This is a genomic window from Chryseobacterium koreense CCUG 49689, assembly GCF_001045435.1.
Lineage (GTDB): Bacteria > Bacteroidota > Bacteroidia > Flavobacteriales > Weeksellaceae > Kaistella > Kaistella koreensis.
The window spans coordinates 115,344-230,686 of sequence record NZ_LFNG01000012.1; the positions used below are offsets into that span (position 1 = coordinate 115,344).

Sequence of the window (115,343 nt, forward strand, 5' to 3'; positions counted from 1 at the left end):
TTTTCGGCATCCTTTTTATTCCAATTGTCCCAACCTTTTGGCGAAACAGAACTTCCAAAATCTGAATTGATGAAGACCGACTGTGCAAAATTTCGCCATGGTCTTCCCAGATAAACCTCATTTACGCCTTCTTTTGCAGTCAGCCTGCAACGGGTGAAAACAAAACCGAACCCGCTTCCTTTCGGTGTTGAAGGTGCGGTGACAAATGAATTTTTCTTGCTGTGGATTTCGCAATTTTCGAAGAAAGCGGTCGCTCCCCCAAAAATAAAGTCGGTTGTTCCTTCGATGTATGAATCCTTAATTAAAATTTTACCTTCATCATCTAAAAACAGCGTATCCTGATTTCCAATCAAATTACAATTCACGATTGCAACTCGGTTTGCGACAATACTCAATGCAATTGCCTGTCCCACTTCTCCGGCAGAATTTTCAATGGTTAAATTTTCGAGAATCGCATCATTTCCCTCCACCAAAAATGTCGGGGTAAAGAAAGTACTGTTTCTCCCTTTGTCCATTTTCGCAAAATAATCGTCAAAACGGATGATGGTTTTTTCTTTGCTTTCCCCCAAAATTTTCAGGTTCGTATTCCACTGATGAAGCTTCACTTTTTCCTGATAAATTCCGTTTTTAATGAAAATCGTGATTCGTTCCTCCGGAAAAGATTTGCAATTGTCGATGGCTAGCTGAATGTCATCAAAATCGCCGGTTCCATCTTTCGAAACGGTGTAAAAGTTCTTGTCCGGAATGGTTTTCACATTTTCCTTTTTCCATGCATCATACTTTTGCAAAACTTCGGAAGGTGCGTCGGTAAACCAAGCATAACCATTTCTGCGTTCAAAACCGATTTCCGAATAAGACTTTTTCCTTATTCCGTTTCGATCGCTGACAAAAGGTTCATTGGTTTCCAAATCGCTGAACCGCGCCCAAATCGGAATCGCGTTTTGATCTTCGACCCACTTTTTGTCGCCCTCAATTCTCACTTCTTTATGGCCGGAGATTTTATTGACTTTAAACCAATTCACCGCACTTTCCACCGAACGGATTACTTCTTTGGAAGGATTTTTCAGCGACATTAAAAACAAAACCAAAGTCGCCGATTCTTTTCCGCTCAACGACGGCAATTCATAGGATCTCGCTTTTGCCGGGAATAAAGAGAATTCGTCGTGTTGGGCGCACCAAACCGTGAGTTTCCCATTTTGGCGGTACTGGGTTTTTAGGATAATGTCGATTCCTTTGTCAAAAGATTTTTGGATTTTGGTTAAAGTCTCGTCCGGAATCGGAATCGGGAAATGCTGCCTTTTTTCCAAAAGTTCCTGAAACAGAAAAAGAACGTTCACCATCGCATCGTCATTGTAGGTAATGTGCGAACTGTAATTGCTTTGGATAGGGTAAAACTGTGGCCAACCTCCATTTTCATATTGTGCTTTCAGGAGATAATCCAATCCCTTCAAAAATGCCGCTCTGTATCTTTCATCGGGCTGAAACTGAAAAACATTGGACAAAAACCGCATTTCCTGAGTGGTAGCATCGTTGTCAATCGTGGTTACCGTGAAATCGTTTTTGGATTGGATGAGTTTTTCAACATCATGATCAGATAACACTTTGTGCATCGCGACATTTTTTTCCCAACCGCCATTGTTTTTTTGAAAAAGCAAAACGTTTTCGGCAATTCTTTTGGCTTCCCCGGATTTCAGGAAGCTTTGGTCTTTTGTAGCCGCCAATCTCACCCAATTTTTGTCGATGAGCTGGCTGTTTGCCATCTGAATTACAAACAATGAAAGGAGGAAATACACACTGCGAAGATTCATTTTAAATAAAATTTACATTGCCGAGAATACGATAAAACAGTTTTTTTCAAATAAAGCAATTTTGACAAAAATGCCCAAAACGGAGTTTTGTTCAAAAGTGAAAAATTAATTTTTGTTTTGGATTACGATGGTGCCAATAAAATTGACACTTACCGATCCAATTGAAGCGCAGCCAAAATAAACGGTCCGGTTCCTTTCGGGTCGTTGTCTTTCTTTTTTTCGTTCACATAATACTCGAAAGAGCCGTCCCTGAAAGGATTTCCACCCAATCCGGCCACTGCGCAGACATTGGTCAAGGTGACATATCCCTCCGGAGAAACTTTCACCAGTTCATTTACCAAACCGTCAAATGCCTTATTGGCAATGGTTTTAAAATCTTTTGTCAAATATCCTTTGTTTGCTCCTTTTGCAAAAGCATAGGCAAACATCGCAGAACCTGATGCTTCCAGATAATTTCCATCTCGGTTTCCCTGGTCCGTGACTTGATACCACAATCCGGATTTGTCCTGATATTTCACCAAAGCACTGGAAAGTTCCTTGAAATAAGAAATCAATTCCGCTCGTTTTGGATGATTTTCGGGGAAATAATCCAGCACATCTACTAAAGCCATCGCATACCAACCGAGCGATCGGGACCAGAAATTAGGTGAAGTTCCCGTTTGCGGATCAGACCATGCCATCTTTCGGGATTCGTCCCATCCGTGGTAAAGAAGCCCGGTTTTTTTGTCCAGCAAATGTTTTTGAATCAACTCAAACTGCAATGCCACATCATCGAGTTGGCCGCCATCTTCGAAGGTTTTATTGTAGCGGGCATAAAATGGAGAACCCATATACAAACCATCCAGCCACATTTGGTTCGGATAGATTTTCTTGTGCCAAAAACCGCCTTCCGAAGTTCGGGGTTGCTTTTCCAATTGAAGTCTCAAAGTTTTCAGGGCGGTCAAATATCGATGATCTTTTGTTTTTGCATAAAGGTCGAACAAATGATGACCTGCGATAATCATGTCGATATTGAAATTATCAAACTTGTAGGAAGGGATTTTTCCGTCTTTATCGATGGTTGCATCCGCATAACCTTTCACATAACCGATATAGCGTGGATCATTGGTTTTTGAATACAGTTCCTCGAAAGCAATCATATTCAAACCGTGCACATAATCCCATTTTGGCTCCGCTTTATCGTCAATCATGTAGGCTTCCGGATATTTCTTCATGAGCGTCAAAGCCATTCGTTCCGACCATTTTTTGTTTGCCGGAATTTCCGAATAATTTTCCGCCGATTTCGACAGGGATTTACATCCGGTCAAAAATAATAAAGCCAATAAAACTGTGACGAATTTTTCCATTTTTACCTTTCTCATTTCAATTTATTTTAAGGGGTTTCCGGCGTTTAATTTGGAAAGGTTTCCATCCAAATATTTCAAGAATTCGGATTCCGTTTTGATTCCGTTTGGTTCCTTTTCCCAAGCCCCGAGAAAGTAGAACGTAATTTTTTGGGTAGTTGGTTTAAACTTGATGAGGTAATCGTCTTTTCCTTTAAAAACATCTTCGGCATCAGCAATTTGGTAGAACACCGCCATTCCCAGATGATCGTCAAACAGCGTTTGTTTTCCAAAAGTGGCAATATAGCCCCATTTCGCATTCGGAACTGTTTTATGAATTAATGGAAGTTTGTAGAGATTCACGATTCCGGTCACGATTCCGTCCAGTGCTTTGCTGCTTTGGATGGTGTGTTTCGTGTATCTTTCATCCGGAAAAATGGTGAGTTCGGATGTGAAATCGGTAGATTGTCCATTGGTTTTCCAGCCTTTGTAATCGATGAAAACTTTGGAATTGTCCTTGTTGTTTTCTACGGATGCCGTGGTTTTTTCAACTTCATTGAAATGCAGCATTTCGCCATTCACAATCCTTCCAATGGCACCAATTCCCAAACCTTTCCCCACTTTCAGGATATCTCCTCCCCAATCGCTCATCTCGTGATAGGAATCAAAACCGTCTTGACCAACGTCTTGCAGAACGATATTTTCGGTCTTTTTGCCATAAATGTCAATAGCGTTCCTCCAATCCAGATAAAGGCGGTAACCTATTTTATTGCTTTCCCAACCCGGACCTTCATAGCGGATATCGAAAGAATGGTCGGTGTGAAGCGGATTGAGCGTTAAAGTTTGTACGTTTTTGAAAACTCCGCCGGAATATTTTCTGCCGTTCCAGGAACCTCCTACTTTTTCAGAGATTTCTGCGTATGTTTTTCCGTTTTTACTTGCCGTGGAAACTGTTTTTGTGGCGGTGCAGCTGAGCATGAGTGAAACTGCCGAAATTGCCAGAATTGAATTTGCTATTTTCATTGAATATATTGTTGATATGGATTAATTCTTGAATTGGTGGTTTAGAAAGTTTAGGATGTGGTTTACTGTGGAATCAAACCAAGGATCAAACATCCAAAAGGTGTGCGGAGAATTTTCGATGGTTTTGACTTCGTATTGGATATGATTCTTTTTAAAAATTTCCAACATTTCATCTTGTCCGGCGTGAAAACGTTCAAATTGGCTGTTGATGAAAAGATAAGGAATTCTAACTTTTTCGGCGTGTGTCAATGGTGAAGCGTCTTTCCAAATTTCGGGGCTCATTTCAAAAGTTCCGCCCAACCATTTTGCGGCGGTTGCTCCTTCTTTGGATTGCGGATGATGAAATGCGAGAATTCCGTCAATATCTATGACCAGATTAGCCAAATCAGGATATTTTGAACCGATTAGTGCGGCAATCTGTCCACCGGAAGATGTCCCTAAAACCGCAATCTGATTTTGATCGATATTAAATCGCTTCGCATTTTTCCTTAAAAAAGAAATTGCTGTTACCACATCATCGATTGCTGCCGGATATTTCGCTTCATCGGAAAGCCGATATTCTACCGCAAAACAATTGAATCCGCTTCCTGAAATTTTTCTGCCTAAAGATTTCATCAACTCCTTCGAACCGGATTTCCAGCCACCGCCGTGAATCAGGATCACCGCAGGATTTTTGTGATTGTCACCCCACAAAAAAGCGTCCAGGAATAAACTCCTTCCGTGAATATTTTGATATTCAATGTTTAGCATTTCCTGCACATTCTTGGGAGATTCTACTTTAGCCAGATTTGCAGACGGGAATTTTTTGGCCACTTTCAGCATTTCTGAACGTTCGGTAAAAGTCGTATCCTTCTGCATTTGCGCGAAATTCAGACCACAAGTCAACATCAAAATCAAATACCAAATTCTGTACACTTATTTTATTTTATACAACCACCGTCATTCTCCCTCATTCACGAAAAGACCATTATTTTGGCGAAAACAATTCCAAAATAAAGTCACTCAAAGGCTTTCCACTACGCAAATGACAGCTAACTTATGAAAAATAATCCGTCCTTCTTAAGGTCAGAAAGCCCTCCAATCCACAGCAATCGATTACACAAATCTACAACTTTTAACCAATGTTTCATCATTTTGGGGAGATTTATTTTTATTCAAATTTGGTAATAATCATTACGCCATCTCAATTTTTTACAATTAACATCTTTTAAAACAACTTTAAATAAAGGATTTTTAAATATTTTTAAAAAAATTAAACAAAATCATTGTGGGATTTCAAAATAGGTATAACTTTGTGTAATCCATTACATAAAATTAAAAACAAAAATTCTTTTTTTGAATTATGACAAAATTTTTATCCATCTTAAGTTTAATGTTCGCATTTCTGACCATTTCGGGGCAGAACGTGAACATTACCCAGCAATCGGGCTCCCTGGAAACCGCCTATGTGAAATGGGATCCGGTAACCGGTGCAGAGCGTTACAACGTTTACTATTCGGGAATGGGAATCACCGACCGAAAAATTGACGATCCGCTTATTAGAAGTTATGGGAGTTATTTTCGTGCCGATGTTTTGGGACTCGCTGCAGGAAATTACACCATCAAAGTTGCTGCAGTAGTTGGCGGTGTGGAAGGTCCTGCGACGGTCTCTGGTCCAATTACCGTTTTACCGCATGACCGAACCGGTTTTGCCCATCAAGGCGGAAGAATTCCCGGCGCCTATAATATGGACGGAACTTTGAAAAGCAATGCGGTCGTTATTTACATCACGCAAAATACCAAAAACACGGTTTCCTTAAATGTAACCGGAGCAACTGCAAATCCATGCGTTGGTTTGCAGACGATTTTGGACGGTTTCAAAAAAGGGAAAGACAGCCGTCCTTTAGCGGTTCGTTTGGTGGGAAACATCACCGATTTGAACTATATGCTGAATGGAGACATCGTCATTGAAAACAATAATCTGGCAACCAGCTCCATCACGTTTGAAGGTGTGGGAAGTGATGCATACGCGAACGGATGGGGAATAAGAATTAAAAACGCATCCAATGTGGAGGTTAGAAATCTTGGCTTTATGCTGACCGATGCCGCCGAAGGAGATAATGTGGGATTGCAACAAGGAAATGACCACGTTTGGGTGCACAATAACGATATGTTCTATGGAATGCCGGGCGGTGACGCAGATCAGGTGAAAGGAGACGGCGCTCTGGACGTGAAAAAATCGACATGGGTCACTCTTTCTTACAATCACTTCTGGGACAGTGGAAAGGCAAACCTTTTGGGGTTGAGCGAGGGAACCGCTGCCGGACTTTTTGTGACTTATCACCACAACTGGTACGACCATTCAGATTCCAGACATCCCCGAGTTAGGTATTACTCGGCACACATTTACAACAACTATTTTGACGGAAATTCCAAGTATGGTTCCGGTTCCACCATGGCTTCTTCCCTCTTTTTGGAAGGAAACTATTTCAGAAATTCTAAATACCCGATGTTGATTTCCATGCAGGGAACCGATATTTTCGGCGGCGGTGGCGGAACTTTCTCCAGTGAAGATGGCGGAATGATCAAAGCATTCAACAACACCATGAGCGGACAAACGCGTTTTGTGGCTTATGACGCGACTAATTTCCCGGTGGAATTTGATGCCTATGTAGCCAATTCCAGGGATGAAGTCATCAGCAATACCATCAAATCCAAAAAAGGAGGAAACACTTATAATAATTTCGATACGGATGCTGCCCATTACATTAAAAATTTAGTGGTGGATGACCCGGAAACCGCTAAAACAAAAGTGATGCAATTTGCAGGCAGAGTCGATGGCGGCGATATGAAATGGGTTTTTAACAATGCGGTTGATGATACTTCTTACGACCTGAATACCGGACTAAAGACCATGTTGTTGAATTACCAAAGCTCCATGATTTACGTGCAAGGGGAAACTCCGGTCATAGTGAGTTCGCAAACATTGACTATTCCGAACAATAATGATCAAACGGTTCAACCAGGAACTCCTATTGAAAATATGGTTTTCACGTGGGGAGGAACCGCGACCGACGTAACACTGACAGGAGTACCAGCAGCTGGAATTATTGCAACCAAAGACATGATTGCCAAAACGGTGACGATTTCCGGTACGCCGACTGCGGATGTTTCATTTACAGTAACCACCGTGGGAACGGAAGGTACGCCGGTTTCAGGTTCGGGAGACATCACTATTGGCGCGATCTCTGACCAAAATATCTTTATCCATAATTTCACTACTGATGGAAAAGTGGATCCGGACAATTACTATTCTATCAGCGGAAATATGAATTCTACAGACGGCTCTACGACTTATGACGGTCTGACTTTAACCAAAAGGTTAAAAATGGAGACGGCAACCGATATTCATCACACGACGACAAAAACCTCTACTTTAACCTTGGTTTTTGATCCGACTTTTGCAGGAAAAATTAAAGTGAACGGAATTACCTATACTGTTCCGGCAGCTGGAAACGGCGTGATTTCAATCCCGAATATTCCGGTTGGTTTGACCACAATTACGAAAGGTGATGTGGCTAATCTTTACTACGTCAAGACTGTTTATGACACAACAAATTTGGCAACCGGAAATATATCCAAAGACATTGATCTAGCGATCTATCCAAATCCGGCAACCCATACCGTTTTCTTGAAATCCGACTCGGAAATCCAGAATATCTCCATCTTCAGTTGGAGCGGAAATCTGGTGAAAAACGTGAATGGAAATGCAAAATCGGTGGACGTGAGTAATTTGACTTCAGGAACCTACATCATGAAAATGGTCACCAATTCAGGAGTGATAACAAGAAAATTGATCAAAAAATAGATCGATTATTTAATGTAGAAGAAGCCTTCCTCAGTATTTGAGGAAGGTTTTTTTTGGTTTTTCAGCCTCCACATTCTTGGTAATCGCAACATTTGAAAAAGCTGATCAACTGATTTCTGCTCAATGATTTTTTTAGATCTATTTAAGAAAAATTAGACGATTTTAATTACGCTCTTTGGATCAATTTCCGTTAAAAATCTGACCCCTGCTGAAATCAAGGAATAAAAACGTTTTCTAAATTGAAGGCAGAGTAACTTCCAGTTCAAAGAATTAAGCAGAGAAAATATCAGCGAATGGATTGTGCCAATTCAGCAGGTTTTTCAGGTCTTAATTTGCCCTGCATCTTACTAAGGGATAAAAACGTAAATCGAAGAAAAGACCGCGCCAAATATGATCTCAAATTGAGATACTTTGAGCAATCCTCCTTTTCAACCTTCTTTTAGCATGAAGCAATACTTGAATGCGGAACGCTTAAAAGCTATCTTAAAAACCCGGAGAATCCTCGAATTACCCTTCGAAATCAACCGCGGGAACCTTCCAACTTTCAAAAAAAATTCACACCCATCCTGAACGAAAAAAGCGGTATTCCGTGGAATACCGCCTGCGTTAATTATATCAATCCAAAAAAAATTATTTCACGAGTACTTTTTGAGATTTCACTCCCTTTTCGGTATTCAGATTCACGATGTAGAACCCTGGCTTTAAATCGAAATTCACATCTGTTTTGGTGTTCAGTGACTTCACCAATGCACCATTTGCGGAATAAACATTCACATTGGTATTTCCTGAAACATTTGCAATATGAACCTGGCTTCCAACCGAGAAAATATTGGCGGCAACTTTTGTGGAAACATCGGAAGTTGCAAGTTGGTTGGAGTTCAATGTAGTGATTACCGGTGCGCCGGAAACTTCCATTTTGTAAAAGTTAATTGCCGCGTCGGTATAGATGTAAAAAGTTTTACCAGCCGGCACGGTAGCTGTAAGAATCGCCGTGTCTGCGGGACTTGCAGATGGACTGGTTGCAGCGGTACCATACAAAACAGCGTCGCCATCGGAAACAAATGCGGATCTTACTGCACCTCCACTTCCAGATTTATACCATGCTTTGAAAGTTACACTTCCAGTACCGGAAGTCTCGATAAAGAAAAACCGTTGCGTTGGCTTATAAGTTCCAACAGCTGCCGAACCCCCGCCATTGGTTTGCAATCGATTTCCTGTAGCTACATAACCATCTGAAAAGGTCACCTGTGAGGAATTCGTAACTGCCGCAAAATTGCTGTTGGTGCTGATTGGAAATAATCCTAGCCCTTGTTTCACGATGGGGCTGGTTCCAATTCCGGCATTTAGTGGCCAGTTTGTGGTATCGTTGCTGAAATCCCAAGTAGTAGTCTGCGCATTAAGCGATATCGCCGAAAACAACATTGAAGCTGCTGCGAAAAGTAAAGATTTTTTCATAATAGAAAGAGGTTTAAGTAATTGATTTTATTTTTTTTTCACATTATACAATCGATTACACAAAGTTAAAAAAAATTTCGAAACTACATCTGTAATATCAAAAAATATCATTTTTTTAACATCTGACTTTTACACAAAACTTGGACCTATCTCAAAAAAAAGCGGCAATTTGAAAATTACCGCTTCATACCAAACTAAAATAACATGGATGGAACTATTTTACCATCACTTTTTGAGATTTTATTCCTTTCTCCGATTTTGTGTTGACAAGGTACAACCCAGTTCCAAGCTCAAAAACCGTATCATTCTTTATCGTTGCTGATTTCACCAGCTTTCCGTCTATCGTAAATACAGAAACATCTGTTGCCGAGTTCACATTTTGGATATGCACCTGATTTCCTGCAGAAAAAATAGCTACCTGATCTTTACCCACATTTGAAGTCCCTAAAGTGGTATTCTGTGTCACTTCAATTTTCATCAGATTCACCGCGGTATCTCCAAAAATATAGATTCTTCCAGCTCCTTCAGTAGTTTTTGTCGCCGTGAAAATCGTTCCGGCTTGATCCACGCTTGTTGCTTGCGCCAAGATTGAACTACCATCCGTAACGTAAAGCACCCTTGAACCTGATCCTCCTCCTCTGCACCAGATTTTCACGTCCACTTTTCCGGTTACATCAAAATAGATATACCGTTGAGTAGGGAGGTTCGTATAAACCCCGCTTGTATATCCCGCACCATTCAGTTGAAATCGCTTTGTAGATGCAAAGCCATCTGCAAAGGTAAAATTGCTGGTACTCACCGTTCCAGTGTTATGCAATGTTGTATTGACGCCCGCGTAAATCCCTAGGTCATCCATAGTGACGGTTTCCTGGCCAATTCCGCTGCTTGTAGCCCAAGTATTGAAATCCCATGTTTTAGGTAAAGTTAATTGCGCGGACAGTACCGAACTCATTAGTCCTGCAGCAAATAAAAGTAAAGTTTTTTTCATTTTAATTAATTTTAAAGGTTTGATTATTTGATATTTAATAAATTACAATCGATTACACAAATGTATGCAATAATTTGATAAGACAGTAGCTTTTTCTTAGTAATTTCATCAAAAAGTCCGACCTTTTCTTGCCGGACTTTTGTGTCGGTTTTTTTGGCGGAAAAACTATTTGATAAACTTTATGGAATAGGTTCTACCCGAAACATTCACCGTACCGAAATAGGTTCCTTTTGCCAAATGCCGCACATTCAGCGATGTTTGTTTAGAAGCATTTACATTTTCTGAAATCACTTTCCTGCCATCCGCAGAATAGATCACGATCTGGATTTTTCCAGAAGCGTTTTCTGGCAGTTCAATATTTAAGAAATCTTGTACAGGAATAGGAAACACCTTGATATTTTGAGGAACATTACTATTTGCAGTTGCCATAAAGCTGCAAACTCCCGGGGTAATCACCCCATCTGCCGATACCTGCAAAGTCGCTCCTGCGCCGCAACCAGCGTCGGGAACATAGGTCGCAACCTCTTCCAAAGACATCGCATTGTAGGAATAAGAAGGAGCAGAAACCGTGCCCGTATTATAAGTGGCGGTATTCACCGGATTGCCGTTCCATGAACTGTTTTCGAAATTTATTGCATAAGTCCCGCCGTCTGTGCTGGTGTAGCTTCTGAACAAATTCGTTACTCTAGCAAAGTTGGAATTTTCTACATAGACCGTGGAATTTTTTGCACCACCACCAAGTCCTATTGCCAAAGCTCCGGAAACAGAAGTGTAATAGTAATTATTCAGCAGGTGCAGTTCCGCGTTTCTCGCTCTCGGCATTCTTTCCTTGCATCCTTCTGCCCAATAGTTATTGTGAAAGGTGATGCTGTAATGCCCATCAGCAGGAGCATCCGTTGCACTGGAACCAACGAGGTTGGAGAAACGGTGGTCGTTTGTTCCACCGGAACCGCCTGGAATTGGAGCTTTCAAATAAGTGAATTTACACCAGGAAACGGTCACGTTGTCTGCTAATCCCACATTATCAAAATTGCTGTCTTGCCCGTCTTGGAATTCACAGTGATCTACCCAAACGTTTGTGGCTCCCTGATTGGTGAGGTTATCTGGTCCATTCACATCATAAGCTCCAGGTCCCACGAAAGTCAGATTCCGTACAATGATGTTGTTTGACCCGTTTTTGAAATTCAGAATTCCTGCTCCGGTTTGGTTTTCGTTCACCAATTTCGCACCGGGAAGTCCGATCAATGTTTTATTGGAAATTACTGCACTGATGATTCCATTTTGTGGAATGGTGATTGTACCGGAAACCAGAATTACTTTTGCGCCCGCAGCAGTTAGGTTTGATTTCAATGTGGCATAATCGGTTACAGTTATCGGTGTTGCAGTTCCACCACCGGTTGCGCCAGCTCCATAACCTTGTGGAGTATTTGAGGACAAGACTTGTGCCGCCAAATTTCCCAGTCCCACCAATAACGATAATGAAATGATTACTTTTTTCATGTCTTTTTTTCTTTTGAATCTCTATTGAGATTCCCTTTAATTATTTTTAGTTTGTTCTGATTTTAACTGATTTTAGGCCCTTCCCATTCTCCGCGGTCACCATCCAAATTCCGGTTGGAAGGGAAAAACTTTTCTCTTGAAAAGTGTAAAATGATTTTGTCAAAATTCCGCTCATTCCATAAACTTTAATCCATGTATGTTCTTTCAGGTCTTTGATGAACACTTCATTTTTTGACGTAAAAATTTTTATACCATTATCATTTTTCACACTTCCGGTTCCTAAAACGATTGTGGAAAAGGGATCCCAATCATCATTTCCTTTGGTAAAGTTTAAGGTATTGATTGATGTTCCGTCATTCAGTATGGGACTTGTCAAATATGTTGTCCAAGCTGCGCGGTTTCCGGAATTGTTCACGCCAGAAAGCTCTGTGGTTCCATATTCATACATTCCAGGTGAAGTGCCGCCCAAAGTATTGAGCCATCCCAAAGGTTGGATTAATGACAAACCGACAGCACCTGGGAAATTGGAGGTTTCAATCGTGGTATTATAGAAAACGGCCTCACTTGTATTTGCCGACCAAGGTCTTCCGAAATATCCGGGTTTTGAACGGTAAGTGGAATTGGTATCGATTCCCGGCGTGCTTGAAGTAATGGTGCAATTATACATTAAAAACCCTCTTCCCGAAGTCTGTTGTGGTGCAACAATATACGAAGCGTCACTTGAGGAATCGCTCGTATTCATGGTCAATTTGGTTTGATAGAAAACCGCAGTCATTCCACCAAAAATAAAGTCCACCGCGCCTAAAACTTCTCCCTTGTAATAAGCAACTCTCGCTCCTTGTGCACCGTAGAAAGAATCCTGTCTTCCTATAACCTTGCAATTTTTTAAGAATGAACGATCGCCACTTGCGGTGTAAGCAATTGCTGCTGCTCTTTCCACCAAAGACTTATTCTGCACATTTAGATTTCCTAAAGTGGTTGGTCTTGCTCCCGGACTTCCTGATGTCCATGGAACTACCACATCTTGTGACTCTTTAAGCGAAATATATTGATTAAATGAATTCTCGAAAATGATGTCTTCTGCTTCAAATCCGGCCGCACTCACAACAACGGTTGCATTCCAATAAGATCCGTTCGTGGTTCCCGCTCCGGTATTGGTATAGAAATAGTTGCCATTGTCTTTATTGACATTCAACACGTCTTGATTCCATTTCTGGTTAGTTCCCATAGAATAATAGTTGTAACCATGGCCGTAATATGAAGTTACCCGAACTGCATTTGGAGAAATATCCACTCCTTTATTCAAAATATTGGTATCTGGAATTGCAGCAGCGTTTTTCAAAGTGACATTTGGTTGAGTAACGACCAGCATTTCCTCATAATTTCCCGGATCAACCATGATCGTTACGCGGTCATTCGCGCCTCTTGCCATATTGGAAACCGCTGTCAAAGCCGCATTGATCGTTTGAAACTGTTTATCTGTTCCCACTGTTATTGTTGGAGAATAGGCAATATTGTTAACGACTTTAATTTGTTTGATGTAAGAAGTGTAACCCGCAGCTCCGCCAAAAGTAATGGTCACATTTCCGGAAGAAGTTCCGGGATATGCATATTCCGCAGTTTCAATCATAGAAGTTGAACCTGATGAAGTGGAATAGGTGGCTCCACCATCGATATTAAAATTCGCTGAATAATAATAACTTACGATTATTTTTTGGTTTGGATCGATAGGAACCAAAACCGTTGCTCCCGGCTTTGCAAGCAAATGATTTTGCGGAAGCTGTGTCGAAATTTGTCCGTTGAGTTGCAATCCCTTGTAAAATGCAGTTGTGCTAGAGTTGATGACTTTATCATCAAAAGCCCAAGTCGTAACCGGATTAAAGGTCAATGATTTAGACACCCCTGCTCCATTCACTTTTAAATAAGAAGTAAGGGCCAGTTCGAGTGGAAACTGATCCAGTCCATTTGCTGAAACCTTGTAAGTTCCGTCTCTCAAACTGATCATCGCCAGATCATTAAAAGAATACTGATAACCTGCTTCATTGATATTGCTGAAAGTCAGATTTAATGCTGCAAGTTGTGTGGCATTAAGGTTTGTGGCGATGGTTATCGGATATTTTGGTTTTAAGACAAAATCTACATTCACAGTGGATGGTCCCGTTACGGTAACCGTATTATTTGAAATCTGATAATCATTAACACCACTCGCGGAAATGGTATATTGAACATTCGGTTCCAATTGAACAGAATACGTTGAATTGCTTGTATTAATCGCAGGAGTCGGGAGGTAAATGCTTCCGCTTTCCGGATCTGGAGTGAAAGTCAATCCAAGACTGGTAATATGGGTTCCCAAACCGGAAATGTTTCCGGTAACCGCCGCTAAAGTCACATTAGATACCGAAAGATTGTGGGACAAAGTAGAACCGGCACCGGTGGTATCCAAAGTTTCCCCAGAAGTGATGAGATATCCGCCGGCATTGACCAAACTGTAAGTATAGGCATATCCAACCGGAAGACTCACACTGTAACTGTTGGAAGTCACTGGCACATTCCAGGTTTTTCCAGCCGCGTTGTGAATTAGCAAAGAGTATCCTGCCGGAATTCCAGCCGCCTGCGAAACATCAATGGTCCCCGAAACGGTGGTGTAGGTTGCGGGTTTTCTGTAAATTCTATAAAAACTCGCTTTGGCAAGGTTGTCATAAATAAAATAAGTTCCCGAAGATTTGGCAACGAAAGTTGCTTCCGTTACTGCGCCGGAAGTTGCAGTAGTTGCAAAACTATCTGATTGAAGGGAGGGATTTGTGGAAAGGCTAAAAACCAAATTTCCTGCAGTATCCCCTCTTGCAATGACTTTCACCTCATCATCTTCATTAAGGCTCAATTTGAAATATCTTGAATTGGGTTGTCCGCTTCCATTTACCGTTGGAATTCCATTGCAGTAAAGACGGCCGCTATGCGTGGTAACACTGGCAATATTTTCGTCATATCTGGTCAGTGCGGTATTTGTGGTTCTCAAACGGTCATTGGTTCCACCCACCCAAGAAAGTTCCGACGCGGTGAACGCAGATGGAAAAACGTTTGCGGTGCTGGAACTTCCCGGGGTTATTGTTCCGGGATACCACCCGTTGATGGTGGAAACCTGCAATTTATTATTGTATTGGGAAACATCCAGCTGTGTTGCGCCGAAATCCCAAACGTCGGTCAACTGTCCGAAAACGGCATACACCGGAAACATTAAAACAAATAAAAAGGAAAGTTTTTTCATGAAAAAAATAGATTTGCTGGTAATGAAAAAACCTGCTTTTCGATTTTCTGAAAAGAAATCAATCAGCAGGTTTATTAAGAAACTAACTATATTTTTGAACTAGTAACCATAATCATTTTTCAAGGTACCGTTACTTGCATCAAGGAATACTTGCCAAATCGGCCAGAATTGTCTGGTGTTCGGATCTTTTCTGTAGAGTGCCGCAATTTTGGAATCAGAAAGTGAAGTCCAATCTACTGCAGTCCAACCTGTTCCAGGATTCGTGGTTTCGCCTCTGTTCAAGCCGTAAATCTGAATCGTTTCTCCATCTGCAGCATACTTGTAATACACTACTGAAGGAACATCTGCATATCGGTCGGTACGGTTTTTCAGCTCGGTCATTCTTGCTTTAGCATCGGCTAAATTAGAACCTAATAGATTCCAACGAATCAATGCCAGTTTTCTTTCCATCTCTCCTGTGAATTCGTATTTATGCTCATCAACGATAGCGTTGAACATTGCTTGTTTTGAGGTCAACGCGTTCACATAATTTTCAACTTTTACAGGTCGGTCTGCTGCTGCAAACGCTCTGTTTCGAAGTTGTTTCAGATATGGTGCTGCAGAAGCTGGTCCTTCAACTTCATTGGCTGCTTCTGCTGCCATTAACAAAATTTCCGCATATCGCATATAGATTTTGTTTACCCCATCATCATTTTGCGAAGTTACGATTCTGTTCATCCATTCGAATCTGTATTTCCCGAAATACCATCTGTTAAATGAAGCCGTCGTAATTTCCTGTTTTGCTTTCCCTGCAACTGCATTCCCCCATTTGTAAGGGACGCAGGTCACATTTCTTCTCTGATCTTTCTCATCGAAATCATACCAAACGTTTGGCAACGGACCGGCTTGTCCACCTCTGTTGCTTCCCATTTGCTGGTACTGGTCATTCATGGAATGGTTCACCGCAAAAGTGAAAAGTACTCTACCTCTTCCTGCATCGAAAGGAATTTCCCAAAGCGATTCATTTCCGGCGGTGATATTTTCTTTATTATAGTTTCTCCATAAAGTTTCAAAACTGGTTTCCAACTTCGCAGAACCACTGTTGATCACATCCCTACATTCCTGCAAAGCGATTGGATAAAGTTTTGCAACGGTCAATTCCGGATCTGAACTTCTTCTTATTCCATCGGGATATTGCGAATATCCAGCTGCCGCCAAAGCTACTCTTGCCCTTAATCCTTTTACAAAAGCCTTGTTTATTCTTTCCGTAGTTGCTGTGGCGGTGGAAGAATTCGGCCAAGGAACCAAAGTGGATGCTTCTGCCAAATCAGCCAAAATTTGTTTGTAGATCACATCCCTGCTAGATTTCGGCAAATAGGTGGTTTCGGTCGCAATAGGCTCAAATCTCGCCGGAACATCTCCCCATCCTTTCACCAAATCCGAGTAGTAAATAGCCCTCAAAGTAAGTGCTTCGCCTAAAAGGTATCCTAAATCTGAACCCGGCGTCGGATTTCCATAAGTCCGCAAACCGCGGATACAGAGATTGGCTCTTTCAATACCTTGATACATCATTGCCCAAACATTATTGGCGGTATTCATTTGCGAATTGTTTGGTTTGGCGTCATAGACGCAAAGATCCGCATTATCATTGGAGGTAGATTCAGAGGAATTGTACCATTCTGAGTCGGTATTCATTCCGTAAAAAGCGATCCATCTTCCTCTGTAAGAGTTGGTTTCCATCATCGGAACTTTAATTCCGTCCACTGCGCCTTTTGCCAAATCTGGATTGGAAAAGATTACCGCTTCCGATGTTGCCGAAGGTGCGGTGGTATTTAATATTTCTTCGCCGATCTGCTTGCAGGAAATTACCGCAAGCGGAAGAAGCAGGAGTGAAAGTTTTATTGATAATTTCATTGTATTTTAAAATTTTCTGGTGGTCAAATTATTACTATCGTTCAATTAAAAGCTCAGATTTGCTCCAAACACTACCTGTCTGCTTTTCGGGAACCCTGAATAGTCCACTGCAGGTGTCAAAGGAGTCTGTCTTCTGGTGGAAACTTCCGGATCCATTCCTGAATATTTGGTCCAAATCCACACATTATATCCGGAAACATAAAGTCTAAGTTTGGTCAACCCAATGGTTTTCACGAAATCCGCAGGTAATGAATAACCTAAAGAAACGGTGTTCAACCTTAGGAAAGAACCATCTTCTACCGCCCAGTCACTGAAAACATATCTCGGCATGTAAGGCGACCACATAGAAGTGTTGGCATTCAGCGCGGCCAATTCGCCCGGATCAGTTACTAAATTTCCTCCGGCATCCATATTGGTCCATCGGATTCCGTCTGCCATGAACGTATCTAAGTTTCTGTACTGTCCTGAAGGTGAAGATTGCGGAGCGGTACTGAATTCAATTTTGTTGGCATTATAGACCTGGTTTCCATAACTCCAGTTGAACACCGCGGTCAAATCGAAGTTTTTCACGGTGGCATTTAAGGTAAATCCTCCGGTATGTTTAGGATTGGCGTCTCCAATCACTCCACGGTCATTCGCATCCACTTTACCATCGCCATTGATGTCCACCAGTTTCATGGAACCAGGTCTCACAGCACCCACAATTGCCGAAGCATCTGCGATTCCTGCTTTTAGTTTATAAACACCATTTACCAAATCGAAATCGGAGACCTCATATCTTCCCGCATTTTGATAACCATACATTAGACCAAGAGGCATTCCGATATTGGTAATATAATCATATCCCACTGCCGATGACCAATTTGAAGTCCAAAGGTGGTGATCAAGTCCGCCCAATGATAGGATCTCATTTTTATTAAATGAAATATTGAAGCCCAAACTCAGGGAATAGTCTTTCTTTTTGATGGCATCAAAATTTAGAGAAACTTCCAAACCTTTATTCTGGGTTTCACCCAAATTTCTGAACTGAGCATCATAACCCGTTCCCGGAGTAGGGAAAGCGATTAATAAATCTTTCGTATTGTTTTTATATAAGTCAATTGCCCCGGTCAATCTTCCGTTGAAGAATTCATAATCCAATCCAGCGTTTTGCGAAACCGTGGTCTCCCATTTCAAATCTGGATTGAACATGTAATTTCCTGGAGCCCAGTAATTGCTCACATTATTCACCCAAGTTGTGGTGAACGGACTGTACATTTGGATGGTTTGTCCGGTGGGGATGTTGTTGTTTCCTGCCTGTCCGTAACTGGCCCTCAGTTTCAAGAGACGAATCCAGGAAACATCTCTAAGGAAACTTTCTTCGCTCATTTTCCAAGCCGCAGCAACGGAAGGGAAAAAGCCCCATCTATTTTCCGGATTGAATTTGCTAGAACCATCTCCCCTGAAAGTTGCAGTCAATAAGTACCTGTTCATGAAGTCATAATTCAATCGTGTGAAGAATGACAACAACCGGTCGTCCTGCAAATTCTGGTTATCCACAGAAAACCATTTTCCCTGGGAAGTCAGATTCACAGCATCCTCAAAAGTGAATGATTTCGGAAAACCATGAATGGTATTGGTAAGTACGGTTGATGAAAAATTATTGTATTCCATACCACCCATTAACTTTAATGAATGATCATCACCCAAAAGTTCTTTGAAATCATAATTCAAAGTGTTGGCAATCCTGAAACTTTGGTTTTCGGTATTGGTCATGATCAATGCTGCCAAACCTTGGTATGCCTGAAGCGGCTTGTTTTTCACATAATAGGTAGATCGGCCATAAAAACGATTATCGTGATAATTGTAGAAATCCATTCCAATATTCGACTGGAATTTCAAGTTCTTAATAATCGTCCATCCGAATCCTCCCTGAATGGTAAACGTCTTTCTGTTTTGTGATCTGTCGTTATCGGCAACTGCGATGTATGGATTGGTCAGATATCCTGCCACTGCTTCATCAGTATCATCAGTTGTCAACGCAGGAATATCGATAGGCGAATATCCTACACTGTGCCGAAGTCTTCCGTCTGTATTGGAGAATTCCTTCTGCTCATTAGCACCACTTCCCTTGATATCGGTATTCGAATACCTGAAGGTAAATGACAGGTCCAGATTATTTTTCGGTTTATTTTTTAGGTTAAAGGTGATATTGTCTCTTTTGAATCCGGAACCAATCATAATTCCGTCATCCTTATAACGAGCGAGGTTCAAGCTGAAGCTGGTCTTGTCATTTCCGCCACGTACCGCAAAATCGTTACTGTTTACAATCCCTGTGTTTCCATAGATTCTATCTTGCCAATCCATTGGTGTATAAGATTTATACTGGTCAATTTGGTTCCATGGAAGGAAATATTGGTTATAAGAATTTACATTTCCCAAGAGTAAGGCGTCTTCATATTGCCATTTAGCATAATCGTACGGACTTAAGACATCTATCTTTTTTGCCAAGAATTTATATCCTACAAATGAGTTCAAATTCCCGGAAATTTTACCACCTTTCGCACCTTTCGTCGTAATCAAAACTACACCATAAGCACCTCTGGAACCATAAATGGCAGTGGAAGATGCGTCTTTTAGTACGGTGATATTTTCGATATCGGAAGGGGAGACTTCACTCATGCCGCTCACCGGGAAACCATCCACAATAATCAACGGGGAACTGTCTTGAGTAATTGATCCACCACCACGAACTTTCAGTGAAATTTCAGCGTCAGGAGATCCTTCCGTGGTGGTAATCTGAACACCTGCAATTTTTCCAGTCAGTGCTTCCGCCACGTTGGAAACGGGAATCTGTTTGAGCGAGTTTCCGCTCACCGTGGCCACTGCGCCCGTCAAGTCACTTTTTCTAGCGGTTCCGTAACCGATTACAACGACCTCTTCAATCTGTCTTTCTTTAAGTGCGGAATCTTTTTTTTGTGCAACAACATCCACTCCCATGAAAAACAGCGCTGCAATGCAGGTTACTCTTAATGTATTATTCTTCATATAGTTTTATATTTTTTAGTTCTGATGATATTCTGTATTTACGCCGTTAATGATGGTGTTGATCAATTTCAAATGCTCTACATTTTTCACTTTGAAATTACTCTTCACCTGATCAATGGTGACATTTTTGAAAATGATATTCTGAATTTTTGATTCTTCCAAACCTTCCGCGAAAATCGCATATTTTCCACCATTTTTCACGGTGATGTTCTCCAACAAAATATTTCTGATCTGCGGGATTGCATTTCCAACCCTTTGCGAATAGTCTTTATAGTCCATCGTAATGTGCAAAACCGCTTCTTTCACTTGGCCCACAGTAATGTTTTTCACATAAAGTCCGTCCACCATTCCACCTCTCACTTTATTGGTTTTTAGGCGGATTGCTCTGTCCAGTTCAGGGGAATCCATAAAATTATTGTAAACAAAAACGTTTTTCACGCCTGCAGACATTTCGCTTCCGATGACTACTCCGCCGTGTCCGTCGATCATTTTGCAATCTCTGACGATGATGTTTTCTGTCATAATCCCCACTCTTCTTCCCTCTTCATCACGGCCCGCCTTAATTGCGATACAATCGTCTCCGGTATTGAAAACAGAATTTTTGATGAGGACATTTTGCGAATATTCCGGGTCACAGCCGTCATTGTTTGGACCATGGCTTTGGATATTTACTCCGTCCACGATGACGTTTTTACTCAACATGGGATGAAGAATCCAAAAAGGTGCATTCACGATTTTCACGCCTTGAATCAAAACATTCTCACACTCAAACGGTTCGATGAAGTTTGGCCGAAGATATTTTCCGTTTCCGAAAACTCTTTGCTCCACAGGAACATTTTTGTCCGCCATTTCCATTAAGGCCGGAAGATTATTATCATCTAACTGACTCGGCATACCTTTCACGAAGCCATAATTTGCACTGCCTTTCCAGGTCCACCAGTTTTCTGTACTCGCTTGTCCGTTCAAGGTTCCTTTTCCTGTAACCGCAATATTTTTTTTCCCTTTGGCATAAATCAATGGGGAATAATTCATCAGCTGAAGCCCTTCAAATGAGGTGTGAACCAAAGGATAATAATCGTCAGGATTGGTACTGAACAACAATTCCGCACCTTCTTCTAAATGAAGGTTCACATTATTATCCAAATGAATCGGGCCGGTCAAGAACTTTCCGTTTGGGACCACCACTTTTCCGCCTCCGTCTTTTGCACATTTCTCGATTGCTTTCTTAATGCTTAAAGTCGCCATCGTTTTCCCGTCGGGTACCGCTCCGAAATCTACAATATTGTAAGTCGCGCTACGGAATTTGGGTTCTGCAATCGATTTTTCTATTTTCAGCATTCTTTCCATAGGGAAAGATTCCTGTAAATTTGCCGCAGCATCTGTGGATGTTTTAGAACTGCAATTCATCAGCAAAACCAATGCTGCAAAGGAGAAAGCGATTTTTAACATCTTGCCCGATCTACTCCCCGAAAAGAAATTACGTGTATTCATAAATATTTAATGCAATCGATTACAAATATATATAAATATTTTGTTACTTTGCATAAGGAATTGAAAATATGTCTAAATTTACAAAGTGATTTATCTCATAGTGCTTCAATAAAGGGATTTGCAACGCAAAAAAAATTACATTCTGTTACATTTTGACGCTGCAAAGAAAAAAAAACTAAATTTTTATGAACGGTAAAGTTACCATTTACGACATCGCGAAGAAACTCAACATCACTGCAGCAACCGTTTCCCGAGCATTGAACGGAAACCAAAACATCAGCGAAAAAACCAGAAAGATGGTTTTGGAAGCCGCCCATGAGATGAACTACAAGCAGAATAAACTTGCTTTGGCTCTGAAAAGCGGCCGAAGTAACTATATCGGTGTCATCGTTCCCAGAATCAATACCAATTTCTTCGGTTCGGTCATCCGCGGATTGGAGGAAGAACTGAATGCAAAAGGGTTCAACATCATCATCACCCAAAGTCACAATGATGAGGCAATGGAAGCAAAAAACATTGAAACCCTGATCGATTCCCACGTGGATGCGATTTTCATCTCGTCTTCTAGTAAAAGCTCAAAGGCATTGCAGAAAGTTTTGGATGCGAAAATCCCACTTATCTTCTTTGACCGACGAAAAATAATGGATAATGTAAGTTCCGTAACCATCGACGATTTCACCGGGGGTTACATGGCCACAAAACATTTAATTGATACGGGTTGCAGAAAAATTGCACACATTGTTTCGGGACCTATCGAACTGGAAATCTTCAGAGAGCGACACCGTGGATATCAACAGGCTTTGGAAGATCACCACATCGAATATAGAAAAGAATATGTGCTGAAAACCAACTCGAGCATTGAAGAAGGGAAAAGAGCCGTAGATATCTTATTTAATTTACCGGAAAAACCGGACGCTATTTTCTCAGCTTCCGACTTTGTGGCATTAGGCGCGATCCAGGAATTGCAGGCAAGAAACATTAAAGTTCCGGAAGAAGTCTCCGTCATTGGTTTTGCCAACGAACCTTTCACAGATTTCCTGGAACTGTCTATCACCACAGTTGACCAGTTTCCTCTGGAAATGGGAAGAACTGCCGCCAGAGTTTACCTGAATCAGGAAACCAATCCCGAAAACAAGAACATCCAGAAAAAGGTGGTTCTGGAACCGAAATTGATTTTGAGGAAATCCACGAGATAGCATTACTATTCCGCTTTTGAAATTTCAAAGCGGATTTTTTTATCAACTTTCAGTCATAATTTTATTTCATTACTTCGAAAAAAAATGCCAACTCTTTTTATCATTTTCGGATTCAGAACAGCATTTTTCGCTTATGACTATTAATCCATCCGCATTATATCTGCAAAGGCGATACCAACTTGGCAATGCATTGCAAAAACTTGAAATTAAGTAAACAAAAAATCTGCCCAACTATTATTCGGCGGATCTGTTGACTTCATTATGCCGTCTCGTATTTTTCCAGACGAATATTTTCATTTTCAAATTCTTCTTCGGCTTTTCGTAAATCATAAGCTGTTTGCAGCCTCACCCAAATATTTGGTTTACCACCAAAAACCTTAGATATTCTGATAGCCATTTTCGGACTAATCGCGCTTTTTCCATTCACAATATTAGACAAATTGGGACGGGAAACCCCAAGCAATTCAGATGCCTTCTGAACACTTAGATTATTATGCTTTAATATAAATTCTGAAAGAATTTCTCCGGGGTGTGTATTTACTTTGATGGCTCGTTTTGGAGTTGACATTTTTTAATTCTTTAATTTTTAATGAGTATCTATCAAATCAATCTCATAAGCATTTTTATCTTCGAACTTGAAAACTATCCGATAATTTCCAGTGACATCTAAAGACCAAAATCCTTTTAGGTCACCCTTCAAAGGGTGAATTCTCAAATTCTTGAAAGGTTCAAAATCTTGGGGAACGGCTTCCACATTATCCAACAAATCCAAAATCAATCTCACTTTCACCAACATTTCGGAGGGAATTTTGCTGGAATCCCCTTTCGTCCAATATAATTTCAGCCCTTTATGTTTGAACTTTTCAATCATTTTTAGATTGATGAAAGTGTAAAGTTACACTTTACAAATTAAACCAACAAAAAATCCGTCCAAAATGTTGAACGGATTCTATATATTTCGAATTCGTAATTCGCAATTGGCAATACTACAATGAAACTCCTCCCCTTTTCCAAGGGATGAAAACATCCTGTTTCAGTTCATCGGCTTTGGTTTTCACATTTCCGCTTGCCAAATCGATGATGTAATCCACGATTTCCTCACCAACTTCCTGAATGGTTTTCTCGCCGGTAATTACGGTTCCCGCATTCACGTCGATGATATCCGACATTCTCTCGGAAACGCCTGTATTGGAAGAAATTTTCACCACCGGAGCAATTGGGTTTCCCATCGGATTTCCCAAACCTGTGGTAAACAAAACCACGGATGCTCCGGAACCCACCAAACCTGTGGTACATTCCGCATCATTTCCAGGTGTGTTCAGCAAATTCAATCCTGGTTCTTTTACATATTCGCCGTAATCCAGCACATCTACTACAGGTGAAGTCCCGCCTTTTTTAGCAGCACCAGCAGATTTCATGGCATCGGTAATCAATCCGTCTTTGATATTTCCCGGACTTGGATTCATGTCGAAACCAGAACCAGCCGCAACTACGGATTTCTCGAAATCCTGCATCAAACCGATGAATTTGTCGGCTTTTTCAGCATCCACACAACGGTTCATCAATTCCTGCTCTACTCCACACAGTTCAGGAAATTCCGCCAAAATGGTTTTTCCACCCAAAGCTGCGAAAATATCGGAAACTACTCCCAATGCCGGATTTGCAGAAATCCCCGAAAATCCGTCTGAACCACCACATTCCAAACCGACCGTGAGTTTTGAAACCGGCGCAGGTTTTCTTTCGATTTTATTGGCTCTTTTAATGGCCTCAAAAGATTCCTTAATCACGCGCTGAAACATGGTTTCGGTAGTTCCAATTTGTTGTTGCTCGAAGGTAAGCACCTCTTTGCCCAGATTTGGATTCATTTCATTCAGTGCCTTTTTGAAGATATCCAACTGAAGGTTTTGGCAACCTAAGCTTAAAACTGTAGCTCCTGCCACATTCGGATTGTTGACATATCCCGCAAAAAGCTTTGCCAGTAAATCGGAATCCTGTCTAATTCCTCCACATCCTCCTTCGTGACGTAGAAATTTCAGTTCAATGTTGTCCAGATAATTCTCGTCTTTATTTTTTACCGGTTCTTCATCTGCGGACGCGCCCATCAAAGAACGAAGATATTTGGCATGTGGATCTTCCTCTTTAGGCATCAGTTCCTTGAAAATTTCTTCGAGTTTTTCAATGTTTTTATTTTCGCAGAAAACCAGCGGGAAGAACAGCCATACGTTTTTCACGCCTACTTGTCCATCTGCACGGTGATATCCCATGAAGGTTTTGTCTTTCCAGCGGTCCACATTGGGCGCAGTCCAGCCTTGATCTCCCGTTTTTTTCGTGGCTTTTTCGCTTTGGTGTTTCACATTTTCTGTGGTCAGAACTTCGCCTTTTTTAATGGGCAGATTCGCCTTTCCCACCAAAACGCCGTACATCATAATCGGGTCACCTACCGCGAAATCGTGTTCCGCCATTTTATGTTTGGCGTTCACATCGGTTATGGCAACGAAATCGTTTCCGTTAAATTTATGAGTTTCCCCAGATTTTATATCTGCTAAAGCAACCAGCACATTATCGCTTGGATTTACTTTGATCAGTTTATTTTCCATTTTTTATTATATTTTGCGCGTGGTTTACAGCAATGACACGATGACTAAAATTTATGCGAAATGCGTAACATACGATTCGTATCCTTTCTCAATTCCCAGTTCATCAATATTCTGAATCGCAACAGTAATCGCATTCTGCAATCCTTCCACTTTGTTCAGGTCTTCTCCCCAGAATTCCTCGTTTGCCAAAACTTCTTTTACGGTTTCGTTTAAATCGGCATTCAACCATGCTTTATTCATTGCTTCCACCACATCTACAGAATCCTTAACCGGTAGTTTTTTACCGTTCCAGTCTTTGCCGTAAAAACGGATCAGACAGGCAAATCCAAATACCAAATGGTATGGCAATTTTCCGTTTTGTTCAAAATATTCCAAAATCGTGGGCAAAACCCTGACTTTGAATTTTGAAACCGAATTCAGTGCAATATCCGACAATTGGTGGCGAATGAATGGGTTTCTGAATCGGTCTAAAACTTCTTCAGTGAAGTTCAACAGTTCGGTTTTATCCATATCCAAGGTGGGAACAATCTCCTGAAAAGCAATCTTGGAAACAAAGTCCATGGTGAAAGGGTTTTCCACCGTTTCCTGCACGGTTTCATTTCCATACATGATGGAAAATGGTACCATTGCGGTATGAATTCCATTCAGAATCCTCACTTTTCTGTTTCGGTACGGCTGCATATCGGAAACAATTTTCACATCAAGTCCAATTTTATCGAAAGGTAATTTTTGCTTTAATTTTTCATCACCTTCAATCACCCAAAGGAAAAACGGTTCTGCAGCAACCATGAATTTGTCGTGATAATCAATTCTCTGACCGAACGATTCCGCTTCTTCCCTTGGATATCCCGGAACGATTCTGTCCACCAAAGTATTGTGGAAAGTGCACGCGTCATTCATCCAGGTTGCAAATTCAGGTTCCAGCTTCCACAGATCACAATATTGCAGCAGGATTTCCTTTAAAGTATCCGCATTGTAATTGATGAGTTCACAAGGAATGATGGTCAAACCTTTGTCTTTATCACCTTTAAAATGTTTGAATCTTTCGTATAAAACTGCAGCAACTTTCGCAGGATAAGATTTTGGGCAATCTTCCGAAAGCACGTCTGTATCTACAAACTCAATCCCTGCCTCAGTAGTGTTTGAAATGATAAATTCCAATGAATCCAATTTCGCAACTTCCAAAAGCGACTGAAAGTCTTTATAAGGATTAATGGTTTTCACGATATTATCCACCAAATGGATTTCCTGGATTTTTTTTCCATTTTTCACGCCGTTCAAGAAAACCGTGTACATGGCATCCTGTTCGTCAAGCATTTCCACCATTCCTCCCGGAAGTGGTTGCACCGCGGCAACTCCTGCATCATAATCCAATTTTTGATTCAGCTGGTGGAAAGCATAATCCACAAATGCCCTCAGGAAATTTCCCTCGCCGAATTGCAGAATCTTGATGGGCAAAGTTTTTCCGCTTCCAAAATCTTTGCGGTTTAACTGAAGTTTTGTATTTGTCACTGTTTCCATTTCGGTTTTTCTATTTATAAAATCAATGATGATTTTGTGTAATTATTAATTCTAAATTTTTAATCCTTCACGATCAAGAGTTAATCGGTGATCACTTTATATTTCGGCACCAAAGCCTTCATCACAAACCAAGCGATAAGATACGCCACCGCACAAACAGAGAAAATAATCATGTAACCGGTGTTGATTCCATCTGAGATTACCGCACCGGATTCTTTAAGTTGACTAAAGAAATTATCCGGAATTCTTTCCGTATTGAATTGTGGAAACTTTTGCAGCAGAGGGACACCATCAACCGTGGTCCAGTTTTTATGTGCGAAATCGAAGAGTTTGCCGGAACTTTTATTGATGAGAAAAGAACCGATTCCGCCCGCCATTCCACCGATTCCGGTGATGGTCGCAATGGCTTTTTTCGGGAACATATCTCCCACTGTGGAAAAAATATTTGCAGACCACGCCTGATGCGCCGCTCCCGCAATACCGATAATCAAGACCGGAATCCAATAGGAAATTTTTCCTCCGGATTGCGCGAAAAGTGCGAGCAAAGGGAAAAACGCGAAAATCAGCATTGCACGCATTCTGCCCGCATAAGGATTCATCCCGAATTTTTCCACGAAAACTTTCGGCAGCCAACCTCCGATAATCGAAAGTAAAGTGATGACATATAAAACGAAAAGCGGAAGTGCACTTTGCGTACTGTCCATTCCATACACGGAGCTTAAGTAAGCAGGTGTCCAGAAAAGGTAGAACCACCAAACGCCATCAGTCATGAATTTACCGAATGCGAATGCCCAGGTTTGCCTATATTTGAAACTTTGCGCCAAAGTGAATTTCTTCCCCACATCTTCGCCTTCTTCATTGAGTTTTTCCGGTGCATCTTCCAGGTCTTGTTGGATATAATTGAGTTCCTCTGTATTCACTTTTGGGTGAACTTCGGGTTTTTTGTAATAAAAAATCCAGAATCCCATCCAAACGAAACCAAGCGCACCAATGATGATGAACGCCATTTCCCATCCAAATGCTTTCGCGATAAACGGAATAGAAAGCGGTGCCGCTAAAGCACCAACAGTTGCTCCCGCATTGAAAATACTCGTGGCTAAAGCACGGTCTTTTTTCGGAAAATATTCCGCAGTGGCCTTAATCGCCCCAGGAAAGTTCCCTGCTTCACCGATGGCAAGAACAAATCTTGCAAAAATGAATAGTGTGACGCTCACATTGATTACCCTGGAAATATTTTGCACAGTCCCAATATGTTCCTTCGCAGTTTCAAAACCTACAAACCAGTTACCGGTAAGAATTCCCGAAGTTGCAATTCCGCAGAATGCATGAAGAACCGCGCCAATCGACCAAATAAAAATCGCCCAGAGAAAACCTTTTTTGGTATCCATCCAGTCGATGAATTTCCCAGCGAAAAGCATACTGACCGCATAAAAAATCGAGAACAACGCCGTGATGTTTCCGTAATCGTTATTATCCCAATGAAATTCGGGCTGCATGTAATCTTTCCAGGTTAAGGAAAGCACTTGCCGGTCGAGATAATTCACAGTTGTGGCAAAAAACAGCAAAACACAGATGGACCACCTGAAATTCGTCATTTTTGATGTTGTTCCCTGATTCATAAGTTTGGGGTTTTGATTTTAAAAAATTACGAGTTTTTCACGGTTTGCACGATCTCTAAGACCTTTCTTGTTTCAGATTCAATCTCGGCATAATTCTGTTCAGCCATCAGTTTTTTGCTGATGAGCTTGCTTCCCATTCCCACAGCTGAAACACCGGCTTTAAACCAGCCTTCGATATTTTCTTTAGTCGTATCGACTCCTCCTGTCGGCATGAAAAGCAAATCCGGGAAAATGTCTTTAATCCCGCTTAAAAACGACGGACCCAACATGTTTCCGGGGAAAAGTTTAATAAAGGCCACTCCCGCATTTTCCGCAGCGATGATTTCTGTCGGAGTCATACAACCCGGACTATAAAACTTATCCTGTTTGATCAAGAAATCCGCCACTTCCGGAACGAAACCGGGACTGATAAAGAAATCTGCACCTGCTTCCACAAAATCTTTCGCCTGCTGAAGGTTTTTGATGGTTCCTATTCCCAAAAGCAAATCGGGCATTTCGGAATTCCGGGTTTCCACCATTTTTTTAAAGTTCCTTAAAGCGGCTTCACCACGGTTGGTATATTCCACGGCGCGGATTCCGGCTTTGTAGATGCTCTTCAAAACGCTGATGGTCACATTTTCATCGGGATTGAAATATAACGGTAAAATTCCCTGTGCTACAATTGCGTCGGAAACTTTTTGAATATTGCTCATTTTAAAATTTTATTTTAAACTGTGAAGAAGTGATCAAAATGTGAACGCCAACTTCCAAGTTCTGTGAATTATTAGATCTTAACTTTAAAAACTATTTTTCGAATCTCATCCTCACCAATCATCGGTGCATGCACATCTTCGGGAAATAATATGACGAACTGATGATCAGTCAATTCAAAATAGGTATCAGGTTCATCACTGAAAAAAGTGACATCTTTCGCGGAATCATAGCCGCCTTTTGGCAAAAGGCATTTTTCACGCGGCTTCCAACCGATGGTTTCGTTCCCTTTTACACAAACCTGAATGTCGATATTGGCATCATGACACTCAAATTTCTGAAGACTTTCCGCTTTGGATTTCCCGTTTTTCTGACTTACGATCGCCTTCAAACCTTCTTCAATTTCAATGGTTCCATCGGGCAAAGTCATCAAATCATGATCTTCAAGAAACTGAAAAGCCTTGGAAAACAGCGGATGCAGCGGGAAGTATTTCCCTGCATTTTGTAGTGAACCGATAATCATTATCTTGCAACTCTTCCGGAAGCGTCGCCTCCCATTAGTTTCATCACTTCATCCACGGTCACCAAATTGGCATCGCCTTTAATCGTATGTTTCAGACAAGATGCCGCCACTGCGAAATCGAGCGCTTTTTGGTCGTCATTTCCCCAAGTTAAAAGTCCATAGATTAAGCCGCCCATAAAACTGTCACCACCGCCGACTCTGTCGACAATATCGGTGATTTGGTATTGGCGGGTTTCAAACATTTTAGTACCGTCATATAAAACTCCTGCCCAAGTGTTGTGTGAAGCTGAAATGGAGCCCCTCAAAGTGGTGATGACCTTCTTTGCTCTAGGGAATTTCTGCATCATTTGCTGGCAAACCGAAAGGAATGCTTCAGCTTTCACATCGTGGCCGTGTTTGGTGACATCCAAACCTTCAGGTTTGATTCCGAAATGCATTTCCGCATCTTCTTCGTTACCCAAAATCACGTCACAATAAGAAGTGAGTTCGGTCATGATTTTCTCTCTGTCACCGCCATATTTCCAAAGTTTTGCACGATAGTTCAGATCGGTAGAAATCGTCAATCCTTTTGCGCTTGCCGCTTTCACGGCTTCCAGGCAAACATCGGCAGAACTTTGGGAAATTGCCGGAGTAATTCCTGTCCAATGGAACCATTCCGCACCTTCGAAAACCTTGTCCCAATCCACCATTCCCGGCTGAATTTCTGCCATTGCGGAATGTGCTCGGTCATAAACTACTTTGCTTCCACGGGAAACCGCGCCGGTTTCAAGGAAATAGATCCCCAAACGATCGCCGCCCCAAACAATTTTATCTACACCAACTCCTCTCTTTCTCATCTCCATCATCGCACATTGCCCGATATCGTTTTTCGGCAAACGGGTCACGAAATCCACGGGAATCCCATAATTCGCCAAGGAAACCGCCACGTTGGATTCGCCACCTCCGTAAACGACATCGAAATTATCAGCCTGAGAAAATCTTAAAAATCCCTGCGGTGCAAGTCTTAACATAATTTCTCCGAAAGTTACTACTCTGCTCATGTATAATAATTTTTTAGTTTTAATTAAAAGTTGAAATATTCTTTTGCGTTATGATAACTAATATCCGAAACCATTTTCCCCACCAATTCTAGGTCCTGAGGAATTTCGCCCCGCTGCATTTCGTCACCTAGGATATTACAAAGTAATCTTCTGAAATATTCATGTCGGGGAAAGGAAAGGAAACTTCTGGAATCGGTCAGCATACCGATGAAACAGCTCAGCAATCCCATATTAGAAAGGGCATTCAACTGTTTCGTCATTCCGTCTTTTTGGTCCAGGAACCACCATCCGGAACCCAGTTGCACTTTACCTTTTACACTTCCGTCATTGAAGTTTCCGATCATCGTCGCAAAAACTTCGTTATCGGCAGGATTGAGGTTATATATAATGGTTTTGGTGAGTGTATCGTTGGAATCCAGGCGGTTCAAAAATTTCGAAAGTTTCTCTGCTTGCGAAAAATCCCCGATGGAATCCCATCCTGTATCCGGTCCCAAAATCCGGTGCATTCTGGCATTGTTGTTTCTCAACGCACCTAAATGGAATTGCTGAACCCATCCTAATTCGTGGTATTTTTCGGCAAGAAAAATCAGGATTGCGGTTTGGAACTTCAGTGCATCTTCTGTAGAAATGGCTTTTCCTGCTCTTCGGGTTTGGAAGATATTGGCAATTTCGTTTTCGGTGAAATCCTCAAAATAAATCTGGTCCAAACCGTGGTCTGAAAGGCGGCATCCGTTTTCGTGAAAGAAGTTGAGCCTTTTGTTCAAAGCTTCCATCAAATCCCTGTAGGTATTGATTTCCATTTCTGAAACCTGCGCCAAAGCATCAAGATAATCATTATAAGATTCGTTCTCGATTAAGATCACCTTATCCGGTCTCCATGCGGTACTCACTTTGATTTCAAAATCACCTGAAGCCAACTTTTTATGGTGTTCCAAGTTATCGGTTGGATCCTCAGTGGTGCATACCAGTTCGGCATTCACTTTCCTCAAAAGGTTTTGGGTGCTGTATTCGGGTGAATTGAGTTTTGCCGTGGCTTCGTCGTAGATCTTTTCCGCGGAATTTTCATCAAGCAATTCGTAGATGTCGAAATACCTTGCCAATTCCAAATGGGTCCAATGATAAAGCGGATTTCTTAAGGTATAAGGAACCGTTTTCCCCCATTGCAGGAACTTATCTTTATCGGAAGCGTTTCCGGTAATGAAATACTCATTGATTCCCAAAGTACGCATTGCGCGCCATTTGTAGTGATCGCCTTTAATCCAAACTTCGGTCAAGTTCGCAAAAGTATGATTATCTGCAATCAGTTTCGGCGAAAGGTGATTATGGTAATCGATTATAGGTTGATTTTTGGAATAGTTGTGAAAAAGTTCTTCCGCAAATTTATTTTCTAAAAGAAAATTGTCGTGAATAAAATTTGTTGCCATTTTTGAGTTTTTCTTAATCTTCGTTAGAAGGCTTCCCGATTGTTGCCAGGATTCCGCCATCCACATAAACCACTTGTCCGTTCACAAAATCACTTGCCTTGGAAGCAAGGAATACCGCAGTTCCTTCCAAATCTTCAGGATTTCCCCATCTTCCGGCAGGTGTTCTGCTGATGATAAATTCGTTGAATGGATTTCCGTCAACACGAATCGGTTCGGTTTGTGAAGTCGCAAAATAACCGGGACCGATTCCGTTGACTTGAATATTGTATTTCGCCCATTCTGTGGCGAGGTTTTGTGTAAGCATTTTCAGCCCTCCTTTTGCCGCAGCATAAGCCGAAACGGAATTTCTACCAAGCTCGCTCATCATTGAACAGATGTTGATGATTTTTCCCGAACCTCTTTCAATCATTTGTTTCACCACGAGTTGCGACATAATGAAAGGTCCCACCAAATCCACATCCACCACTTTTCTGAAATCGGCAACCGGCATGGTGAGTGCCAATTCCCTTTTGATGATTCCGGCATTGTTTACCAAAATATGGATTCCGCCGGTTTCTTCAGTGATCTGCGCGACATATTTTGCGGCATCGGTTTCGTTGGTGACATCGAACAGATAACCTTTCGCATCATAACCCTTGGAATGGTAGTGAGCGAGTGCATCTTCCATTTTCTGCGGTGTAGTTCCGGTAATGACGAGTTTTGCGCCTGCTTTAGCCAATCCTTCCGCCATAGCCATTCCCAATCCGTGGGTTCCTCCGGTGATGAGCGCCGTCTTATTTTTAAGCGAGAATAATTCCATCTTATTTCAGTTCGTTTGGTGCGCAAATATCCATATCGCCGTAATCGAGGTTTTCTCCCGCCATTCCCCAAATGAAGGAATAGTTGGATGTTCCCGCACCGCTGTGAATCGACCATTCCGGCGAAAGCACGGCTTGATTATTTTGCATGAAAATATGTCGGGTTTGTTGAGTTTCTCCCATAAAATGTGAAATCGTTTGACCTTCCTGCAAATCGAAATAGAAATAGGCTTCCATTCTTCGCGAATGCGTGTGAGCAGGCATGGTGTTCCAAATATTTCCGGGAAGAAGTTCAGTTAATCCCATTTGAAGCTGGTTGGTTTGCACCAGTTCGTTAACAATTAATTTATTGAGAATCCGCTTGTTGGCATTATTTTGGTCACCAAGTTCGATGACGATCGCGTTTTCTTTGCCGATTTTTTTAGTGGGGAAAACTTCATGAGCGGGAGCAGAATTCAAGTAGAATAATGCAGGATTTGAAGCGTCTTTACTGCTGAAAATAACTTCTTTAACCCCTTTCCCTACATACAGTGCTTCTTTTTTGTCAAGCTCAAAGATTTCACCATCCACGGAAACCTCTCCTTTTCCGCCCACATTTACAATTCCAATCTCTCGTCGGTCCAGAAAATTTTCGGATTTCAAATAAGGGATCGTTTCCAGGGCAACCTTTTCATTCACGGGCATTGCACCACCTACAATTAAACGGTCATACATGGAATAAACCAGATTCACTTCATCTTGCGTAAACAGAGTCTCGATGAGAAATTCACTTCTGAGTTTTTCGGTATCGTAACTTTTTACATCGTTGGGATTTGCCGCATATCTAAAACTGTAATTCGTCTTCATAAAATTTAATTTGTAATCGATTACACAAAGATATGTATTTTTTATTAATGACCAACAATATTTTCGGAATTTTAAAATCTGGCGCTCTTTTTAAAACACAACTATCTGCATCACAATAATTTCCCTGTATCATATTCACCGTTTTGAAAAGAGGTTCGTTTGAGAATTCTAGGAAAACAGCAAAGGAAATAAAAATCTTATTCCCCGAAAATTTCACCGAATTGTAATTTTTTGCATAACATCTATTTTCAAGGGTCATTCAGACCAGGTATTTTAATCATTTTGGCATTTTGGTTTAGTAGATTTGAATGGGATTGATAGCTAGTCTACAAAAATAGTTTTGAACCTATCCAGTTAAAATTTCGGATTAAATTTTACTTAAAACCATGTGATAACTTAAAAAATAGCTAATTTTGCTTAATAATTCCTTTCACCAAATCCATATCAACTTCGAATGAAAATCAAGAAAACCATATTCAGTACAATTGCAATCGCTTTTACTTTGCAATCGATTAACTCGCAAGTTCCGGAATGGCAAACCTATGTGGACAAAGCACCCTTTAAAGTAGAACTTCCACCACCCGCAAAGCCTTCCGCTTCACAGAAAATTATCTCCGTGAAAGATTTTGGCGCGGTTGCAGATGGAAAAACATTAAACACGGAAGCATTCCAAAAAGCCATCGATGAAGGTTCAGCCAAGGGAAATACCGTGATTTCCGTTCCTGCAGGAGTTTGGCTTTTGGGACCGATCGAATTGAAAAGCGACATCACCATCCAAATCAACAAAGGTGCCGTGCTGCAGTTCACCAAAGACCGCAGCAAATATCCCATGCTTCCGAAAAATTCCGCAGGAACCGACTATTTCGTGATGTCGCCGATTTATGCCAAAAACATAAAAAACGTCACCATTACCGGGGAGGGAACGATTGACGGTGGTGGCGACAGCTGGAGGCCGGTAAAAAAATCAAAAGTAACCTCAGATTTTTGGAACGATTTGATTAAAACCGGAACCTTAAGTGATGACAAAAAAGTTTGGTGGCCGTCTCAAAATGCGATGAATGGGGACAGAATGCTGAATGACCTTAAAAAGAAACAAAACGCGACCGCCGATGATTTCCTGAAAACCAGGGATTTCCAAAGACCCTATTTAATGAATTTGATCAACTGCAAAAATCTGCAGATGAGCGGCATCACGATTCAAAACTCACCCAAACTCACGGTCTATATTTCTCAATCAGATGGCGTAATTCTGAATAACCTGAAAGTACTGAATCCAAAATGGGGACAGAATACGGACGGAATCGACATCAGCGGCTCGCGCAACGTGCTTGTTTACAACTGCACCGTCAATGTGGGCGACGACGGAATCTGCATGAAAAGCAGCAGCAAAAACAATGATAACGAAGTGCAACTTGAAAACATCATCATAGCTAAAAACACCGTTTACAACGCTCATGGCGGATTTTCTATCGGTTCGAACACCGACGGTGGAATGAAAAACATCTTCGTGACTGACTGCACGTTTGATGGAACCGATATCGGAATCCGGGTGAAAAGCAATGAGGGAATTGGCGGAAAAGTTTCGAATATTTTCATTGAGCATATCAATATGGCAAATATCGTGAACGAGGCGATTTACCTTTCCTCGATCTATGAAAACAAACAGGTCGGAAAATCGGCTGACAACAATATTAAAGGCGAAAAAATTCCGGATTATGGGAATTTCTACTTCAAAAATATTGTTTGTACCGGTGCAAAAACCGCAATCAGCTTGACCGGTCTAGAAAATGCCCCGATTCACGATTTATTTTTTGAAAATGTAAATATCACTGCCACCAACGGATTTATCGCAGAAAATGCTGAAAACATTTCGATGAAGAACACGACGATTATTGCGACTTCGAAATTATTTGATTTGAAAAATACATCTAATATTTTACTGGACGAAAAACAGGTCAAATAAGAATATTCATCAGTTTTTAGCTTGACGTACTGTTTTCTCCATTACCTTCTGCACCATTGGGGAGCAAAAAGAATAGTGGTAATCCAGCAACTCTTCCGGAAGATAATTTGCACCAATTTTATGGCGCAGTATTTCTTTGGCTCGGCTCAGTCTCACCTTCACATTGCTTTCAGTAATTTGCAGCAGGTTTGCTGTTTCCGTGGTATTCAACCCGTTTATTTCCCTCATGACGAAAACTTTTCGCAGATTGAGCGGGATCCCCTGAATTGCCTCATCTAAGATGGTCCCCAATTCTTTATTGACCAGTGCACCGTCTTGTGAAAAAGGCTCATTCTTTCTAGACATAAAAAAGCTTTGCTCTTCCGAAATCGCATTTTTCATCCTTTCCGATTTCTGTTTATTACGATAGCAAAGATGAAGCATGATTTTGGCAATCCAGGTTTTGAAGCTTGAGCGCTCCTGGAACTGCTCCAGGTTTTTGTAAATACTCAGGTAGCAATCCTGCATCAGATCTTCAATATCCTGATGCGAAAAACCGTAGGTCTTCCCGATTTTATACAGAAAAGGATTGTAGCGGCGAATCAAAATTTCAAACATTCCCACATCGCCCTGCAGAATCCTCTGGACAACTTTTTCGTCCTCAAATTGCAGGTGGTGATTCTGATTGCCATTCCGTAAATTCACTTTCTGGATTTTTAGAAAGTTAAAGATACAGAATAAAAAATTACCAGTTATGGGTTGAGCAGCACTTTTCCAAGCATGGTGGGATGAATCGAGCATTTGTAGCTCATGCTGTCATTGGCAACCCAGGTCCATGAATGATTTACTTTGATGGTATCCGAATAAGTTTTTTTGTCTTTGGAAGTCACATCGTGTGCAACCACATCTTTGTTCACGAAAACCACTGTAGCTCCTTTGTCAACGTGTAGTTCCTGCGGATTAAATTTCATTTGCCGGATCAGAACTGTATCGACTTTTGCAACTGTTTTTGTAGCGGTGGGAGCAGGATTTTCCATGGAATTATCAATGACTTCCGGGATAGAATCGCCTGTCTGTCCGCAGGAAAAAACCAGAAAGAGCACAATGGAAATCCAAGATGCCCTTCCGAAATATTTGGTTTTCATTATTTCATATTTTTTTGAACCATTTCCGCATGGGCCAAATGTTCTTTAAACAATGGGAGTGCAGATTCCAAAAGTGCTTTCAATTCTGGATTGGTAGCATTTGGAACTAAATCCTTTTCCACGACGGAAATAACGGCTTTGTGGTATTCCACTTCATTGTCCACATACGCTTTGTCAAAATCGGCTCCAGATTTGGTTTCAAATTTTGCCTTCACATCGGCTTCACCTTTCAAGAGTGATTGTGTAGTAGGATTGTCCTGTGGAGTTACGTTTAGCTTTTTGACCAAAGCAACCGCCTGGTCGATTACTGCTTTATGGTCTTTCGCCATTGTTTTCGCAAAATCTGTAACGGCTTTGTTGGTCGATTTTTTCAATGCGATTTCCGCATAATTAACATCGATTTGGTTTGCTGTTACCGCAATGGATGCGATTTCCGGATCGGTTAGTTTTGCCGGTTCAGGAGTTGGAGCAGGAGCTGCAGGTTCCGGCGTTGCAGTGGTTTCTGTGGTTGTTTCTGTGTTTGCGGCCTGCTCGCCAGATTTTTTGCAGCTGTTGGAAGCTAACAAAAGTGTAGATGCCAAAAGTGAAATGGTCACCAGTTTTGTAACATTTTTCATAATCTATTATTTTGTGTCCCGACGGATATTTTTGTCGAGGCGGTTAATTTTAAAATCACTTCACAATACAATAGAGTCCGAATTTGAAAAAAGGTTACAAATATTTTCTTTAAGGTGATTTCACCCTTTAGAAAATTAAAGTTTTGCCAACTCGGAAATCCCCTGTTTATCCAACCGGAAAACGGTCCATTCGTCCATGGGTTTTGCGCCGAGTGATTTGTAGAATTCGATGGATGGCGTGTTCCAGTCTAAAACGGACCATTCAAAACGGCCGCAGTTTTCAGTTTCAGCGATTTTTGCCAACTCGATCAGCAGTTTTTTTCCATAGCCTTTTCCTCTGCGATCCGGCTCCACGAAGAGGTCTTCCAGATAAATCCCCGGTTTCCCGACAAAGGTGGAAAAATTGTAGAAATACAAAGCAAATCCAACCGGATTTCCGTCTTCTTCACCTATCAATACTTTGGCAAAACCATTGTCAAAGACATTTTTTTTCAGTTCTTCTTCGGAAGTGACGACCTCGTTTTCTAGCTTTTCATAAACGGCCAATTTTTTGATCAGGTCAAAAATGGTGGGAATATCTTGTTCTGTAGCTTTTCGGATTTTGAACATATCTAAATTTTTGTCAAAAATAGTGAAATGATGCGAAATCCATAGCCCCGATTGCAGCGGCATCCTTTTTTGTTTTTGGCGATGGAAATGGTGATGGCAAAACAAAAAAGATATAGCGGAAAGCGGGATTCAGCTCCAAAAAAAACCTCCAAAAAATGTTTGAAGGTTTATTTTTATCAGATTTTGTTTTCCAGATCCTATATTTCGGTGTCCAAATCCCAGTTTTGGAGATAATCGTGGACGTGTTTCAGGAACATTCCGCCGAGGGAACCGTCAACCACGCGATGGTCGTAAGAATGGGACATGAACATCAACTGCCGAATGGCAATCACGTCTCCATCTTTGGTTTCCAGAACTGCGGGTTTTTTCACGATCGCGCCAATCGCCATAATTGCCACCTGAGGTTGCGGAATAATGGGCGTTCCCATCAGATTGCCGAAACTTCCCACGTTGGAAATGGTGTAGGTTGCACCCTGCGTATCTTCGGGACGAAGTTTCTTGTTTCTGGCTCTGTAAGCCAAATCGTTGATGGCTTTTGCCAAACCGGAAAGTGAGAGCTGGTCTGCGTTTTTGATGACCGGAACGATCAGGTTTCCGTCTGGTAAAGCGGTTGCCATTCCGATATTGATGTTTTTCTTTTTGATGATTTTGTCGCCATCTACCGAGATATTGATCAGTGGGAAATCCTGGATGGCTTTCACGATCGCTTTCACGAAGATCGGCATGAAAGTGAGTTTTTCACCTTCTCTCTTTTCGAAAATATCCTTGTGTTTTGCGCGCCATTTTACGACGTTGGTCACGTCTGTTTCAATGAAAGAGGTGACGTGGGGCGAAATTCTTTTGGAATTCACCATCGCATCTGCAATGATTTTTCTGACGCGGTCCATTGGGATGATTTCGTCTCCTGCAGCAACCTGCATGGGAACTGAAGGTGCGTTCGTAACCTGGGGTATTGGAAAGGTTTGAGTTGTCTGCGTACTTGTTTCCGGCTGAACCTTTTCAGTTCCACGTTTAGAAACAAAAGCCAGAATATCTTCTTTGGTGATTCTGCCTTCCAAGCCGCTTCCTTTGATGGATTCCAATTCGGCGGCGGAAATATTTTCCTGCTGCACAATGGATTTAACCAATGGTGAAAGATACCGATCGGTTGCCGGAAGTCCAGTCACAGCTTTTGCGCTGTCCATAGCGGTTTCCAGAGTTTTCACCACTTCTGGATCCACATTTGGCAGCTCGGATTTTACTTCGGAGTCGGATTTTGGTTGCTGAGGCTGTTCTGCGATTGCTTCATTTTGACCTGCAATTTCCAAGATTGCGATAGCTTCACCGATTTTTGCAACCTCGTCCTTATGTTTCAGTATTTTTATGATCTTACCGGAAACTGGTGTGGGAACATCGGAATCCACTTTGTCTGTCGCAATTTCCACCACGGAGTCATCTTCTTTCACCACATCTCCTTCATGGAACAACCAGCTGATAATTGTAGCTTCCATCACGCCTTCTCCCATTGAGGGAAGTAATAATTTATATTCTGCCATTTTCTGTTTTTGGATTTCTACAAAGATAAAATAATTTAAAGAATCTGAAAATTCACCTTTATAAATTAAGAATTTGATAATTAAAAAATTTAATTTTGAGGTAAATAAACTCCTCACTCATGAATCTGCATATCGTCGCGCTTTTCCGTTTTAGGGAAAATTATTTGATGGACGCCATTGAACTTTTTAAGAAATTGGTTGCTGAAACCCGTAAAGAAGAAGGCTGCCTGCAATATGACCTCGTTGAAGACTACGAGAACAAAGGTGTTTTTCTGATGATCGAACTCTGGGAATCCCATGAGCATTACCTCCAACATGATGTTTCCGATCATTTGCGGGATTTCAGGAATCAATCTAGGGCAATGCTGGAAGACCCTATCCAAGTGTATAAAGGAACTAAAATATTTTAGACAAACTTCGCCTGGAAGACTTCTGCGAAATGTTTTTTGATTTTTGATTTCACCTCTTCCACTTCTTCTTCGGTAAATTTTTTATCCAGTTCGCGGGCCAAGGAAGCGACGGACTTATCTTTGATTCCGCAAGGAATAATATATTCGAAATACCTTAAGTCCGTATTGACATTTAATGCAAAGCCATGCATGGTCACCCATTTTGAGGTCTTCACGCCCATTGCACAGATTTTTCTGGCATAAGGCTTTCCCACATCGAGCCAAACTCCGGTTTCGCCCTCGCTTCTTTCGCCCTTCAAACCATACTCTGCAAGTGTTCGGATGATGACTTCTTCCAGATTTCGCATATAAAGAAAAATATCCGACTGAAAGTTATCCAAGTCCAAAACTGGATACCCCACGATTTGCCCGAAACCATGATAAGTGATATCCCCACCACGATTGGTTTTCACAAAAGTCGCTTGAATTTCTTTCAGTTTTTCTGAATTGGCGAGCATATTTTCCTCATGGCCGGATTTTCCCAGCGTGTACACATGCGGATGCTCCACAAACAGAAAATAATTGGGGGTTTCTTCGTATTCTTCCGAACTCCGGTTCCGGTTTTTGGTTTTCAAATCGATAATTGAATCCATCAGTTTTTGCTGATGTTCCAATGCAGGAAGGTAGTCCATCAAACCAAGGTCGGAAAAGTGCAGTGTTTTATTTTGCGTTAAGGTCATTCTTTGATTTTCGGATTCAAAGGTAACGAATTAAGCCATTATGCATAAAATAATATCCTTTTTTTCACTTATATTTTTCATACGCCATGTCTATGATATCGTTCACAGCGTCATTTATTGCTTGCCGGTCATCATTTTGACGAATATCCAGTCCCGCAAAAAGACTTCCGTTCGACTCTGCATGCAGGGAAAGGTAATATGCGGAGGAAATCAAAATGGCTAAAATTGCGCGGTATTTTTTTTCATTCTCCTTAAAATAAGGAAGCATCACTTTATTAAACAAGATCATTCCCAGTTCTTCCCGATGGTCTGAAAGCTTTCTCAGCATCTCGTTTGATTCGGAGAGTTCCCAGATAATTATTTGTCGAAGTTCTTTATTTTTCGAAAGTGCTTCCAACATATTTGCAATCAACGTTTTTGAATATTCCTTTCCGCTGTCTAGAAAATCGGTTTTCGAAAAGTCAATTTGCTGGGCAGAACTTCCATAGTCTTGCTTCCTTAAATATTCGTTCACCAGATTTTCTACGGAACCGAAGTATTCATAAATCAATTTCTTGTCAACTCCTGCGGTCTTCGCAACGTATGTCACTTTCAGTTGTTGGAAGCCACGGGTTTTGATGATCTTGCCAATCGCCCTTATCAGTTTGGCTTTTGTACGCGATTTGTCCCTAATCGGACCACTTACCATTTTTCTCATTGTGCTTAATTTTTTTGATGATATGAGACTAACCTCAAATTGATTTCCGCGATAATTTAAAACTTTCAGAAAATTCTTTTTCACTTACTTGTGAATTAAAAAATAACTGTATATTTGCACTCCAATAAACGATGAAAAAAAATTAACGGAGAAGCCGCCTCGATACCAATTTTCGGGACGGTTTTTTGTTTTTGGTCATTAGAAATAATTTTCTGTTGATTGATGGCTTTTTGGTAAAATAGTACTAACTAAAAGTAATTCTAAGCGCTTTTTTTCTCTGAAATGATTACTACAAGTAGGTAAATATTACTGAAATTCCCATTTCCCAAATCCCCTATCCTCATATATTTTGAAGTTAAGGTTAAATTCAAATTGCACAAACTCGCGGCTAAACCGCTATCTTAAACATCATTTTGGGATGATATTCCATTTTTTTTTGCCTTCTGTTCTGAGTCTTCCACCAGTAATTTTAGATCAGTTTGCCCGGTAATTCCAAAATCATTTCTAACAAATGATCCCGAAAAATTCATACTATGATACGGGGTGAAATTAGCCTTTTTCGTTGTTGATTTTAATCTTTAAATTAAAAATTCTCGAACCTGATAAAGCGGATATAAAGTTACTAAAAAACCAATAGATCATGCAATCGTTTTTAACAAAAAATCAAGAAGAAACCGCCTCGATATAGAGACGGATTCTTTATTGATCGAGTAAGAAATTTCTCAATATTATTTTTCCCATGGGAGTCAATATACTTTCCGGATGATACTGAACTCCATGAAGATCATATTCTCTATGTTTTAAGGACATAATCATTCCTTCCTGATCAACAGAGGTAATCTCTAATTCTTCGGGAAAACCATCGGGACTTACCGCCCAAGAATGGTACCTTCCGACTTGCAGAGTGTTCGGCAAATTTTTAAAAATGACATGTTCTGCGGTTTGAACGGCTTCGGTCGCTACTCCATGAAAAATTTCGTTCAAATTGATTAAGCTTCCCCCAAAAACTTCAGCGATCGCCTGCTGACCGAGACAAACGCCGAGGATTGATTTTCTGCCCGCATAAAGTTTGATCACATCCAGCAAGATTCCGGCTTCCGACGGAATTCCCGGACCGGGAGACAAGATGATTTTATCGAATTCTTCAATCTCTTTCAATGAAATCTGGTCATTTTTAGAAACGGCGACCATTTTACCAACAATCTGTTCGGTCATTTGAACCAAGTTGTAGGTAAAACTGTCGTAATTATCAAAAACCAAAATTTTCATTTGGCAAAGATAGGTGATTATTGTTTTTCCAGAATCAAATCAATCAGCTGCCGCCCATCACGGGTGGAAAAATCAGGCTACAGAGACCCCGATCAACCTTCCGATTCCGAATGTGATCGCAGCGGCCAATAAACCAAATATTACCATTCTAAATCCTGAAAACCAGACACTTTTTCCGGTGAACAAAGTAATTGCCGATCCAATTCCAAATAATCCGATCGCACTGCAGATTGCACTGATCACGATTCCTTTCATTCCTCCGAAAAAGAAGAACGGGAAAAGCGGAATTACCGCACCAATCGCGAACATAAAAAACGACGCGATCGATGCTTCCCAAGCCGAACCTTTCAGTTCTTCCGAATTGATGCCGAGTTCTTCTTTCACCAAAAATTCGTGTGCTTTTGTTTGGTCGGTCATGATTTCTCTCGCCATTTCTTCGGCTTGTTGCTGTGGAATTCCTTTCGCTCTGTAAATCAATGCAATCTCTCTTTCCTCGCCTTCCGGATTGACTTCCAGTTCGTCCATTTCCAGATCCATTTGGTTTTCATAAAGTTCTTTTGAACTTTGCACAGAAATCCATTCACCCAGCGCCATGGCGAGGGAACCCGCCAAAAGTCCGGCAATTCCTGCTAAAACTACTGCTTTTTGATCACTTGCTGCACCTGCAACTCCCATGATTAAGGAAAAATTAGAGATCAAACCATCGTTTCCTCCCAAAACCGCCGCTCGAAGGGCGTTTCCGCCAACCGAACGGTGTCTTTTTTCAAATCTGGAAAGGGTGTTCCCCGAAATCTTTGGATTATTTTCAACGAGATTTTCCAGGATTTTCACATGTGCGGTATCCGTAACTGCTCTTTCCGTATTTGTTAATTTTCTTGCTTTCCCCACTGATGCTGAAATCGATTTCTCGGTATCCATCAATACTCCTAAAACATAATCGTAACCTAAGACCGCACCGATCATTTTTAATGTTCTAGCCCTTCCCGATGGTTTTGGCATCTTATCTGGTGAAAGTCCGGCTTTCTCCAAAAAAGCTACCGCATGGGATTTTTCGATTTCGCTCATTTGCGAGAAGACTTCTTTCACATTTTCGTCTTCTTCTTTTTCTGCGAGAAGCGCATACAGGTAGGATGCGTCCACTTCGGTTTGAATGTTCTTTAGGTTCATCGTTTATTTTGAATTTAAAGTTTCAGGTTTTTGGTCACGTCATCGTCATACAAATTTCGGATTTTCTTATTTAGATACAATTATTGAAACTGTCAAATTAATAACTCACCAAACTACTCCTATTCCTCCATATTCTTCAGCGCCATCAGCAAATAATAGGCGCCTTTACTGACGAATTTCTTATGATGAAAATCGCTGGCATTATTCAGTATTTCAGTGATTCCGTTTTCTGAATTCCCTATTTTTACAGGGAACATTTTATAGGTATTAGGTTTCACTTCCTCAAAAATATATTGCTTGCCTTCCCAGGTTACAATGGCATCGTCAGATATGGTCAAACCTTGTTCTGCATTCACTTCAATCTCTGCATTCATGAAGGTTCCGGGAATCAGTGCTGCATCTTTTTGATTCATTTCACAATGCACATAAACGCTTCTGTCGGGGGCAAAATCTTTTCCGATCAAAGCCACTGTTGCGGCATACTTTTTCTCGGGGTTTTGATTGGTAAAAGCGTAAACTTTCTGGCCGACAGAAATTTTACCCAGATCTTTTTCGAAAATCTTCAAAGCCAAATACGCTCTCTGATTGTTCACGATTGAATATAGCACATCAGCCGGAGAAACATGTTGACCAAGTGTTACATTCACTTGCGAAATATATCCGGAAATAGGTGCAACCACCGCGATGGATTTCTGGATATTTCCAGAGCTTACCGCACCTGGATTTAGCCCATAAGTTTTCAACCGGGATTCCAATCCGCGAACTGCAGCATTTTGGCTTTGGGCTTCGTTTGCCGCTCTTTGCGTCACTTTATCGGAACTTGCCTGAAATTTGTTCAGGTATTTTTGCCTTTCATAATCTTTTCTGGCATATCCCAAATTGGATTTCGCTTGCAGATATTCTTGCTGAAGTGCCGCCAGATCAGGATTTTCGAGGATTGCCAAAGTCTGACCTTTGGAAACATAATTTCCCGGCAGAAATCTTGCGCTCTTCACAATTCCGCCGCTGTTGGAAGAAACTTCCGCCATCGCGTTTGGAGGAAGGTCTATTTGACCAGTCAAGAGAATTTTATTGGCGATGGTCTCACTTCCGAGCGAAACGATTTCGACTCCTGCGGTTTTTTTCTGCAAGTCAGTCAGCGTAATCTGCTCGCCGGAAACGGCAAACTTTTCTTCAGTTTTCACGTCTTCGCTTTTTGAACAGGAAAAGAGGAAAACAAATAGTGACAATATTAATGTTGTTTTTTTCATTTTGATTTTTTCGTAGTTAAAATTGATCTATCAGCTTGTGGAAAGGGGTTACTCACTTTTCAGACTGTTCAGTTCAATAATTTTTTCATTCAAGAGTTTTTGTGCATCAATATATTTGTTCTGGATGTCCAGACTTTGATTCACCAGGATGGTGTATTCCAAATAATTGGTTTCCCCTTCTTTCAAAAGGAGATTTGCCGTAAACAGGATGGTTTCAGCATTTTTCAAACCTGATTTTTGATAATATTCAATTTCCGATTTCAGTTTCTGGTATTCACCAAAAGTCTTTGCATATTGATTTTTAAGGTTCCGAACTCCAATTTCATAATTGTTCTCGGCGATAAGCTGATTGATTTTTTGACCTTCTATTACCGCTTTTTGGGCCGTATTGAAAATCGGCAAACCCACCCCGATCACGCCGGACTGGAACCTGTGGATTCCGTCATAAAGTTTCTCATCTGCGCCGTTTCCTTTCATAGTCATCGACCTTAGTCCCAGATTAAAGCTCGGCAGCAATTTCTTTTTTTCACTTTCCAATTTTGCATTTTCGATATTTTTCTGTTGTTCCAGTTGTTTTAAAACCACCGGATTTCCTGCAAAATGATCGTCAAAATTTAAAATTCCCCGATAGAAATCACCTTTCTCATTGGTATAGGTTTCCCCATCATTGATGAGATAATTGAACTGATAAAGGGCGATGTCGCGGTCTTTCAGCAGACTTTGCAACTGGATTTCCGCCTGACTCCTGAATGCTTCAGCGGTGGTTTTCTCCAAGATATTGCTTTCTCCCTTTTGCAGCCGCAGTTCTGCCCTTTTGTAATAATTGGAGTAAATACTGTCGGTTTTCCTGAGCAATTTTTCCTTTTCATCCAGATAGTTCAAATTGTTGTAAATCAGTGCTATTTCCCGTTTCAACTGCCATTTTTGAACATCCAGGTTTAATACTGAACTTTTCCACTCCTCCATTAAAACCTGTTTTTGGGTTTTGTAGAAAGTCGGCAACCTGAAAGTCTGATTCGCGATAATGGCATTATCGAAATAGGCGGAGTTCATCTGTCCGAATTCTGCCGAAACATTTAGGGGATCAATCACCTTGTAGGCGTTTTTGATTTTTTCCTGATAGTCGATCCGCAACTGTCCAGACTTTAAGTTTAAATTTTTCTCTGATGCCTTCTGAATAGCGCCTTCCAAGGAAATCGGAGTTTGAGCAAACCCAATTCCGGAAAGCATTAGCAGCATATATTTTAGATATTTCATTTTAATTCAAATTCTTAAATTTCAACATTTAGGCTTCATATCCGTCTTCTTTGTCACTCAGCTCGTGCAGTTTTCTACGTAGGTCAGGGAAGTGTTTCTCAAACCAAATGTACATCACCGGCAACAGATAAAGGGTAAGAAAAGTTGCGAGCAACAAACCGCCGATCACCACTGTGGCAAGCGGTCGCTGTACTTCCGCGCCTTCTCCATTACTCAGCGCCATCGGTAAAAACCCGAATGATGCTACAAACGCAGTCATCAAAACGGGGCGTAATCTGGTTCGACCTCCCAGTTTTACTGCCTTTTTCAAATCCGCATGATCTACTTTTTGACGGTTAAATTCCGCAACCAAAACGATCCCGTTCAAAACTGCGACCCCAAACAATGCAATAAATCCGACCCCTGCAGAAATGCTGAAATTCATGTCGCGCAGCCATAATGAAAGGATTCCACCGATCGCAGAAAGCGGAATCGCAGAAAATATCAGCAAACCATATTTTATGGAATTAAATGCGAAATAAAGCATCAGCAAAATCAGCAGCAGACTTACAGGAACCGCAATTGACAAACGGGATTTCGCTTCCTGAAGGTTTTCGAAAGTTCCGCCATAGTTGATGGAATATCCGGAAGGTAGATTCAGTTTCTTTTCAACATTTGCCTGCAAATCTTCCACCGTGGATTGAATATCCCGGTTTCTTACGTTAAAACCAACAATGATCCGTCGCTGTGCGTTTTCTCGCTGGATTTGGTTGATGCTTTCCTTTAACTCCACTTTGGCAACCGCACTGAGCGGAACTTCGGTTCCAGAAGGTGTGGGAATCAAGAGATTGTTTACATCCTCGACATTTTTTCTTTGATTTCCGCTCAATCTGACCACCAAATCGAATTTCTTTTCACCCTCGAAAACGGAACCTGTTGATTGGCCTGCAAATGCGGTGTTCACGATATTATTGACGTCATTCACATTCAATCCAAATTGAGAAAGCGCCCCCCGATTATAGGAAATTACAATCTGCGGCATTCCCGAAACCGGCTCCACATAAATATTTTGGGCGCCATTAATTTCTTTAGAGATGTCCCCCAACTTTTCTGCGTAAACTTTCAGGGTATCCATGTTTTCCCCAAAAATTTTGCAGACCACGTCCTGTCTTGCACCCGTCATCAACTCATTAAACCTCATGGCAACGGGATATTGGAAGGAATAAGTAACGCCGATTACATTTTTCTTCAGTTCGCTTGACATTTTCTCCGCAAGATCATCGTAAGTTTTTGCCGAGGTCCATTCTTTTCTCGGTTTCAGGATGATCATCATATCACTTGCATCAATCGGCATCGGATCGGTTGGAATTTCCGAACTTCCCGTTTTTCCGACTATTTTTTCGATTTCCGGGAATTTTTTCAAAAGGATTTGCTGTGACTTTAAGACCGCTTCGGTGGAAGTTTTCAAATTACTTCCCGGCAAAACCCGCGTATCAACCGCGAAATCACCTTCCGGGAGACTCGGTATAAATTCGCCACCCAATCTGGTCATCACAAAAACAGACAACAAGAAAAATCCAACCACCGTGAAAAACACAATATTAGGAATCCTGAGGACTTTTTCTAAAGTACTGAAGTAAAAATGCTCCAGTTTCTCCATCATTCGATCCGAAAACGTCTTTTGGTTTTTAATTTTTTTGGAAAGGAAAAGCGAACTCATCATCGGAACGTAAGTCAATGAAAGGATAAATGCACCGAGCAATGCGAAAATTACCGTCTGTGCCATTGGTTTGAACATTTTCCCCTCGATTCCCTGCAAACTCAAAATTGGCAGATAAACAATCAGGATGATGATTTGCCCAAACACTGCAGAATTCATCATTTTACTTGAAGCTGTATAAACTTCATCATCCATAAATGACTGCGAAATACTCCTATTCTGAAAATTTTTCAGGTGGTGAAGCCTGTGCAAAACGGCTTCCACGATGATCACGGCGCCATCCACAATCAATCCGAAATCCAATGCTCCCAAACTCATCAGGTTCCCGGAAACCCCGAAAATATTCATCATGATGATGGCAAAGAGCATCGCCAAAGGAATAATAGATGCGACCAGGAAACCCGCCCGGAAATTACCGAGAAACAAAACCAGCACGAAAACCACGATAAGCGCACCTTCCAAGAGGTTTTTTTCCACGGTGGAAATAGCGTTGTTCACCATTTTTGTCCGGTCTAAAAAAGCGTCAATTTTAACACCTTCCGGAAGTGTTTTCTCAATTTCGGCGATCCTTTCTTTCACTTTTTTGATGACCTGATTGGAGTTGGCCCCTTTCATCATCATCACAACAGCACCTGCAACTTCACCTTCCCCATTATAAGTCATCGCACCGTATCGGATTGCCTTTCCATACTGAACGGTTCCCACATTTCTAATCAAAACGGGAGTGCCGTCTGAAAGATTTTTCACCACCGTATTTTCGATATCGGGAATTTTGCCCATCAAACCTTCGGTTCGGATGAACAGTACGGTTGGACCTTTTTCAATATAGGCTCCTCCCGTATTTTGGTTATTTTTTTGGAGCGCATCAAAAACTTCATTCATCGTGACGCCCATCGCTTTTAGCTGGGCCGGATTGATTGAGACTTCATACTGTTTCAAATCGCCCCCGAAACTGGCTACATCAGCAACTCCCTCCGTTCCCAAAAGTTGTCTGCGAACCACCCAATCCTGAATTGTTCTGAGCTGCATCGCATTGTAGCGGTGTTCGTAACCTTTTTTCGGACGAACAACATATTGGTAAATTTCTCCCAAGCCGGTAGAAATCGGTGCCATTTGTGGAACTCCTAAACTGGCAGGAATATTCTGAGAAACCTGTTGCAACCGCTCCGCAACTTGCTGACGCGCCAAATAAATATCAACATTTTCCTTAAAAACAATGGTAATTACGGACAACCCAAATCTGGAAAAACTCCGCATCTCTTTGATTCCCTGGATATTCGCATTCGCCTGCTCCAAAGGAAAAGTGATGAAACGCTCCACATCCGGAGCACCCAAACTGGGTGAAACGGTAATGAGCTGGACCTGGTTATCGGTAATATCTGGAACTGCGTCAATCGGCAGTTTGGTAACTTCGAAGGTTCCATAAATCACCAATCCCAAGGTCATCAAAATAATGATGAACTTATTCTTTATGGAAAATTCTATAATTCTGTTTAACATTCTCTTTTTTCGAATTTAATGTAAGTGGATCCATGGCTCATTTTCCTTTAATAGTAGATTTTGAAAAATGATATGGAAAGATAATCAAATAATTGCAGTTTGGAAATAGTCCATACTCACTTCGTATAGACTATTTATGGTCATGAAAAAAGATCCCGGAAAGGATCAATCTTCATCTTTCTCTTTTTTTGTGTTTTCAGAACCGTTTTGGTAAGCATTTTCACCCTGTTCGCCAGTTTTGATGACCGCCCCGCTTCGGATTTCGGTATGTCGGATTTCACCACCAGTTCTACCGGCTTCCACCGCAAAATACAGCGAACCAGCCGAAATGGCCAAAACGACAAACTGCATCAAATTGTTGATCTTAAAAGCTTTGAAATTTGCTAGGAGTGCGAGCAAAGACGCACCGCCCAAAACATAAGATAATCCCGCAAAAAGCTCGGAGGCTTCTTCGTGGGTTTTGATTAAACTTTCAGCAACTCCGGGAAGGTTTTCCACGGTTTCCTCAGCTCCTTCTCCAGTTGCCATCGCGGCAATTGAGGCCATTGCACCGATTATGAATAATAGATAAGAATTTCTTTTGCTGACTTCGGATTTTGAAAAAATTCCGACTAAAAGGACCACGATTCCAGCGATTGGAAATATGATTGGCAAATGGTTTATCACCATATGCAAATGTGCATTGTTCATTTTGATTTAATTTAAAAATTTAGATTTTTTTTGAAATTGCAATCATGTCCAAAACCTTCTGGATCAGACACAATTTGGGCTTAAAAAACTTTAAATCAAATCTTAGGCGGTTGCCAAATTTTTAAGAAAATAGACGGAAAAAAACTTTCAGCGTACACAAAATTATGTTTCACCCCATCGATCAAGTGACTGCGTTCCGCCAAGGTTTCGGAATTGCTGGGAGGAACAATAATATTCAGTGAATAATGGGAAGAATCCTGAACTTTGAATGGCAACTTCATATCCTGGCTATAATCCGCGTCTATGCCATGATCCTCCAAATAATGCATCTTCAAAAAGGAAGCAAAAGTAGTTTGGTGATCCCGAAGTTTATGAGAAATAAAATGTTCTACCAAAGTGGGAAATTTCAAAATCTGCCTGGCTTCCGGAAAACTTAGAAGATAAGCGCAGATAAAGAAATAGGAAATCCACTTTTTCATATCGCAAAGTTATACAAAAATTTTCTCGCAAAAAAATGAGTTTTATCAATTTAGAATTAAATCAAATAAAGACATGCCGCCCAATTCATTCAGCAAAACCGTAAAAATATATTCAATGGGGATCACCAAACCGCTAGAAAGTAATATGCTGAGGGAAAAAATCATACCCAAAAAATCACTATTTTTGCAACTTAAAAAATTTAAAGAAAATGTCGTTATCAGAACAGGAAATCATCCGACGTGAAAAATTGCAGAAACTGACTGAAATGGGAATCGACGCATTTCCCGCAGCAGCTTACCAGATCACCGAAACCACCAAATCCATCAAAGAAAATTTTGAGGAAGGCAAAAAGGTGAAAATCGCCGGAAGATTGATGAGCAGAAGGATTCAGGGGAAAGCGAGTTTTGCGGAATTACAGGATTCCGAAGGCAGAATTCAAGTGTATTTCAACCGAGACGAAATCTGCACCGGTGAAGACAAAACAATGTACAACGAGGTTTATAAACACCTTTTAGATATTGGTGATATTATTGGAATTGAAGGCGAACTCTTCAAAACCCAGGTAGGTGAAATGACTGTGATGGTGAAAAATTTCATGCTTTTAACCAAAACCATTCGTCCGTTGCCATTGCCGAAAGTAGATGCCGACGGAAATATTTTCGACGCGTTCAACGATCCGGAACTCCGATACAGACAACGATATGTTGATTTGGTGGTGAATCCGCAAGTGAAAGATGTTTTCGTGAAAAGAACCAAAATGTTCAATGCGATGCGAACTTTTTTCAACGATGCCGGCTATTTCGAAGTGGAAACTCCGATTCTGCAATCCATTCCGGGAGGAGCTGCGGCGCGACCTTTCATTACGCATCACAATGCTTTAGACATTCCATTATATTTAAGAATTGCCAATGAACTCTATTTAAAAAGATTGATTGTTGGTGGATTTGACGGAGTTTATGAATTCTCTAAAAACTTCAGAAACGAAGGGATGGACAGAACCCATAATCCGGAATTCACGGCGATGGAAATTTACGTGGCCTACAAAGATTATAATTGGATGATGGAATTCACAGAAAAACTGTTGGAATACACCGCAGTTCAGGTGAATGGGAAGACCGAATCCACTTTCGGGGAACACACCATCAACTGGAAAGCGCCATATCCAAGAGTTTCGATGACGGAAGCCATCCAAAAATTCACCGGTTTCGACATTACCGGGAAAACCGAGCAGGAACTTTACGATTTTGCGAAATCCATCGGAATTGAAGTTGATGAGACGATGGGCAAAGGAAAACTCATCGATCAAATCTTCGGCGAAAAATGTGAGGGAAACTTTATTCAGCCCACCTTTATCACCGATTACCCGATCGAGATGTCGCCATTAACCAAAAAACACAGAACCAAAGAAGGTTTGACGGAGCGTTTCGAATTGATGGTTTGCGGAAAAGAAATCGCGAACGCCTATTCGGAGCTGAACGACCCGATCGACCAAAGAGAGCGTTTCGAGGCACAACTCGCACTTTCGGAAAGAGGTGACGACGAGGCGATGTTCATTGACCACGATTTCCTGCGGGCTTTGGAATACGGAATGCCGCCTACTTCAGGTTTAGGAATCGGCATGGACCGCCTGATCATGTTTTTGACCAATAACCCGTCAATTCAGGAAGTGCTGTTCTTCCCGCAAATGAGACCGGAAAAAAACGAGCCGCAAATCGAATTGGGAGAAGACGAAAAAGTGATTTTGGAAATCCTTAATTCCCAGGAAGAACCTATGGAACTTTCGGAAGTGAAAAACCGTTCGCAACTTTCAGGAAAAAAATGGGATAAGGCGACGAAGACTTTGACGAAGAATAATTTGGTGAAGGTGGAAAAAGTGGGGGATTCACTCTTGATATCAAAGTTAGCGTAGTTAAGATTTATTATCCTAAATTCTGATTATTATTGTATTGATTCTTAAATTGATAAGTGTTTCAGAAATTTCTTGACCTATTGAAGACGAGAAATTTTTGTGATTGAAAAATTGATTTTAGAAATATCTATTTGAAAAGTTCCTTATTTAGGAACTTTTTTTTATCTTTGTATAGGAAATGAAAAGAATCATCGCAAAAAAAACACTCAAAGAATTTTGGGAAATGCATTCTGATGCCGAACAGTACTTGAAAACATGGTATGATGTGGCAAAAAATTCGGAATGGACGTGTCCTGCCGACATCAAAAATTCTTTTGCTACTGCGAGTATTCTTAAAAACAGCCGAGTTGTTTTTAACATTAAAGGCAATTCTTATCGGTTGGTAGTGAAATTCAATTACGAAAAACGTTGGGCATTCATCCGATTTGTTGGAACCCATTCTGATTATGACCAGATCAACGCAGATGAAATTTAAAACCTGAGACATGACAATTAAACCTATAAAGAACGACGATCAATATTACAAGGCACTTAAGAGATTAGATGAAATTTTTGATGCTCCTGCGAATTCTCCCGAAGGCGACGAAGCGGAGATTCTTTCGATACTGATCGAAAATTTTGAAAATGAATATTATCAAATCGACTCACCCGATCCGATTGAAGCAATTCGAATCCGCATGGAAGAGATGGATTTAAAGCAAAAAGATTTGGTACCATTTATTGGTTCCAAAAGTAAAACTTCAGAAGTATTGAATCGAAAGCAAAAACTTACTCTTGAAATGATTCGAAAATTAACCGAAAAACTCAATATTTCGGCAAATGTTCTGATTTCAAATTATGCTTTAGAATAAAAAAGAAGTAAATCATAAATCCTCAAACATCTGAGGATTTTTTTGTGGAAAACTTCTATCATTCAAACACGAATTTTCTTTCATATCTCATGAATTTTCCGTATTTTTGTTGGTCTTTGCATTGTGCAAAAACAATCAATTTTTAATGTGAATCTTAGTTGCTTAAAAGCTGACCCGATCATTACTCGACAGCCAACAGCAGATAGCAAAAATTATGAGTCAGAAACAATATACAGCAAGCAGTATTCAGGCGCTTGAAGGAATCGAACACGTAAGGTTAAGACCATCGATGTACATCGGTGATGTGGGAACCAGAGGTCTTCACCATTTGGTTTATGAAGTAGTGGATAATTCGATTGACGAGGCGCTCGCTGGACATTGCGACACCATCGATGTAAGAATCCATGAGGGAGACGGAATTTCCGTGCGTGACAACGGCCGAGGAATTCCGGTAGATTTTCACGAAAAAGAGCAGAAATCCGCATTGGAAGTGGTCATGACCAAAATCGGTGCCGGAGGAAAATTCGACAAAGATTCCTACAAAGTTTCCGGTGGTCTCCACGGTGTAGGGGTTTCCTGCGTGAATGCGCTTTCAACCTCACTGATTGCAACCGTTTACCGTGACGGAAAAGTCTATCAGCAAAAATATTCCAAAGGTCACGCTTTAGCAGATGTGGAAGTCATCGGCGAAGCAGACGCAAGAGGAACCAGCGTTTTCTTTCAACCCGATCCAAGTATTTTCCAGGAACTGGTCTATAATTATGATACTTTGGCAGCACGTCTCCGTGAACTGGCTTTCCTGAACAAAGGAATCACCATCACTTTGACAGACGAAAGAGTTAAAGATGAACAAGGTGAACCAAAAACAGAAGTATTCCATTCCGAAGGCGGGTTGAAAGAATTCGTGCAATACATCGACGGAAACCGCGAAAGCATTATGCAGAACGTGATCTTCATGGAGGGAAACAAGGACGACATTCCAGTGGAAGTGGCAATGCGCTACAACACCTCCTACAATGAAAACCTGCATTCTTATGTAAACAACATCAATACCCATGAAGGCGGAACGCACCTTGCAGGTTTCAGACGTGCTTTGACGAGAACTTTGAAGAAATTTGCAGACGAACTCGGTCTTCCAGCAAAAGAAAAAGTAGAAGTAACCGGTGACGATTTCCGGGAAGGGTTGACCGCAGTGATTTCCGTGAAAGTGATGGAACCACAGTTTGAAGGCCAAACCAAGACCAAGTTAGGAAACTCCGAAGTTTCTGGTGCGGTGGACAAAATCGTGGGCGAAATGCTCACCAACTTCCTGGAGGAGCATCCGAACGAAGCGAAACTCATCGTGCAGAAAGTGGTTCTAGCAGCAAAAGCAAGACAAGCCGCGAAAAAAGCGAGAGAACTTGTACAAAGAAAATCCCCGATGGGCGGAAGTGGACTTCCTGGGAAACTTTCGGACTGTTCCTCAAAAGACCCTGTAATCTCAGAAATATTCTTGGTAGAGGGAGATTCCGCAGGTGGAACCGCAAAGCAAGGTCGAGACAGACATTTTCAGGCGATTCTTCCACTGCGAGGTAAGATTTTGAATGTGGAAAAATCTATGCTCCACAAAGTTTACGATAACGAGGAAATCAAAAATATTTACACCGCGTTAGGAGTTTCCGTAGGAACTGAAGATGATTCCAAAGCTTTGAATCTAGCCAAACTCAGATACCACAAAATCGTGATCATGACCGATGCGGATATTGATGGATCCCACATTTCTACACTGATTTTGACTTTCTTCTTCCGCTACATGAAGGAGCTGATCGAAAACGGATATATCTATATTGCGCAACCACCGTTGTATCTTTTGAAAAAAGGAAACAAGAAAATATACGCCTATAACGAAAAAGAACGCGAAGAAAAAACTTTGGAAATGTCTTCCGATGGAAAAGGCGTTGAAGTTCAGCGATACAAAGGTCTCGGTGAAATGAACCCGGAACAGCTTTGGGAAACCACGCTGAATCCGGAACACCGAATTCTGAAGCAAGTCACCATCGACAATTTGGTGGAAGCAGACAGCACCTTCTCCATGCTTATGGGAGACGAAGTGCCGCCAAGAAGAGATTTCATAGAGAAAAACGCGATCTATGCCAAAATTGACGTCTAAGAAATCTTCAAATTCATTTTGAAGACTTGCATTGAAAAGTATTATTTTATGAAACCGCCCAAAATATTGGACGGTTTTTTGTTGGTAATCCAAAAAATTCATTAAATTTAGAAATGAAAAAAATTATCCTTATTCTTTCAGTAATTTCAACTCTTGTCTTATCATGCAACAAAACGGGTTCTATGCAAGAAACCGATGCAGAAAAAACTACGAAAACCACCGCTGAACCACAACCATTTACTGTTGACTCATTGTCGGTGAATGATTCCACGAAAATTAATCCGAAAATTACAGTAGCCTTCAAATCAAAAATTTTAATTTTCCCTACACTCAAAGACAAACCGTTGCTAGACAGCATCTACTCTATCGAAAACATCCGGCTAGATCATTATGATTCTAAAAGTTTGCTCTCCGCCCTGAAAAAGAAACAGGAAAATTACTTCAAGGAAAATAAGGAAGTAGCCAACGATATTCCGATGGATTACGAACAAACCTGGAGCGAAAACTCAGATATGAAGGTCTTTTCACAGGAAAATGATTTGCTGACCATCAAATATACCGGTGACGGATTTACTGGCGGAGCACACGGCTATTATTACGAATATTACAAAGTATTCGACTTAAAGAACAAAAAAACAATGCAGCTTGCAGATGTCTTGGTTGCACCAGAATCAGATATTTGGAAACGTGCATTATGGGATAATTTCATCAAAAATGACTCCGGAAAGGGACAAGCTGAAATGCTGCTCGTGAAAGAAATCTCACCGAACGACAATTTCTATTTTGACCGCAATAATCTGTATTTTCTTTATAACCAATATGAGATCGCGGCATACGCAGCTGGACCGATTCTGATCAAGATTCCAATATCTGATGTAAAAGTGATGCTGAAGCCAGAGTTTAAAGAAAGAATGGGAATTAAATAATTTAGTACCAAAAAGCAAGTCAGATAGGCTTGCTTTTCTTAATTTTGCAAAAATGGAAAAAGTCGCCTTCATCATCAATCCCTTTTCAGCCAAAAAAAATTACCAAACGTTTCTGGAATCGCTCAGGCAAAAAGTGGACAAGCCCATATATTACATTTCTGAATCTATGGAAGGGACGGAAGAATTCATCAATAACCATTTTGAGCATACCGAAATCTTTGTGGCAATCGGTGGCGACGGCACGATTTCTTCGGTGGCAAAAAAAATCATCAACACCGAGAAAATTCTCGCCATTTTTCCTGCGGGATCTGGAAACGGTTTCTCCAATGAAACCAATTTCAATAAGAATTTGGACGAACTTTTGATAAAGATAAAGGCTAAAAAATCCAGAAAAATTGATACTTTCACGGTGAATGACAGACTTTCGATCAACGTCTCCGGAACTGGATTTGATGGAAAGGTGGTGAAAGAGTTTGAAAAAACCAAACGCGGTTTCAAGAATTACATCAGGGTTTCCATCCGCACTTTTTTCAATTATAAACCGATTAAGGTTAAATTCATCACAGAAAATTTCAAACAGTACAACGGAAAATACCTGATGCTGAATATTGCAAACACGCGGCAGTTCGGTAACAATGCCTACATCGCGCCGAAAGCAAGCAAAAGTGATGGATTGGTTGATCTGGTTTTGGTGAAGAAGTTTCCACTCACCTACTCTCCATTTTTTGCTTTCAGAATGTTCACAAAACGGCTGAAAGATGACGATTACGTGACTTATCTCCCTGTTTCGGAGGTGGAATTCAAAGTATCTACCAAAAACTGGCATTTGGACGGAGAATACAACAAGATCAAATCCCCTATTTCGGTAAAGGTTTTGCCAAAGAGCTTGAGGATTTTGATTTAGAGCACATTTACCATTCCCTGAATTTTGCCGACTGCATATGCAGTATGACCAAAGGTTTTCGCCTATGGTTGATCTTTTGGAGAATCCGGCTGAACAAATGATTCCGCTTGCGGCGCGGTAGAAAATCTCATGTGAAAATCACCGCCCTTGAAGAAAAACTGCAACTGGTTCATAAAATTACGCAGATCAGCTGCGCTGAAAAACCGTTTTTGCAGGGGAAAATTGCTTTGGAAAAACTACTCCCTTCCACATTAGTCCCAACAGCCGGAAAGCCGGACCCATCTTCGGCTAACAACAAAAATGGGTTGCTCCTATTTCTTTGATTTAGCGGTTTGGTTTAGGTTTTTGTAACGCCAATAGGAAACTGCCGCCAAAGTAAACATAGAAGCCAAGCCGATGTAAACCCACGCCGGAACCGGAACCGGATCACCTGCCGCGTAGGAATGCAGCCCGCTCAAGTAATAATTTACCCCAAAATAAGTCATAACCATGGAACAGAATGCGAACATGGTCGCTACGTGATATGCCCATCTTCCGCGCAATCCCGGAACGAGCCTCATGTGGAGTACGAATGCATAGACGATGATGGATATGAACGCCCATGTTTCTTTAGGGTCCCAACTCCAATATCTTCCCCAGGATTCATTTGCCCAAATTCCACCCAGAAAATTTCCTACGGTCAATGCGAAAAGACCTATGAATAAAGACATTTCTGAGACAATGGTGAGTTCTTTGATGGTGATATCGTGGTGGATTTTGTAGAGTTTTTTATCTGCAATAATATAGAATACCAAAGTGATCACCGCAATGATCATGGAAAGCGCGAAGAATCCATAACTAGATGTGATGACCGCAACGTGCACGATGAGCCAGTACGATTTCAGCACAGGAACAAGCGGCGTAATTTGCGGATCAAGTGCGGAACCACCGTGTGCAAACCCCATCATGATTACGGCCACCATGAAACCTGCAGCAGGAATGAGTGCATTGGAAACGCTACCGCTTCTCACGGCTTTGGTGGATTCATATCTTTTCAGGTTCGGTTTTCCCATACCGAAATAGAACATTAAACCGGCAGAGATTCCGACCCATGAAATGAATATAATCGCTTCATAACCGTTACTCCACGGAGCGTGACCTGAAAGATACCATCTCGCAACCAGTCCAAGAAAATGGGCGACGTAACCGATCAGACCAATATAGATAATGGATTTGATGATGGTATGCAGCACTTTGTTTGGCTTGAAAAGCTCTATGAATCCTAATAATAGAAGTAATCCGCCGATCAAAGTATAAAAAATCAGCAACTTAAAGTTCAGATTGAGTTTATTCATGAACACTTCCAAATCCACTTTTGATTTTGCGGGAACTACGTTTTTTCCCCAAGTTTGCTGGTATTGTTCCAGTTTCTGCAATTCTGAATCTGCGGTGGTCCAATTTCCGGATTTTTGTGCATCCAAAACGCTGGAGAAATAGGGACCCATCACTTTTTGGGATTGCTCATCTGGTTCAAAGTTTTGATCGAGCCAAGAATGCCATGTGGAATTCGGATCGTTTTGCACTGGGACAATCCTCAAAAACTGCCCGCTAAAAAATTCGTTGAATACCTGCACACGGTCATTCACTGCAATTACTTCTTTGTCATAATTGGTTTGTTCGGCAGGCTTTTTTCGGAAAGCGGTTTGGTAATCTTCTTCCAAAACGTAATGAAGCTGACCATTTTTGTCAGCAGGAAAAAGCGACATCAGTGAAGTGTATCCGTCTTCGTCGGCTTTTGTTTTTCTTTTGAGTTCATCCCCGCCTTTTGAACCAATTTTAATGATTGGAACCATGGTCCAACTTGGAGTATCGGTATTGATGGAAAGGAACCATTGATTTGCGTCCAGGGATTTTCCGTCGGTTCCTTTGAATTCGTCCCTCTTGTAGAGTTTCCTCAAAACATCCAAAGCTTGAGTGTTCATAGGAACGATTCTGCCTTCATAGTTTTGAACCAAAAGATATCCGAATTTGTCGGCATGTTCTTTTGAAATCTTATTTCTGGCAATGATTTCATCAGCCGAAATTGGTTTTGGCGAACGTAGCGCCAAAGAATTTTGTTCCTTTACCGGGCGTGTTTCCAGTGCTAAAGACGCATCCGCATTTCCGTGATTATGGCCGTCGTTTGCGGAATGGGTTTTTTCAGGGGATCCATCGGTACCATGCGTGTCGATATATTGTGCGTTGAAATTCAAGCTTAGGAAAAGCAGAATCGCCATGGTTACCCGTTTTCTGTTGATAGCCTTCAACTGTTTATTGAGTTTCCAAAAATGGGTTCCTTTCCAGAAGAAAGTCACGAACATTCCCAAAAACAACAGTGTATAGCCGAAGTAAGTCACGTTGGTTCCCCAGAAATCGTGGTTTACTGAAAGAATTGTTCCACGTCTGTCCGGATCGAAACTGGATTGGAAAAACCGGTAACCGCCGTGATTCAAAACATGGTTCATGTAAATTTTATAAGGGGTCTGTTTTCCCTGGTCGATGATTTGCACATGGCTTTCGTAGGAACTCGGCGACGAACTTCCGGGATAAGTTTCCATTACAAATTTATCCAGTTTAAGGCCGAATGGAGTGTTATACACTTTTGGACCAAAACCGAGAATAATGTTCATTCCATCCAAGTTGATTTGTTTGAAGGCGTTTGGGTTTCCTCTTTCTACAGACAAATCGACAAGTTGTTTGGTTTTCGGACCTTTTACTTCCACGGTCAATTGATCGGCTACATTTTGGTCTTTTTTCTTGTCACCTTCATAGGCGATCAGTTTTCCTTTTTTCAAACCTTCGGGAACCACCAGCTTCAAATCATTGATGGAATAAAGACTTCTAAGTGCCAAAGGTTGAAAAACCTCCTTCTGAACATGAGTGGTGTCCTGAGTCGCCATCGTCATGTAATTGGCTTCAACAGGAGTTTTGATCATCAGATTTCCATGATCGTTTCGGAATTCCACCGCACCTTCAATTCCACGATTGTAGGAAACCAACATGCCGTTGATAGATTTCGCTTCGCCAGGTTTGATATAGAGATTTTCACGACCGGTTTGTCCGGCGGAAACCACATGCAGGAATTCTTCACCGTTGGGATCAGCAATTAAGCTGTCTTTTTTTCTTTGGATATAGTGAACTTGGCGAACATCGATCTGTTTTCCATGAAAATCGTAACCAGCCTTAAATGAGTGCGGCAAAATTTTGGCGAGCCAGGATTTTTCTTTGGCAAGGTCCGGAATCATCATGAAAGGAACTTCCTGATAACTCTGGACATCACCATTTTCTTCGATTTGAATTTTGAAGAAATTTTTGTCCGTTACCACCTCTTTGGAAGTTTCACCTTCTCTGATGTGCATCACTCCTTCGTAACTGATGTATCTGGTAATCGCGCCGCCCAGGAAAATCAGCACAAACGCCAAGTGGAAAACCAGAACAGACCACTTTTCCCTCTTCCAAAGCCGGTATCTGGAAATATTCCCAATAAAGTTGAGTATCAAAATAACCATTACTACTTCAAACCATTTCGCCTCATAAATAAGCGCTTTCGCAGTGGGTGTGCCATAATCGTTTTCCAGAAAAGTCGCATAAGCCATTGAAAATGCAAAAATCAGCAGCATCACTGCCATAGTTCGTGTGGAAATAAGAATATTCTGAAGTTTTTTCATTAGAAGAGATTTATTTCAGACAAAATAGTCTGAATTGATTTTTTGATGATGGGCAAAATTACAATCTATAAAATTAAAAAGCGAATTTGGGAGGTGTTTTTTGTCATGGAAAACTTGTCCGGAAAAAGGGATTTACTTGCCATGGAAGCGATTTTTTTTCCGTTCATAAGTTCGTTTTTCCCAACATCGGGACAAATTTGTACGCACCGTATTCCTCTTTCTCGAATTCATTCTCAGAAATTTTTGTGAACCGGTAAAGAATCTGTTCATCGGTTTTCCCCATTGGAATAACCATTTTTCCACCAATTTTCAGTTGCTTCAGCAATTCCGTCGGAAGTATTTCTGCGCCGCAAGTCACCAGGATCTTGTCGAATGGCGCGAAAGTCGGCAAACCTGCGAATCCGTCACCAAAACTTTGAAATTTGGGTCGAAGATGAATTTGGAGCAGTTTCTTTTGAGCAAAATCGTGCAGGTCTTTTTGTCTTTCCACCGTGTAAACCCACGCATTCATCGCGATGAGAACTGCAGTTTGGTAACCGCTTCCGGTTCCAATTTCCAGGACTTTTTCCTTTTCATTTAGTTCTAAAAGTTCAGTTTGTTCAGCAACCGTGGACGGATGCGAAATCGTCTGTTTCGCCAAAATGGGAAAAGCGCGGTCTTCATAAGCAAAATCCTCGAAAATACTTTCCAGGAAAAAATGTCGCGGGACTTCGTTGATCGCCTTCAGAACCCTCTCATCAGATATTCCGATTTTCTCGCGCAGATATTCTACCAGGATTTTCCGCTTTCCCTTGTGCAAAAAAGTATCATTCATAATTTCAAAGTCCCTGCTTTCAGTTTGAGCAAAACTACTTTTAATAATGATAAAAAGCAAATATCCGTTTCGCGGGATTTTCTTCCCACTTCGCACTTCCTTCTTCTGGCTGAAAGCATTATCTTTGAAAAAATTTAATTTCTATGCTTAAAGCAGGTTTAGTCGGAGCGGGACATTTGGGAAAAATCCATTTGAGATTGCTTCAGCAGTCGGAAAAATACGAATTGGTCGGATTTCATGATGCCGATGCTGAAAACGGTAAAAAACTAGAAGCCGAATTCGGCTACAAATATTTCGATAATTTTGATGATTTGCTTTCGCAAATCGAGGTTTTGGACATTGTCACTCCAACCGTTTATCACTACGATTATGCGATGAAGGCAATTGAAAACCGAAAGCATTTCTTCATCGAAAAACCGGTGACGCAGACTTTGAAGCAAGCCGAAGAAATCCTCTACAAGTGCCGCGAATACGGAATCAAGGCGCAAGTTGGACATGTAGAAAGATACAATCCCGCCTTCATAGGTTCCAAAGATTACATCAACAATCCGATGTTTATCGAGATTCACCGTTTGGCGGAATTTAACCCGCGCGGAACAGATGTTTCCGTGGTTTTGGATCTGATGATTCACGATTTGGACATTTTGCTCTCGCTGGTTAAATCTAAAGTCAAAGAAATTCAGGCTTCCGGAGTTTGCGTGGTTTCAAAATCGCCCGATATTGCGAACGCCAGAATCGAATTTGAAAACGGATGCGTCGCTAATCTGACCACTTCCAGAATTTCGATGAAAGCGATGCGCAAGTCCCGGTTTTTTCAGCAGGATGCGTATATTTCGGTGGACTTTTTAGAAAAGAAAGCTGAAGTGATCCGAATGAAGCCGGCTCCCGAAAATCCAAGCGATTTCGACATGATCATCGAAAATGCGGATGGCGAGAAAAACCAGATCATATTTGAATATCCAAATATTCAGCCCAATAACGCCATTCTGGACGAACTGGAAAGTCTGGCGGATTCCATCATGGAAAATAAAAACGTGGAAGTTTCGTTGGAAGATGGAACCGAAGCTTTGAAAGTGGCGCTGGAAATTGTGAAGCTGATTTCAAAATAATTTTGGCAACTTTGATTTTCCATATATTTTGAACCTTAAAGTTCAAGTTCAATTGTTTTTTAACCGTGCTTGATTTTTAACATTAAGAAAATGGAGGAATTAAGAACGATTAAGTTTCAGAACGCCTAAGATTCTCAGTTGAATAATTAAGCGTTTTTTCAAAACTTTCTCATGAAAAGTACCTCGGCAATTCTCTATAATTGTTTGACAATATGCGGTGTAAAGTTTTTACCATCGTCATTCTTTTAATCGTTAATTTTGCTTGCGAATGAATAAATTATTTTCAATCTTTTTCTGTTTTGCAGCGATTTCTCTTTTCTCCCAAAAAAAATGGAACGTCAATTTCTACAATGAAAAGACGGGAAATGAGATTTCAATTTTCGCTGATAATAACGAGGAAATGCCGATGTCATCAAAATTCACATTCCAACTCGACAATTTGAATTCCACGGCAGCAAATGAGTTCACCGTAGTGATTCCCGAAAAAGCCAAAAGATTCCTGATCACGAAGCTTTCCCCGAAAAACCCCGCGAAATCCAATCAGTTTACATACACGAACATGACGAATTTCGGTGATGTAACCTTAAAGGATTTTGATCAAGATTATATTTATTCCCTCCCTTTCGAAACCGGGAAAACGCAATTGGTTTACCAAGGTTACAACGGGAAATTCTCGCACCAAAAGATCAATGCGCTTGACTTTAACTTAAAGACCGGCGAAAAAATTTTCGCGGCACGCGAAGGAAAAGTGGTTGAAGTGGTGGACCATAATACTTCCAGCTGCGCCAATATTTCCTGCGCAAAATTCAACAATAATATCGTCATCATGCATTCCGACGGGAGTTTCGCAGATTACGCCCATTTAAAATACAAAGGTGCTGCGGTAAAAATTGGCGATGTGGTGGAAAAGGGACAACTCATCGGTTTTAGCGGAAATACAGGATTCTCAAACGGGCCGCATCTGCATTTCTCGGTTTACTTGAACAGAATCGATGGAAAAAGAGATTATATTTCCACAAAATTCAAAACTTCCACGAGTGAAGGTGAACTTTTGCAGGAAGGCAAAACTTATACTAAGAACTATTAATATGAAAAAAATTGCGGCCTTGCTGGTATTGTTTTCCGTCTTCGGATTTGGGCAGAAGCAATCTTTAAGAAATGAAATCTCAAAATTGACAAAAGGCAAAAACGCCACCGTTGCAGTTGCAGTGAAAGGAATCGATTTTCCGGTTGAGTTCAACAACGAAAATGCCGGGAAGAAACTTCCGATGCAGAGCGTTTTTAAATTTCACATTGCTTTGGCGGTTTTGGATTGGGTTGATCAAGGAAAACTCGCACTTGACCAAAAAGTATTCATCAATAAATCGGAGCTTTTGCCAAACACTTGGAGTCCGATACGCGAAAAGAACCCAGAAGGAAATTTTGAAATGCCTATTTCCGAACTCATCGAATACGCGGTCGCAATGAGCGACAATGTTGGTTGCGACGTATTGCTGCGGTTAATCGGTGGACCAAAAACAGTCAATGATTTTCTTATTTCAAAAGGAATGAAAGACACGCAAATTGTTTACAACGAAGAAGTGATGCAGAGCGACTGGAAAAACCAGTACGAAAATTACACGACCATGAAATCTTCTAATACACTTCTTAAAGATTTCTATCAAGGGAAAATAATCTCAAAAGAATCCACCGAATTCTTATTGGGAGTACTTTACAGAACATCGACCGGGACCAACAAAATTGTAGAACAATTGCCGAAATCCGCAAAAGTGGCACACAAAACCGGCTCTTCAGGAAAAAATGATTCGGGTTTAACGGGCGCAGAAAACGACATCGCCATCATCACTTTACCCAACGGGAAAACTTACGCACTTTCAATATTTGTAAGCGACTCTATGGAATCATGGGAAACCAATTGTAAGATCATTTCCAACATTTCCAAAGCCGTTTACGATTTCCTTAAAAAGTAGTAATTTTAGCCCTTAAACATTAAACTTTAAACTTCAAACAAGATTTATGAAGAACATCGTCGTTATCGGAGCCGGAACTATGGGAAACGGCATCGCACATACTTTTGCACAAACCGGATTCAAGGTCAATCTAGTGGATGTTTCCCAGGAAGCATTAGACAAAGGCCTGAAAACCATTACCAATAACCTGGACCGAATCATCGCGAAAGGAAACCTGACCGAAGAACAAAAGGCAGAGACTTTAGGAAACATCACCACTTTCTTGGCACTGGAAGATGCCGCGAAAAATGCCGAATTAATCGTAGAAGCCGCGACAGAAAACCTCGATCTGAAGATGAAAATCTTCAAACAAATGGATGATTTCGCTCCAGAAAACTGTATTTTGGCGACCAATACTTCCTCTATTTCCATTACCAAAATCGCTTCGGTGACGAAACGTCCGGAAAAAGTAATCGGGATGCACTTTATGAATCCGGTTCCAATAATGAAACTCGTGGAAATCATAAAAGGTTATTCCACCTCCAGGGAAACTTTCGACCAGATTTTTGAGATGTCTAAAACTTTGGGGAAAACACCGGTGGAAGTGAATGATTATCCCGGATTTGTGGCGAATAGGATTTTGATGCCGATGATTAATGAGGCCATTGAAACTTTGTATAACGGAGTTGCGGGTGTTGAAGAAATCGACCAGGTGATGAAACTCGGAATGGCGCATCCGATGGGACCGCTTCAGTTAGCCGATTTCATCGGGTTGGATGTTTGTCTCGCGATTTTGAATGTGATGTATGATGGTTTCAAAAATCCAAAATACGCTCCAAATCCGTTGCTTGTGAATATGGTGACCGCAGGCAAAATTGGGGTAAAATCCGGTGAAGGGTTCTATGATTATTCCGAAAGCAAAAAAGCCGAAAAGGTTTCGAAAATGTTTGCGAAATAATCCTTCCTCCCTCTAAATCCCATTTAGTCACTAAGGGACTTCCAAGAAAATGAGCAGAAGAAATCAGGAAAAACTCATCCAGTTTGGTTTGATCGTCGCGACTTTCGTGATGATCATCCTGCGTTTTCTGATGAATGAGAAAGGCCGCGTAAATCCAGATTCCATCAGGTTCATGCGGACCGCCCACGTTTTTCCGGTCATTGACAATACCACTACTCCACTTGGTTATCCGCTAAGTCTGAAACTGTTTTCCCTAATGGGTTTCGGTGAGTTTTGGGGCAGCAAAATTCTTGGTGTTTTGGTTTTTTTATTCATGGTCTGGTTTGCCTGGAAAAAACGGTTCTATTTCCGCGAAACTGTTTTGGTGGGCGGACTTTTCAGTTTTGTTTCTATTTTTGCTTATACCATGAGTGAACCGCTCATGCTGCCTTTCGTTTTCCTGTTTCTTTACACCGGAAGAAAAATCATCATCGATGAATTATCGGGGCCAAAAGCGATTTTTTATTTGAGTTTAATCCTTATTTTGCTCTATAATATCCGCTATCCGTCTTTGTTTATCATTGGTGGAACTTTGGTTTGGGGAATTTTGAATTTCAGGAAACATTATGGCAGCACCTTCATTTTTTCCGGATTGATTGGATTGGCTTTTGTGGCACTTTATAAGTTTTTGTTTATTGATTACTTTAACGCCAATTATGTGGACGAGTTTCTGGAAATCGGCATTCATCCCACTTCTAAATTACTCATCGAACTGTTCCAGGGATTAACCACCAGTTTCAATCCTTTCATCCATATCGCAAATCCTGCAGGCGGCCTCATCAATTTTGCAATTTACGGGATTGGATTGCTGAATATTGTTTTGATGATTTTCCTTTTCTTGAAGTCCAGACTATCTGAAACCCAGAGATTCTTTTTAGCCATCGGTGTGGTGGGAATTGTAAGTTCCTTTTTTATTCAATATTTTTATTCTATCACACCACTGGATTACCGGCTTTTGATTGCGTTCACTTTTCCAATCTGGCTGCTTTATTTCAGAAAATTTTATCAATTTTTTGGCAGAATTGTTTATGGAATCACCTTTTTAAGTTTAATCTCCGGATTTGCTTTCACCTGGCTTTCCAGAGGGAATTATCTTGAAAACCGCAGAGAAATCACCACATTTCTAAAATCCGAAAATCTGGAAAATATTCCTTTAAAATTTTATGTGGAAAATCCGGAAGATTTGGACAAAGTTCAAATAGCCGAACTGATGAGCACAGTAAACCCTAATATTTCGTGGACCAACCATCCGAAAGACACTTTGAAAAGAAATGTTTTGACCGCCCATAAAGTTTTGAGCAAAATGAAAATTGATACCAACAAATTCCAATAAAATTTTTATCTTTGAGCAAGTTTTAAGCATAAAAAAAGAAGGCATCGCAGTTTGAACAGCTTGATAAACAGCCCTATTTTGAAGATGTTTTACCGGATAAGTAAAAATAATTAAATCAATAAGAGATGAAACTACCAAAATTTTTATTAGCTGACAATTCGGATTTTCCTGAAGATCTATTTGTAGTCCACACGGAATACCCAAGATTCATCCTCAATGTGGAGGAAGAAGAAGTGGAATGGTTGGACGATTTGGAAGGCGACGATGAAGAAACCATGGCAGATGAAGCCACCAAAGTGGTGGGAGAAGCGCTTCAATGGTGCGATGACGAACTCGCAAAATATGACGAAGAAGACGACGAAGAATAAATAAAAAAGGAACTCTAAATTGAGTTCCTTTTTCTTTTACTGTTTGTTGAATTTCAACAGCAACAAATTATCTTTGTAGAGTTCAAGCGTGTTTCCCGAGACAATATATTTGTTGACCTCATTCAGCATGTTGAAGAAATTAGTTTCCACAGACATATTGTCACAAGCCATTTTGGTGGAACCTATGTTTTTTGCCGAAAAATTTCCCGCAGTTGCATCCAGTGTCAGTTCTCCAAAATAATTGTTGCAACCACCGTTTCCAGTGATTCTGGCTTTCTCAATAACTAAAGTCGGGGTTTTTCCTTTCACCTGATCCGCCAAAACCCATTTTGTGTTGGAGACATTTGCCTGAGAAGATCCCACTTTTGATAAAGTGGAGCAGGAAACCATCATGGCGACTGTGAAAATAAAGCTTACAATATTTTTAATGGAATTTTTCATTTTTAATTTTTTATGAAACCAAATTTAGGGAAAAAAAATCTAATTGCAGCCAGCTTCCGGCTGCGGATCGCTTTCGGAAAGTCAATTCGCAATTTCTCCAATAAATCAGCCTCTTAATTCCGCCGAAAATTCCTTCTGGAAAGTCTTGATCAAAGAGTTCATCACTTCGACAATATCTTTTTCTTCCAAAGTTTTTTCCGAGTTCAGCAACTCAAAGCTCATCGCATAAGATTTTTTTCCTTCCGGAAGATTTTTCCCTTCGTAAACATCGAAAAGGTTGATGTTCCCAAGATATTTTGAAGGATTTTTTCTGGCCGCTTTATACAGATCGCTGTAGGAAACATTCTTGTCGATGAGCAAAGCCAAATCTCTTCTGATCTTGTTGAATTTCGGTATGTCAACAAATTTCAGATTCTCTGTCGATCTCAATTTCTGGCAGTTTTCCACTTCTATTTCGGCATAGAAACAGTCCTGATCCAGGTCGGCATCTTTCAGCAATTCCGGAGCAACTTTACCCAATCTTGCAACTACTCTTCCATCTGAAAGCAATTCCAAAGCATCAGAAAATCTGGAATCCTCCAATGATTTTTCGTCGATGGTCAGTTTCAATTTATCAAAAAGGACTTTCACATAAGATTTCAGGTGATAGAAATCTGTCGCAGATTTTGGCTGCAACCAGTTTTCCGCAACATTTCTTCCGGAAACCAGCATCGCCAATTGCTTTCTTTCTTGGTATTTCCCAGCAATCTTATGGTAAATCTTTCCGAATTCAAAAAACTTGATGTCGGCATTTTTTCTTTTAATATTATAATCGGCATTTTCCAAAAGTCCTTCCAGTAAAGAAGTTCTCATGAAAGCCAGATCTCCGCTCAAAGGATTGAGCAACTTCACTGCATTGGTTTCATCTTTCACCGAAGTCAGAGAATTGTTCATCACCTCATTGAAACCGCAACTCTGCAATGTTCTTGCCCACGAATTTTCCAGCGCATCTTGGTCATCAAAACTCAGCTTTACCGGGGTGAACGAAATTTTTTGGGGAGCGTCGATTTTGTTATATCCGTAAATTCTAAGGATTTCCTCGATCACGTCTATTTCACGGGTCACATCAGCTCTGTATGCCGGAACGGAAAGTTCCAAACCGTTTTGGATTTCGTTCAGCACAGAAATTTCCAGAGATTTCAATATCTCCTTAATTTTCTCGATGTGGATTTTGGTGCCTAGAATCTGCTCCACTTTCGAGAATCTTAAAATGACGTAATGATCCTCAATTTTCTTTGGGTAATATTCCAAAAGTTGGCCCGCCAATTTTCCACCGGAAAGTTCCTCGATCAGGGAAATGGCATGGGTAATTGCCGTTCGCACAGCATTTGGATCCACTCCTCTTTCAAAACGGAAAGAAGCATCGGTATTCAGTCCGTGGAATTTCGCACCTTTTCTCACCGCCACCGGATTGAAATAAGCACTTTCCAGGAATATAGTTTTCGTGTTTTCAGAAACTCCCGAATTCTCGCCACCAAAAACTCCCGCGATACACATCGGATTGTTTTCGCCGTCTTTGATCATAATTTCGGTGCCATTCAACGTTCGTTCAACGCCGTCCAGCGTCGTGAATTTTGTACCTTGTTTCACGGTTCCCACTTTCACTTTTCGACCTTTGATTTGATCGCCGTCAAACGCATGAAGAGGCTGCCCGAAACCATGAAGAATAAAGTTCGTGATATCCACAATATTGTTAATCGGATTCAGCCCAATGGCTTTCAACCGGTTTTTCAGCCAATCTGGAGAATCGGCCACTTGCACGTTTTCAATTACTGCGCCGAGGTATCTGGGACACAATTCAGAATCTTCCACCTCCAATTGGAAATCTGTTGTTCCCTCGATAATTAAAGGTTTTAAAACTGCCTTCTCGAATTCCGAATGCAGTTGATTGGTACTTAAATATGCGTTTAAATCTCTTGCGACACCATAATGCGACATGGCATCGGTTCGGTTGGGAGTAAGTCCGATTTCGTAAACTTGATCGGTTGTTAATTCAAAATATTTCGCGAAATCATCTCCGATCTTGTACGACTCATCCAAAATCATGATTCCACCGTGGTCATCGCTCAAACCGAGTTCGTCTTCCGCACAGATCATTCCTTCAGAATATTCGCCTCGGATTTTCGCTTTCTGCATGACCAGTTTTTCACCACCTTTATAAATCGTGGTTCCCACCACTGCAACGGGAACAATTTGTCCGGCGGCAACATTCGGAGCGCCGCAAACAATATTCAACACTTTTCCGTTTCCTACATCAACTGTAGTTTTCTTCAGTTTATCGGCATTTGGATGCTGTTCGCAAGTCAAGACTTTTCCGACTACGATTCCTTCCAAAGAACCTTTTACAGATTCGTATTTTTCGATTCCTTCCACTTCCAGACCGATATCCGTCAAATACTCCCCGATTTTCTCAGTTTTCAGATCGGTTTTGATATAGTCTTTCAGCCAGTTGTTTGAGATTTTCATTGTAATGATTTGAAATTTGAATGATTTCCACTTTCATCATTCAAAAAATAGTTTGCAAATATCGTGAATTTGAGGGAAAGATTCAAATCGTTCCAATTTATTGCAAAGATATTTTACTGCCACAAAGTCAGCCCAATTTTGAGCGGTCAGAAGAAGTTCCCACTGTTCAGGTTACCGCATACATTTTCCGAAATTTGTTTTAAACAAAAACAACTGAAAACTTAGTGAGAGAAATTGAACGAATTTTTCTTACGATTTTAAAGAATCCAAAAAAAATCTTTTTTCCGGCAAAAAGAAAACTAGAAAAGTGCTGATTTTAAATACAACCCAATCCACCACAGAATTGCAAAAGATCGCGTTCCAATTTGAACTTCCCTATACAACAGCAAAAGCTAAAAATCAAAAAAAGCCCGACATAATCGGGCTTCCCTTATTAAACCAAATTCCTTTGGGAACTTATCTCGTTATTTCTGGCTCAAAAATTACATTCCAATGACCGGCATGGAAAGCATCAAAATATTTTCTTCATCTTCCAAACCATCTACTGGCTCTATGATTCCCGGCCGGTTGGGTTGCGACATCTTCATGGTGATATCATCCGCGGAAAGCACAGAAAGCATCTCGGTGAGGAACTTCGAACTGAAACCAATGTTGATGTCTTCGCCATTGTAATCGCACGGAATCTGCATATCTGCTTTGTTTGCGTATTCGGTATCCTCCGCATGAAGGTGAAGCACGTTTCCGGAAAGTTTGAAGCGAACCTGATTCGTTGATTTATTGGACATGATCGACGCTCTTCTGATGGAATTCAGCAGAAGATTTCTATTGATGGTCAAAACATTCGGGTTTTCTTTTGGAATTACCGCAGTATAATTCGGATATTTCCCATCGATCAAGCGGCAAATCCAGATGTTGTTTCCAAAAGTGAATTTCGCCATATTCTCATTGAACTCGATGGTTACATCGTCATTAGAACTCGCCAAAATATTTTTGAAGATCGATAACGGTTTTTTCGGCATAATGAACTCGATCGGTTCCGGGTTGATCAAATCGGTTCTTTTGTACACCACCAAACGGTGAGAATCGGTTGAAACGAAGTTGGTTTCATCTTCTTTGAACTGGAACAAAACTCCCGTCATTACAGGTCGCAACGAATCGTTACTGGTCGCAAAAAGGGTGTTGCTAAGTGCTTCAGATAAAATCCCGGATGCAATTTTCACCTTTTGAGACGCGTCAAACTCCGGAAGTTCCGGATAATCTTCGGCATTGTCTAAAGCCACTGCGAAATTGTCCTTTTCATCAAGGATTTCAAGCAATTTCCCGTTTCCGTCTTCGGATTCTTTCACGGATAAAGTTAAAGGTTGCTCCCCATAAGTTTTCACAAAATCCTGGAAAATCTTTGCAGGAACGGCAATCTTACCAGAATCATCAGATTTCACCTCCAAAGAAGTAATCAATGTGGTTTCACCATCCGAAGCGGTTATTTTAAGGTTGTTTTCTTCGAGTTCGAAAAGGTAATTTTCAAGAATCGGTCTCGATTGTGAACTGGAAATTACACCACCCACCGTATTTAGCGCCTTTTGTAATTCGCCACTTGCAACTATAAACTTCATTTGCTAATTTAAATTTTTTGGTTGAATGAAACACATCGGTTTCATCCGAAAATTATTATTTGGACAAATATAAGGATTTAAAGGAAGTTGGAAAAACAACTTTTCAAATAAAAAATGAAATTTCAGAAAAGTTATCAACATTAATCTGCTCCCGGAAAATGGTAGTGCTTTTGCTGGGAGTCGTCGATATTGATGTTTAGGGCAAGGTATAAAAAATGGAGGTTTTTGTTCCCGGCATTGCCAAATTCTCTCTGCCAAAGATAGCCGGAAGCTAGTCCAAAAATTTCGTCAACCTGATAACCAAATCCTCCATACAAACGGTTTCTGGCAAAAATCGGTTTTTCCGTCACAAAGAAAATTTCACTGTAGGCATTGGCAAAAATTGTTCCCGGAGTGATCGATTTGGAATTCAATGGAACGGAAATATTCAACCGGTAGCGGAATCGGTAGCGGTCAGAATGAAGGTCTTGATTCGGTTCATAAAACCAGCTTTTCTCTGCCCGAAAACGGTTTTCAAATTTCAGGGTGTGATATTTAAAAATCAGGACATCCTGCAACCAAATCCGGAATTCCTCTTTGTCCAGACTGTGGTTTTTATAGGTCGCATATCGCCCGATTCCTACAAACGGTTTGTGATTTGGCGTTAGATTATAACCGATTCCACCTTTGATTTCGTAATAATCCGGGTAGGAATAATTCTCAATTCCGCGAAGTTGGCCCTCTCCATAAATAAAAAACTTGGGATGGAATTGATAGGTGACCGTCACTGCATTGAAACTGGAAATATGTTCCTGTGAAAAAATCAAGGAAGAAACCATTAAAAAAAATATGCAGATCAGTGATTTTTTCATAAAGCAAAAATACGTATTTTAAAAAACTTTTAAGTTTTGCCATGAACTCGTCTGAAAAAAAATTCGCGACATTTGGTTTTATTGACCCTGAAATTAAAAGAGTTCTGATTTTTTTGAAAACCAACGCAATTGTTCAAAATGGTTTTCCTCGAAAAAAACGGACGAAATTCTTCCCCTAAATTTCCGTAAATTTGTGGGTTGAATTTTACCATGGCTACAAGTACAGAAATAGATATTAAAAAACAGATCTTCGTAAAGAATGCGCATCTCAACAACCTGAAGCACATCGATGTTTTGATTCCCAAAAACAAACTCGTGGTTATTACCGGAGTTTCGGGAAGCGGAAAATCTTCGCTTGCTTTCGACACTATTTATGCGGAAGGACAACGAAGGTATGTGGAAAGTTTGAGTTCTTATGCGCGGCAATTCTTGGGAAAACTGGAGAAACCCAAAATCGACGACATCAAAGGTTTGGCTCCATCCATCGCGATTCAGCAGAAGGTGATTTCCTCGAATCCACGTTCCACGGTCGGAACTTCCACAGAGATTTACGATTATTTGAAGCTCCTTTTTGCCAGAGTCGGCAGAACATATTCCCCGATTTCAGGCGAAGAAGTGAAAAAGGATTCCGTTTCAGACGTTATTGATTTCATTAAACAAAATGAAGGAAAGACCTACCTTTTGCGATCACCACTCCAATTTGAAGTTTCGAAATTTTCAGAGCTCATGAAAACCTTGAAACTTTCAGGTTTTACCCGTTTGGAAGTGAATGGAAACGTGGCAGGAATAGAGGATCTGGAAAGTTTCGGTTTCGTGCCTGAAAAAGACATGGAAATCCAACTCGTGATTGACCGATTCAGCTACGAAGATGACGAGAATTTCCTTCAAAGATTGGCGGATTCCATTCAGATGGCGTTTTATGAAGGTCGCGGATATTGTTCCTTAAAAAATACCGAAACAGGAAAAATAAGGGAATTTTCCAACAAATTTGAACTGGACGGAATTGAATTCTTGGAACCGAACGTGCATTTCTTCAGTTTCAATAATCCTTATGGAGCTTGTCCGGAATGTGAAGGTTACGGGAAAGTGATTGGAATTGACGAGGATTTGGTGATTCCTAACAAAACCAATTCGATTTTTGAAGATGCGGTTGCGGCCTGGAAAGGGGATTCCATGCGCGAATGGAAACGTGCCTTCATCAAAAAAGTGGGTGACGAATTCCCGATTCACAAACCATATCACCAACTGACCAAAGAACAGAAAAACCTTTTGTGGAAAGGTGATGGCACCAAAGATTTCCCTTCCATCAACGCATTTTTCAAGATGTTGGAAGAGAATCTCTACAAAATCCAGTACCGCGTGATGCTTTCCAGGTACCGCGGGAAAACAATTTGCCCGACTTGTGAGGGATTGCGGTTGCGCGAGGAAACTTCATGGGTGAAAATTGATGGACACCAGATCCAATCGATGATTGAATTGCCACTGGATGAACTTTTACCGCTAATAAAATCTTTTCACCTCAACAAACACGACGCAGAAATTGCAAAACGGTTGCTTTACGAAATCACCACCCGTTTGGAATTTTTAGAAAAAGTCGGTTTAGGATATTTAACTTTAAACAGAACCTCTAACACGCTTTCCGGCGGTGAAAGCCAGCGGATTAATCTAGCGACTTCACTGGGAAGTTCGCTGGTTGGATCCATTTATATTTTGGATGAGCCGTCGATCGGTCTTCATTCCCGGGATACCGAAAATTTGATTGAAGTTCTGAAAAACCTCCGTGATTTGGGAAACACCGTGATCGTGGTGGAACATGATGAAGATGTAATGAAAGCGGCAGATTACATCATCGACATCGGACCGGAAGCAGGTTATCTCGGAGGAGAACTGGTCTTCGCCGGAAACTTTGAAGAACTGAAAGATGCCGATACCTTGACCTCGAAATATTTGACGGGAAAACTGGAAATCAAAGTTCCCGAAACGCGCAGAAAACCGAAAGATTGGATTCGCATTAAAGGTGCAAGACAAAACAACCTCAAAAACATCAACGTGGATATTCCGGTTGAAATGCTGGTCGTGATTTCGGGTGTTTCCGGGAGCGGAAAATCAACTTTAATGAAGGAGATTCTGACCAACGAGATTCAGATTCAGCTGGGAATGGGCGGAAAAAAAGGAGATTACGATGCGGTGGAATTCCCAAAAAGATACATCAAAAACATTGAACTCATCGACCAAAATCCGATTGGAAAATCGTCCCGCTCCAATCCAGTGACCTATTTGAAGGCATACGACGACATCCGAGATTTGTTTTCCAAACAGAAATCGGCACAAATGATGGGCTTAAAACCAAAACACTTTTCGTTCAATGTAGATGGCGGAAGATGTGACGAGTGCAAAGGTGAAGGGGTAATCAATGTATCCATGCAGTTTATGGCAGACATCGAACTGGAATGTGAAACTTGTCACGGAACCCGTTTTAAAAATGAAATTCTGGAGATAAAATTTGACGAGAAGAACATTTCTGATATTCTGCGCATGACGGTGGACGAGGCGATTCAGTTTTTCAACGACAATGAGGAGGAAAGAATCGTGACCAAACTAAAACCACTGCAGGAAGTTGGTTTAGGATATCTGCAACTGGGTCAAAGTTCATCCACCCTTTCCGGCGGTGAAGCACAAAGAGTGAAACTCGCGTCGTTTTTAGTGAAAGGGATGACGAATGAAAAAACGCTTTTCATTTTCGACGAACCCTCTACCGGACTGCATTTCCACGACATCAACAAACTCCTGAAATCATTGCAGCAACTGATCGAGCTTGGACATTCTGTGATCGTGATCGAGCATCAACCGGACATCATCAAATCTGCGGACTGGATCGTCGACATTGGTCCGGAAGCCGGAAAAAATGGCGGAGAAGTTGTTTTTTCAGGAAGTCCGGAAGATTTGGTGAAAGAGAAAAAATCACACACGGCAAGATTTTTGTTAGAAAAGCTCTATGCTGGTCATTAATTAATGTCGTAACAAACCCCTAACTAATTCTTTTTCAAATTTTTAGAAAATTTGAATGGATTCCATTTAAACTTTATTAATTTTGATAAAAATTGATCATGGAAACATTCTACCACACTCTTTCCAAAAGACAGCAGCAGATTTTTGATGTGTCTGTCAAACTTTTCTATGAAAACGGATATGCCGAAACTTCTGTTCGAGACATCGCCGAAAAGCTCAATATTTTGGCTGCCAGTCTTTATTCACACATTTCTTCAAAAGAACAGATTCTGGAATGGATTGCCCAAAATTACGTGGGATTATTGGAGGCGGAACTTGTGGATTTTAAATCAAAAGAGAGGGATTTTGAGGACCAGCTGAGATTTATGATCCACCAAAATATCATCTTGATTGAGAAGAATCTGGAAATGGCTGAAATTTTTCGCCGGTACTTCAATTCGATTAGTAAAGAAACAAAAGAACGCTACAGCAACTTTACTGAGTCTTATGCCCATTATTTATCAGATGCATTGAAATACTTCCAGATTGACAAGAAGCTGGATACGGATGCTGGCTTGATTGCGAAATTCTTGATGTATAACATGAATTACGCCTATAAATGGACCCCTGAAAATTACAAATCGGAACAAACCATCGATTTTTTTGAAAACAAATTGATATCAAATCTTTTAGGCATCAAATTATCTTCCTGAAAATCAAAGTTATCCACAAAAAAATGTGGATAAGTAGTGAATTTTAACATTAAGTTCATCTTTGTTAAAGTTTTTTCCGCTACATTTACCATAGAAATAAAATTAATGTGAAAACAATTTTCATTTCGGAGTCTGTAAAACAGAACTATCCAACTTAATATAAAAATTTAAGAGAAGCCTTATCGACTTCTCTTTTTTGTTGTTGTCTAACTAAAAAATGAGATGTTTTATCTAATCAGCCCGTTCCTAAAGAGCGGACTGTTTTTTTCTTCGTCTTAAATTCAACTTCAATGGCGCAGACTTTTTGGGAATTTTCCTAAATTTGCACTCCTGGTCCCATAGTTCAACGGATAGAATAGAAGTTTCCTAAACTTTAGATCCAAGTTCGATTCTTGGTGGGATCACTTTTTGAATCATTTTTGCATTGCAAACTTAAAACACATTTGCCATGAATACGGAAACCCTGCAAATAAATATAGCACAACGAGTGTTGGCAATGACTGACAATAAGTTATTGCAGAAAATTAGAGATCTAATTGTTCGAGAGGATATTTTGGCTTACGATAGTCTTGGTAAACCATTGACGGAAAAAGAATATATTAAGCAATTGGATGAAGTGATTACAGAAATGGAAAGCGGAATAGATGAAGGCCTGACTTCAGATGAAGTTTTTAAAAATATTTCTAATGCGCACCATCTGGAGTAAGCGAGCCAATACGGATTTGTACGGACATATCGGCCACATTGCGAAAGACAGCCCACAAAATGCCAAGATAGTACTGAAGAAAATTTTAGCAATGGGAGATTCATTAAAGGATTTTCCATATAAATTTCAGAAAGAACCCATTTAAAATGATGAAAAGGTCAGAAGAGCTGTGATTTATAGCTTCCAGATTATTTACAAAGTTTATCCCGACAAAATCAATATTTTGCGAGTATTAAATACTAAGCAAGACCCTAATAAAATCTAACAAAAAAGGCGGAAAATAACCGCCTGATCTTTTGTCTCAATTTCTGGAGAAAAATTTCCTCATCTCAAATTTTTACCATCCACAATAATTCTCGCATCGCGGTTTGCCAGTTCCCAAGCAGTGGAGAAAACCAATTGGGTTCTTTTTTTCAAAAGTTCATAGTCGATTTTTTCAGGATCATCGGTCGGTTGGTGGTAATCCTCATGGATTCCGTCAAAATAAAAAGCGACCGGAATATTATTTTTTGCAAAATTATAGTGATCGGATCGGTAGTATAATCTTTGTGGATCTTTTGGGTCATCGTATTTGTAGTTCAGCTCCAGTTTCGTATTGGTGGAATTGGCCTTCTCGTTGATCTTTTTCAATTCCGAAGAAAGCATTTCCGAACCGATTACGTACACATAATCTTTTCCGCAATTATCTTTGTCGCATCTCCCGATCATATCGATATTCAAATTGGCAACGGTATTTGCCAACGGAAAAACAGGATTTTCGGAATAATATTTTGAACCTAAAAGCCCGTGTTCTTCGCCGGTGACGTGCAGAAACAATACCGAGCGTTTTGGCGATTTCCCGGATTTTTTCGCCATTTGGAATGCTTCCGCAATTTCCAGCAAAGCCACCGTTCCACTTCCATCGTCATCTGCACCGTTATAAATCACGCCGTCTTTCATTCCCACGTGGTCATAATGTGCGGAAATCACGATAATCTCATTCGGCTTTTCAGTGCCCTCAATGAATGCGAGAATGTTTTCAGATTCTGGCAAATCTCCCCTCCTGCCTTTCAGTGCTTCTTTCGGCACCGTCTGATAATAGGAATTCATGACTTTTGGATGGGAGATTCCCATTTTTTCATATTGCGAAATCAGGTATCTCCCGGCTTTTTTCTGGCCTTCACTTCCGGTATCGCGTCCCTGCATTTCATCGGAAGCCACGATGTACAGATGGGTTTTCAACTCATTTGCCGTGATGGAATTATAAGAATCTTTAAATGCAGAACCACTGTAGGAAAGGTTTGTGGCACAACTGGTCAACAAGACAGCCGAAAAAATCGGAATCAAAAACTTATTCATATCATTATTTTGGTGGCTAAAAATAGGAATTTAATTTAATAAAAGTCTGAACATTTATCGCTAAATTTGAATATGATTAAAAGAAAACATTCTGGTTCAGACCTGACCATCTTTTCTGAAATGACGGCACTTGCCATAAAAAACAATGCAGTCAATCTTTCACAGGGATTTCCGGATTTCGAAATTGACGGCCGTTTACAATCATTTTTGGCAGAGGCTACCCATCAAAATTTCAACCAATATGCTCCCATGCCGGGAAATCCTTTGTTGATTGAAAACCTGATCCAATTCAATGCAAAAAGAAATCTCCCAATTGCTTTGGCTCCAGAAAACATCACCATTTCGCCGGGTGCGAGTTATGGAATTTTCACTGCTTTGGCGGCGATTCTTCAATTTGGCGATGAAGTCATCGTTTGGGAACCGTGCTATGATTCCTATGTCCCATCGATTGAAATCAACGGCGGAATTCCGGTTTTTTTGAGCTTGACCGACGATTTCCAAATTGATTTCGAAGCCTTAAAAAATGCCATCAATCACCGGACAAAGGCCATTATTGTGAATTCGCCGCATAATCCTTCGGGTAAAATATTAAAGAAAGAAGATTATGACCGGTTGGCAGAACTCCTTGAAGGAAGCCAAATCATTTTGATTTCAGATGAAGTTTATGATGTACTGACCTATGACCACGGTGAATTTTACAGTGCTTTTAATCATCTTAAATTAAAGAATCAGAGTCTCTGCATCTTTTCATTCGGGAAAATGTTCCATGCAACCGGTTGGAAAATCGGCTATGTTTTGGCGTCGGAAGAACTTACCGCGGCTTACCGGCGAATCCACCAATACCTGGGTTTCAGCGTAAATGCTCCGGCTCAGCAGGCATTGGCGAACTTTTTGGAAGTTTTCGATGTGGAAGAAAACCGCAAATTTTTGCAGAAAAAGAGAGATTTCTTTTTGGAAACCTTTAGGGATTTGCCATTCACCATCCGCCAAAAAGCAGAAGCGGGCTACTTCCAGATTTTGGGATTTGAAAATATTTCGGATTTAAGCGACAAGGATTTTGCGGTGTGGCTTACAGAAATCGGAAAAGTGGCCTCCATTCCGGTTTCGGCGTTTTATCAGAATGCCAATGACACCAAATCCGTTCGGTTTTGCTTCGCCAAAAAAGAAGAAACGTTACTGCGGGCTGCAGAAAAATTGAAGGACTTTTTTAAATAAATCGACAAAAAAATTCCGCCCAGTGTTCATGAACGGAATTTTTGTTTCGGGCTAAAATTTTAGTGCTGCATTTTTGCCGGATCGTCGTAATTCACCATCCAGTGGATGCCGAATTTGTCCGTCCACATTCTAAAATAAGCTCCCCAAAACGTTTCTGCCAAAGGCATCGTCACATTTCCGCCCGCAGAAAGTCCGTTAAAAATCCGGTCTGCCTCCTCTTTGGAATCGGTGTTCACCGAAAGGGAAATATTGTTTCCTGCAACGTGTTTGGAAGCCCATTCGCCACCGGTATCGGAACCCATCAAAATCGTTTCCTGAGAAATCGGAAGTGAAACGTGCATGATTTTGTTCTTGTCTGCTTCTGGAACCTGCTTTCCGTCTTCTGATGGCGGCATATCGCCGAAACGTCCGATATATGGAAATTCCCCGCCAAATACAGATTTGTAGAAATTGAATGCTTCTTCACAATTACCATTGAAGGTAAGGTATGCGTTTACTTGTGCCATAAAGATTTTGTTTGAAATTGTTTAATTTTTTTGGTTTGAAGCCTGTCTGCCGATAGGCAGATTTGAAGCCTGTCTGCCGATAGGTAGATTTCAAGTTTCAAGTTTCAGGCCTGTCTGCCGACAGGTAGATTTCAGGCCTGTCTGCCGACAGGTAGATTTCAGGCCTGTCTGCCGAAGTGTAATTTTAAGATTTCCTTCAAAATGAATTCTACTCTAGTCTATTTACTTTCCAGCCTTTTTAACTCTTCATCGAGCCTTTTTAACTCTCCATTGAGCCGTTTTAACTCTCCATTGAGTCTTTTTAACTCCCCATTGAGTCTTTTTAACTCAACAATGAGTCTTTTTAATTCAACGATGAGCCTTTTTAATTCAACGATGAGTCTTTTTAACTCAACGTTGAGCCTTTTTAACTCAACGTTGAGCCTTTTTAACTCTCCATTGAGTCTTTTTGACTCTCCATGCTCTATTTTCTATTCTCTTTCCTCTATTTTCTACTTCCTTAAATCCAGCTCCATTTTAATATCTCCTCTCGCATACGGAACTTCTCCCAAAGGAATTTCACGGAATCCGAATTTTTGGTACATGGTCAAAGCGGGCGTTAAACTTCGGTTGGAAATCAGCACCAGTTTCGGAATCCCTGACTTTTTCGCCTGATCGATGCAGTGCTTCATCAAAAGATTTCCGATTCCGTGGCCTTTAAAATCTTCGGTCACTGCCATCTTCGCGAGTTCGTATTCACCGTGTTCATGGAGTAATGACGCTGTTCCCACGATTTTTTCGTCAGCTTTTGCGAAGAAAATCTTTCCTCCTTTGTCTAAGATTTCAGTTTCCGGGTTTGATAGCTGATGTTCGTCAAAGGGTTCTACCACAAAATATTTTTGCAGCCATTCTGTATTTAGTTTTTTAAAATCGTCCCGATATTGAGCATCAAATTCGATGATTTGGATCTCCATTTTTATTTAAAATTAGCGGTGTTGATCGATCAGGATTGGATTTCCGTCCGGATCTTTTAGCAGGATATATTCCGGACCTTTTGTATTTTCGTCTGCTTCGCGGTCCAGTTTCACATTTTCGGATTTCAAGGTTTTTTGGATTTCACGAATGTCCGTAAAGTTTTCCAGATTTTTTGCATTCTGGTCCCATCCGGGATTAAAAGTAAGGGTGTTTCCCTCAATATAGCCTTCAAATAAACCGATTACGGTATTTCCATTTTTCAGAACTACCCATTTTTGGTCGATGTTTCCGTTTTTGTAGGTGAAGCCCAGTTTTTGGTAAAACTCGACGGACTTTTTGATATCCTTTACCTTTAAACTCACTGAAAAAGCGCCCAATTCCAGGTTATTGTTTTTTGGCGTTTCCGAAGTCTGCCCGTAGCTGAAAGCGCTCAGCAACAGCAAAGTGAAAGCGATTTGTTTCATTATTAATTATTAATTATTAATTTTTAAGATTTGTCCGGTAAGTCATGGTTCCGTCGTAGCTCGTCCAATCACCGATCAATTCTATGAACTGGCTGTCTATTTTTTCAGACTTGCTGTTCCAGTTGAACGTATAGATAAATTTTCCCTTCAGCGTCCCGGTGTGTTTTCCATTGGGCTCTTCGGCCAAATCATATTCCCCGAAAACCACATTGCGCTTGTTCCCATCTTTATATTTGGTGATGATGATTTTTCCCTCAAATTTGGAAAAAGTACGGTCCACCAAAGTGTAACCCGCCACAAAATATTGCTGATCATTTTTCTTATCCTGCTCAGAAATATTGATTTTCAACTTCATTTCCGTTTTATTGTTGCCAATAGTCCCTACATAGGGTTTCGAATTATTCAGCCACACGTTTGCGATATTCGGCATTTGCGAAAACGCCAGATTTCCGAATAATAAAAAAAGGAACAGCAATGTTTTCATAATGGTATTTTTTTGGAAGATTTGATGCCCACTCGGATTAATCACTTCATTTCAGATCATCGATCTGATTGGTCGCAAGCGGTTCCTACACGCCGAATTGGGAGAGATGATGGTTCAGATGTTTCGCGAACATATTGTTCCATTCCTGCGCTTTCAGTCTTCCGAAAGAAAAGGATTCCTTTCCATCAAAAGCTTCCCTACCCAATTGCTGGGTTTTTTGGATAAAGCCGATCAACCGTTTTTTTTCTGAATCAAAATCCTTGTTTTCTTTGATTATAAATTGCGGCGCAGTCGGCGAATTCTGAGGATAGGATTTTTCGCCCACCACTTTTGGTTTTACAAAACTCTTTAAAATGAATTTTGCAATTCCGCCCGGTGCTCTATGTTTCTGCGGTTCATACACCATTTCATAAGTCACATTGCAATGCGCCAACATTTGATCCACCGTCATTTTGCCCCATTTTCTCTGGGATTCCGGCGTGAGTTTATTGATTCTGTCGATGTAATTTTGGGCTTCTTTAGCGTTAAAAATATCTTGCATATTTTAGTTTTATCAAACAAAAATAGAACTATTTTCAGGAATATTTACCATTAAATTTCACTTCTAATCCTGCTGAGTGTTTCCTGAGAAATTCCCAGGTAAGAAGCGATCATTCCCAAAGGTGCACGGAGGATGATGTTGGGGTTTTCCTCCAGAAGCTGCGCATATTTCTCCTTCGCCGTCATGTGTTGCAGCGAGCTGATCCGTTTCGACATCTGCGTCATGATATTCCCTAAAAGAAACCGGCTGAAATTAGCCGAAGTCAAAGAAACCGAACACAATTCTTCCAACTTTTTATAATCACAAAATGTCACGGTACTTTCCTCCAAAGCTTCGATATTATAGATGGAGGGAACATTGTTGAAAATCGTGTCTATGCTGCCGAACGAATTTCCTTCCGAATAGAAATTGGTGGTGATGTCTTTTCCCTTTTCAAAATAAAACGTTCTCGCGAGACCGTTTTCCATGTAGTACACATTTCGGTTGTAGGTATTTTGCTGGCTTAGGAGTTCGCCTTTTGCAAAAGTTTGGGTCTGGGTTTGGTACCGAAAAAAATCTTCGGTGAGGGCATCCGGTTTTATATATTTCGAAATTTGGTCGAGGAGTTTCAAAGTTTTTTATTTTTCACAAAAATACTTAAAGATTGCCGAATGGCAGAAACGCCCTGAAAACTAAATCCGGAAACCATTGTAATAAAAAGAACGCCTGAACCATAATTCAAACGTTCTCAACAAACAAAAATATGAAGACGGTCAATATCTTAAAGTCGGAATATTATTCCCCGGAAGAAATCAATTCCGCTGATTCATCATCTGCGATATTTTCTGAGATTTTGTATCTTTTAAAAAGGAAATGGATTTTTATTTTCAGGGCAATCCAACCTATAACAAAATAAACCCCTCCTAAAATAAAGAGATGTACTAAATATTTTTTGGTCAAAACAGCGGGACCGTTTTGCACGACCATGATTTTTAATGCTTCCAGATAAGGAGTGAGCGGGATAATTGCCGTAAAACTTTTGATGAATCCGGGCATCGCATAAGTTGGCCACGTAAATCCACTGATGATAAATGCGGGCGATGCGATGACCATTAAATATTGAGTCGCCTTCAACGCATCCGGCACCAAAATACTTACGAGGACGCCCAGATTGGTGGCCGCCACCACGAAAACCGCGGTGATTAAAAAGAAATTCCACACATTATCGGGAACAGGGATCCTGAAATACAAACTGCACAGATAGAAAAACAGGATATTGAAATTCGCGAAAATCCAGATCGGCAAACATTTGATCGCCATCACGAACACCGCATATTTTTCTTTTCCGGCAAAGTCTTTAATGAATGATTCTCTTTTAAATTCTTCGGAAAAAGTAACCGCCATCGCCAATAAAATCACCTGCTGCAGCACCACCGCCATCATTGCCGGCCACATAAAAACCAGGTAATTACTCGTGGTGTTGAAGAGCGTAATATAGTTGGCTTTGAAGGGTTCAAACTGTGTTTTCGCCAGATCTGCATTCATTCCTTTTTTCTCCAACGCTTTGATTTCGCTTCCGGCGGAAAAAGTCCCCAAGGTCAGCTGAATGGCTTTCGTGGCAAAATTCGCCGTCAGCACATTGGAGGTATTCACGTAAACATTCACCTCCGGGTATTTTTTCTGAAGCATCATGGCCTCAAAACGTTCGGGAATAATAATTGCCGCGGCCGCTTCTGTTCTGATAATTTCATCTTTCAGATTCGCCGGTTCGTTGATATAGCTCAATACTTTCAAAGATTTGCTGTCCTGCAGCATTTCCACCAGCTGACCGGATAGCGGCGTGTTGTCGTGATTCACCACGATCACGGGAATATGCTCTACTTTCCCCGATTTGTAGGTGAATCCGATCAATAAAGCGTAGAAAACCGGTGCTAAAAAGAAAACGGAAATCAAAGTTTTGTTGGTAAAAAACAGGTAGAATTCCCTTTTCAATAAATATCTTATTTGTTTCATTTGGTGAGATTTAATTTAATTTTTCAAATTACTTTAAAGTCACATTTGAATTCACCAAAATATCCTTCGTTTCCCGCTGGTTTTCCGGCAGCACTTTGATTTCGTAAACCGCCTCTTCTGGTTCGTAATCAGGGAAAGCGGTGGTAATATCTGCGTATTTCGCCAGCTGTTTAAGGGCTACAATTTTTCCCGTAAATTCCTTTTTATTATAATTGACGAATATTTTCACCGTCATTCCTTTCTGATACTTAGCGATTTTTGATTCGGGAACCGTAAATCTGAAATAAGCAGTGTTAGGAACATAACCGGTAAAAAGCGGATAACCTGCCGTTGCCAATTCGCCCTTGTTCAAAGCGATGGTCTCGATTTCCATATCATTGGTGGCGATGATGTACTTTTCGGAATACGCGATATTGGCTTCCTGCAAAGCACCTTTTGCCTGGTTTTCCTGTCCCTGAGCCATTTCTATTTTTTCAAACCGGGTTCCCGATTCCACATCATGAAGTTCAGCATTTACGGCATCCAACTGCGCTTTTGCTCCCTGGTATTTTGCAAAATATTCATCGTAATTTTGGGGAGAAAGCAAACTGTCACGATACATGTTTTTCGCTCTGTTGAAAGATTTTTGCGCATATTGAAACTGTTCCTGCAAACCTTTCTGTTTGGCTTTTAACTGGCGGAGCTGATCGGCTGTAGCGCCGTTTTGCGCCATCTGTACCTGTGCTTTTGCGGCAGAAGTTGCGCCTTTTGCCTGCGCAATTTTTGCGGAAACTTCGGGAACGTCTAATATTGCGAGTGTATCGCCAGCTTTTACGGTTTGTCCCTCTTCTACTTTAATGGTCAAAATTCTTCCAGTGATTTTCGGCGCAAAAGAAATGATTTCTTTCTTGGTTTTGCCCACAATTTCACTTTCCGGATTAGATTCTTTACAGCCCGAAAGTGCAAGAACACTCCCCAAAGCCAAAGTCATTAATACAGTATTTTTCATGTTGTTTGTTTGTCTTAAATTCAGCACTGAAGTTTCACCCAGTCCATTTTTTCTACTTTCTGAATGTCTATGATCTATTTTCTAAAAGTCTATGATCTCTAATATAGTTTCTCGACCTGCAAATTCTGAGTAGATTTCATGAGTTCGATTGCGCTTCTTCTTTGGTTAAAAATCGCGGTTTGCAGTTCCAGTTCGGCATTTTCCAAATCGTTTTCCGCATCGATTAAGGCAGAAGAAGTTTTGGTTCCGTACCGGAATTCTTTTTCCACCTGTTCCAAACCTTGTTTTGCAATTTCTCGGGATTTTTCCTTTAACTTAATTTGTGCGTTGGCAATCGTGTAATTGGTTTGATTGTTGGCTAAATTAAGGGTGAGTTTTTTCGAGGCGTCACGCTTTTTATGCTCTAAAATCTCCTTTTCTATTTTCGCTTTTTCCACCATATGTTTTCCCTCATTCCCATCAAAAACATCCCATTTAAAACCAATTCCCGCCTGGAATAAAGGAAAGATGCCGAGATTCGCCGGATTAAAATCCAGTTTCTTCCCCGTGTTCGGCAACAATTCCTTTGAAGTTGCAATATTACTGTTGAACAATCCGAAATAACTGAGTGAAGTTTGCGCCTGAACTTTCGGAACCCACCATCTTTCCTCGGCTTTCATTTTATAATCGGTGGCTTTAATGCCGTGATTCAAAGCCTGGATTTCTACCCTGTTTTCAATATTCTGATCGAGAACCTCGTAAGAAATGGTTTGCAGTTGCGGTTCAATCAAAGAGATTCTTTCCCTTTCGATCCCGGTTAATAGCTGAATCTGGGTGATAAGAAGTTCTTTTTTTCCCTCATACTCCACCAATTTGGAGTCCAGGGTAGCCTGCGCCAGTTCGATTTTTTTATGGTCGTATGGGGTAATCAGTCCATATCCTAAGGCTTTATCAGCAGTCTTCCTATTAATGTCTAAACGCTTTTTCGCTTCATTTAGAACTTTTTTGGATTGGTGAACGAGCGCGATTTGATCGTATGCTTTTGAAACTTCGGTAATGATCTCATCGCGGCTTTTCTGCATCAATAAATTTTCGGAAATATTTTTTTCTTTGTTGGCTTCCTTCAGGTATTTCACTTTCCCGCCGGAATAGAGCAGAACGCTCGCTTCCGCTTTTGCTAAGGCAGAAAGTCCCGAAATATTAAGATCGTTATTGAGCTGCCCTTCCGGAAATACGGCGCCCGGAAAAACCCCTGGGATGGGAGGAATCCCGATTTCCGGAGATTTTAAATGCGTGGAAGCATACAGATAACCGGTTTTTCCCGAAATATCAACTTTAGGAAGAAAAACATCTTTCAGTTTTTGATCATCGAGCCGGGTATATTTGTTTTCGAGAATTTGTTGGGATAATGCTCCGTCGTTCACTAAAGCACTGTCGATTAACTCCTTCAAAGTAGGCGCTTGTTGGGCTGAAAAAACCAGAGGCAAAAAGGCCAGTACTTTAGACAGGTTGTTTTTAAAGATTTTCATATGCTCTGTTTGTTTGATGGTGCAAAGTTGTGGAGAATTGTAACCGAATCCTTTGACATTTGTCAAAAAATTCATGTCCGATGTTATTTTGAGTTGATAAATCTAAAATAAATTTACAAAAAATAGGCAGTCCCATTTTTTCGATATTCAAAAAAGTCCGTTCCGAAGTTGAAACGGATCTCTTTGAAATTTTTACAAAGTTTAAAACTTTGGCAAAGTAATTTATTCGGAAATGGAAACATTAGTTCCCTTCGTATGCGCATTCATCTGCGGCGCGTAATAATTCTGCAAAGTCGTAATTCCATTGCTGAAAGATCCCGCTGCATTACAAATGTAGTCGTATTCGAAAACGTATTTCCCTTTCGGCATAAACTGGATGTAGAAATTCGTGGAAGCGTCTTTCGTGCTTTGATAATAGCCGAGATTGTTTTTCCACTGGTATTTCGAAATCACATCAATTGGCTCGAAACCTGCCGCACGCATATCTTTCAAGTGGATGAATTCCATATTTCTATCCGTATTCAGAATTGTTCTTACCGTCACTTTATCGCCCACCTTTAATGGTGAGTTTTCGGTGATTTTCACGAGTTCCCCTCCGTTTACCGTTTTCACTTTTTTGTACAGTTCCTTCTCGATAGAAATGTAATTTTCAGAAGATTTTATTTTGTCCAAATCCTCGTAATATTGCCAGAACAAGCCACCCTCGACAATTCCGGGGTCTGGTTTTGCAATGGTAACTGTCCCTAATTTTTTGTCGATATTTTCTGGTTTTAAAGTCGATTTCACATAACCTGTCGCTTTCGAATCCGGATTGGCGAGTTCTTTTCCGCCCCAAATAATGGTCGCTTTATCAGAATCTGTAGAAGTCCAGGATTTTCCCGAATTTAACATCGTGAAAATAACTTCCGCCGTTCCGCGCGAACTTCCCCAAGAATTCACTTCTTTTTGGGTAACGAGCCAGATCTTCATTTCCTCTATAAAGTCGATGTCGTTTGGAGTCAACTTTTGGAATGCCTCCAAAGCTCCTGCCTGATTCACGGTTTTTGAAGAATACCATCCCCAATCGTTAAGATTTTGTTTCCAGTAAACTCCCTGCGTTTCTGATTGCGTGGAAGTTTCTTTTAAATAAGTGAGGAATTTTTTAGATTGATCTTTCATTCCGTAATCATTAAATAAAATCGCCAACCGGTGCAATCCAAAGAAAGTAAAATCGGTTATTTTTTCAGTTTTCGCTTTAGAAATTACGGCGTTTTTCAAAGACGTTCCTTTTTGTTTTAAAGGAAAATCTTTTTCCCAATAATTTCGGGTGTCGAGATAATTTAGAACATAATTGTTCACCACCTCTTTTTTATCAATTTGACCATACTTATTCACTTCCGAATCCACATAATTGATAAGTTTCGAAACCATTTCTTTCTGTTCCGAAGGTTGATAATCGCCAACATTTCCTTTCAGCCATTCATTAATTTTTCCTAAATTTTTCAGGATATAAAGCGAAATATAGTAGGAACTCGGATAACCTTGATACCACGAAAATCCCCCATCCGGATTTTGAAGTTTCACCAAATCGCTCCAATCTGAATTGATGGAATTTCGCATCGTGTTCGCATCAAACAACCTTGCGAGTTTTTCCATTTGTTCGGTTTCGTTTTTTGATTCCAAAATCCACGGCGTTTCTTCCAACAGCAGTTGTTTCAGTTCCTGGTTTTTTTCCAGATTTGAAGTCAGCAACCCTTTGCTTTGATATTCCTCAAAAACGGTTTTCAATTTCGGGTTGGCTTTGAAAATTTCCGAAGCCAAAACATCGGCAAACCATTTGTTGAAAACCACGTCCGCCGAATTGTTCGGATCGTTTTTCAAACTCGGCAAGGCAAACATGATTTCCCAAATCGGATTCGTCGTCAGTTCCAAAGTATTGGAAAAGTTGGTTGCCGTGGTCGAAGTATTTTTCGCCAGATTTTCTAAAGTAAAAGTCTTGGTTTGACCTTCTTTCACAAAAATCGGAACGGCGTCTGTGACCAACATCCGGTTCGGTAACACGGGAATCGCTTTCTGTTCGCCATCGGAGAAATCACCCGCTTTTGCGACAATTTTAAATATAATGGAAGAAATGTCATTTGGAACTTTCAATTTCCAGGTTATCACTTCATTTCCATTTTCTTTTAATGCAAATGATTTTTGAGTTTCATTTAAGTTGAATTTACCCGAAATATCTTCGTTTGTAAAAGCATCCAAAATCTGAAGTTGCGCAGTTCCATTTAACTTTTTATCTACCAAGCTGGAAAGTTTAGACTGCAGATTCAGCTCATCGCCTTCGCGTAAGAATCTCGGATAATTCGGCGTTACGGAAAACTCTTTTTGGGTAACAACCGATTTTTCCAAAGTTGCCGAACGGGCATCTTTTGTATGTGCCAAAAACATCAGTTTCCATTGCGTTAAAGCTTCCGGTGAAGTAAATTCAAAACTCACATTTCCGTCTTTATCGGTCACTAAATTCGGATAGAAAAATGCGGTTTCGTTTAGGTTTTGGCGGATTGGGATTTTTTCTAATTCTTTGGTGGAAACTGTTTTTGAAGCCAGCGAAAGACTCTTTTTCACCACAGATTCTTCAACATTTGTGCTGTCGGACTGCACTGCAACACCTGCAATTCTTCCCTCGAGTATGCTTTCAGCTACAGGTGCAGCCATTGAACTGACACCACGAATTACCAGACGATTACCATAAAACCCACCATCAAACCAATTAAAATTCGGGAAGCTGATTGTTTTCTGCTCAAGATACGGATATCGTTTGCTGAAATTTTCCTGTGAGAGATATTCGTTGATCGAGTAATTATTCAGGATAAAGTATTTTGAATTCAGATTTTGCCAGGAATATTTATTTACCGCAAAATTGTCCAAAGATTTGTCGTACATATTCGCCAAAACTTCGGCGTTGATTTTCTCTTTTTCATCACCTAAAACTTTCACCGTCCATTTTTCTTTTTGTCCGGGTTGCAGTTTATCGCGGAAAGTCACGGTCTCAATCCGTAAAGGTTTTTTATCGGAAACGATTTTCAGATTCAGCAATTCGGTTTTCACGTCATTAAAAGCCACCAACTGAAACTGCACATTGATTTGGTCTATGTTTTCATCTTTCGGAAATGCCACTTCATATTCCAAAACGCCGTTTACAAATGATTTTTGTTCTGTCACCGTTTCACCGTTTCCATTTTGAACAAAAACATTCACCAAAGCATCCGGAATTGCGGAATACACATGAATTTTCGCTTTTTCGTTTCGCTGAAATTCAGTTTTTGGCCGGATTACTTTCAGAAACGGTTTTTGCGAATCGGCAAGGAATTTTTTATCAAAAACTTCAAAAGTTTTTTCTGTTTTTATGGTGTCTTTTCCTTCAATATTGTACAGTTCGAGTTGGTATTTTCCCGGGGAAAGTTTTCCCAGATCAAGCGTTTCGTCTTTCTGCAAAGATTCAAATACCACTTTTTCCACGACATCCTCTTTTTCCTTTTCATTAAAATAATCATGCGGAAATTTCTGAATAAATTCTGCTTTTGAAAATTTCGGCAAGTCCTGAATTCGAGTTTCGAAATTGGTGCGGAAAATCCTATCTTTTGGCAGCATTTTCGAAAGTTTCACCTGATAAGGTTTCTTCAAATTCTGGTCGTTGTAATTTTTGGTTTCAACTTTAATTGTAATCGGTTCATCGGTGAAAGAATCCTTGATATCATCGGTTTTGATGTAATGGGAAACCGAAGAGACCCTCATGTTTTCCCTGGCAGATTGCGTTTCACCGTTAATGTCGGTCACCGAAGCGTTGATCTCGTAATTATCGACTTGGATTCCGTCTAAAGTTTCGTCTTTTTTAAGTTCAATTTTAATGGTAAATTCTCCCTTTTCATCGGTTTTCACTTCCCCTAAAATAGAGTTTTCATTATCATTTCCGCGCGGAAACCACCAGAAATACCTCCATCGGATATTCTGTTTTCTGATTTCATAATTCACCGTGGAATTGCTTAAAGGAATTCCGGAGAAAGTTATTGCTTTTCCTTTCAGGTCAATGGTTTCGCCGTATTTGTATTCGGTTTTTACCGGTTCAAAGTTGACTTCAAATTTCGGACGTTTGTATTCTTCGACTTGGAAATCTTTTCTTCCTTCAGTGAAGGAGCCCGACTTTTCATCATCATTTTCCACTTCAATTCTGAAAGTTCCATTTAATTTTCCTTGAGGAAGCGTGAAACTGCCATGAACAGAACCAAAATCATTAGTCATTAACTGTTGTCTGCTGATTTCTTCGCCATTCGCATCGTTCAAAACCACATTCAATTTGGACTTTGGGACCACATTTTCTTTTAGGGTTTTTCCACTAAAAGCAGTCGCAATCACTTTGAAATACACGGTTTGTCCGGGACGGTAAATCGCTCTGTCCAAGAAAATCTGGGCTTGTTCTCGATCTTCTATTTTATTTTCGCCGTAATAATTATTTCCGTAAACCTGGATAAGATTATAGTCGTTGGTTTTCGGTTGGTTAACCAAATAATAACGATAATATGCATGATCTTTGGATTCCGGAAAATTAAAATTCGCAGTATTATCTGTGTTCAGCAAAAAATTATTAACGGTGGTTCCCCGCTCGTATTCATAGACCTTCAAGGCTTCGTCGGAAATGGATTTCCCGTTCTCTCGGCTCACCAGTTTCAATTGGTTATCGATCGTTTTGTGCTCATTCTTTTTGTTAAAAATGATTCGTGAATTCGTCGCAATAAAATAAAAATGACCCTGAATTGCATTGTCAACCACATATTCCGCCAAGTAAATTCCCGAAGGAAGCGGCTTGATTTCCAAAGAAGTTCTATGGTCTTTATAATCCTTCAAATCTTGAAGATCAAAAATTTCTTTCCTCACCAAAGATTTTTTCACCGCTGCAAAAGCATTTTTATCGTAAGAATTGGAAACATATTTCAGAAAATTCTGCACATCGTCTTTTACTTCGTAAATATTTAACGAAAATCGGGCGACATTTTTCGCATCGGCAACCAAATGGATCGGAAGATTGGATTGGGTATGGTTCTCGAAATAAATAGCAAGATTTGGACTGATGATGGAATTGGTGCGGTTAAGAATATTGTTCAGAAAATTTGATTTTGGATATTGGTTTTTCACCTGATTTAGCCAAGACAAAGCTTCTTTAAACTTTTGCTCTTCGGTAAGTTCGTCAACCAAATCCATGGCGATCAGAACTTTGTAATCACCTTCCGTGGTGGAATTGTAGAGTGCTTGAAGTTGTGAAAACCTGTCTTTGCAGTGGGTGAATTCGCAATTATCATTCAGTTTTTGATGCTGAAAGTAAAGTTTGGAATTGCCCGCATTTTTTGCAATCAGCTCATCATAAATAGAATTGATTTTAGGGTTATTGATTTTCAGTTCATTGGGAGTAAAAAGTTGATCATCACCAAGAAAATCGATTTGTTTTATAGAATTCCAATCAAACAAAGTCGGGAAATAATCCAAATCCTGAGTTCCACCAAAAATCGCTTTATATTTGGACAGTGCAACTTTTTGCAAATCAGTTTTGTGCAGTTCCAGATCTGCAAAATGTTTGGATAAATAATTCTTAAAATCAAGTTTTGACCAGGTTTCAATCTGAGTGATATCCTGACTATTTAGGTTGATTCTTTGATTAACCTCCCACCGATTTTGAGCATAATAATCTGTAAAAAACTTCCCCAAAAGAACCTGAAAAACCAGTTTTTCATCTCCTTTCAATGATGGGGCGATTCCTGAAAGATTTTTGAAGAATTTTGTGGAGGAATCATTTTTTTCATCATCCATGGTTTGATTCACGATACTGAATTCCGCTTTCAGCGACCGAATAAGTTGCGCAGCATTGCTTTCTTTCATGGCGGTTTTTTGGATTTCTAAAATAATAGGAAGATTGGATTTGTATAAACCCTGTTTGGAGTTGGTTTCGATTTTTTGCCATTGTTCGTCATAATATTTCTGCCCAAAAACTGGCTTGAACATCATCAATACAAGGAAAATCGTGAAAACGGTGGTGAGTTTTTTCATAAAAATGGGTCTAAACTGTTACAATTCACAGTACATTGCGATTTAAGATCTGCTGATTACGCTCGTCACATGCATTCATTCGCGCCTGTGGAAAATATGATTTTGAATTTTGAAAATGGTTAAATTTGCATTAATGCAGCCATTAAAATTACTAAAAAAATACGTTATCGATGGTCAGATTTACGTTTCTTTAATGGGAACTTTTTTGGCGATTTTTTTCATGTTGGAGCAAAAGGCATTCCGCTTTCCTACGGTGCTTTTGATTTTCATCACCTATTTCAGTGGCTATCTGTACACCAAATATCAAGGAAGTAAAAAGTTTCGCAGTGTATTAATTTTCAATTTTATTTGCGGAATTATCTCTATGATTTTGATCATGATGAATCACCACGAAATCCGGATTTTCAAATGGTTGGTGATTGTAACATTGGGCTTGCTCTACAACAGTACTTTTATGGAGTCATCTATCCGGAAAATACCGTTCCTAAAGGTTTTCTATGTAGGATTAACTTGGGCATTAATCAATTCCTGGCTGATTTTGCCGGAATTTCATTTCACGATTTTCTGGATCAGTATGCTTTTTGTCACCGCGTTGGTTTTGCCTTTTGACATCCGCGATATGAAAGTGGACGAAATCATCACTTTTCCCAAATTAATCGGGGTTCAAAACACCAAATTTTTGGCATATTCTTTGGTTTTTTTCGCCACAGTGGTTGCAATAGCATATTTAAAACCGCAATTCGCCGTCGCTTTTTTTGTGGCTTCGGTTTTTACCTTCCTGCTGATTTTTTTTTCTGAAAACTCAAACCGGGAATCCTATTTCTCGTTTTGGGTTGAAAGTTTAAGCGGATTGCCATTTTTGATTCAGGTGATAATTTCATATCTTTCGTGACCATCAATTTGATAAAAACAGTTTCATTGCAAATTAAAAATCTATTATTTCTTGTTCTCCTCCTCAATGGTTTTACTTTTTTTTCAGCACAGGAAAAAAAGGATTCCATATATACCAAGATCGAGGAATTCTCTGACAAAAGGAAATTCACCAAATTCCTGCACAAGTTTGTTTTCAGAAGAGAGGCGGATTCGGTCTCGGTGAAAACCAGTGCAAGTGATTTGGACCGAAAGAAATTTAGGGGAAAATTCATCGCAAAAATTACGTTTGAAACGGTGGATCCTTTTGGTGTAAGCAGTTTTGAAAAAGCAGGTGACAGAAAATGGTACGACCGACTTGCAGACAAAATTCATTACGAAACCAGAGCTTCCACTATCAAAAATTATCTGCTCTTTAAAAAAGGTGAGAAATTTAATGCCCAAAAAATCTACGAATCAGAACGTCTGCTCCGATCGATGTATTTCGTGAACCGTGTGAACATTGATGTAAAAGAAAATGAAACTTCCAGGGATTCTGTAAATGTGCACGTAAAAGTTCTGGATTCCTGGAGTTTGGTTCCACACCTGAATTTCTCGGGAAGTGAGATTGGCGGCGGACTTTCTGAATATAATTTCATGGGTTTGGGACACGAAGCGAGTTTGGAGCATATCGTGAATTTCAAAGATAAAACGAACTATCTTTCCGGAAGCTACACTGCAAATAATCTTTTGGGCAGTTTTGTGAATGCGCAAGTTTTAGGAGAAAAGGACTTCGAAAAAAATGAGCGGATCAACTTTACGGCGACCCGGGAATTCTTTTCGCCACTCACACGTTGGGCGGGAGGATTTACTTTTGAGTTTTTCAAGCGGAAAGCAGGTTTGCCGATGGAAAACGCAGACACCATTCCAGAAGTGCAGATCAAGGTGTTCCGGCAAAATCTCTGGGCTGGTTACCAGTTCCCGATTTACGATGCTGACGACGGTAAAATCTCCAAAAACATCGCTGTTTTAGGGAGGTTTCAGAATTTTCAGTACAAGGATCGTCCGGAAATCGATTCGGTAAACTTTTTTAGAAATTCTACCAGTTTTCTGGCATCCGTGGTTTACACCGATCGAAATTTCTCGGTTCAAAAAAATGTCTTCAAATACAATCTTCCGGAAGATATTTCTTATGGAAAATCCTTAGGAATTACTTCGGGATTCCTTGCCAGAAACGGAACCAGTGAACCATATCTGGGCATTTCTGCTTCTATGGGCAACATGAAAAGTTGGGGATATTACAATATCAAACTTCAATATGGTCATTTTTTCGGCAACCGAGAAAGTCACCAAAACCAATTCCGATTTGATGGAACCTATTTCACCAATATGCAGGACTGGAGATTTGGCAAAATCAGGCATTTTTTTTCACCCACGATTGCCCTTGGAAATTATGAGGACCAAAACTCCTACACCAACCGGATGAATCTCTCCGCTCCGAGTGAATTTCGACCATTTGACCCGGATTATATCGGCACAAAAAAAATGATATTGCGTTATCAGTTCCAAATGTTCATCAACAAATCCTGGAAGAACTTCCATTTTAGCCCCTATTTTTCTACCGCGGTCGGCTGGCTTGCAAGTTCCAAGGATTCACTGTTCCAGTCACCGACTAACACCCGGTTCGGAGTTGGACTGCTGCTAGACAATCCATATCTGGTTTTCAACAGGATTCAGTTTTCATTCATGTATTATCCGAAAGTTCCGTTTGACAACAATTCCATGTTTGAGTTCAACCATTTCCAGAATAGCTTGATGATGACGAACAACTTCTCCACCGAGGTTCCGAAATTTGTGAATTTTGCAGATTAACCGACTTCCATTTCACGCAAAATACAAATTGAAATAGCTATATTTACAGAAAATTTTGGAGACGGAAAATTTTGAATTTTCGATGCAGAAACTGATCCTCGCGATCAGCGAAAATCCCGGCGGGAAGCTGTTTTCAGACTTTGGGAAATGATGAATTCCAAATAAGGCGCAAATGTTTCCGAAACCGTTTTTTACGAATCTGAAAAATCATTGGCCGAACAGGAAACTGAAAATTATTTGAAGGAGGAAAAAAGAGGGCAATAAAAATGGATAAAGGATGGCTCAGCTGAAGATTTTCCAGACTCGCTATGCAAAGTTTCAGCGGGATGAAATCTTTAAGTATAGTAATCAAAGTCTTAAAAGGAAGACCGATCCAAAAAGAATTAGAGCCGTAATCAATGAAAAAACAGACCATTCAAAACTTGATCCAAATTTGGGCAAATGAATTCCGGGTACATTTTGCAGCATATTAATATTAAAAAAAACCAGCTGATTAGTCTGTATGTTGTATTTCATTTTGGGAAAATCATCAAAAATCCTGAAAGTTTAGAAAATATTTTAGGTTTATGACCATCCAAAAGCTATTCCTGACCAATTTCAAAAACCATTCGGAGAAGACATTCGAATTTTCCCCTCAAATCAACTGTTTCGTGGGAAATAACGGTGTGGGAAAAACCAACGTTTTAGATGCCTTGCATTACCTTTCCGTGGGCAAATCATTTTTGGGAAACACGGATCTTAACAATGTGATGACGAGTGCAGATTTCTTTAGCATCGAAGGAGAAATTTTTGATGGCGAGAAAGAAAACATCATTAAAATCCAGCAACCCAGAGAAGCCAAAAAAATCATCCGGAAAAACGACAAAACCTACGACAGAATTACGGATCATATCGGATTTTTGCCGTGCGTAATCATTTCCCCTTATGATTCCAACCTGATTTCCGATTCCGGAGAAAGCCGCAGAAGGTTTTTGGATTCCATGATTTCTCAAACAGACCGCGAATATCTTTTCAACCTCATCCAGTATCAAAAGACCATTCAGCAAAGGAATGCCCTCCTGAAATCTTTCGCAAAAAACAGATATTTTGACGCGGAAAGTTTGGAGATTTACCAGGAACCATTGATCAGGTTCGGAACAAATATTTATGAAAAAAGGAAGGAATTCATCGCTTCCATTTTGCCCCTGATCCAAAATTATTATGAAATCATTTCCAATGGAAACGAAATGGTTTCAGTAATTTACCAATCTGATTTACAGGAAAATACTTTTTTAAATCTCCTCACTCAAAATCTTGAAAAAGACCGGATCTTAACTTATACTTCGAAAGGAATTCACAAAGATGATCTGATATTTGAAATGAACGGAAATCTGCTGAAAAGAACCGGAAGCCAGGGACAGCAAAAATCATTTTTGGTTGCGCTAAAGCTTTCGCAGATGAACAGGATCAAAGAAATTACGGCAAAAACACCAATTCTTTTGCTGGACGATATTTTTGATAAGTTGGATGACTCCAGAGTTTCGCAACTCATTGAACTGGTCAACAGAGAAAGTTTCGGTCAGATTTTTATCACCGATACGCACAAAGAAAGAACAGAAAACGTGGTGAAAAAAATCAACGAGGAATCAAAAATCTTTGAAATCAAATAATATTAAATGAAAATGCGGTCCGCAAGACGCAAAGCAACAAAATTATGGCAATACTTGTAACAGGAGGATTAGGCTACATCGGTTCGCATACCGTGGTGGAATTGCTTCACAACGATTTCGATGTGGTGATTGTGGATGATTTATCTAATTCCGAAAAATTCATTTTGGATAATATTGAAAAGGTTTCCGGAAAAAGGCCTGCTTTTTATCCATTTGACCTGAAAAGAAGGGAGCTCATCAAGCAACTTCTGGATGCACACCAAATCGACGGATGCATCAACTTCGCAGCTTTCAAAGCAGTTGGAGAAAGTCAGGAAAAACCGCTTGACTATTATGAAAACAACCTTTTCACACTGGTCAATTTGCTTCAGGAATTTAAGGAAAGAAATATTTCAAACTTTATCTTCAGTTCATCCTGCACCGTTTACGGACAAGCGGACCAACAACCGATTGACGAGAACACGCCGCTAAAATTGCCGGAATCTTCTTACGGAAAAACAAAACAAATGGGCGAAGAAATTTTGAAGGATTTCGCCACCGCCTACCAAAAAAGAGTTTCACTTCTGAGGTATTTCAACCCGATTGGAGCACATTCCACCGCGCTTTTAGGAGAATTGCCGATTGGAATTCCAAATAATCTGGTTCCTTATGTCACTCAAACGGCGGCGGGAATCCGTGAAAAGCTCAGCATTTGGGGAAATGACTACCCGACTGCGGACGGAACTGCGATTCGAGATTATATTTATGTGGTAGATTTGGCGAAAGCACACGTGAAAGCTTTGCAGAAACTGATGGCCACAGAAGAAGATACCAAAATAGATATCTACAATCTGGGAACCGGAAACGGCTCGTCGGTTTTGGAAGTGGTCCGTGCTTTTGAAAATGCGAACCAGGTGAAAGTTCCGTATCAAATCTGCGAACGAAGAGCGGGAGATATTACGGTTGCTTATGCCAATCCCGCAAAAGCAGAAAAAGAACTCGGCTGGAAAGCGGAAACCACATTGGAAGAAGCCCTTCGAACAACTTGGGAATGGCAGAAATACCTGGAAACCAGATCATAGCCATTAACCAGAAACTTCTGTTCAGCCAACCATGCCGACTGAGAAGATTTTTTCAGAAATTCAACCGTTTCAAAATCAAATTTAAAAATTGACATTTGCGCAAATCATACTTCCGCTCAATCTGAAAGGGACTTTCACCTACAAAGTTCCCGATGTTTATTTGGATGAGATTGAAGTGGGAATGAGGGTTTTGGTGCCATTTCGGGGAAAAAAGATCTATACTGGAATTGTAACCGAAATCCATCAAAACGCGCCGGAAATTTTCATCCCGAAAGAAATCATCAGCATTTTGGATGAGTTCCCGATTCTGCCGAATGAGCAAATCCGTTTCTGGAACTGGCTTTCCGAATATTACCTCTGCAATCTGGGCGAAATTTACCGGTTCGCTTTTCCTTCATCTTTAAAGCTGGAAAGTGAAACTTACCTGAAATTAAAACCAAATGTTACCGTTGATTTCGAGCTTTTGGAGGTGAATGAAATGTATCTGATTCAGGCACTGGAAGTTCGGCAATTGATCAATCTGACGGAGATTGAAGCGTTTATTCCGAAAAAGGATATCGTGAAAACCATCAATTCACTGATTGATCTGAAATACATCGAAGTGGACGAGAAAATCGCGGAAAAATACAAAGCGAAAGAGGTAGCCTATCTGAAAATCGAAGACAGCGTTTTGAAGAGAAACCTCCCGGAAATCCTCGTAGAATTGAAACGTTCGCCGAAACAGCAGGAGCTTTTCCTTTCCATTTTGGAAAAACAAACCGAGCATCCCGAAAAACCTATCCGCAAATCGGAAATATTTGCCGAAGGAAATTATGCATCTACCCAATTAAAGTCACTCTCAGAAAAAGGTTTGGTGCAAGAATATTATCTGCAGAAAGACCGACTGGAAGCTTATTCTGGCGAAATGGAGGAATTGGAGAAACTCACCGATTCCCAACTTGTAGCGAAATCGGAAATTGATGCCGCTTTTGCTACCGGGAAAAATGTGCTGCTGCATGGAGTCACTTCTTCGGGAAAAACCCATATTTATCTGGAGAAAATTCAGGAAACGGTATCGGAAGGAAAGAGCGTACTTTTTTTGTTGCCGGAAATTTCATTGACCAAACAGATCGTTCAGCGACTCGAAAAAAAATACGGAAAGCAGCTTGGCTTCTACCACCAGAAACTCACCGATTTCGAAAGAGTTGAAGTTTGGCGGAAGGTCAAGAACAATGAACTGAAAGTGGTGATCGGAACCAGAAATGCACTGTTCCTCCCCTTCCAAAGTTTGGGTTTGGTGATTGTGGATGAGGAACACGATTCCATGTACCGACCAAGGGAAGTTTCCCCTTATTTTAACGCAAAAGATTCCGCACTGGTTTTGGCGAAAACTTACGGCGCAATGGCGATTCTGGGCTCTGCGACACCTTCCGTGGAAACCTATTATTTGGCGAAAAAAGGAAAGCTGCAATATGTTTACCTCGGTGAAAGATTCGGAAACGTAAAACTTCCCGAATATCAATTAATTGACTTCAAAGAAGCCCAGGATTTAAAAAGAGTCACCGGAAATTTCACCACAGAAGTGACCGAAGAAATCCAAAACGAACTCCACCAAAAAAAGCAGATCATGATTCTCCACAACCGGCGTGGATACGCGAATGTAGTGGAATGTGAAAGTTGCGGATATGTCCATTATTGCTCCAATTGTGATGTGGTGATGACTTATCACAAATTTTCCGATGAGATGAAATGCCATTATTGCGGACAAAAAGCGACCAAACCGAAATTTTGCCCGAAATGCCATTCGGAAAATCTAAATGTTCGCGGAGTCGGCGTGGAACAGATTTTTGAGGAAATTTCCAGGATTTTCCCGGAAGCAGAAATTGATCGTATGGATGTAGATTCCATGCGGAAGAAGTTTGCTTACGAAAAACTTTATGAAAAAATCGAAAACGGGGAAACAGATATCATCGTGGGGACACAGATGATTTCCAAAGGTTTGGATTTTGATGACATCGAGTTGGTGGTGATTCCGAAAGCGGATGCATTGCTTTATGTTCAGGATTTTCGTGCCGAAGAAAAAGCATATCAGCTCATTACACAGGTTTCTGGAAGAGCGGGCAGAATTTCCGGGAAAGGCAAGGTGATGATTCAGACCTACAATCCACATCACACTGTATTTCAATTGATTAAAGAAAACTATTCTTTAAAAATCTATGATCATTTTTTGGAGGAAAGACGAAAGTTCCTTTATCCGCCATTTGTAAAATTGATCCTCATTGAACTGAAACACCGCCGAGAAGAAAAAACAAATCGGGCGTCTCAGTTTATGGGTTCAATCTTAAGGAAATATCTTCCGGAAGAATGTATTTTGGGTCCCGAAAAATCACCCATCTCGAAAATAAATCTGCTTTATCAGTACCAGATTTTACTCAAACTTCCGAAAGGAAAAAAGTACAGCGAATACAAAAATTTGGTTTTGAAAAGTTTTGAAGAATTTGACGAACTTCCTGCTTACCGATCCATAAAAAGGATTGTGTTTGTCGATTTTTAACAAACTTTAACTAATTTTACCTGGATTTATAATCGTTAAACCATTGACTTCCAACAATATTTTATACTTTTGACCGTTCGAAAGAAGTCATTTGTATGTACTTTTTCGAATTAGACTTAAGCAAAACCAGTTAATCAAATAAATAAAATTAAATGATTAGACTTCAAAATATCATAGTTTCCACTGCCATCGTATTTTCATCTTACGCATTTGCACAGGGAACTTTCACTACCAACAACTACCCTCAATCTTTAGACAATTCCTCTTCGACTACCGCTTCCGCTGAAAAATTGATGACCGCCAAAGAACTGGTGGATATCAACATCAATTCCATGATGAGTGATCCGGTGTTGAGGAATGCCAATTGGGGATTTGTCATTTATGACCCGCAAACCAAAAAAGTGGTCAGTTCCTATAACGAAAACACGCCTCTGATTCCGGCTTCTACCACGAAACTTTTGACCACCGAAACCGCAATTCATTTGCTCGGCGAAAAATTCAGGTGGACCACCCAGCTTGAGTATTCGGGAAACATCGATGAAAACGGAGTACTTCAGGGAAATCTCTATATTGTTGGAAGCGGAGATCCGTCTTTGGGAACCAGAAAAGCCGGTGCTTCTTCGTACAGCGACCTCATTTCTGATTTCAAAATGGCAATGCAGCAAAAGGGAATTAAAAAGGTAAACGGCGAAATTATTTTGCAGACAGCAGTCTTTAAATCGAATAAGATGCAGACGCTGCCCGAAAATATCGTCTGGCTGGAAAATGGAAGTTACTATCTCCCCGTTGGTGGAACTTATGAAATCAATCCCGCAAATGAGAGGCTGATCGCAAGACAGTCCAATCCTTTTGCCGAGAACAAAAACTATTATTACGTTTCACCATACATTAAGCAAATGGTTTATGCCGATCAATTTGACGGAATCGGCTTGACCACGAAATTACCGGATGTTCCGGCATATTTGGCCAATTCATTCAGAGCCAACCTCGTGAAAAGCGGAATTTCGGTAACCGGAAAAGTGGTGACCAAAACCGTGGATAAAAATCCCGAAAAAAGAGAAGTCCTCACCGCTTATCAGTCGCCGACTTTGGCCGAAATTATCTATTACACCAACCAGCACAGTGACAATGCTTTGGCGGAAGCACTGCTCCGAATGGTAGGATTCCAAAAAGGCGGCGACCAATCACTGGAATCCGGCAGAAATGTGGTCACGGAACACCTAAGGGAAATTTCTTTTGATATGGCAGGTTTGAATTATTTTGACGGAAGTGGTCTATCCAGAAGCAATATGGTCACGCCAATGTCTCAGGTAAAATTTCTGACGAACCTGATGAATGAGCAGTATTTCAACACTTATCTGGAATCACTGCCGATTGCCGGACAAACCGGAACTCTGAAAAAATCATTTGTCGGCACCGGAAACGGACAGATCTTTGCAAAGACCGGAACACTCAATAAAGTGAAGACTCTTGCAGGATATATGAAAACGAATAACGGAAAGACCTTGGTATTTTCTCTGCTTATTAACAATTATGCAGGTTCTGTGGACCAAGTGAAGGCCAGAATGGAACAATTACTGGATCCCGCTATGAATCTTTAATTGAAATTTAAAAATTATAACGAACCTTTCATTTTTAAATGAGAGGTTTTTTTTATCTTTAACCCAAAATAATTTTCAATGAAAAAACTTTATTCAGCGATGCTCATGTTGGTTTTCACCAGCTTCTTTACCCAGAATTTGGAAGCCGACATGAAAAGTAAGATCAAAAGTGAAGTAGATCATTACCATAAAATGATCAATTTCAATGTGAATCCAAACACCTTGAATTACGATATTAAATATCAGCGGCTTGATCTCGATCTGGATCCCGCAGTGCGGTTCGTAAGCGGAACGGTGACGACCCATTTCGTTCCCAACCAAAATATTTCCAGTATTTATTTCGATCTGTCCAACGTTCTGACTGTGTCCGAAGTGAAATACCACGGAAATAATCTGACTTTCACACAGTTGGCAACAAAAGAAATTAAAATTGATTTTCCCTCAAATATTCCTGCAGCAACTTTGGATTCCCTTTCCATCAAATATTCCGGAGTTCCAGATACCGCCGGAAGTGCAGGTGATGCTTTCACGATCGATGTGCAGGGTGGAACTCCGGCGCTTTACACCCTTTCTGAACCGTATGGCGCGCAAGAATGGTTCCCGACCAAACAGAGCATGAATGACAAAATTGACAAAGTAGATTTTAAAATCACTACTCCATCTCAATATAATGTAGCGGCAAACGGGAAATTATTTTCTGAAACCACGCTTCCCGGGAACAAAAAACGCACCTTCTGGCAAACCAATTATCCCATTCCGGCATATCTGATCGGTTTGGGAATAACCAATTACACGAAATTAAACGACACGATGGGAAATCCACCGTTCCCTTTCGTGAATTACCTGTATCCTTCTACCGCACAGAACTCCACCACGATGTCCAACATCAACTACACCAAGAATATCATGACGATGTTTGAGCAGTATTTCGGTCCGTATCCCTATCGAAATGAAAAATACGGCCACATGGAATTTGGCTGGGGAGGCGGAATGGAGCATGCCACCATGTCTTCGATGGGAGCTTGGAGTCGGTCGATCATTGCCCATGAGCTCGCCCACCAATGGTTTGGGGATAAAGTCACCTGCGGTGCATGGAATGACATTTGGCTCAATGAGGGATTTGCTACTTTTGGCCAACATTTGGCCAACGAAAAACTACTGATGACGAACAGCCAATTCCTGAGTTATCTATCTTCTGAAAATGATTATATCACCAGTGCTACCAACGGAAGCGTATATGTTTCAGATGCAAACCTGAGCAATGTAGGTGCTGTTTTTAGCGGCAGATTAAGTTATTCGAAAGGCGGCTACGTTTTAAGGATGCTGAAGTGGATTTTGGGTGATGCAGCATTCTACCAAGCTTTGCAGGATTATCATTCACGTCCGAATCTTGCATACAATTACGCTGTAACCGCAGATTTGAAAAACTCGCTGCTGCAGTCCACCGGTAAGGATTTCACGGAATTTTTCAACGATTGGATCTACGGACAGGGTTATCCGACCTACCAGATCAAGTGGAACCAAATGCCCGATAAAACCCTGCTCTTCAAAGTTTCGCAGACGCAAAGCCATTCATCGGTAAGTTTCTTTGAAATGCCTCTGCCCATCAAAGTGAACGGAACCGGCGGAGAAACGGCCTATTTGGTCTTAAACCATACCACAAACAACCAACTTTTTGGAAATCAACTGAATTTCACGGTGGCTTCTGTACAGTTCAACTATGAATATCAGATCATTCAAAAAAATTCGACCGTAGCGAAAGACACTACACTTTTGGGTATTTCAGATATTGCTAATTCAAAGGTGGCGCTCTATCCAAACCCGGTGAAGGATGAACTTTCGGTTTCCGGTATTTCCAATAACCAGCCTTACCAGATCTTCAGTATGGATGGCAAACTGCTTAAAGAAGGAACATATCAATCTGGACAAAAAGTGAACGTCAATCAATTGACGAAAGGAACTTATCTCCTAAAAATGGGCGAACATCAGTTCAAATTTATCAAGGAGTAAAACCAATCTGAAATCCATAAAAAAAACTTTGCAGCAATTGCAAAGTTTTTTTTGTGAGCTCGACAGGATTCAAACCTGTAACCTTCTGAGCCGTAATCAGATGCGCTATTCAGTTGCGCCACGAGCCCCGATTTTTGGTTTGCAAATATAACACTTTTTTACGTTCTTTGAGAAATGAAACCATATTTTTTAGCCTTTATTATTGCTTTTTTGCTGTTATTTTGTAAAAAAACAGATCAGGAAATCCCTGCAGAATGGGTGAAAATATCTGAAAATGTTCAGTTTAAAGAAAGTCAGCACTCGTTTGATTTAAAGTCGGGAAAGTTCAGTTATCAGATTTCAAAATCCAAACTACCGCTGAAAAAGGTAATGCTGCTCAATGCAAGTTTGGTTGGGTATTTCAATGAATTGGGATTGCAGGACAAAATCATCGGAATTTCCAGTCCGGAATATGTGTATTCTGAAAAAATCCATCAACTCCTGGGTGAGGGAAAAATCCAGAATATTGGAAACGAACAGAAATATGATGTGGAAAAAATCATCGCCCTGAAACCTGATGCCATTTTCACCAATTATATCGCAAATTTTGACAATACTTATGATCTGCTGAAAAAAAATGGAATCGAATTGATTTTCATGGATGAATATTTGGAACAGGATCCGCTGGCAAAATCGAAATATCTTCTGCTTTTTGGAAAACTCTTCGCTGCCGAAGAAAATGCAACCTTGAAGTTTGAAGAAATCAGGAAAAATTATGAATCCCTGAAAAATTTAGCTCAAAAATCCAAGACCAAACCTCTAATTTTAGCCAATGAAATTTATGGAAACCAATGGTTTTTACCTGGAGGCAAAACAAATTTCGCGAGGTTGGTTTCTGATGCAAATGCGAATTACATCAATGCTGAAAATCATGATTCCAGAGCAATTCCCATGAGTTTTGAAGAGGTTTTTGCCAAGGCAGAAAATGCTGAAATTTGGGTCAACGCAGGAAACCACCAGAGCAAAAAAGAACTCCTTCAGATCAATCCCAATTACGCCAAAATGAATGTTTTTAAATATGGTAGAATCTACACCGTTACCGGAAAAGAAAAAGGAAAATCCAATGACTATTTTGAGAGTGGGATTGTTCGCGCAGACCTTGTTTTAAAGGATTATATCAAGATCTTCCATCCGGAGCTTTTGCCCAATGATGAGCTGATCTACATGAAGGAACTGAAATAATGCTGGCCGAAAGAAAAACAAAATCCTATTTTTGCAGCGATTTAAAAAAAACATTTACCAAGCAAACAAACCATGTGGAAGAAGGTCAAAAAACTAATCTATCTTTTAATCCTAGCCAATATTCTCTTTATTATTTGGGGAAAATTCTTTAATCCGCCCATCACTTTAACTCAAATTGGAGGGCTTATACAGTATGGAAAACTACATAGAGATTATATCTCTTACTCCGAAATGGGTGACCAGGTGAAAAAAGCGGTGATTGCATCTGAAGACCAAAAATTTTTTGATCACAACGGGTTTGATATGGATGCCATCCAAAAGGCATACGAAAAAAATAATGCCGGAAAAAAACTAAGGGGCGGAAGTACGATTTCCCAGCAAACTGCAAAAAATATTTTTCTGTGGCAGGGACGAAGCTGGATCAGGAAAGGATTTGAAGCCGTTTACACTTTTATCATAGAGTTGGTTTGGGGAAAAGATGTGATTCTGGAAAGGTATCTGAATTCCATTGAAATGGGACAGGGCGTTTTCGGGGTGGAAGCCGCTTCGCAGTATTATTTCAAGAAAAGCTCAAAGGAACTCACTAAAAGTGAAGCCGCCTGGATTGCCGCCATTTTGCCGAGTCCACAAAAATACGATCCTCATCACCCGTCCGCATACCTGAATAAAAAACACAACTGGATTATGCGGCAGATGAACAATGTCATTTTAAAATAAGTTATCTTTGTTGGGTCTATGGTGTTTAAATTGAGAAATACAGATCGTTTCAACAGCATTCTGGCGAAGTATTTCAGTTTCAGCAATGAGACGACATCACTTGAGCCGCTGATTGATTTTCTGCGCGCCATCCGGACTGAAAACTTCGATGATGTTCTCTATTTCTTAAAAGAAAATCAAGACATTACCGATCACTTTTCGAAGTACATCCTAAAAATTTTCCGGCAAAAACCTTTCAATCTTTCCTTAACGGAAGCAAATATCCTGTCGGAAAATGCTTTCTATCCGGAACTCAAAAAACGGATGCTGGACAAAATTCTGCCCAACATCGAAAATGAAAATACGGTTTGGTATTTGGTGGATTCCATATCTGTGCAGCCCAAAAAAGACCTCGAATTTTTCAGCAGTTTATCCTCCGAAAAATTGGATGAGGCATTCCGGCTTTTGAAGGTTGACCGATATATTTTGGACCGACAGGTGATGCGGGAACTGCTCTTTTCGCTCAACATTCTGGCATGGAGAATCATCGGAAACGCGATGGATGTGGAAGTGGTGAATATGGCTCCAGAATACCGGAATTTAGACAATCCGTTTGTTGCGGTGCAGTCGGAAATCGATCTTTTGAATCAACAATTCAAAGAAAATCCAGAATTTCTGCTGACCTCGAAAGACGAAATCTACAAACAGATCAAAATTTATTTGGAGCAATGTTCCGAATTTGTTGCGGTGGCTTTCAAAAATTCCAGTACTTATGGGATTTCCGGAAAGATTAACCAGTCGCTCTTAAAGATTCGGCAACAGCTGAACCGAATGGGTGATATCCTTTCAGTGATGGTCATCGATGAGGAAAGTGATGTGTTGAAGAACTCCAAACAGCTGTTCTTTAATATATTGGAATACAAATCGCGGAAAAACAATCTCAGGGAATTATTTGCGGACAGCACCACCCTGCTTTCGCACCTCATCACGAACCACACCGCCGAAACCGGCACACACTACATCACCTCCAATTCCAGGGATTACCTGAAAATGTTTCTGCGCGCAAGTGGTGGCGGAATCATCGTGGGAGCACTCTGTGTGCTGAAAATGCTTTACAGCTATTTTCCGGGAAGCGATTTCTCCCATGCGTTTCTTTATGCCACTAATTATGCGATGGGATTCATCATGATTTATCTGATGAGTTACACTTTGGCTACCAAACAACCGGCCATGACGGCCGCAACTATGGCAAAAGTATTATCTGAGGACAAGAATACCCGCAAAAATTACGTGGATTTCGCACATTTGGTTTCCCGGGTCTTCCGCTCACAGTTCATCGCGTTTATGGGAAATGTACTGCTGGCTTTTCCGGTGGCGCTTGCGATTATTTATGGGCTGGATGTTTTATTGAAGGAAAACTTTGCCGTGGAAAAATCCGCAAAACTCCTGAACGAGTTGGACCCAATTCATTCCAAGGCGATCCTTCATGCAAGTCTCACAGGTTTTTATCTTTTTCTTTCAGGCCTGATTGCGGGAAGTGTCGGAAACAGTTTGGTTTTCTATAAATTGCCGAAACGCATCGAAAAAAACGTTTTCCTCAATTATTTTTTAGGTTCTAAAGCTGCGAAAGGCATTTCAAAGTATTACGCCAAAAACTGGGCAGGAATCATGTCGAATTTCTGGTTCGGTGTTTTCCTGGGAATCACCGGTCCAATCGGACTTTTCTTTGGTTTGGATCTAGACATTCGCCACATCACTTTTGCATCCGGGAATTTTGCACTTGGACTTTACGGTGCCGGTTTTTCAGTTTCATGGCAAGTTTTTTGGATTGGTCTGATTACCGTTTTCATCATCGGTTTCTTCAATTTTGCGGTCAGTTTCGGACTGTCGATGATTTTGGCATTTCGTTCCAGAAGCCTGAATTTTGGGGAATTGACCATGATTTACAAAGAGATCTTCCGATATTTCATGAAGAATCCATTCCGGTTTTTCTTGCCGATCCGCTCGGAATTGGATGAAAGTGCAGATGAAATGATCAACAATACGGTGGCTACAAAACGTGGAGATCAGTGATATTTTCGGCCCCGAATTTCTCCTGAAACTTCTTCAGAAAAAAAGATTTTCTCAGTCTGAAATCATTTTTCAGCAGTGGCGATTTAATCCTGATTTCCAAAACTTTAGCCTTTAAATTCACGGAATCAATCTCTGCAAAAAGAGCGTCCTTCAAATATTCGTGGAGAAAATCCTTGATTTCAAAAGCAAGCAGCTTATCCTCAAAACCGTAAATTTTCGCAAAAGATTTCACGAGTTCAGAGGATTGGAATTCCCGCTTTTTTTTCATGTGATTCTATCGGTTCATAAATTCCAGCACAGAATCGGTGATGCATTTCAGTTGCTCGTCGTCAAGTTCGGTATGCATCGGAAGCGAAATCACTTCATTCAAAAGCTTGTCGGTATTGGCGAAATCGGCATCATTGCTCTCTTGATAGTAAGCCTTCTGTTTTCTGAGTGCTACCGGATAATAGATCATCGCCGGGATTTCTTTTTCAGCAAGAAAATCTCGAAGTTCATTCCGTTTTCCATTAAGGATTCTCAAAGTGTACTGATGGAAAACATGCGTGGAATTGGCGGCACGTTTCGGAGTCAGGATTTGAGGATGGTTAGCAAAAGCTTCATCATAAAAATCGGCAGCTTTCCTTCTGGCATCATTATATGAATCCAAAAGCGGAAGTTTTTTTCTGAGCACCGTCGCCTGAATACTGTCTAATCTGGAATTCACGCCCACTTCGTCGTGGTAATATCTTTCATACATTCCATGGTTCACAATTCCGCGGATTTTGTGCGCGAGTTCGTCATCATTGGTGAAAATAGCACCTCCATCTCCATAGCATCCCAAATTTTTGGACGGAAAAAACGAGGTGGTTCCAATAATCCCCATTGAACCGGACTTTTTGGAAGTTCCATCTGAAAATGTGAAATCCGCACCGATTGCCTGTGCATTGTCTTCAACCACATACAGATTGTGCGTTTTTGCGATTTTAAGGATTTCTTCCATGTTTGCACATTGTCCGAAAAGGTGAACCGGAATAATCGCTTTCGTTTTTTCGGTAATTGCGGCTTTCAATTTTTCTGTATCGATGGTGAAAGTGTCATAATCCACATCCACCAAAACCGCTTTCAGCTTCAGCAAATGAATCACTTCCACCGTTGCAGCAAAAGTGAAATCTGCGGTAATCACTTCGTCTCCTTCTTTTAAATCAAGCGCCATCAAAGCAATTTGCAGCGCATCTGTTCCGTTGGCACATGGAATCACGTGGTTTACTCCCTGATAATTTTCCAGTTCATTTTGGAAAGACTTTACTTCCGGACCATTGATAAATGCTGCAGAATCCACCACATTCAGAATGGCGTTATCCACTTCGGATTTTATTTTATAGTATTGACTTTGAAGGTCAACCATCTGAATTTTTCTCATAAAAAATATTTGTTCAAATTTAGTGAAATTAAGGATTTTAAAAAAACTAAAAAGACTTAATGTTTTTTTAAGCCTTGATAAATCTTGTTAAATTTTTGACAATCAGAAAATTATGGTATGAATTTAGCCTAGAAAAAATCAAATCAAAAAATTCTTAAAAAATATGAAAGCTATTAAAATCCTCCTGATGCTGTTGATGATCACCGCATTTGGAACCTCAGAATTATTTGGACAAACCATAGATGGAACCGCGCAAACCACAAAACCAAAAAGAAAATATACCAAGAAGTCCGAGGTCGCTGCATCAGTTGCGACTCATTCCGCCACGCAATCCAGCCCTGCAACATCAGATGCAAAACCAAAGCGAACTTATGCCAAAAAACCCGCAGCAACGGTAACTTCACAGGTCGCTTCAACCGCCGTAAACACAGATGGAGCAAAACCAAAAAGAACTTATTCCAAAAATAGTATTGCTCCAACCGAGGCAACTCCTGCTCTAAATCAAAATGCACAAACTCCTACAGCTTCTGCACATCAACCTACCTACAGGCGACCTGCGCAAACACCCACTGCCAAAATAGCCTATACTCCTGGAAACGGCGGGACATATAATGGACACCAGGTTTTTGTGGGACCCAAAGGCGGAAAATACTATATTAATAAAAACGGAAACAAAACCTATATTAAATAACAAAAAACAAATAGTAAGGGAAAAATGCTGATTGATTTCACATTTTTCTTATTTTTGGTGCAATATCTCATATCTAAATTTTCATGAAAAAAATATTTACACTCGTTGTAGTGGCGGTTTTTACCTTCGTGAGTGCACAAACTCAACTGGTCTTCGTTTACTTTAAAGACAAACCGAACAGAGCCGCATTTTATGCGAATCCACTTTCTGAACTCAATCAGAAATCACTGGACAGAAGGACCAAATATGGGATTGCCTTAAACGATCAGGATGCACCGATTGAACCCACCTATATCCAAAATGTGCGAAATCTGGGTTTCACCGTAACGGATTATTCCAAATGGATGAATGGAGTTGCTGTGAACGCCACCACCGCTCAAATCGCATTGCTGGAATCGCAACCTTATGTGCAGTCTGTGGAAAAGTTCATCAAACATGGCGGAAAACCTGAACCTACAGGAACCAACAAATTTGACGAGTTCAATAAGTCCATCGGCAAAACCAATTTCAATTATGGACAGGGATTGGCGCAAATCAACCAGATCAATCTCCGTCCGCTGCATATTGCAGGATTTACCGGAGCTGGAATTACGATTGCCGTGATTGACACGGGTTTTCCACGGGTAAATACCGGATCCGTTTATCAAAGAATCCGTGACAACGGACAAATCAAAGGCGGCTACAACTTCGTGAATAAAAGCACCGATATCTACAATACCACTTTAAACAACCATGGTTCCTATTGTTTGGGAACTATAGCCGCTTATGTAACCAATCAATATGTGGGATCTGCACCCGATGCTGATTTCCTTTTGTATGCTTCTGAAGATGCGGCAGTGGAAATTCCGGAAGAGATGATTTATTGGGCGGAAGCCGCCGAAGAAGCAGACCGAAACGGCGCGGATTTAATCACCACTTCGCTTGGATATTACAATTTCGATGATACCCGCTACAACATGCTTTATTCCGACATGAACGGCACCACTTCTTTTATCGCCAGAACTGCGCAAATCGCGGTCGAAAAAGGAATCTTTGTACTGGCCGCAGCAGGAAACGAAGCGCAAAATGCGTGGCATTATCTCATCACGCCGGCCGATAATCAGAAAGTGTTCACCGTGGGAGCAGTGACTTCTACCGGTGCAAGTTCCAGTTTCTCTTCTTACGGGCCGAATGCATTAGGCGTGATCAAACCAGATGGAAGCGCACGCGGAACTAGCACTGTGATGGGTTACAACAACAGTGTAACCACCAGTAGCGGAACCTCTTTCGCCACGCCACTTGCTGCAGGCGGAGTCGCTTGCTTAATCCAGGCAGCCGGAAACAAACCTTTGTCTGAAGTGGCGAACATTCTCCGGCAGACGGCCTCACTTTATCCAAGCAATAATCCACAATTGGGATGGGGAATTCTGAATTTCGGGCAAGCTTACAACAACATCACTTTGGCGACCGGTGAAAACGCAGTGAAGTCTTCGGTAAAGATTTATCCAAATCCTGCGACCGATATTTTCACCATCGATACCGCCGACAAAATTATCTCCGTGGAACTTTTCAATACTTTAGGTCAGAAAGTTCAAACTTTTAAAGCCGAAAAAGTAAATCCTATCGAAAAACTGAGTTCAGGGGTTTATTTTGTGAAAATACAGACGGACAAAGGTGAAGTGATTGAGAAGTTGGTGAAGAAATAAGCCGAAAGATGTTTTGATTTCACCTAAAGATCGCTTTTAAATGTAAAAAATAAGCGCGGAAGTATTGCAGTTTGCAGTTGTTCCGGCTGTTCGGCGCGCAAAGTCGGGAAACTTTGCGCACCATATGAAACCAAGATGTACGAAATATTTGCCTAAATCACTTGACGAAGTATTAATTCACCTGCAAAATAGAGCAAATCTGTTCCGCCAAAGAAATACCAATTCTATCCTGCGCTTCCAGTGTGGAAGCTCCGGTATGCGGAGTCAGCGAAATTTTCGGGTGTTTCAAGATGGCTTCGGACGGGGTTGGTTCATTGATGAATACATCCAAACCGGCGAATGCCACTTTGCCCTTATCCAGTGCCGAAACCAAAGCTTCCTCATCAATCACGCCGCCTCGGGAACAGTTGATAATCGCCACTCCATCCTTCATCATCGCGAATTCTCTCTCACCGATCATCGCCCCGTTTTTCTGTGCCGGAACGTGGAGCGTGATAAAGTCGGCATGTCTCAAAACCCCTTCCAAAGGTTCGGTCTCAATGTCCACATTGATAAACTGGTTGTTGTAAAACTTTACTTTTATGGATGCTTTCCCAATTTGATTGTCTGCCGCAATTACCCTCATTCCCAGACCGAGTGCAATCTTTGCCACTTCCTGGCCGATTCTTCCCATTCCTACAATTCCAATCGTTTTGCCCCGAAGTTCGATTCCCTTTTCATAAGATTTTTTCAGTCTCGCGAAATCGGTATTTCCCAAAACCGTCATCTGGCGATTGGATTCCTGCAAAAACCGGGCACCAGAAAACAGGTGCGCAAAAACCAGTTCCGCCACAGAAGCCGATGAAGCCGACGGCGTGTTGATCACATGGATTCCCTTTGAGCGGGCATATTCCACATCGATATTATCCATTCCAACCCCACCTCTACCGATGATTTCCAGACTTGGACAGGCGTCGATTAATGCTGCCCGAACTTGGGTCGCACTCCTGACGAGAAGCACTCTAATTTTTTCGTCATTGATAAAATCCACCAGGAATTCCTGCGGAACTTTTTGGGTAATCACCTCGAAACCTTTTTCCTTCAAAGCGTCAATTCCCGATTGGTCGAGACCGTCATTTGCTAAAACCTTCATATTAATCATTAAAAACTTCAATCGTTACTTGTCTCTCCACCATATCGGTGAACTTTCCTTTGTATCTGGTCGCTTTTACCAGGTGGTTGTCAATCCAGTGGTAGTTTCCACCTCGTGGTTTCCCGCACAAAACGCTGTGGTATTTAAATCCGTGCTTATCCAGCCACTCTATCGTGATCTGTTTCAGATTCTCCGTTCTGGAGGTAAAAAAGCAGATGATATGTCCTTGTTCGTACCATCTGTTGATCGTTTCCAGGGCATCCGGATACGGTTCACAGGTAATCATTCGTTCGGGTTCCTCATTGGGGATATCGTCTGTAATTGTGCCATCGATATCGATCAGATAATTCTTCACATTCCCTTTCAGTATAGGACTCAGATGATCCTTATGTTCTAATTCCATCATCAAATTTTAAGGGGCAAAATTACAAATTTTCATTGGTTTCCAACGGTTTAGTTATCCACAAGAGATTCCTTTATGTGGGCATTCCCCTCTCCCACGCATTTCCGGCAGCTTGGAATAGGCTCTACCCGACGTGGAGCTGATTTTGAAAACAAGTTTTGCAGTTTTTTAATCACATTACCGTTCAATTCAACGAGATATTGATTGAAACGAAAATTCTTCAACCCTTGATTCAAGACCATCCATCTTAAAAAAATCACAAAAATTTCCGCAGCTAAACATTAAACCTTAATTTTGCAGGCTATGGAAGAACAGGTAGTTTTGATTTCGGAAAATGATGAAGTTTTGGGTTTAATGGAAAAAATGCAGGCCCACGAAAACGGAATCCTCCACCGTGCATTTTCAGTTTTCCTTTTTAATGACCAAGGTGAGCTCCTGCTCCAAAAAAGGGCTGCAGAAAAATACCATTCGCCAAATCAATGGACCAATGCGGTCTGTTCGCACCCCAGAATCGACGAAACTTATTTGCAGGGCGCAAAACGCCGTTTAAAGGAAGAACTCGGAATCGATGCCGAACTCACCGAAAAATTCCACTTTATCTACAAAGCCGATGTAGGCGGAAATCTTTGGGAGCACGAACGCGACCACGTTTTTACCGGAAATTACAATGGCGAGTTCAACCTCAATCTCGAAGAGGTTTCAGAAATCCGGTACATCTCCATGGAGAATCTGGATC

91 protein-coding genes and 2 tRNA genes (2 of these 93 cut by a window edge) are annotated in these 115,343 nt (G+C 40.7%); 35 read left to right on the forward strand and 58 right to left on the reverse strand.

What is annotated here, in order from left to right:
• The 4 genes from pelA to ACM44_RS09705 all read right to left on the reverse strand — a co-directional run.
• Nucleotides 1-1,808 carry the 5' portion of a pectate lyase gene (gene pelA, locus ACM44_RS09690; RefSeq protein ID WP_048499840.1) on the reverse strand. 160 nt of this gene lie to the left of the window's left edge, so 1,808 of the gene's 1,968 nt are visible here — the first part of the coding sequence; its start codon is at nt 1,806-1,808; its stop codon lies off the left edge, out of view.
• A 149-nt stretch (nt 1,809-1,957) separates the two neighbouring features.
• Nucleotides 1,958-3,169 (reverse strand): glycoside hydrolase family 88/105 protein, encoded by a 1,212-nt coding sequence (locus tag ACM44_RS09695; RefSeq protein WP_048499841.1) that lies wholly within the window; start codon nt 3,167-3,169, stop codon nt 1,958-1,960.
• A gap of 6 nt (nt 3,170-3,175) precedes the next feature.
• Nucleotides 3,176-4,153: a DUF4861 family protein gene (locus ACM44_RS09700; RefSeq protein WP_048499842.1), complete on the reverse strand. Its 978-nt coding sequence runs from the start codon at nt 4,151-4,153 to the stop codon at nt 3,176-3,178.
• A gap of 21 nt (nt 4,154-4,174) precedes the next feature.
• Complete coding sequence (locus ACM44_RS09705) at nt 4,175-5,068, reverse strand: alpha/beta hydrolase (protein ID WP_083993700.1); 894 nt, start codon at nt 5,066-5,068, stop codon at nt 4,175-4,177.
• A gap of 427 nt (nt 5,069-5,495) precedes the next feature.
• Here ACM44_RS09705 and ACM44_RS09710 point away from each other — a divergent pair, with 427 nt between their 5' ends.
• Nucleotides 5,496-8,000 carry a pectate lyase family protein gene (locus tag ACM44_RS09710; RefSeq protein WP_048499844.1) on the forward strand — a complete coding sequence of 835 codons (2,505 nt, stop codon included), beginning with the start codon at nt 5,496-5,498 and terminating at the stop codon, nt 7,998-8,000.
• 630 nt (nt 8,001-8,630) lie between these two features.
• On the opposite strand, the gene ACM44_RS09715 is transcribed toward ACM44_RS09710, so the two are convergent.
• The 7 genes from ACM44_RS09715 to ACM44_RS09745 form a co-directional block, all read right to left on the reverse strand.
• Nucleotides 8,631-9,455 (reverse strand): T9SS type A sorting domain-containing protein, encoded by an 825-nt coding sequence (locus ACM44_RS09715; RefSeq protein WP_048499845.1) that lies wholly within the window; start codon nt 9,453-9,455, stop codon nt 8,631-8,633.
• Nucleotides 9,456-9,669: 214 nt separating this feature from the next.
• A complete protein-coding gene (locus ACM44_RS09720; protein WP_048499846.1) occupies nt 9,670-10,443 on the reverse strand; it encodes a T9SS type A sorting domain-containing protein in 774 nt (257 codons plus the stop codon).
• A gap of 165 nt (nt 10,444-10,608) precedes the next feature.
• On the reverse strand, nt 10,609-11,943 hold the full coding sequence (locus tag ACM44_RS09725; protein WP_048499847.1) for a pectate lyase family protein: 1,335 nt from the start codon (nt 11,941-11,943) through the stop codon (nt 10,609-10,611).
• Between the two features lie 46 nt (nt 11,944-11,989).
• Entirely contained in the window at nt 11,990-15,208 is a 3,219-nt protein-coding gene (locus ACM44_RS09730; protein ID WP_053215455.1) for a pectinesterase family protein, read from the reverse strand.
• Between the two features lie 99 nt (nt 15,209-15,307).
• Nucleotides 15,308-17,101 carry a RagB/SusD family nutrient uptake outer membrane protein gene (locus ACM44_RS09735; protein WP_048499848.1) on the reverse strand — a complete coding sequence of 598 codons (1,794 nt, stop codon included), beginning with the start codon at nt 17,099-17,101 and terminating at the stop codon, nt 15,308-15,310.
• A gap of 45 nt (nt 17,102-17,146) precedes the next feature.
• On the reverse strand, nt 17,147-20,128 hold the full coding sequence (locus ACM44_RS09740; RefSeq protein WP_083993701.1) for a SusC/RagA family TonB-linked outer membrane protein: 2,982 nt from the start codon (nt 20,126-20,128) through the stop codon (nt 17,147-17,149).
• Nucleotides 20,129-20,143: 15 nt separating this feature from the next.
• A complete protein-coding gene (locus ACM44_RS09745; RefSeq protein WP_152669338.1) occupies nt 20,144-21,577 on the reverse strand; it encodes a glycoside hydrolase family 28 protein in 1,434 nt (477 codons plus the stop codon).
• A 227-nt stretch (nt 21,578-21,804) separates the two neighbouring features.
• Between ACM44_RS09745 and ACM44_RS09750 the strand changes: the two genes are divergently transcribed.
• Nucleotides 21,805-22,815 (forward strand): LacI family DNA-binding transcriptional regulator, encoded by a 1,011-nt coding sequence (locus ACM44_RS09750; RefSeq protein WP_048499850.1) that lies wholly within the window; start codon nt 21,805-21,807, stop codon nt 22,813-22,815.
• A 259-nt stretch (nt 22,816-23,074) separates the two neighbouring features.
• Here ACM44_RS09750 and ACM44_RS09755 read toward each other — a convergent pair whose 3' ends face one another.
• The 11 genes from ACM44_RS09755 to kduI form a co-directional block, all read right to left on the reverse strand.
• Nucleotides 23,075-23,383 carry a HigA family addiction module antitoxin gene (locus ACM44_RS09755; protein WP_048499851.1) on the reverse strand — a complete coding sequence of 103 codons (309 nt, stop codon included), beginning with the start codon at nt 23,381-23,383 and terminating at the stop codon, nt 23,075-23,077.
• Between the two features lie 18 nt (nt 23,384-23,401).
• A complete protein-coding gene (locus ACM44_RS09760; RefSeq protein WP_048499852.1) occupies nt 23,402-23,686 on the reverse strand; it encodes a type II toxin-antitoxin system RelE/ParE family toxin in 285 nt (94 codons plus the stop codon).
• A gap of 115 nt (nt 23,687-23,801) precedes the next feature.
• Nucleotides 23,802-25,412, reverse strand: a complete 1,611-nt coding sequence (locus tag ACM44_RS09765) for a UxaA family hydrolase (RefSeq protein ID WP_048499853.1) — start codon at nt 25,410-25,412, stop codon at nt 23,802-23,804.
• 51 nt (nt 25,413-25,463) lie between these two features.
• Entirely contained in the window at nt 25,464-26,933 is a 1,470-nt protein-coding gene (locus tag ACM44_RS09770) for a tagaturonate reductase (RefSeq protein WP_048499854.1), read from the reverse strand.
• Between the two features lie 80 nt (nt 26,934-27,013).
• Nucleotides 27,014-28,552: an MFS transporter gene (locus tag ACM44_RS09775; RefSeq protein ID WP_048499855.1), complete on the reverse strand. Its 1,539-nt coding sequence runs from the start codon at nt 28,550-28,552 to the stop codon at nt 27,014-27,016.
• Between the two features lie 26 nt (nt 28,553-28,578).
• A complete protein-coding gene (locus ACM44_RS09780; protein ID WP_048499856.1) occupies nt 28,579-29,244 on the reverse strand; it encodes a bifunctional 4-hydroxy-2-oxoglutarate aldolase/2-dehydro-3-deoxy-phosphogluconate aldolase in 666 nt (221 codons plus the stop codon).
• Between the two features lie 71 nt (nt 29,245-29,315).
• Nucleotides 29,316-29,765 carry a YhcH/YjgK/YiaL family protein gene (locus tag ACM44_RS09785; protein WP_048499857.1) on the reverse strand — a complete coding sequence of 150 codons (450 nt, stop codon included), beginning with the start codon at nt 29,763-29,765 and terminating at the stop codon, nt 29,316-29,318.
• Nucleotides 29,765-30,805 carry a sugar kinase gene (locus tag ACM44_RS09790; protein WP_048499858.1) on the reverse strand — a complete coding sequence of 347 codons (1,041 nt, stop codon included), beginning with the start codon at nt 30,803-30,805 and terminating at the stop codon, nt 29,765-29,767. Before ACM44_RS09790 ends, ACM44_RS09785 begins: the two co-directional genes overlap by 1 nt.
• A gap of 23 nt (nt 30,806-30,828) precedes the next feature.
• Nucleotides 30,829-32,229 (reverse strand): glucuronate isomerase, encoded by a 1,401-nt coding sequence (gene uxaC / locus ACM44_RS09795; RefSeq protein WP_048499945.1) that lies wholly within the window; start codon nt 32,227-32,229, stop codon nt 30,829-30,831.
• A 13-nt stretch (nt 32,230-32,242) separates the two neighbouring features.
• Nucleotides 32,243-33,028, reverse strand: a complete 786-nt coding sequence (locus ACM44_RS09800) for a gluconate 5-dehydrogenase (protein ID WP_048499859.1) — start codon at nt 33,026-33,028, stop codon at nt 32,243-32,245.
• Between the two features lies 1 nt (nt 33,029).
• Complete coding sequence (gene kduI / locus ACM44_RS09805) at nt 33,030-33,872, reverse strand: 5-dehydro-4-deoxy-D-glucuronate isomerase (RefSeq protein ID WP_048499860.1); 843 nt, start codon at nt 33,870-33,872, stop codon at nt 33,030-33,032.
• 454 nt (nt 33,873-34,326) lie between these two features.
• Between kduI and ACM44_RS09815 the strand changes: the two genes are divergently transcribed.
• The gene (locus ACM44_RS09815; protein ID WP_048499862.1) at nt 34,327-35,835 is read left to right on the forward strand and encodes a glycoside hydrolase family 28 protein; all 1,509 of its coding nucleotides are present in this window, start codon (nt 34,327-34,329) and stop codon (nt 35,833-35,835) included.
• Between the two features lie 9 nt (nt 35,836-35,844).
• On the opposite strand, the gene ACM44_RS09820 is transcribed toward ACM44_RS09815, so the two are convergent.
• The 5 genes from ACM44_RS09820 to ACM44_RS09840 form a co-directional block, all read right to left on the reverse strand.
• A complete protein-coding gene (locus ACM44_RS09820) occupies nt 35,845-36,519 on the reverse strand; it encodes an RNA polymerase sigma factor (protein WP_048499863.1) in 675 nt (224 codons plus the stop codon).
• A 47-nt stretch (nt 36,520-36,566) separates the two neighbouring features.
• Nucleotides 36,567-36,959, reverse strand: coding sequence for a plastocyanin/azurin family copper-binding protein (locus tag ACM44_RS09825; RefSeq protein WP_048499864.1), 393 nt, complete (start codon nt 36,957-36,959; stop codon nt 36,567-36,569).
• The gene (locus ACM44_RS09830; protein ID WP_083993703.1) at nt 36,959-37,576 is read right to left on the reverse strand and encodes a DUF4142 domain-containing protein; all 618 of its coding nucleotides are present in this window, start codon (nt 37,574-37,576) and stop codon (nt 36,959-36,961) included. The genes ACM44_RS09825 and ACM44_RS09830 overlap by 1 nt, the downstream gene beginning before the upstream one ends.
• A 135-nt stretch (nt 37,577-37,711) precedes the next feature.
• Nucleotides 37,712-38,185, reverse strand: a complete 474-nt coding sequence (locus ACM44_RS09835; RefSeq protein WP_048499947.1) for a GNAT family N-acetyltransferase — start codon at nt 38,183-38,185, stop codon at nt 37,712-37,714.
• A 197-nt stretch (nt 38,186-38,382) separates the two neighbouring features.
• On the reverse strand, nt 38,383-39,720 hold the full coding sequence (locus tag ACM44_RS09840) for a dihydrolipoamide acetyltransferase family protein (protein WP_048499948.1): 1,338 nt from the start codon (nt 39,718-39,720) through the stop codon (nt 38,383-38,385).
• Between the two features lie 119 nt (nt 39,721-39,839).
• Here ACM44_RS09840 and ACM44_RS09845 point away from each other — a divergent pair, with 119 nt between their 5' ends.
• Nucleotides 39,840-40,130 carry a putative quinol monooxygenase gene (locus ACM44_RS09845; protein WP_048499865.1) on the forward strand — a complete coding sequence of 97 codons (291 nt, stop codon included), beginning with the start codon at nt 39,840-39,842 and terminating at the stop codon, nt 40,128-40,130.
• Here the strand turns inward: ACM44_RS09845 and lipB are convergent.
• From lipB to ACM44_RS09890, 9 genes are all read right to left on the reverse strand, one after another.
• Complete coding sequence (gene lipB, locus ACM44_RS09850; RefSeq protein ID WP_048499866.1) at nt 40,127-40,849, reverse strand: lipoyl(octanoyl) transferase LipB; 723 nt, start codon at nt 40,847-40,849, stop codon at nt 40,127-40,129. The two genes, ACM44_RS09845 and lipB, sit on opposite strands and share 4 nt — an antisense overlap.
• Nucleotides 40,850-40,913: 64 nt before the next feature.
• On the reverse strand, nt 40,914-41,546 hold the full coding sequence (locus ACM44_RS09855; RefSeq protein WP_048499867.1) for a TetR/AcrR family transcriptional regulator: 633 nt from the start codon (nt 41,544-41,546) through the stop codon (nt 40,914-40,916).
• A gap of 699 nt (nt 41,547-42,245) precedes the next feature.
• Nucleotides 42,246-42,815 carry an anthranilate synthase component II gene (locus ACM44_RS09860; protein ID WP_048499868.1) on the reverse strand — a complete coding sequence of 190 codons (570 nt, stop codon included), beginning with the start codon at nt 42,813-42,815 and terminating at the stop codon, nt 42,246-42,248.
• Nucleotides 42,816-42,887: 72 nt separating this feature from the next.
• Nucleotides 42,888-43,982 carry a VIT1/CCC1 transporter family protein gene (locus ACM44_RS09865; protein ID WP_048499869.1) on the reverse strand — a complete coding sequence of 365 codons (1,095 nt, stop codon included), beginning with the start codon at nt 43,980-43,982 and terminating at the stop codon, nt 42,888-42,890.
• Between the two features lie 119 nt (nt 43,983-44,101).
• Complete coding sequence (locus ACM44_RS09870) at nt 44,102-45,232, reverse strand: efflux RND transporter periplasmic adaptor subunit (RefSeq protein ID WP_048499870.1); 1,131 nt, start codon at nt 45,230-45,232, stop codon at nt 44,102-44,104.
• A 48-nt stretch (nt 45,233-45,280) separates the two neighbouring features.
• Nucleotides 45,281-46,489 carry a TolC family protein gene (locus tag ACM44_RS09875; protein WP_152669334.1) on the reverse strand — a complete coding sequence of 403 codons (1,209 nt, stop codon included), beginning with the start codon at nt 46,487-46,489 and terminating at the stop codon, nt 45,281-45,283.
• 28 nt (nt 46,490-46,517) lie between these two features.
• Nucleotides 46,518-49,688, reverse strand: a complete 3,171-nt coding sequence (locus ACM44_RS09880) for an efflux RND transporter permease subunit (protein ID WP_083993705.1) — start codon at nt 49,686-49,688, stop codon at nt 46,518-46,520.
• Nucleotides 49,689-49,853: 165 nt separating this feature from the next.
• Nucleotides 49,854-50,234 (reverse strand): hypothetical protein, encoded by a 381-nt coding sequence (locus ACM44_RS09885; protein ID WP_185095969.1) that lies wholly within the window; start codon nt 50,232-50,234, stop codon nt 49,854-49,856.
• A gap of 239 nt (nt 50,235-50,473) precedes the next feature.
• Complete coding sequence (locus ACM44_RS09890) at nt 50,474-50,857, reverse strand: hypothetical protein (protein WP_048499871.1); 384 nt, start codon at nt 50,855-50,857, stop codon at nt 50,474-50,476.
• A gap of 209 nt (nt 50,858-51,066) precedes the next feature.
• Between ACM44_RS09890 and lysS the strand changes: the two genes are divergently transcribed.
• The 6 genes from lysS (at nt 51,067) to ACM44_RS09920 (ending at nt 57,597) form a co-directional block, all read left to right on the forward strand.
• Entirely contained in the window at nt 51,067-52,767 is a 1,701-nt protein-coding gene (lysS, locus tag ACM44_RS09895) for a lysine--tRNA ligase (RefSeq protein WP_048499872.1), read from the forward strand.
• 178 nt (nt 52,768-52,945) lie between these two features.
• A complete protein-coding gene (locus ACM44_RS09900) occupies nt 52,946-53,242 on the forward strand; it encodes a type II toxin-antitoxin system HigB family toxin (protein ID WP_048499873.1) in 297 nt (98 codons plus the stop codon).
• A gap of 10 nt (nt 53,243-53,252) precedes the next feature.
• Nucleotides 53,253-53,618 carry a helix-turn-helix domain-containing protein gene (locus ACM44_RS09905; protein WP_048499874.1) on the forward strand — a complete coding sequence of 122 codons (366 nt, stop codon included), beginning with the start codon at nt 53,253-53,255 and terminating at the stop codon, nt 53,616-53,618.
• Between the two features lie 214 nt (nt 53,619-53,832).
• Nucleotides 53,833-55,767, forward strand: a complete 1,935-nt coding sequence (gene gyrB / locus ACM44_RS09910) for a DNA topoisomerase (ATP-hydrolyzing) subunit B (protein ID WP_048499875.1) — start codon at nt 53,833-53,835, stop codon at nt 55,765-55,767.
• A gap of 113 nt (nt 55,768-55,880) precedes the next feature.
• A complete protein-coding gene (locus ACM44_RS09915; RefSeq protein WP_083993706.1) occupies nt 55,881-56,693 on the forward strand; it encodes an RsiV family protein in 813 nt (270 codons plus the stop codon).
• A gap of 52 nt (nt 56,694-56,745) precedes the next feature.
• Nucleotides 56,746-57,597 (forward strand): diacylglycerol/lipid kinase family protein, encoded by an 852-nt coding sequence (locus tag ACM44_RS09920; protein WP_048499877.1) that lies wholly within the window; start codon nt 56,746-56,748, stop codon nt 57,595-57,597.
• 311 nt (nt 57,598-57,908) lie between these two features.
• Here ACM44_RS09920 and ccsA read toward each other — a convergent pair whose 3' ends face one another.
• Nucleotides 57,909-61,283 carry a cytochrome c biogenesis protein gene (gene ccsA, locus ACM44_RS09930; RefSeq protein ID WP_048499879.1) on the reverse strand — a complete coding sequence of 1,125 codons (3,375 nt, stop codon included), beginning with the start codon at nt 61,281-61,283 and terminating at the stop codon, nt 57,909-57,911.
• A 163-nt stretch (nt 61,284-61,446) separates the two neighbouring features.
• Nucleotides 61,447-62,097, reverse strand: a complete 651-nt coding sequence (locus ACM44_RS09935; protein ID WP_048499880.1) for a protein-L-isoaspartate(D-aspartate) O-methyltransferase — start codon at nt 62,095-62,097, stop codon at nt 61,447-61,449.
• Nucleotides 62,098-62,240: 143 nt separating this feature from the next.
• Here ACM44_RS09935 and ACM44_RS09940 point away from each other — a divergent pair, with 143 nt between their 5' ends.
• The 6 genes from ACM44_RS09940 to ACM44_RS09965 all read left to right on the forward strand — a co-directional run bounded on the left by ACM44_RS09940 (nt 62,241) and on the right by ACM44_RS09965 (nt 67,853).
• The gene (locus tag ACM44_RS09940) at nt 62,241-63,206 is read left to right on the forward strand and encodes a Gfo/Idh/MocA family oxidoreductase (RefSeq protein ID WP_048499881.1); all 966 of its coding nucleotides are present in this window, start codon (nt 62,241-62,243) and stop codon (nt 63,204-63,206) included.
• Between the two features lie 268 nt (nt 63,207-63,474).
• Nucleotides 63,475-64,293, forward strand: a complete 819-nt coding sequence (locus tag ACM44_RS15920; RefSeq protein ID WP_053215458.1) for a M23 family metallopeptidase — start codon at nt 63,475-63,477, stop codon at nt 64,291-64,293.
• Nucleotide 64,294: 1 nt separating this feature from the next.
• Nucleotides 64,295-65,176, forward strand: a complete 882-nt coding sequence (gene bla, locus ACM44_RS09950) for a class A beta-lactamase, subclass A2 (RefSeq protein WP_048499882.1) — start codon at nt 64,295-64,297, stop codon at nt 65,174-65,176.
• Nucleotides 65,177-65,222: 46 nt separating this feature from the next.
• Entirely contained in the window at nt 65,223-66,113 is an 891-nt protein-coding gene (locus tag ACM44_RS09955; protein ID WP_048499883.1) for a 3-hydroxyacyl-CoA dehydrogenase family protein, read from the forward strand.
• Between the two features lie 49 nt (nt 66,114-66,162).
• Nucleotides 66,163-67,485, forward strand: a complete 1,323-nt coding sequence (locus ACM44_RS09960; protein WP_048499884.1) for a hypothetical protein — start codon at nt 66,163-66,165, stop codon at nt 67,483-67,485.
• A gap of 125 nt (nt 67,486-67,610) precedes the next feature.
• Nucleotides 67,611-67,853 carry a hypothetical protein gene (locus tag ACM44_RS09965; protein ID WP_048499885.1) on the forward strand — a complete coding sequence of 81 codons (243 nt, stop codon included), beginning with the start codon at nt 67,611-67,613 and terminating at the stop codon, nt 67,851-67,853.
• 36 nt (nt 67,854-67,889) lie between these two features.
• Here ACM44_RS09965 and ACM44_RS09970 read toward each other — a convergent pair whose 3' ends face one another.
• The 4 genes from ACM44_RS09970 to ACM44_RS09995 form a co-directional block, all read right to left on the reverse strand.
• Nucleotides 67,890-68,294 carry an META domain-containing protein gene (locus ACM44_RS09970; RefSeq protein ID WP_241477167.1) on the reverse strand — a complete coding sequence of 135 codons (405 nt, stop codon included), beginning with the start codon at nt 68,292-68,294 and terminating at the stop codon, nt 67,890-67,892.
• Nucleotides 68,295-68,399: 105 nt separating this feature from the next.
• The gene (gene pheT, locus ACM44_RS09975) at nt 68,400-70,799 is read right to left on the reverse strand and encodes a phenylalanine--tRNA ligase subunit beta (protein ID WP_048499886.1); all 2,400 of its coding nucleotides are present in this window, start codon (nt 70,797-70,799) and stop codon (nt 68,400-68,402) included.
• Nucleotides 70,800-71,281: 482 nt separating this feature from the next.
• Entirely contained in the window at nt 71,282-72,412 is a 1,131-nt protein-coding gene (gene dnaN, locus ACM44_RS09990) for a DNA polymerase III subunit beta (RefSeq protein ID WP_048499889.1), read from the reverse strand.
• 140 nt (nt 72,413-72,552) lie between these two features.
• A complete protein-coding gene (locus tag ACM44_RS09995) occupies nt 72,553-73,263 on the reverse strand; it encodes a DUF2490 domain-containing protein (protein WP_048499890.1) in 711 nt (236 codons plus the stop codon).
• 210 nt (nt 73,264-73,473) lie between these two features.
• Between ACM44_RS09995 and uvrA the strand changes: the two genes are divergently transcribed.
• From uvrA to ACM44_RS15345, 5 genes are all read left to right on the forward strand, one after another.
• Entirely contained in the window at nt 73,474-76,272 is a 2,799-nt protein-coding gene (uvrA, locus tag ACM44_RS10005; protein WP_048499892.1) for an excinuclease ABC subunit UvrA, read from the forward strand.
• A gap of 98 nt (nt 76,273-76,370) precedes the next feature.
• The gene (locus ACM44_RS10010) at nt 76,371-76,964 is read left to right on the forward strand and encodes a TetR/AcrR family transcriptional regulator (protein ID WP_048499893.1); all 594 of its coding nucleotides are present in this window, start codon (nt 76,371-76,373) and stop codon (nt 76,962-76,964) included.
• Between the two features lie 332 nt (nt 76,965-77,296).
• Nucleotides 77,297-77,368: transfer RNA gene (locus ACM44_RS10015), tRNA-Arg, on the forward strand.
• 44 nt (nt 77,369-77,412) lie between these two features.
• Nucleotides 77,413-77,670 carry a hypothetical protein gene (locus tag ACM44_RS10020; RefSeq protein WP_048499894.1) on the forward strand — a complete coding sequence of 86 codons (258 nt, stop codon included), beginning with the start codon at nt 77,413-77,415 and terminating at the stop codon, nt 77,668-77,670.
• Entirely contained in the window at nt 77,651-77,815 is a 165-nt protein-coding gene (locus ACM44_RS15345) for a type II toxin-antitoxin system RelE/ParE family toxin (RefSeq protein WP_160304010.1), read from the forward strand. The genes ACM44_RS10020 and ACM44_RS15345 overlap by 20 nt, the downstream gene beginning before the upstream one ends.
• Before the next feature lie 179 nt (nt 77,816-77,994).
• On the opposite strand, the gene ACM44_RS10025 is transcribed toward ACM44_RS15345, so the two are convergent.
• On the reverse strand, nt 77,995-79,008 hold the full coding sequence (locus ACM44_RS10025; RefSeq protein WP_048499895.1) for a M28 family metallopeptidase: 1,014 nt from the start codon (nt 79,006-79,008) through the stop codon (nt 77,995-77,997).
• 72 nt (nt 79,009-79,080) lie between these two features.
• Here ACM44_RS10025 and ACM44_RS10030 point away from each other — a divergent pair, with 72 nt between their 5' ends.
• Nucleotides 79,081-80,223, forward strand: a complete 1,143-nt coding sequence (locus tag ACM44_RS10030; protein WP_048499896.1) for a methionine aminotransferase — start codon at nt 79,081-79,083, stop codon at nt 80,221-80,223.
• A 59-nt stretch (nt 80,224-80,282) separates the two neighbouring features.
• On the opposite strand, the gene ACM44_RS10035 is transcribed toward ACM44_RS10030, so the two are convergent.
• The 10 genes from ACM44_RS10035 to ACM44_RS10080 all read right to left on the reverse strand — a co-directional run bounded on the left by ACM44_RS10035 (nt 80,283) and on the right by ACM44_RS10080 (nt 93,729).
• Nucleotides 80,283-80,729 (reverse strand): VOC family protein, encoded by a 447-nt coding sequence (locus tag ACM44_RS10035; RefSeq protein ID WP_048499897.1) that lies wholly within the window; start codon nt 80,727-80,729, stop codon nt 80,283-80,285.
• Nucleotides 80,730-81,220: 491 nt separating this feature from the next.
• Complete coding sequence (locus tag ACM44_RS10040) at nt 81,221-81,682, reverse strand: GNAT family N-acetyltransferase (protein ID WP_048499898.1); 462 nt, start codon at nt 81,680-81,682, stop codon at nt 81,221-81,223.
• A 12-nt stretch (nt 81,683-81,694) separates the two neighbouring features.
• Nucleotides 81,695-82,147: a VOC family protein gene (locus ACM44_RS10045; RefSeq protein ID WP_316932554.1), complete on the reverse strand. Its 453-nt coding sequence runs from the start codon at nt 82,145-82,147 to the stop codon at nt 81,695-81,697.
• Nucleotides 82,148-82,163: 16 nt separating this feature from the next.
• Nucleotides 82,164-82,631 carry a hypothetical protein gene (locus ACM44_RS10050; protein ID WP_048499954.1) on the reverse strand — a complete coding sequence of 156 codons (468 nt, stop codon included), beginning with the start codon at nt 82,629-82,631 and terminating at the stop codon, nt 82,164-82,166.
• Nucleotides 82,632-82,716: 85 nt separating this feature from the next.
• Nucleotides 82,717-83,172, reverse strand: coding sequence for a DUF1569 domain-containing protein (locus ACM44_RS10055; protein ID WP_048499899.1), 456 nt, complete (start codon nt 83,170-83,172; stop codon nt 82,717-82,719).
• Nucleotides 83,173-83,222: 50 nt separating this feature from the next.
• Entirely contained in the window at nt 83,223-83,783 is a 561-nt protein-coding gene (locus ACM44_RS10060; RefSeq protein ID WP_048499900.1) for a Crp/Fnr family transcriptional regulator, read from the reverse strand.
• Nucleotides 83,784-83,946: 163 nt separating this feature from the next.
• On the reverse strand, nt 83,947-85,164 hold the full coding sequence (locus tag ACM44_RS10065; protein ID WP_048499901.1) for an ABC transporter permease: 1,218 nt from the start codon (nt 85,162-85,164) through the stop codon (nt 83,947-83,949).
• Between the two features lie 28 nt (nt 85,165-85,192).
• On the reverse strand, nt 85,193-86,152 hold the full coding sequence (locus ACM44_RS10070; RefSeq protein WP_048499902.1) for an HlyD family secretion protein: 960 nt from the start codon (nt 86,150-86,152) through the stop codon (nt 85,193-85,195).
• Between the two features lie 98 nt (nt 86,153-86,250).
• Nucleotides 86,251-87,735 (reverse strand): TolC family protein, encoded by a 1,485-nt coding sequence (locus ACM44_RS10075; RefSeq protein ID WP_241477168.1) that lies wholly within the window; start codon nt 87,733-87,735, stop codon nt 86,251-86,253.
• Nucleotides 87,736-87,882: 147 nt separating this feature from the next.
• On the reverse strand, nt 87,883-93,729 hold the full coding sequence (locus ACM44_RS10080; protein ID WP_048499903.1) for an alpha-2-macroglobulin family protein: 5,847 nt from the start codon (nt 93,727-93,729) through the stop codon (nt 87,883-87,885).
• Nucleotides 93,730-93,862: 133 nt separating this feature from the next.
• Between ACM44_RS10080 and ACM44_RS10085 the strand changes: the two genes are divergently transcribed.
• From ACM44_RS10085 to ACM44_RS10120, 7 genes are all read left to right on the forward strand, one after another.
• Nucleotides 93,863-94,621, forward strand: a complete 759-nt coding sequence (locus ACM44_RS10085) for a UbiA prenyltransferase family protein (protein ID WP_048499904.1) — start codon at nt 93,863-93,865, stop codon at nt 94,619-94,621.
• 26 nt (nt 94,622-94,647) lie between these two features.
• The gene (locus ACM44_RS10090; protein ID WP_221247174.1) at nt 94,648-96,450 is read left to right on the forward strand and encodes a BamA/TamA family outer membrane protein; all 1,803 of its coding nucleotides are present in this window, start codon (nt 94,648-94,650) and stop codon (nt 96,448-96,450) included.
• Between the two features lie 566 nt (nt 96,451-97,016).
• Nucleotides 97,017-98,099: a DNA replication/repair protein RecF gene (recF, locus tag ACM44_RS10100; RefSeq protein ID WP_048499906.1), complete on the forward strand. Its 1,083-nt coding sequence runs from the start codon at nt 97,017-97,019 to the stop codon at nt 98,097-98,099.
• A 44-nt stretch (nt 98,100-98,143) separates the two neighbouring features.
• Entirely contained in the window at nt 98,144-99,160 is a 1,017-nt protein-coding gene (galE, locus tag ACM44_RS10105; protein WP_048499907.1) for a UDP-glucose 4-epimerase GalE, read from the forward strand.
• 88 nt (nt 99,161-99,248) lie between these two features.
• Entirely contained in the window at nt 99,249-101,693 is a 2,445-nt protein-coding gene (gene priA, locus ACM44_RS10110) for a replication restart helicase PriA (RefSeq protein WP_048499908.1), read from the forward strand.
• Nucleotides 101,694-101,845: 152 nt separating this feature from the next.
• Nucleotides 101,846-103,294, forward strand: coding sequence for a D-alanyl-D-alanine carboxypeptidase/D-alanyl-D-alanine endopeptidase (gene dacB / locus ACM44_RS10115; protein WP_083993707.1), 1,449 nt, complete (start codon nt 101,846-101,848; stop codon nt 103,292-103,294).
• A gap of 78 nt (nt 103,295-103,372) precedes the next feature.
• Nucleotides 103,373-105,304, forward strand: a complete 1,932-nt coding sequence (locus ACM44_RS10120) for a M1 family aminopeptidase (protein ID WP_048499909.1) — start codon at nt 103,373-103,375, stop codon at nt 105,302-105,304.
• A 54-nt stretch (nt 105,305-105,358) separates the two neighbouring features.
• On the opposite strand, the gene ACM44_RS10125 is transcribed toward ACM44_RS10120, so the two are convergent.
• Nucleotides 105,359-105,432 (reverse strand) — tRNA-Arg (locus tag ACM44_RS10125).
• 46 nt (nt 105,433-105,478) lie between these two features.
• Here ACM44_RS10125 and ACM44_RS10130 point away from each other — a divergent pair.
• The 3 genes from ACM44_RS10130 (at nt 105,479) to ACM44_RS10140 (ending at nt 109,294) form a co-directional block, all read left to right on the forward strand.
• Nucleotides 105,479-106,525: an ABC transporter substrate-binding protein gene (locus ACM44_RS10130; RefSeq protein ID WP_048499910.1), complete on the forward strand. Its 1,047-nt coding sequence runs from the start codon at nt 105,479-105,481 to the stop codon at nt 106,523-106,525.
• Between the two features lie 72 nt (nt 106,526-106,597).
• Complete coding sequence (mtgA, locus tag ACM44_RS10135; RefSeq protein WP_048499911.1) at nt 106,598-107,242, forward strand: monofunctional biosynthetic peptidoglycan transglycosylase; 645 nt, start codon at nt 106,598-106,600, stop codon at nt 107,240-107,242.
• Nucleotides 107,243-107,260: 18 nt separating this feature from the next.
• Entirely contained in the window at nt 107,261-109,294 is a 2,034-nt protein-coding gene (locus ACM44_RS10140) for a recombinase (protein ID WP_048499912.1), read from the forward strand.
• Here the strand turns inward: ACM44_RS10140 and ACM44_RS10145 are convergent.
• On the reverse strand, nt 109,272-109,562 hold the full coding sequence (locus ACM44_RS10145) for a hypothetical protein (RefSeq protein ID WP_048499913.1): 291 nt from the start codon (nt 109,560-109,562) through the stop codon (nt 109,272-109,274). The genes ACM44_RS10140 and ACM44_RS10145 overlap by 23 nt on opposite strands.
• Before the next feature lie 6 nt (nt 109,563-109,568).
• Complete coding sequence (locus tag ACM44_RS10150) at nt 109,569-110,696, reverse strand: DegT/DnrJ/EryC1/StrS family aminotransferase (RefSeq protein WP_048499914.1); 1,128 nt, start codon at nt 110,694-110,696, stop codon at nt 109,569-109,571.
• Between the two features lie 163 nt (nt 110,697-110,859).
• On the opposite strand from ACM44_RS10150, the gene ACM44_RS10155 reads away from it, so the two are divergent.
• Both ACM44_RS10155 and ACM44_RS10160 read left to right on the forward strand, forming a co-directional pair.
• Nucleotides 110,860-111,387: a hypothetical protein gene (locus ACM44_RS10155; RefSeq protein WP_048499915.1), complete on the forward strand. Its 528-nt coding sequence runs from the start codon at nt 110,860-110,862 to the stop codon at nt 111,385-111,387.
• 83 nt (nt 111,388-111,470) lie between these two features.
• Nucleotides 111,471-113,072, forward strand: a complete 1,602-nt coding sequence (locus ACM44_RS10160) for a S8/S53 family peptidase (protein ID WP_048499916.1) — start codon at nt 111,471-111,473, stop codon at nt 113,070-113,072.
• 172 nt (nt 113,073-113,244) lie between these two features.
• Here the strand turns inward: ACM44_RS10160 and ACM44_RS10165 are convergent, their stop codons facing one another.
• Both ACM44_RS10165 and ACM44_RS10170 read right to left on the reverse strand, forming a co-directional pair.
• Nucleotides 113,245-114,204 (reverse strand): D-2-hydroxyacid dehydrogenase, encoded by a 960-nt coding sequence (locus ACM44_RS10165; protein WP_048499958.1) that lies wholly within the window; start codon nt 114,202-114,204, stop codon nt 113,245-113,247.
• A 1-nt stretch (nt 114,205) separates the two neighbouring features.
• Nucleotides 114,206-114,607 carry an LNS2 domain-containing protein gene (locus ACM44_RS10170; RefSeq protein ID WP_048499959.1) on the reverse strand — a complete coding sequence of 134 codons (402 nt, stop codon included), beginning with the start codon at nt 114,605-114,607 and terminating at the stop codon, nt 114,206-114,208.
• 303 nt (nt 114,608-114,910) lie between these two features.
• Between ACM44_RS10170 and idi the strand changes: the two genes are divergently transcribed.
• Nucleotides 114,911-115,343: the 5' portion of an isopentenyl-diphosphate Delta-isomerase gene (gene idi, locus ACM44_RS10180; protein WP_048499918.1), read on the forward strand. The gene runs 77 nt beyond the window's last position; only the first 433 of its 510 coding nucleotides appear in the window; it begins with the start codon at nt 114,911-114,913; its stop codon lies off the right edge, out of view.

Bases quoted from the DNA above. Each gene is read 5' to 3' on its own strand.
- ACM44_RS10130 (WP_048499910.1), top strand. From the start codon at position 105,479: ATGAAACCATATTTTTTAGCCTTTATTATTGCTTTTTTGCTGTTATTT.
- ACM44_RS09710 (WP_048499844.1), top strand. From the start codon at position 5,496: ATGACAAAATTTTTATCCATCTTAAGTTTAATGTTCGCATTTCTGACC.
- dacB (WP_083993707.1), top strand. From the start codon at position 101,846: ATGATTAGACTTCAAAATATCATAGTTTCCACTGCCATCGTATTTTCA.
- ACM44_RS10170 (WP_048499959.1), bottom strand. From the start codon at position 114,607: ATGGAATTAGAACATAAGGATCATCTGAGTCCTATACTGAAAGGGAAT.
- ACM44_RS09815 (WP_048499862.1), top strand. From the start codon at position 34,327: ATGAAAATCAAGAAAACCATATTCAGTACAATTGCAATCGCTTTTACT.
- mtgA (WP_048499911.1), top strand. From the start codon at position 106,598: ATGTGGAAGAAGGTCAAAAAACTAATCTATCTTTTAATCCTAGCCAAT.
- ACM44_RS09880 (WP_083993705.1), bottom strand. From the start codon at position 49,688: ATGTTAAACAGAATTATAGAATTTTCCATAAAGAATAAGTTCATCATT.
- ACM44_RS09935 (WP_048499880.1), bottom strand. From the start codon at position 62,097: ATGAATGATACTTTTTTGCACAAGGGAAAGCGGAAAATCCTGGTAGAA.
- ACM44_RS10020 (WP_048499894.1), top strand. From the start codon at position 77,413: ATGAATACGGAAACCCTGCAAATAAATATAGCACAACGAGTGTTGGCA.
- ACM44_RS09845 (WP_048499865.1), top strand. From the start codon at position 39,840: ATGAATCTGCATATCGTCGCGCTTTTCCGTTTTAGGGAAAATTATTTG.
- uvrA (WP_048499892.1), top strand. From the start codon at position 73,474: ATGGCTACAAGTACAGAAATAGATATTAAAAAACAGATCTTCGTAAAG.
- bla (WP_048499882.1), top strand. From the start codon at position 64,295: ATGAAAAAAATTGCGGCCTTGCTGGTATTGTTTTCCGTCTTCGGATTT.
- ACM44_RS09780 (WP_048499856.1), bottom strand. From the start codon at position 29,244: ATGAGCAATATTCAAAAAGTTTCCGACGCAATTGTAGCACAGGGAATT.
- ACM44_RS09905 (WP_048499874.1), top strand. From the start codon at position 53,253: ATGACAATTAAACCTATAAAGAACGACGATCAATATTACAAGGCACTT.
- ACM44_RS09800 (WP_048499859.1), bottom strand. From the start codon at position 33,028: ATGGAATTATTCTCGCTTAAAAATAAGACGGCGCTCATCACCGGAGGA.
- ACM44_RS09755 (WP_048499851.1), bottom strand. From the start codon at position 23,383: ATGTCAACTCCAAAACGAGCCATCAAAGTAAATACACACCCCGGAGAA.
- ACM44_RS10145 (WP_048499913.1), bottom strand. From the start codon at position 109,562: ATGAAAAAAAAGCGGGAATTCCAATCCTCTGAACTCGTGAAATCTTTT.
- lysS (WP_048499872.1), top strand. From the start codon at position 51,067: ATGTCGTTATCAGAACAGGAAATCATCCGACGTGAAAAATTGCAGAAA.
- ACM44_RS09765 (WP_048499853.1), bottom strand. From the start codon at position 25,412: ATGGAAAATAAACTGATCAAAGTAAATCCAAGCGATAATGTGCTGGTT.
- ACM44_RS09745 (WP_152669338.1), bottom strand. From the start codon at position 21,577: ATGTTAAAAATCGCTTTCTCCTTTGCAGCATTGGTTTTGCTGATGAAT.
- ACM44_RS09960 (WP_048499884.1), top strand. From the start codon at position 66,163: ATGAGCAGAAGAAATCAGGAAAAACTCATCCAGTTTGGTTTGATCGTC.
- ACM44_RS09870 (WP_048499870.1), bottom strand. From the start codon at position 45,232: ATGAAAAAAACAACATTAATATTGTCACTATTTGTTTTCCTCTTTTCC.
- ACM44_RS10080 (WP_048499903.1), bottom strand. From the start codon at position 93,729: ATGAAAAAACTCACCACCGTTTTCACGATTTTCCTTGTATTGATGATG.
- pheT (WP_048499886.1), bottom strand. From the start codon at position 70,799: ATGAAAATCTCAAACAACTGGCTGAAAGACTATATCAAAACCGATCTG.
- ACM44_RS09965 (WP_048499885.1), top strand. From the start codon at position 67,611: ATGAAACTACCAAAATTTTTATTAGCTGACAATTCGGATTTTCCTGAA.
- ACM44_RS09885 (WP_185095969.1), bottom strand. From the start codon at position 50,234: ATGGCCTCAATTGCCGCGATGGCAACTGGAGAAGGAGCTGAGGAAACC.
- ACM44_RS09750 (WP_048499850.1), top strand. From the start codon at position 21,805: ATGAACGGTAAAGTTACCATTTACGACATCGCGAAGAAACTCAACATC.
- ACM44_RS09785 (WP_048499857.1), bottom strand. From the start codon at position 29,765: ATGATTATCGGTTCACTACAAAATGCAGGGAAATACTTCCCGCTGCAT.
- galE (WP_048499907.1), top strand. From the start codon at position 98,144: ATGGCAATACTTGTAACAGGAGGATTAGGCTACATCGGTTCGCATACC.
- lipB (WP_048499866.1), bottom strand. From the start codon at position 40,849: ATGACCTTAACGCAAAATAAAACACTGCACTTTTCCGACCTTGGTTTG.
- ACM44_RS15345 (WP_160304010.1), top strand. From the start codon at position 77,651: ATGCGCACCATCTGGAGTAAGCGAGCCAATACGGATTTGTACGGACAT.
- ACM44_RS10055 (WP_048499899.1), bottom strand. From the start codon at position 83,172: ATGCAAGATATTTTTAACGCTAAAGAAGCCCAAAATTACATCGACAGA.
- ACM44_RS09840 (WP_048499948.1), bottom strand. From the start codon at position 39,720: ATGGCAGAATATAAATTATTACTTCCCTCAATGGGAGAAGGCGTGATG.
- ACM44_RS10075 (WP_241477168.1), bottom strand. From the start codon at position 87,735: ATGAATTTTTTGACAAATGTCAAAGGATTCGGTTACAATTCTCCACAA.
- ACM44_RS09940 (WP_048499881.1), top strand. From the start codon at position 62,241: ATGCTTAAAGCAGGTTTAGTCGGAGCGGGACATTTGGGAAAAATCCAT.
- ccsA (WP_048499879.1), bottom strand. From the start codon at position 61,283: ATGAAAAAACTTCAGAATATTCTTATTTCCACACGAACTATGGCAGTG.
- dnaN (WP_048499889.1), bottom strand. From the start codon at position 72,412: ATGAAGTTTATAGTTGCAAGTGGCGAATTACAAAAGGCGCTAAATACG.
- ACM44_RS09720 (WP_048499846.1), bottom strand. From the start codon at position 10,443: ATGAAAAAAACTTTACTTTTATTTGCTGCAGGACTAATGAGTTCGGTA.
- ACM44_RS10040 (WP_048499898.1), bottom strand. From the start codon at position 81,682: ATGGAGATCCAAATCATCGAATTTGATGCTCAATATCGGGACGATTTT.
- ACM44_RS10010 (WP_048499893.1), top strand. From the start codon at position 76,371: ATGGAAACATTCTACCACACTCTTTCCAAAAGACAGCAGCAGATTTTT.
- ACM44_RS09715 (WP_048499845.1), bottom strand. From the start codon at position 9,455: ATGAAAAAATCTTTACTTTTCGCAGCAGCTTCAATGTTGTTTTCGGCG.
- ACM44_RS09775 (WP_048499855.1), bottom strand. From the start codon at position 28,552: ATGAATCAGGGAACAACATCAAAAATGACGAATTTCAGGTGGTCCATC.
- ACM44_RS10120 (WP_048499909.1), top strand. From the start codon at position 103,373: ATGAAAAAACTTTATTCAGCGATGCTCATGTTGGTTTTCACCAGCTTC.
- ACM44_RS09695 (WP_048499841.1), bottom strand. From the start codon at position 3,169: ATGAGAAAGGTAAAAATGGAAAAATTCGTCACAGTTTTATTGGCTTTA.
- ACM44_RS09915 (WP_083993706.1), top strand. From the start codon at position 55,881: ATGAAAAAAATTATCCTTATTCTTTCAGTAATTTCAACTCTTGTCTTA.
- ACM44_RS09970 (WP_241477167.1), bottom strand. From the start codon at position 68,294: ATGAAAAATTCCATTAAAAATATTGTAAGCTTTATTTTCACAGTCGCC.
- ACM44_RS10025 (WP_048499895.1), bottom strand. From the start codon at position 79,008: ATGAATAAGTTTTTGATTCCGATTTTTTCGGCTGTCTTGTTGACCAGT.
- ACM44_RS09730 (WP_053215455.1), bottom strand. From the start codon at position 15,208: ATGAAAAAACTTTCCTTTTTATTTGTTTTAATGTTTCCGGTGTATGCC.
- ACM44_RS10085 (WP_048499904.1), top strand. From the start codon at position 93,863: ATGCAGCCATTAAAATTACTAAAAAAATACGTTATCGATGGTCAGATT.
- ACM44_RS09855 (WP_048499867.1), bottom strand. From the start codon at position 41,546: ATGAGAAAAATGGTAAGTGGTCCGATTAGGGACAAATCGCGTACAAAA.
- uxaC (WP_048499945.1), bottom strand. From the start codon at position 32,229: ATGGCAACAAATTTTATTCACGACAATTTTCTTTTAGAAAATAAATTT.
- ACM44_RS09770 (WP_048499854.1), bottom strand. From the start codon at position 26,933: ATGGAAACAGTGACAAATACAAAACTTCAGTTAAACCGCAAAGATTTT.
- ACM44_RS10140 (WP_048499912.1), top strand. From the start codon at position 107,261: ATGGTGTTTAAATTGAGAAATACAGATCGTTTCAACAGCATTCTGGCG.
- recF (WP_048499906.1), top strand. From the start codon at position 97,017: ATGACCATCCAAAAGCTATTCCTGACCAATTTCAAAAACCATTCGGAG.
- ACM44_RS10050 (WP_048499954.1), bottom strand. From the start codon at position 82,631: ATGAAAACATTGCTGTTCCTTTTTTTATTATTCGGAAATCTGGCGTTT.
- ACM44_RS09790 (WP_048499858.1), bottom strand. From the start codon at position 30,805: ATGAGCAGAGTAGTAACTTTCGGAGAAATTATGTTAAGACTTGCACCG.
- ACM44_RS09825 (WP_048499864.1), bottom strand. From the start codon at position 36,959: ATGAAAACCAAATATTTCGGAAGGGCATCTTGGATTTCCATTGTGCTC.
- ACM44_RS09735 (WP_048499848.1), bottom strand. From the start codon at position 17,101: ATGAAATTATCAATAAAACTTTCACTCCTGCTTCTTCCGCTTGCGGTA.
- kduI (WP_048499860.1), bottom strand. From the start codon at position 33,872: ATGAAGACGAATTACAGTTTTAGATATGCGGCAAATCCCAACGATGTA.
- ACM44_RS10065 (WP_048499901.1), bottom strand. From the start codon at position 85,164: ATGAAACAAATAAGATATTTATTGAAAAGGGAATTCTACCTGTTTTTT.
- ACM44_RS09865 (WP_048499869.1), bottom strand. From the start codon at position 43,982: ATGAACCTAAAGAACATTCAAACCGAAGTGGACGCATCCTACCTGTAT.
- ACM44_RS09725 (WP_048499847.1), bottom strand. From the start codon at position 11,943: ATGAAAAAAGTAATCATTTCATTATCGTTATTGGTGGGACTGGGAAAT.
- ACM44_RS10155 (WP_048499915.1), top strand. From the start codon at position 110,860: ATGAAAGCTATTAAAATCCTCCTGATGCTGTTGATGATCACCGCATTT.
- ACM44_RS10030 (WP_048499896.1), top strand. From the start codon at position 79,081: ATGATTAAAAGAAAACATTCTGGTTCAGACCTGACCATCTTTTCTGAA.
- ACM44_RS09995 (WP_048499890.1), bottom strand. From the start codon at position 73,263: ATGAAAAAATCACTGATCTGCATATTTTTTTTAATGGTTTCTTCCTTG.
- ACM44_RS09875 (WP_152669334.1), bottom strand. From the start codon at position 46,489: ATGAAATATCTAAAATATATGCTGCTAATGCTTTCCGGAATTGGGTTT.
- ACM44_RS10150 (WP_048499914.1), bottom strand. From the start codon at position 110,696: ATGAGAAAAATTCAGATGGTTGACCTTCAAAGTCAATACTATAAAATA.
- ACM44_RS09835 (WP_048499947.1), bottom strand. From the start codon at position 38,185: ATGTTCAAAATCCGAAAAGCTACAGAACAAGATATTCCCACCATTTTT.
- ACM44_RS09830 (WP_083993703.1), bottom strand. From the start codon at position 37,576: ATGAAAAATGTTACAAAACTGGTGACCATTTCACTTTTGGCATCTACA.
- gyrB (WP_048499875.1), top strand. From the start codon at position 53,833: ATGAGTCAGAAACAATATACAGCAAGCAGTATTCAGGCGCTTGAAGGA.
- ACM44_RS09890 (WP_048499871.1), bottom strand. From the start codon at position 50,857: ATGAAAAAGTGGATTTCCTATTTCTTTATCTGCGCTTATCTTCTAAGT.
- ACM44_RS10035 (WP_048499897.1), bottom strand. From the start codon at position 80,729: ATGGCACAAGTAAACGCATACCTTACCTTCAATGGTAATTGTGAAGAA.
- ACM44_RS10070 (WP_048499902.1), bottom strand. From the start codon at position 86,152: ATGAAAAATACTGTATTAATGACTTTGGCTTTGGGGAGTGTTCTTGCA.
- ACM44_RS15920 (WP_053215458.1), top strand. From the start codon at position 63,475: ATGAATAAATTATTTTCAATCTTTTTCTGTTTTGCAGCGATTTCTCTT.
- ACM44_RS10165 (WP_048499958.1), bottom strand. From the start codon at position 114,204: ATGAAGGTTTTAGCAAATGACGGTCTCGACCAATCGGGAATTGACGCT.
- ACM44_RS09700 (WP_048499842.1), bottom strand. From the start codon at position 4,153: ATGAAAATAGCAAATTCAATTCTGGCAATTTCGGCAGTTTCACTCATG.
- ACM44_RS10160 (WP_048499916.1), top strand. From the start codon at position 111,471: ATGAAAAAAATATTTACACTCGTTGTAGTGGCGGTTTTTACCTTCGTG.
- ACM44_RS09760 (WP_048499852.1), bottom strand. From the start codon at position 23,686: ATGATTGAAAAGTTCAAACATAAAGGGCTGAAATTATATTGGACGAAA.
- ACM44_RS09740 (WP_083993701.1), bottom strand. From the start codon at position 20,128: ATGAAGAATAATACATTAAGAGTAACCTGCATTGCAGCGCTGTTTTTC.
- ACM44_RS10045 (WP_316932554.1), bottom strand. From the start codon at position 82,147: ATGAAACAAATCGCTTTCACTTTGCTGTTGCTGAGCGCTTTCAGCTAC.
- ACM44_RS09860 (WP_048499868.1), bottom strand. From the start codon at position 42,815: ATGAAAATTTTGGTTTTTGATAATTACGACAGTTTTACCTACAACTTG.
- ACM44_RS09900 (WP_048499873.1), top strand. From the start codon at position 52,946: ATGAAAAGAATCATCGCAAAAAAAACACTCAAAGAATTTTGGGAAATG.
- ACM44_RS09920 (WP_048499877.1), top strand. From the start codon at position 56,746: ATGGAAAAAGTCGCCTTCATCATCAATCCCTTTTCAGCCAAAAAAAAT.
- ACM44_RS09955 (WP_048499883.1), top strand. From the start codon at position 65,223: ATGAAGAACATCGTCGTTATCGGAGCCGGAACTATGGGAAACGGCATC.